Source organism: Aliihoeflea sp. 2WW (assembly GCF_000497755.1).
Taxonomy (GTDB): Bacteria; Pseudomonadota; Alphaproteobacteria; order Rhizobiales; family Rhizobiaceae; genus Aliihoeflea.
The window spans coordinates 1-94,603 of record NZ_AYOD01000013.1 but is presented as its reverse complement, the minus strand read 5'-3'; the positions used below and the strand labels follow the sequence as shown (position 1 = coordinate 94,603).

Below are 94,603 nucleotides of genomic sequence, written 5' to 3'. Positions count from 1 at the left end.
TCCCTCCCCCTTGTGGGGAGGGATAAAGGGTGGGGGTCCCCTTCGCAAAAACAGCACCCACCACCCACGCAAACCTCAGAACAGCCTGAACCGGCTCTCCGTCACCGGCTTTTCGCCTTCCTCGACGCCCGGATCGTCCGGGATCGGCATCCTGGTCGGTCGATCGGTCTCGTCCTCGATCATTTCGGCGTCGAGCGGAGCAGAAGCTGCGGGCTCGGCTGCGGTCGAGGCGAGCGCCGCGACGGGAGCCGGGGCCTTGGCGTCGTTTGCGGCGACCGGGCGGGCCGGTTCGGGTTTCGATGCCGGTTTTTCGGACGGCGTCGGTTCGATGACAGGGTCAGGCTCGACAGTGGCGACGGGTTCGGAAACGACCACCGGAGCCTCTGCCTTCGCCGGCTTCGTTTCGGGCTCGCTTGCCGGCTCGGGCGCGGTCTTCATCGGCTCTTCGACGATGATGTCCTCGACCGGCTCCGGCTCTGCGGCGACCACCGGCTTCGAAGGCCGGTGCTCTTCGTGCTCGATCGGAGCGGGCAGGGTCGGGGTGATCGCGAGTGCCTCGTCGCCGGCCTCGATGACCTGGCCGAGCCGCTCGACCGGGGCGCGCCATTCGAAGGCGTCGAGGCGGCCGGTGACCGGCGAGAGCGGTGCCCAGTGGTCCGAGACGTAGCCGTCGGCGATCCAGACCGGATCGCGCGGCGCGCGCACGGCCTTGCCGAGCCACTGGCGCACACGGCCCTGGTCGCCGGTCTCAGTCTCCTCGATGTCGGCCAGAAGCAGGTAGGCGCCTTCGCGTGGCTCCTGCCGGATTGCGGCTTCGGCCTGCGCGCGGGCAAGCTTGTAATCGCCGGCGGCGAGCGCGGCGCGGGCGACGGCGAGAGCGGATTCGGGATTGTTCTGTTTCAGCGTCTGCAGCTTCCTCGCCCGCGTCAGACGATCGAGCGTCGAATCGCCGAGACGCGCATTGACATAGGCGTCGGCGATCTCGGGATGCGCGTTGCGCTTCCAGCCGGCTTCGAGAATCTTCGCGCCCTTGCGCAGATCGTCGAGGCGGAACAGCGCCTTGGCCGCGACGATCGCGGCCGGAACGAGGTCTGGCGCGAGGCGGTGGGCTTCGAGTGCCGCGTTCTTCGCCTGCACCGGCTCGGCGTCGAGGAGTTCGGTGGCCTTGGCGGTCAAGAGGACGGCCTTGCGGCGTTCGGCCGTCTCGCGGTCAATCTGCTGGGTCGATTTCTGCGTGTCGACGAGACGCAGCGCGGCATCCCAGTCGCCAGCCTCGGACTTTTCCTCCAGCGCTGCGCCGGATGCCCAGGCAAGCTGCGGCGCGGTTTCGACCGCGCGCTCGGCATAGTGCCGCGCGGCCTGCCGGTCGCCCACGCGCTCGGCTTCGAGGTAGAGGCCGCGCAGGCCGAGAAGTTTCATCTCGGGCTTGTCGAGCATCGCCTCGAATTTCTGCCGCGCGCCCGGATGGTCGCCTTCGAGCAGGGAAGCCTGTGCGTCGAGAAGATGGACCAGCGGCTCGCGGTCGGAGGAGAGGAGCTTCAGCGCCTCCTTCTTCTTGCGCCGCGCGAGCGCCGGATCGCCGGCGCCGGCCGCGATCATGCCCATCGACAGCGCCTCGTAGCCGCGATCGCGGCGTCGGGTGCGGAAATGGCGCGAGATGGTGTGCGGGCTGGTGACGATCGACTTGACCAGCCACCAGAGGATCATCGCGGCGGCGACGACGGCGATGATCAGGATCGCGGCGACCAGCAGGCTCACCTGAATCTGGTAGCCGCCGAAGGTCAGCGTCAGGTCGCCCGGGCGGTCGGCAAGCCAGGCGAAGGCGAAGCCGAGGATGAAGACGGGAACGAGGAAGAACAGGATGCGGATCATGATGTTTCGTTCCCTCAGGCGCCCTGGAGCGCGGTGGTCAGAGCACGGTCGATCAAATGGTCGGCGGCATGGCGGGCGCGCACCTTGGCCATGAAGTCCGCACCGGCGGCCTGAACGTTCTCCGGCAGGCCGTCATATTCGGCGATGGCGCGCTCGTAGTCGTCGGCGCGCACCGACGCTTCGAGCCGCGCGACCTTGGCGCCGACATCCTCGCCCTCGGCCATGCCGACGGGGCGAACCTGGACGAGCGAGCGCGCGCTGGCGGAGAGGCGGTCCATGATGCCGGCATTCTCGTCGACGCCGCTGGAAGCTGCGACCATCGCCTGCGCGGCCTGTCCCACTTCTTCCGCGATCTGCGCCCGCGTCGCGACGCCGTCGGCGGCGAAGTCGCGCAATTCGCCGACCTCCGTCGCGTCGGCGTCGAGGCCGGCATAGGTTTCGAGTTCGGTCGCGAAGGGCTGGCCACGATCGATCGCGGATTTCAGCGCCGACGCCGCGATGACGCGCTCTGCGCCGCTATTTTCGAGTTCGCCAAGTCGCGCCTCGATGTCGTCGAGCCGTGCGGCATTGGCGCTCGATGCCTCGCCGGCGCTTGCAAGCTGCTGTTCGACCTCGGCGAGTGCGGCTTCGGCGTCGGGCGCATCACTGACGGCGGCGATCGCCTGCTCGAGCGCGGCAAGCCTGTCGTCGGTCGCCGAAGTGTCGCCGGATGCGGAGCGCAATTCCTCGATTTCGGAGCGCAGCGCCGCCACATCGTCGTTCGCGCCGGCACCGGCGATCTCGCCGCGCAACGTCTCGATCTCGGCCTGCAACGCTGCGACCTGCTCGTCATTGCCCTGTTGCGTATCGGGCCAGATGCCGGCCGCCTGCAGCCCGGCGCCGAGCGCGAGCACGATCAGGCCGCCGACGATGCCGCCCATCAGCGCGCTGCCGCCACGCCTGGAATCGGCCTGCGCCGTTGCGGGACGTGGGGAGGATGCCTGCGAGGTGGCGAAAGCCGAAGGCGTCGCTGGCTTGGCGTCGGGTTTGGGAGCGTCAGTCTTGGGAGCGGGCTTTGGCGTCTCGGCCGGTTTGGATGCTGATGCTTTGTCGGTCTTGGCAGCCTCCACCTTGGCGGTGGGTGCCTTGGCTTCCTTCACAGGCTCCGGCTTGGAGGCGACCATGGGCTCGGTTTTGGCCTCGACGGCAGCCGCCGCCGCCTTGTCCGCGCCGATCGCGGCGGGGTCGGTGATGTCGCTGATATTTTCCTCGGAGGTGCCGGGCTTGGCGGCCTTGTCGTCGAGACGCGTCACGTCCTTCGGGTCGATGTCGATGGTCGATCCGGCCTTCTTCGGCTCCGAATAGCGTGATTTCGGCGTCTTCGACATGCCACTCCCCTTCAATTATCCATATGCGGCCAGTTACCCGGATGCGGCCGCGCTTTGATCACGTTCCGCAAGCTTTGCCATCATGCCCGCTTCATCGGGCGTCGCGGCAAGTCCGATGCGCCGCCCTGCCAGACCTGCTGCCGCCTCGGCGGATATGCACACGAAGACCGTGGGTTGGAAGCTGGACGGCGCCTTGGCAGCGATCCTACCCAGAATTTCGCCCCCGCGCTGCGAATAGACCAATGCGGCCCAAAACGGTTCCGACCCCAGTTTGGTTCCGGTTTCGCCTGCGGCGAACTCGGTGGCGCGTGCGTCGTAGAGCTCGATTTCCGTCACCCGATGGCCCTGTGCTTCAAGGGCAAGCCTGAGTTCGGGACGGCGGACACGGCCAGTCAGGTGCAGAACATGCGACGCTGCGACAAGGCGGCCGGACAGCATCTGCGCCAGTGCCCTCGCATCGGGCGCGACCGACGCCACCTCGCGGCCTGCAGCCTCGGCGGTCTTCGCGCCGACGACATGGAGCGGCAGGTGGCGCAGCTTCTCCATCAGGGAAGCCGGCGCATGGCGAAACGCGTTGGCGCTCGTCGCGACGACCGCGTCGATGCGTTCGGGAAGCGCGATTGGCTCCAGCGCCACGATCTGCGTCAACGGCAGGACGACCGGCTCGTAGCCGCGCTCGATCAACCGCGCGGCGGTGGCGGAGGCGCCGGGCTCGGGCCGGGTCACCAGCACGCGCCGCGCCATCGTCAGCTCCAGCTTTCGAAGAAGGCCGGCCCCGCGCGGTCGCGGATGTCGGCACCGGCCTTTGCGCCGATCGAAGCGGCATCGCCGGCACGGCCTTCGGCCCGGATCTCGTGCACCTGCCTTCCGTCCGGCGACAGGATCATGCCGAAGAAGGACAGCGCGTCGCCGTCGATCTGCGCATGGCCGGCCAGCGGCGTGCGGCAGGAGCCGTCGAGCGTCGCCAGAAAGGCGCGCTCGCAGGTCAGCGCCTCGGTGGTCGCGCGATGCCCGATGGGCTCCAGCAGCTTGCCGATGCGCGCGTCACCGATGCGGCTTTCGATGCAGATCGCACCCTGGCCCGGCGCGGGAGGAAAGGTCTCGACCGGCAGGAGTTCGGTGATGACATGGGCGAGCCCGAGCCGCTTCAGGCCGGCATTGGCCAGAAGCGTCGCGTCGACCACGCCTTCGCCCAGCTTGCGCAGCCGCGTCTGCACGTTGCCGCGATAGAGAACGACGTCGATGTCGGGCCGCAGGCGCCGGATCAGCGCCTGCCGGCGCAGCGAGGAGGAGCCGATGACGGCGTTTTCGGGCAGGTCGAGGAGCTTCGGCGCCACGCGGCCGATATAGGCGTCGCGCACGTCCTCGCGTTCGAGGAAGCAGGAGAGTTCGAGCCCCTCCGGCAGCGCGGTCGGCATGTCCTTCGACGAATGGACGGCGATGTCGATCGCGCCCGACAATAGCGCTTCCTCGATCTCCTTGGTGAACAGCCCCTTGCCGCCGGCTTCGGACAGAGGACGGTCCTGGATGCGGTCGCCGGAAGTCGAGATGACGACGATCTCGAACGCCTCCTGCGGCAGGGCATGCGCGGCCATCAGGCGCGCGCGCGTCTCTTCCGCCTGCGCCAGCGCAAGGGCGCTGCCGCGCGTTCCGATCCTCAACAGGTCTGTTTGCATCAAGTGGCGTCCATGATAGGTCGCCCCTACCTAGCGACGATGGCCGGCAACGGCAACCGAACGACCCGTTCCGAAAAGGTGTAGCGACGAAATGCGCGTGCTTGGCATCGAGACGAGCTGCGACGAGACGGCGGCGGCGGTGGTCGAGCGCGCGCCGGACGGCACGCCGCGCATCCTGTCCAACATCGTCCTGAGCCAGATCGAGGACCACGCGGCATTCGGCGGCGTGGTGCCGGAGATCGCCGCCCGCGCCCATGTCGAGGCCGTCGACGGCGTCATCGAGGCGGCGCTGGCCGAGGCGGATGTTAAGCTTGCAGACCTCGACGCCATCGCCGTCACCGCCGGGCCGGGGTTGATCGGCGGGCTCATCGTCGGCTTGATGACGGCGAAGGCGCTGGCGGCCGCGTCCGGCGTGCCGCTCGTCGCGATCAACCATCTCGAAGGCCATGCACTGACGGCGCGGCTGGTCGAGAACGTCGCGTTCCCCTATTTGCTGCTGCTCGTCTCCGGCGGCCACACGCAGATCGTCGAGGTGCGCGGCGTCGGCGACTATCGCCGCCTCGGCTCGACCATCGACGATGCGCTCGGCGAGGCGTTCGACAAGACGGCGAAGCTTCTCGGCCTGCCCTATCCGGGCGGTCCCAGCGTCGAGGAATGGGCGGCGCGTGGCGATGCGAAGCGCTTTTCCTTCCCGCGTCCGCTGCGCGGCGAGGCGCGGCCGGATTTTTCGTTCTCGGGGCTTAAGACCGCCGTTCGGCAGGCGGCGAACTCCATCGCGCCGCTGTCCGACCAGGACGTCGCCGACATCTGCGCCTCGTTCCAGCGCGCCATCGTGGAGACGCTGCAGGAACGGCTCGGCAAGGCACTGTCTGCCTTTCCCGCGATCGAGGACCGCGTGCTGGTCGTCGCCGGCGGCGTCGCGGCCAACAGGGCGATCCGCGCCGCGCTCGAAGCCTCCTGCGCGGCCGCCGGCTTTCGGCTGATCGCACCGCCATTGGCACTTTGCACCGACAATGCGGCGATGATCGCCTGGGCGGGGCTGGAGCGGCTGGCCGCAAATATCGAAGGCGAGGATGCAATGGCGCTCAGCCCGCGCTCGCGCTGGCCGCTCGACGAGGGCGCCGCGCCGGTCATCGGTTCGGGCAAGAGGGGAGCCAAGGCATGAGCGCGACGATCGCGATCCTCGGCGGCGGGGCGTGGGGCACGGCACTGGCCGTCACGATGATCCGCGCCGGACACGAGACGCGGCTGTGGGCACGCGACGCGGAAACGGTTTCGGCCATCAACGCGCGCCGCGAGAACCCGCGCTACCTGCCGGGCGTCACGCTCGACGAGGGGCTGGTCGCCTCGACCGATCTCGGCGCGACGCTTCAAGGCGCCGACGCGATCCTGAGCGTCATTCCCACGCAGGCGACGCGCGCAGTGCTGGCGGACGCCGCTCCGCACATGTCGTCGGACGTGCCGCTCGTGTTGGCGGCCAAGGGCATCGAGCGAGCCACCGGTCGTCTCGTCTCCGAGGTCGCCGCCGAAATCCTGCCTGCTTCGCCAATCGGCGCTCTGTCCGGGCCGAGCTTCGCGACCGACGTCGTACGCGGCCTGCCGACGGCGGTGACCGTGGCGTGCGAAGACGGTGACCGCGCATTCGCGCTCGCCGAGCTTTTCTCGGCACCCGCCTTCCGCTGCTATTCGACTGATGACCTCGTCGGCGTCGAGATCGGCGGGGCGTTGAAGAATGTCCTCGCCATCGCCGCCGGAGCCGTGTCGGGCGCGGGGCTCGGTGCGAGCGCGCAGGCGGCCACCATCACGCGCGGCTTCGTCGAACTGCGCCGCATCGGCGCCGCCTTCGGCGCGCGGCCCGAAACGCTGATGGGCCTTTCCGGGCTCGGCGATCTGCTACTCACCTGCGGCTCGGCACAGTCGCGCAACTTCGCCTATGGCATGGCGCTCGGCGCGGGCAAATCGCGCGAAGGACTGGCGCTGGCCGAAGGCGCGGCGACCGCCGGAATCGCGCTCGAGATCGCCCGGAAGCGCGGAGTCGAATCGCCGATCATCGAGGCGACTGCCGAACTGATCGAGGGCCACATCACGATGCAAGATGCCGCGACGCGGCTTCTGGCGCGGCCGTTGAAGAGCGAGGCGGAGTAGGAAATCTCGTGGGGCACTGCGCCCCCTCCCCCGTGAACGGGGGAGGATCAAGGTCGCGGCCGTCCCCGACGGTGTTCCTCCCCTGCGAAGCGGGGGAGGGGGACCGCCGAAGGCGGTGGAGGGGGCGCGCAGCTTGTGAAAAAGATATCGACGCCAAGCCCTACCGCGCCATCGCGTGGTACTCATCGTTCGGGCGCATGTCGATCGCCGCCGCCACCCGGTTGGACATATTGTAGAACCCGACCGTCGAGGCGATGTCGAAGATGTCGCGATCCGAAAAGCCCGCATCGCGCAGGCCCTGCCGGTCGGCTTCCTCGATCTTGTCGGGACTTTCGGTCAGCTTGACCGCGAAATCGAGCATCGCCTTCTGCTTGGCCGACAGGTCTGCAGCGCGATAATTGGTCACCATCATTTCGCCGAGCTTGGGATCGCCCGACAATTGCCGCACCGCCGCGCCATGCGCGACGAGGCAGTAGTAGCAATGGTTCACCGACGAGACGGCGACGGCGATCATCTCGCGCTCGAGCTTCGACAGGCCGGATTCGCCCAGCATCAGATCGTTGTACATGTCGGTGAAGGCGCGCAGCTTCTTCTCGTCGAAGGCGTAGGCGCGCAGCACGTTGGGGACCAGTCCGAGCTTTTCTTCGCACTTTGCGAAATAGGCCTTCGTCCCGTCCGACAATTCGGGCTGTTCGATGTTCAGTGCCGTGACCCGCTCGCTCATGCCGTCATCTCCCTATCAAACTTGTCTGTAACTGACGCAGCGTCGCTCATTTTCGTGAAACCGGTGCCACTTTCTCGGCGGATGTTCTAGTCTCGAAAGAAAAATGCGATGAAATCGGGGAGATCGCCGTCCATGGCTGTGCGCAAGACCGCAACCGCATCGAAGGTCAAGACCGAGGCGGGCGCCGAAAAGCTCGCGGGCTTCTTCAAGGCGCGGGCGCCTGAGGAGGATCGCGAGGCCTATACGAGCGAGGCTTTCGCCACCGCCGGCGCGCTCGCCTATCGGGCGCTGAAGCACCACAAGCGCGGCGACAGCCTGATCGTGCTCGACAATGAGGGCGAGATCGAGCGGCAGGGCCGGGCCGTCACGGCCATCACCGTCATCAACGACAACATGCCCTTCCTGTTCGATTCGGTCCTCGCCGAAATCACCGAGCAGGCCGGCGAAGCTGCGCTCGTCCTTCATCCGGTCGTCCTCGTGCGGCATGAGAAGAAGGGCGTCGCCGAGCTTCTGGGCGAGGCCGGCAGCGCCAAGGGCGACGATGCGACCGACCGGGTCTCGATCATCCACGTCCACGTGCCGAAGCTGACGCAGGACGAGTGCGAGGCGCTGAAGCGTGGGCTCGAACATGTGCTGGCGCAGGTCAAGCTGGCAGTGACCAACTGGCGGCCGATGCTCGCCCGGCTCGACCAGGCGATCACCGAATACCGCTACCAGCCGGTGCCGATCGACAAGGCGCAGGTGGGCGAAGCCATCGCCTTCCTCGAATGGCTGCGCGACGACAATTTCACCTTCCTCGGCATGCGCGAACTGCGCTATTCGGGCGGCGAGGAGACCGGCACGCTGGAGCGTGCGCCCAAGGGCGGGCTCGGCATCCTCTCCGATCCGGAAGTGCGCGTCCTGCGGCGCGGCGGCGAGCCGGTGACGACCACGCCTGAAATCCGTGCCTTCCTCTACGGCCCCGAAGCGCTGCTGGTCACCAAGGCCAACGCCAAGTCGGTCGTCCACCGGCGCATCTATCTCGACTATATCGGCGTCAAGACCTTCGACCAGAAGGGCAAGCTTCTGGGCGAACTGCGCATCGTCGGCCTCTTCACCTCGACCGCCTACACGCGATCGGTGATGAAGATCCCCTACCTGCGGTCCAAGGCGACAGCCGTGATCGAGAAGTCGGGTTTCGATCCGTCCGACCATTCGGGCAAGGCGCTGATCAACGTGCTGGAATCCTATCCGCGCGACGAGCTGTTCCAGATTTCGGTGCCGATCCTGCGCAAGCACGCCGAGGCCATCCTGGCGCTGGGCGAGCGGCCGCGCGTGCGCGCGCTCTACCGCGTCGACCAGTTCGACCGCTTCGTCTCCGCCATCGTCTACGTGCCGCGCGACCGCTACGATTCCGACGTGCGCGAGCGGATCGGGCAGTATCTGGTCAAGGTCTTCGACGGCCGGCTGTCGGCCTATTATCCGGCCTTCCCGGAAGGCTCGCTCGCGCGCGTCCACTTCATCATCGGCCGCACCAGCGGCAAGACGCCGAAGGTCGATCCCGCCGAACTCGAAGCTGGAATGCGCGACATCGTGCGGACCTGGGACGACGCGCTGCGCGAGGAGGTGACCGAAAACCGCGCCGATCCGAAGCTCGCCGCGCTCGCCGCCGGCTTCGACCAGACCTATCGCAACAGCTTCTCCGCCGCGGTCGCGATGCGCGATGCGGCGGTCATTTCCGACATCGGCGACGACCGGCCGATCGCGATCGACTTCTACCGCGAGAAGCCGGAGACGGCGTCCCATGCCGGGCTGAAAATCTATCACCAGGGCGAACCGGTGGCGCTGTCGAAGCGCGTGCCGCTCCTGGAAAACATGGGCTTCCGGGTGATCTCGGAGCGCACGTTCGAGATCGCGCGGGCGGGTGCCAAGCCGGTCTTTTTGCACGACATGGAGCTCGAAAGCGCATCCGGCGCCGAGATCGATCTGGCCGATGGCGGCGCGCTTCTGGCCGACGTCTTCCTGTCGGTCTGGAATGGGCAGAGCGACAATGATTCCTATGCGGCGCTGGTCCAGACGGCGGGGCTGACGGCGCGTAACATCGGTCTCTTGCGCGCCTATGGCCGCTATCTCCAGCAGGCGGGGATTCCGCAGAACCAGGAGTTCGTCGCCTCGGTTTTGAACCGGTATCCTGCCATCGCGGGCCATCTGATCGGGCTTTTTTTGGCCCGTTTCGACCCGGAACGAGCTGAAAACAGCGAAGTTTCAGCTCAAAAGGCGGCTGAATCGATCGAAACGGCGTTGGAATCGGTGCCCCAGATCGATGATGACGCCGTGATTCGGCGCTATCTGAACCTCATCCAATCGACCTTGCGGACCAATTTCTACGGGCGCGACAGGGACGGCGTGTCGCTGGCCCTGAAGCTCGATTCGCGCGCCGTGCGCGGTCTGCCGGCACCGCGTCCGTGGCGGGAAATCTTCGTCTACGGGCCGGAGGTCGAGGGCGTGCATCTGCGCTTCGGCGCGGTGGCGCGCGGGGGCTTGCGCTGGTCGGACCGGGCGCAGGATTACCGCACCGAAGTGCTCGGCCTCGTCAAGGCGCAGCAGGTCAAGAACGCGGTGATCGTGCCGGTCGGCGCCAAGGGCGGGTTCTTTCCGAAGCAGTTGCCGGTGGGCGGTTCGCGCGGCGAAATCTTCGAGGCGGGCAAGAAGGCCTATATCAACTTCATCACTTCGCTGCTTTCGGTCACCGACAATATCGAGGGCGACCATGTGGTGCCGCCGGCTGATGTTGTGCGTCACGACAGGGACGATCCCTATTTCGTCGTCGCGGCGGACAAGGGCACGGCGACTTTTTCCGACACCGCGAACGCGATCAGCCAGGCGCATGGCTTCTGGCTCGACGACGCCTTCGCCTCGGGCGGATCGGCCGGCTACGACCACAAAAAGATGGGCATCACCGCGCGCGGCGCGTGGGAGGCGGTGAAGCGGCATTTCCGCGAGATGAACCGCGACATCCAGACCGAACCCTTCACCGTGACCGGCGTCGGCGACATGTCGGGCGACGTGTTCGGCAACGGGATGCTGCTGTCGAAGGCGACGCGGCTGATCGCGGCGTTCGACCATCGCGACATCTTCATCGATCCCGGCCCGGATATGGCGTCGTCCTTCGAGGAGCGGCAGCGGCTCTTCGACAAGGGCCAGTCGAGCTGGCAGGACTACGACCGCGAAAAGCTGTCGGAAGGCGGCATCATCGTTTCGCGCAGCCAGAAATCGATCGAACTTTCGAAGGCTGCGGCGGCCGCGATCGGCCTTTCGTCGACGACGGCGACGCCGGTCGAGATCATGCGCGCGATCCTGATGGCCAAGGTCGACCTTCTCTGGTTCGGCGGCATCGGGACCTATGTGCGGGCCGAGGCGGAGAGCAATGCCGATGTGGGCGACAAAGCCAACGACACGCTGCGGATCACCGCCCGCGAAGTCGGCGCCAAGGTAATCGGTGAAGGCGCCAATCTCGGCGTCACCCAGCGCGCGCGCATCGAATACGGGATGAATGGCGGACGCTGCAATTCGGACGCCATCGACAATTCGGCGGGCGTCAATTCCTCGGACGTCGAGGTCAACATCAAGATCGCGCTCGCCTCGGCGATGCGGGCGGGCGATCTGACCAGGCCCAACCGCGACAAGCTCCTGGCCGACATGACGGACGAGGTGGCGCATCTGGTGCTTGCCAACAATTACCGGCAATCGCTGGCGATTTCGCTGACCGCGCTGCGCGGGGCGGCCGATCTCGGCTATCAGGAACGTTTCATGGAGGCGCTGGAAGGGCGCGGGCTGCTCGACCGCGAAGTCGAGGTGCTGCCCTCCGCGGCCGCGATGGCGGATCGGGAGGCGCGCGGCGTGCCGCTGACGCGGGCCGAGATCGGCGTGCTGCTGGCCTATGCCAAGATCGTGCTCTTCGACGACATCGTGGCGAGCAAGGTGCCGGACGATCCGCATCTCGAAGCCGATCTTCTCGACTATTTTCCGCAGAAGATGGTCAGGAAGTTCGCCGGGCCGATCAAGTCGCACCGGCTGCGCCGCGAGATCATCGCGACGCAGCTCGCCAACGAGGCGATCAATCGCGGCGGGCCGTCCTTCGTCAGCCGGCTGCAGGATCTGACCGGCCGCTCGGCGGCGGAGGTGGTCGCGGCCTTTGCGGTCGTGCGCGACGGGTTCGACCTGCCGGAACTCTATCGCGAGATCGACGCGCTGGACGCGAAGATCGACGGGGCGACACAGCTCGAACTCTACCAGCAGGTCGGAAGGCTGGTGCATTCGGCGAGCGCGTGGTTCCTGAAGAACGACCTGACCTCCGATGCGATCGGCGCCGAGATCGAGGGGATGCAGGGCGCGCGCAAGGCGCTGGAGCCGAAGCTGGCGAAAATGCTGCCGCCGTTCACGCAGGAAAAGCAGGACGAGCGCATGGACGCTCTTCTCAAGGCCGGAGTGTCGCAGAAGCTTGCCGAGCGGATCGCGCAGCTTCACGTGACCGAACTCGTGCCCGACATCGCGCTGGTTGCCGAGACGGCGAAGGCGGAACTGGAAACGGCCGCGCGGGCCTTCTTTGCCGTCACCGATGCGTTCCGGATCGGACGCATCGCGGATGCCGCACGCTCGATCGCGCCGTCCGACTATTATGACGGGCTGGCGCTGGCGCGCGCGACCGACCAGATCAACGCGGCGCGACGCGGGATCGCGGCGGCAGCGCTGAGCGCGTTTCCGAAGGAAAAGGCCCCGGTGGAGGCCTGGATCGCGGCGGGCGGCATGCGGATTTCGCGCACGCGCGATCGGCTGCAAAGCCTGACGGAGGGCGGCGACATCACCGTTTCGCGGCTGACGGTCGCGGCCGGGCTGATGTCGGATTTGGCTGATGTGACGGTGACGGGCTAGGCGTCGGGAATTGTCAGGAGCGCCCCCTCCGTCCCTTCGGGCCACCTCCCCCGTAAACGGGGGAGGATCTAGGTCGAGACTGGCCGCAACGGTGGTTCCTCCCCCGTTTACGGGGGAGGTGGCCTTAAGGGACGGAGGGGGCGCAATCGTCAAGTATGATGGGGGGACGACGATATTGAGTTCTGACACGAGTGAACGCGCGCCGAAGCGGGCGATCTGGGGCTGGATGTTCTTCGACTGGGCGCAGCAGCCCTTTCACACGCTGATCATCACCTTCGTCTTCGCACCCTATTTCGCCGCCGCCGTTGCGCCGGATGCGGCGCGGGGGCAGGAGTTGTGGGGCTATGCGACGGGGATCGGCGGGCTCCTGATCGCCTTTTCTTCGCCCGTCCTCGGCGCGATCGCCGATGCAAGCGGGCCGCGCAAGCCGTGGATCGCGGTGTTTTCTGTCATCGGCATCGTCGGCTGCTGGATGCTGTGGTTCGCCGCGCCCGGCATGAGCGACCTGACGTGGATATTGATCATCATCGCGGTCGCGGTGTTCGGCATGGAATATGCCGCCGTCTTCAACAATGCGATGATGCCGACGCTGGTGCCGCGCTCCGAACTCGGGCGGCTTTCGGGCTCGGCCTGGGGCCTCGGCTATGTCGGCGGGCTGATCTCGCTGATCATGGTGCTGGGTTTCATGTCGGCTTCGCCGGAGACAGGGCGCACGCTGATCGGGCTGGAGCCGGTGCTCGGGCTCGACCCGGCGATGCGCGAGGGCGACCGGGCGGCGGGGCCTCTGACGGCGCTCTGGTATCTCGTCTTCATCATTCCGATGTTCCTCTTCACCGCCGACGTGACGCGCAAGCCCGCGATCAAGGGCGCGGTGCGCGACGGGCTCTCGAAGCTGAAGCAGACGCTGAAGCGCCTGCCGTCCGAGCGCAGCTACTTCTCCTTCCTGATCTCGTCGATGTTTTATCGCGATGGCCTCAACGCGCTTTACGCCTTCGGCGGCATCTATGCGGCCGGCGTGCTGGGTCTTTCGATCATCCAGATCGGCATTTTCGGCATCCTCTCCAACATCACCGGCGCGATCGGCGCCTATGTCGGCGGGCGGATGGACCAGCGCTTCGGGCCGAAGATCGTCGTGGCGTGGTCGGCAGTGATCCTCGCGCTTTGCTGCGCGCTCATCATCTCGACGACGCAGGGCCAAGTGCTGTTCACGACCGTGGCGGAGGGCAGCGGCCTGCCGGTGCTGGTGTTCTACTTCGCCGGCTGCCTGATCGGGGCGGCGGGCGGGTCGATCCAGGCTGCCTCGCGCACGCTTCTCGTCGATCAGGTCGACACCGACCGGGTGACGGAAGCCTTCGGGCTCTATGCGCTGTCGGGCAAGGCGACGAGCTTCATCGGGCCGCTGTCGATCGCGCTCGTGACCGGCTTGGCGGCGTCGCAGGCCTTCGGCCTTTCGCCGGTGGACGCGCAGCGGGTCGGCGTGACGCCGATCATCGCGCTCTTCATCATCGGGCTGGCGCTGTTGCCCTTCGTGAAAAGCCGGCACCGGGAGGTCGTCGCGTAAAGGGCTTGCCATCGTGGGGCATGGGTCCCACATTGGGAACGTGTTCAACGAACTGAAAGGAGGTGATCCGATGTCGAGTGTTATCGTTAGCCGTAGCGTGGCCCGAGCGGATTGCCCTTTCGGGAAGCAGCCTTCCTGACGGGGTTGATGCGCGGCCGGGCCTGACCCGGATGCCGCGCTGCGGATAAGAGACACGGAAGGGCCGGTCGCCGAGACCGGCCCTTTTTCGTAGGCTGCATGTCTACATGGTCAGGAAAAGCCGCTCGGTGTTGCTGATGATTTCCTGAAAGGCGGCATCGAGTTCGGGGCCGGTCGATGCTTCGAAATAGTGCTTGATGATGCCTGTATCGTCGCTTGCGCAGGCGTTCAGCACGGCTTTCGCGTCGCGGCGATCCTGCGCAGGGATCGAACGGTTGTCGAGGTCGAAGCCGATGGTGAAGATTTCGATGCCGTCGGCCTTCATCCGGTCGCACAGCGCCTCGGCCGTGCTGCGGGCCGCGCGGCCCTGCGCGTTGACCGGGCGCGAATCTCCTCCGGCGAAGACGGTGTTGAACTGGCCGTCCGTCATCAGGATCGCGATCTTGCCGACATCCTGCGGGTCGGCGTCTGCCGGGCCGGCACCGAGCCGCGCATTGCGGATCGTGTCGCGCCATTCCGGCGACAGCATGTATTGCGTCCACTGGATGCCGATCGAGCCGGCCGTATAGCCGACCGCGTTGAAGGCGTTGATGGAGCGCTTCAGCGCATCGGCGTCGGCGGTCAGGGGCACGATTGTTGCCTTGGGGCAGTCCTTGGTGTCGAGGCGGTCGTCGCGATTGATGCGGGCGTAGAACTTCCTGCTCGGGTCGCCGGGATATTCGCGCAGCGTCATCGGGCTGGCGTCGGAATAGTCGGGCGAGAGGTCGGGCAGCTTGCGCTCGGTTGCGCAATTGTCGGCGAAGCTGCCGGTGTTGTCCGAGACGTAGCGCGCGCTTGCGCCGACATAAGGCGGCAGGTCGCTCGCGCCCCTGCGTTCCTGGAAGACGACCGACGAGGATGCGAGCGTGCCGACATTCACCGCCTCCGCATAAGGCACGATCGATACGCGGACGCGCGGATTGCGCGGGTCCTGGCTGCCGAGCAGGGCGTTGACGGCATTGGTGGCGGCGCTCTTCAGATCCCTGATCTTCTGCCCCGCCATCGAGCCGGTGACGTCAAGCATCATCGCGACCTCGATCCTGCGGTCGGAATAGAGCGCGGCGGTGGTGGCGGCGACGTCGCGGGTCTTTTCCGCGCCGAAGAGCGGGAACGCGAGGTCGATATTGGCCTTGGCCGTCGCTTCGACGGTGCGGGCGACGCGGTCGACGGTCAGCGTATCGAGCGTGACAGCACCTTCGCGGGCAAAGGCGCCGCCGCCATTGGCGATGAGGAACGCCTCGACCGAGGCGCGGGCGTCGGCCTCGGCGATCACGCCGGTCGTCAGGTCGCGGGCGGTGGAGGCGACGGCGGCGTCGAGCGCGTTCTGCAGCGCCGACTTGGTGTTCATGAGCTGCGCCGTATTGACGCCGAAGCCGGCGCCGACCGCCAGCATGGACAGGGTCGCGCCCGTCAGGATCGCGAAGTTGCCGCGCCGGTCGGACATGAACCGCGTCAAGATGTTCGAAAACCGTGCCATCGATCTCTCCTCGTCGGCCGCCGCGGCCGGTTGCGGAAGGAGGTGCAGGATCGACGCCAGAAAACGGAATCTCGGCGGGTGGTGAGGCTAAGGCTCTGAAAGGATTATCGTTTACTGGAAGTTAGGGTTAGCATCCGGTTAATTTTCGCGTGGGGCTTTGGCGGGCGTCCCGGTCCGGCGTCGCCGCTGTCCCGTTTCGGGACGTCAGTCGCACCAGGAGGCGCGAGCCTTGCCGTCATAGGGGCGGACGAGGCCGACCTCGAGGAGGCGCTCGACGATCCCGTCGCCTTCCGGCGTCTCGATGTCGGCGACGACGCGGCCGAAGAACTTGTCGCCATCGACATTGCGGACGTGGAAGGCGCCGGAGGCGAGCAGGCCGGCGAGGGTGTCGCGTGCGTCGAGGGCAGCCAGCTTTTCCGCTTCGCAGCGTGAGCGCAGTTCAGGCGCGTCGATGCCGCGTAGGCGAACCGACACGCGCACCGTGTGGCCCGGCCAGACATGAACATCGGCTTCGACCGTATCGCCGTCGATGACGCGCACCAGGCTCGCACGGACGGGACCGGCGATTTCGGCGGCGTGGGCGGGGAGGGCAAAAAGCGCCAGAAGCAAAATAGGAATAAAAGCCATACGGCATTTATTCCTATTTGCATCGATCTGGCAAGAGGCTCAGGCGGAAAGGCTGAGCGGGGCGTCGGCAGCGCGGGGTGCGCGGCGCAGTTCGGTGGCCACAGGTTCGGATTTCTGCTCGTAGGTCCACACCTCGAACTTCAGCAATTGATGGGCGCCGAATGTGTGGACGATCGGCACGTCGGTGGCGTCGCGGCCGCGGGCGAGAACGACGCGGCCGGTGCGCGGCACGTTGTGGCGCGCGTCGAAGGTGTACCAGCCGCCTTCGAGATAGACCTCGAACCAGGCGGAGAAATCCATCGGGGCGGGATCGGCGGGCACGTTGATGTCCCCGAGATAGCCGGTTGCGTAGCGGGCCGGGATGTTCATCGCGCGGCAGAGGGTCACGGCGAGATGGGCGAAGTCGCGGCAGACGCCGACGCGCTCGTCGTAGGCCTGGCCAGCGGTGCGGCTGGCGCGGGCGTATCCGTAGCTGAACGAGATGCGGTTGTGGACGAAATCGCAGATCGCCTGCACGCGCTGCCAGCCCGGCTTGAAATTGCCGAACAACTGCCAGGCGATCGGCGTCATCAGGTCGGTCTCGCAATAGCGGCTGCCGAGAAGATAGATCAGCGCTTCGGCGGGCAGGTGGTCGACCGGGACTTCGCCGGCATCCTCGGCGATCACGTCAGCCTTGCCTGAATCCTCGACCACGGCATCGTAGCGCACGGTGAACTCGCCCTGGGGCGCGACGAGGCGGCGGCAGCGATTGCCGAACTGGTCGACATAGGTGCGCATCGGCACCATCGGATGCGAGGTGACGCCGCTTTGCCAGCGGATGTCGGCCCGGCGATCGGGGTGGAGGTCGAGCGAGAGGATCATCGGGGTCGGCTGCGCGCAGGAAATCCCGATTTCGTAACCCAGACGGATCAGCATGGCACAACCTTTCGTGGTAGATGTCGTGTGCCTAACGCCGGCTCGTGCCCGCCTGTTCCTTCCGCTATGCCGCAATTCGTTGGGCGGACGATAGATTAGAAATCGCTTGCGCGACCCTTCACTTCCCAGTCGCCGTAGCGAGCCGGATCGCGCCCGCCGCGGCCGCCTTTTTCGATCGGCAGATCGGCCTCGGCGGCGTCGTATTCGCGCCGGCGCGCTTCGGCCTCGACCAGCGCACGGCGGGCGGCTTCGGTGAGAATGCGGGGGGCGGGGGCGTCGGCGGGGTCGGACATGGGGTCTTCAAGGCTGCGATATTGAAACAAGGGCTTGATCTTCCCATCATATAGGCCGCATTCACGCGCTTTGCGACCGCCCGACGAACGAGGACAGGACACCGAGATGAACATCATGCGCACCGCCATGCTTCTGGCGTTCATGACCGCGCTCTTCATGGGCGTCGGCTACCTGATCGGCGGCTCGGGCGGCATGATGATCGCCTTCTTCGTCGCGGCTGCGATGAACCTGTTTTCCTACTGGAACTCCGACAAGATGGTGTTGCGCATGCACAATGCCGTCGAAGTCGACGAGCGTTCGGCGCCCGAATATTACGGCATGGTGCGCGATCTCGCGGCGCGGGCGCAGCTTCCGATGCCGAAGGTCTATCTGATCCGCGAGGACCAGCCGAACGCCTTCGCCACCGGCCGCAACCCGCAGAACGCAGCCGTTGCGGCGACGACGGGGCTGCTCGACCGGCTCTCCTATGACGAGGTGGCGGGCGTGATGGCGCACGAACTGGCGCATGTGCAGAACCGCGACACGCTGACCATGACCATCACCGCGACGATCGCCGGCGCGATCTCGATGCTGGCGAATTTCGCGTTCTTCTTTCGCGGCAACAATAACAATCCGCTCGGCTTCATCGGCGTGCTGGTGGCGATGATCGTCGCGCCGCTGGCGGCGATGATGGTGCAAATGGCGATCAGCCGGACCCGCGAATATGCCGCCGACCGGCGCGGCGCGGAGATCTGCGGCAGCCCGCAATCGCTCGCCTCGGCCTTGAACAAGATCGCGAGTTCCGCAGGCCGCCTGCGCAACGACAATGCCGAGCGCAACCCGGCGACGGCGCACATGTTCATCATCAATCCGCTGTCCGGCGAGAAGATGGACAATCTCTTTTCCACCCATCCCGACACGCAGAACCGCATCGCCGCGCTGATGAAGATGCAGGGCGAGTTCGCGCCGCAGGCTGCGGCGGCGACCTCAGCCAGCGGTCCGTGGGGCGGCAATTCGCCCTCCGGCCCGCGGGGTCCGTGGTCGTGAGCGCGGTGAAGGGCGCCCGCACGAAGCCGCAGCACACCGAAACCCATGACGACACGCCCGGCCTGACCGCCCGGCGTGTCGCCGCGCGCCTGCTTGGCGCCGTGATCGACACGAAGACACCGCTCGACGGACTGACGGACGGCGAACACGGCCATCCGCAATATCGCGCGCTCGATGCGCGCGACCGCGGGCTGGTGCGCGCGATCCTGACGACGGCGCTCAGGCACCGCATGGCGATCCAGGCGCTGATCGACGCCCGGCTCGACCGGAAGCTGCCGTCGAACGCGGCGGCGCTCAATCACATCCTCCATGTCGGCGCGGCGCAGTTGCTGTTCCTCGACGTTCCCGACAGCGCGGCCGTGGACCTCGCCGTCACCCACGCCAAGGGGGATCCGCGCACGCGGCGCTTCGCCAACCTCGTCAACGCCATCCTGCGCGAGATCGGGCGGCGCAAGGAGCGCGCGCTGCCGGCCGTTCTGGCGAAGACGGCGGAGGCGCCGGACTGGTTCGCCGAGCGGCTGGACGCCGCCTATGGCCCGGACCGGGCGCGGGCGATCCTCGATATGCACCGCCACGAGGCGGCGATCGACCTGACGGTGAAGTCGGACTCGGAAGGCTGGGCCGAGAAGCTGGGCGGCTTCGTGCTGCCGACGGGCTCGGTGCGGCTGACCTCGATCGAGGGACCGGTTTCGGAGCTTTCCGGATTTGCCGACGGCGAATGGTGGGTGCAGGACGCGGCCGCCGCGCTGCCGGCTCGGCTGATGGGCGACATTTCCGGCCTGCGCGTCGCCGATATCTGCGCTGCGCCGGGCGGCAAGACGGCGCAGCTTGCGCAGTCGGGGGCCAGGGTCGTCGCGGTCGAGAAGGTGCCGAACCGGGCGAAGCGGCTTGCCGGAAATCTGGAACGGCTGAAGCTCGACGCCGAGATCGTCGTCGCAGACCTCTTCGAGCATAAGCCGGACGCGCTTTACGACGCCGTGCTGCTCGACGCGCCGTGCTCCTCGACCGGGACGATCCGTCGGCATCCGGATGTGCTGTGGACGAAGACTCCGGAAGACATTGCGCGGCTCGCCGGGCTGCAGCGGCGGATGCTCGACCATGCGGCGACGCTGGTGAAACCGGGCGGAATGATCCTGTTCTGCAACTGCTCGCTCGACCCCGAAGAGGGCGAGGCGATGATCGCGACGGCGCTCCAGGAGAACGCAAAGCTGGAGCGGATGCCCTTCGCCGCCGGTGAGTTTCCGATCGTCGACGGGTTCCTCGATGTCGATGGCGCGGTGCGCACGACGCCGGCCGGGCTACCCGATCAGGACCCCAAGCGCGCGGGGCTCGACGGATTTTATGCCGTACGGTTACGGGTCAAGGGATGAAGCGTTCCAATTTGAAACGCATTTGACCTTCGCACAACCACTTGAATCAGCTATGATTCCTTGATTGCGAGCATCGCAAGTCGCCCGGCAACCTGTATTTCCGCCGGGACGCATGCTCGGGGCTGCATCGCGGAGCGGCGATGAGGAGGTCGGGGTCTTGGCAATGGCGTTGAACTACGATCCCCAATTGTGGGGTTTCGTGGCGAGCGAGGCATGGCGCCGCGCGCGTCGACGCCTGCGTTCGGGCCCGCTCTATCGCTGGCGCTTTTCGGGCCGCACGCCGCAGCGCATCCTGATCGCCCCGCCGGATTTGCGGCTCGCCGACGGCGCGCTGGCGCAGGAATTCTATCGCGGCCGCTTTCCGCTCGCAGGTGCCGTCGTTGCGACGGGCGGCACGTCGCCCTTTCGCGCCGAGCGCGCGCCGGCCGCGTGGCTTGAGGCGCTGCACGCGTTTCGCTGGCTGCGCCACATGCGCGCCGCGGAGACCAACCTTGCCGCCGGCAATGCGCGCGCGCTCGTTTCCGACTGGATCGCGATCCATGGACGCCGGATCAACGGTCCGGCCTGGGCGCCGGCAACGGTCGCCAAAAGGCTGATCGCCTGGCTGCAGCATTCCTCGATCGTGCTTGCCGGCGCCGACATCCAGTTCTACCGGGCGTTTCTGAAATCGCTCGCGGTGCAGATGCGCTATCTGCGCGCCGTGGCCGGCGAGATGCCCGATGGCGAGGAGCGGCTGCGCGCGCGGATCGCGATCGCGTTCGCGACGCTCTCGCTGCCCTCGTCGCCGGCGCGGCTTCATGCGGCCTCGAAGGCGCTGGCGCTGGAACTCGACCGGCAGATCCTGCCGGACGGCGTTCATATCTCGCGCAATCCCGGGGCCGTGCTGGAGCTTCTGGCGGACCTGCTGCCGTTGCGACAGACCTATTTCAACCAGGCCGAAGCTCCGCCGGATGCGCTGATCAACGCCATCGAGCGGATGCTGCCGGCACTGCGCTTCTTTCGCCATCAGGATGGTGTCCTGGCGCGGTTCAACGGCATGGGCGCGACGAGCCACGACCGCGTGGCGGCGATCCTCCACCATGACGACACCGGCGGCGCGCCGATCCTGCATGCCTCCCATGGCGGCTATGACCGGCTGGTGATGGGCGGCACGACGATCATCGCCGATACCGGCGCCCCGCCGCCGCCAGATGTCAGCCACGAGGCGCAGGCGGGATGCCTGTCCTTCGAGATGTCGTCGGGACGGCACCATTTCATCGTCAATTGCGGCGTCGACAGTTTCGGCGCCGAGGATTTCCGGCTGCTATCGCGCTCGACGGCGGCGCATTCGACCGCAACCGTCAACGAGACCTCCTCGGCGCGCTTCAACCTGCCGAACCGGCTGCGCGCCATGGTCGGCTCGCCGCTGATCGGCCCGATCCGCAAGGTGCGCGCGAAACGCTTCGACAGTCCCGGCATCCACGGCGTCTCGGCGAGCCATGATGGTTACGTCCAGCGCTTCGGTATCGTGCACGAGCGCGAGCTGATGCTGGCTGCAGGCGGCGACGTCTTCGAGGGTACGGACCGGTTCTTCACCGACCGCAACGGCGTCGCGCGGCCGGGACCGGGCATGACGGTTCAGATCCGGTTTCATCTCCATCCCGATATCGGCGTGTTCCGCAACGAGCGCGGGCAACTCGTCCTCAAAGGGAACGAGACGGATATCTGGACGGTGGATGTCGAGGGCGTCGCGCCGGTGGTCGAGGAATCGATGTTCTTCGCCTCGATCGGCGGGCCACGGCGCACGCGGCAGTTGGTGGTGGAGATCGATCCGTCGGTTCTGCCGGAGGTGGCGTGGCGGTTTACGCGGGTGGAGAAGAGCTGACGGGTCGCGCTCTGGCGCACCCCCCTCTGGCCTGCCGGCCATCTCCCCTCAAGGGGGGAGATCAGTCTCGTCATCGTTCCGCCCGGTCCTGCAATTGTTGAACGACGTTGGCGCGCGTGATCTCCCCCCTTGAGGGGAGATGGCCGGCAGGCCAGAGGGGGGGGTGACGGAGCGCAATCCTCTCCCACGTTCCGGTTGATTCACCGCCGATGTATGATAGGCGGGGCGCACCTCTCGCTTGCCCAAAGGACATCCCGCCATGGCCGTCGCGTCGAAGAACATTCCCGCACCCGACCGCGTGCGCGTTTCACGCGCGCTTCTTTCCGTTTCCGACAAGACCGGCCTCATCGACCTGACGCGTGAACTCGTCGCGCTCGGGGTCGAACTCGTCTCGACAGGCGGCACGGCGAAGGCGATCGCGGAGGCGGGGTTGAAGGTGAAGGATGTGTCCGACCTGACCGGTTTTCCCGAGATCATGGATGGGCGCGTGAAGACGCTGCATCCGTCGGTTCATGGCGGGCTGCTCGCCATTCGTGACGACGCCGAGCACAAGCAGGCTATGGAAACGCACGGGATCGGGCCGATCGACCTTGCGATCATCAATCTCTACCCCTTCGAGGAAGTGCGGCGCGCGGGCGGGGACTATGCGGCGACGGTGGAGAATATCGACATTGGCGGGCCGGCGATGGTGCGCGCCTCGGCCAAGAACCATGCCTATGTGGCGATCGTCACCGACCCCGCCGATTACGGCCGGCTGGTCGAGACGCTGAAGGAAAATGGCGGCGAGACGGGCTATCGCTTCCGGCAGGAACTCGCCGCCAAGGCCTATGCCCGCACGGCGTCCTATGACGCGGCGATTTCGGGCTGGTTCGCGGAGGCGCTGGAAATCGAGGCGCCGGCGTCGAGGGCGTTCGGCGGCAGGCTGGAGAGCGTGATGCGCTATGGCGAGAACCCGCACCAGAAGGCGGCGTTCTACGTCAATGGCGACGCGCGGCCGGGCGTCGCGACGGCGCGGCAGCTTCAGGGCAAGCAGCTTTCCTACAACAACATCAACGACACCGACGCGGCGTTCGAACTGGTCGGCGAGTTCGCGCCGGAAGCGGGCGCGGCGGTCGCGATCATCAAGCACGCCAATCCGTGCGGGGTCGGCACCGGCGGGACGCTGAAGGACGCGTATCAGAAGGCGGTCGAATGCGACCCGGTGTCGGCCTTTGGCGGGATCGTGGCGCTGAACGGGTTGCTCAATGCAGAGGCGGCGGAGGAGATCGTCAAGACGTTCACCGAAGTCATTATCGCGCCGGACGCTTCGCAAGAGGCCATCGCGCTGGTGGCGACGAAGAAGAATTTGCGCCTGCTGGTGACCGGCGGGCTGCCCGACCCGCGCGCGCCGGGCCTGGCGTTCAAGTCGGTTGCCGGCGGCATGCTGGTGCAAAGCCGAGACAACGGCGTCGTCGACGATCTCGACCTGAAGGTGGTGACGAAGCGCGCGCCGTCAGAGGCGGAGATGGCCGATCTGCGCTTCGCGTTCCGGGTCGCCAAGCATGTGAAGTCGAACGCGATCGTCTATGCGCGCGACGGCGCGACGGTCGGCATCGGCGCCGGGCAGATGAGCCGGGTGGATTCCTCGCGCATCGCCGTGCGCAAGGCATTGGATGCAGCCGAGGCTGCTGGCTGGGCCGAGCCGAAGACCAAGGGCTCGGTCGTCGCGTCGGACGCGTTCTTCCCGTTCGCCGACGGGCTGATCGCGGCGATCGAGGCGGGCGCGACGGCGGTGATCCAGCCGGGCGGCTCGATGCGCGACGACGAGGTGATCGCGGCGGCGGACGTGCACGGGATCGCGATGGTGTTCACCGGAATGCGTCACTTCCGCCATTAGGAGGCGGATGCCGGGCGCGCCCTATCGCGGGGCGCGCTTGGCGAGGATGCGCTGCAGGGTGCGGCGGTGCATGTTGAGGCGGCGGGCGGTTTCGGAGACGTTGCGGTCGCACATCTCGTAGACGCGCTGGATGTGCTCCCAGCGAACGCGGTCGGCCGACATCGGGTTCTCCGGCGGCGCGGCCTTTTCGCCCGTCTGGCGGGTCAGCGCGGCGTAGACGTCGTCGGCATCGGCGGGCTTGGAGAGGTAGTCGACCGCGCCGAGCTTCACCGCGTTGACGGCGGTGGCGATGTTGCCGTAGCCGGTGAGGATGATGGTGCGGCAATCGTCGCGCTTGTCGCGGATCGCGGACACGACGTCGAGCCCGTTTCCGTCGCCGAGCCGCATGTCGACCACCGCATAGGCGGGCGGCGCAGCGCGGACCTTGCCCACCGCTTCCTCGACGCTTTCGGCCGTGTCGACCGTGAAGCCGCGGCTTTCCATGGCACGCGCGAGGCGCGTCAGAAAGGGCTTGTCGTCGTCGACCAGAAGCAGGGTCGCGTCCGGCCCGAGGTCGGCATGGTCGATGGTTGCGTCTTCGTCGATCATTTTTCGAATGTCCCGTTTCCGCCTCTATTTAGGCAGAACCGCCGGATTTTCCAACGTTTCCGGCTCGTCAAAGGCCGATTTCGCCGCATTTGCGTCGAGAATCGCGCGCGGCCAGTTGACGCGGACGATCGCTCCCTGGCCGGGCGTCGCCGCATTGCCGAAACGCACCGTGCCCCCCGAACGTTCGAGCAGCGTCTTTGCGATGAAGAGGCCGAGGCCGAGTCCACCGCCAGCCGAAACGGCCGAGGAACGCTTGGTCATGTAGGGTTCGCCGATACGATCGAGGATCTCGGCGGGAAAGCCTTCGCCATCGTCGAGGATTTCGAGCGAGACCGTCTGCATGTCCCAGCTCCAGGTGATCGAAACGGTTTCGCGGGCGAAGTCGACGGCGTTTTCGACGAGATTGCCGAGGCCGTAGATGACGCCCGGATTGCGCCGGCCGATCGGCTCCGGACCCTTGCAGTCCTGCGGCTTGAGCTGGATCGCAATGCCGAAATCGCGGTGCGGCGCGATCACTTCCTCGATCAGCGAAGTGAAGGGCAGCCGCGCCATGTGTGCCTCGCCCTGCGAGGAGAGGCTGGTGAGCTGCTTCAGGATCGCGCGGCAGCGTTCGCTTTGGGAGCGCAGGAGCGTGACGTCCTCGCCATAGCGCGGATCGTTGCCGAGCGCGCGCTCCATTTCCTTGGCGACGAGCGCGATGGTGGCGAGCGGCGTGCCGAGTTCGTGCGCGGCGGCGGCGGCGAGCCCGTCGAGTGCGGAGAGGTGTTGCTCGCGCTGGAGGACGAGTTCGGTCGCGGCGAGTGCGGTGGCGAGGAGCCGTGCTTCCTCCGCGACGCGGAAGGCGTAGAAGGCGGTGAAGGCGAGGCAGGAGACGATCGCCATCCAGATGCCGGCCACATAGATGATCGGCATGGTCAGTTCGGTGCCAGGAAACCACGGCAGCGGATGGTGGAAGAAGGCAAGGCCGGTCGCCATGGCGATGACCAGCGCGCCCAGCATCGCCGTCCAGCGCAGCGGCAGGGAGGTCGCCGAGATGATGACCGGCGCGGTCATCAGGAGCGCGAAGGGATTGGTCAGCCCGCCGGTCATGTAGAGAAGACCGCCGAGCTGCAGCGCGTCGAAGGTGAGGATCGCGAGTGCGGCGAGCGGCGGCAGGCGGTGCGTCGCCGGATAGCGGAAGGCGAGCAGCAGGTTCAGCCACGCCGAGCAGCCGATCAGCGCGAAGCAGAGCGAGACCTGGACGGGGAATTGAAGCCAGAAGGCGACGACGAGAACCGCCGCGCTCTGGCCGACGACGGCGAGCCAGCGCAGCCGGATCAGCGTGTTGAGGCGGATGTGATGGAGGTGCCGGGGGTCCGGCGCGCGTAATTCTTCGACCATGAAGCCGTTATGCGGCGCGCGCGGGAAAACGCCAAGGGCGCACATGTCGCATGGCTACGTGCCGCGTGGCTTGGCGCGCGCCGTCGCCTGCGCCTCGAGCGGGTTTTCCGGCCAGACATGCTTCGGATAGCGCCCGCGCATGTCTGCGCGCACATCGGCCCACGAGCCGCGCCAGAAGCCGGGCAGGTCGCGCGTCGTCTGGATGGGGCGATGCGCGGGCGAGAGGAGTTCGAGCGTCATCGGCACCGTGCCGTTGGCGATCGACGGGTGGGCGTCGAGGCCGAAGAGTTCCTGTACGCGAATGGCGAGAACGGGCCAGTCGGCATCATAGCGGATCGGCAGGCGGCTGCCGGTGGGCGCATCATAGTGCGTCGGGGCGAGCGTTTCGAGCTTGCGGTGAAGCTCATAGGGAACGAGCGACATCAGGCCGTTGTGAAGGGCGGAGCCGGGAAGACGGGCGAGGTTTGCCTCGCCGGTGAGGAAGGGGAGAAGCCAGTCGTCGAGGCGGGCGAGAAGCGCCTCGTCGCCGACGTCCGGCCATGGATTGCCGAGGCCGCGATGGAGCCAGCCGAGACGGGCGCGCAGCGTTTCCGTCGACTTGTCCCAGGGCAGGATGGCGATGCCGTGCTGGCGGACGGCGTCGAGGATCGCACGGTCGGCATCCGGTCCCGTCGGCGCGGGCAATTGGCGCTCGGCGAGGATGATAGCGCCGAGGCGCTCGGTCTCGCGCACGCGCACCGAGCCCTTGGCAGGGTCAAACTGGGTTTCGCGCGTGGTCTCGATGCGGTTGGCGCAGAGGGCGCGGATGTCGTCTTCGGTGATGGTGACGGCGGAGGCGATGCGGGCGTTCTGTGCGCGGCCCTGAAGGTCTGCGACGACGAGGAACGGTGCGGCTGCGAGGGGATCGGAGGCGTCGATGGTGCCGCCGCGGCCGTTGGCGAGGACGAAATGGCCGTGTGCGCCGCGGGCCTTGGCGACGCGGTCGGGGTAGGCGAGGAGGAGGGTTGCGCCGGGGGAGGTGGACTGCTTTTCGTTTGGACCCCCACCCCGTACCCCTCCCCACAAGGGGGAGGGAGACGTGGGCGTTGGTGCCTTATCTTGTGACGTGGAGCCNCGCACGCGCACCGAGCCCTTGGCAGGGTCAAACTGGGTTTCGCGCGTGGTCTCGATGCGGTTGGCGCAGAGGGCGCGGATGTCGTCTTCGGTGATGGTGACGGCGGAGGCGATGCGGGCGTTCTGTGCGCGGCCCTGAAGGTCTGCGACGACGAGGAACGGTGCGGCTGCGAGGGGATCGGAGGCGTCGATGGTGCCGCCGCGGCCGTTGGCGAGGACGAAATGGCCGTGTGCGCCGCGGGCCTTGGCGACGCGGTCGGGGTAGGCGAGGAGGAGGGTTGCGCCGGGGGAGGTGGACTGCTTTTCGTTTGGACCCCCACCCCGTACCCCTCCCCACAGGGGGGAGGGAGACGTGGGCGTTGGTGCCTGATCCTGTGGCGTGGAGCCGGGGGTTGAGGTGTGGGGGATGGCGGAGGCGCTGGCGTCTCCCTCCCCCTTGTGGGGAGGGGTGCGGGGTGGGGGTCTCGACGAGGAACCCGCCAGCCGTTTCGCCAACTCTCGCGCCGCATCTGCGCGCTGGCCTTTTTCGCCGGCGAAGCGGCGCAGGCGGGTTTCGAGGTCGATGCCGGTGCCGCCGAGGCCGCGTTCGGTCAGGAGGACGGCGAGGCGCGCGGCGAGGCGGGGGTCTGCGGCTTCGGCGACCATGTGCGCGAGGCGGACGGGGAGCGCCAGCTTGCGCATGCGGTTGCCGGCGTCGGTCAGCCGGCCTTGGCGGTCGAGTGCGCCGAGGCTGACGAGGAGAGAGCGGGCTTCTGCGAGCGCAGCGGGGGGTGGCGGGTCGAGGAAGGCGAGGGTGGCGGGTTCGGTGACGCCGAAGGCGGCGGCGTCGAGGAGGAGGCCGGAGAGGTCGGCCTCGAGGATTTCGGGCGTCGAGAACGGGGCGAGCGATGCGGTCTGTTCGGCGCGCCAGAGACGGATCGCGATCCCCGGCTCTGTGCGGCCGGCGCGGCCCGCGCGCTGGTCGGCCGAGGCGCGCGAGGCGCGCACGGTCTCGAGCCGCGTCAGGCCGGTCGCGGGCTCGAATTTCGGCACGCGGGAGAGGCCGGAATCGATGACGATGCGCACGCCGTCGATGGTGATCGAGGTTTCGGCGATGGAGGTCGCGAGGACGATCTTGCGCCGGCCGGGCGAAGGTGGGCGGATTGCCTCGTCCTGCGCCTTGCCGACGAGGCCGCCATAAAGCGGGATGATGTCGCAATCGGCACCGACGCGGCCTTCCAGGCGTTCGGCGGTGCGCGCGATCTCGCGCTGGCCGGGCAGGAAGGCGAGGATGCTGCCGGTCTCATCGGCGAGCGCGCCGCGGATCGTATCGGCCATCGCGTCCTCGATCCGGACTGTCGAAGGCCGGTCGCGATGGCGGATTTCGACGGGAAAGCTGCGGCCCTCGCTGGTGATCACTTTCGCGTCGCCGAGAAGCGAGGCGACGCGCGCGCCATCGATGGTGGCGGACATGACGAGGAGCTTCAAATCCGGGCGCAGCGCGCCGGCGACGTCGAGCGCAAGGGCAAGGCCGAAATCGCCATCGAGCGAGCGCTCGTGGAACTCGTCGAAGAGGATGGCCGAGATGCCGGAAAGCTCGGGGTCGTCGAGGATCATGCGGGCAAGAATGCCCTCGGTGACGACGAGGATGCGCGTCTTCGGACCGGACTTCGAATCCATGCGCATGGCGTAGCCGACCGTGCCGCCAACCTCCTCGCCGATCAGGCTCGCCATCCGCCGCGCGGCGGCGCGGGCGGCGAGGCGGCGGGGTTCGAGGAGGAGGATGCGGCCGGTGCCGGCGAGGCCCGATTGCAGGAGGTGGAGCGGGACGAGCGTCGTCTTGCCGGCGCCGGGCGGGGCGACGAGAACGGCCTTGCCCGAGTTGGCCAGCGCGGCGGCGAGTTCGTCGAGCACGTCGCTGACGGGCAGGCGCGGCAGGCTCATGCGTCTTCGCCGATGGTGACGACCTGTCCGCCGGCCGCTTCTGCGTCGGCTTCGTCATGGGTGACGAGGATAACCGGCAGCATCGCCGCGCGGGCCTTGGCGAAGACGAGTTCGCGGATCTGGGCGCGCAGGCCGGCGTCGAGCTTGGAAAAGGGTTCGTCGAGAAGCATCATGCGCGGATGCGAAACGAGAGTGCGGGCGAGCGCGACGCGCGCCTTCTGCCCGCCCGACAAGGTGGCGGGGTCGCGCGCGCCGAAATCGGCGAGGTCGACATCGGCGAGGGCCATCTGGGCGTGTTCGAGACGCGCGGCGCGGCCCTTGATGTTTGCCGGCAAAGCGAAGGCGACATTGCCGGCGACCGACATGTGCGGGAACAGGAGCGGGTCCTGGAAGAGGAGACCGGCGTGCCGGTCTTCGGCGGGAAGGTTCGTGATCTCCGTCTCGTCCGAGAAGACGCGGCCGGATGCCGAAAACTCGGGCGCGAGGAAGCCGCCGATATAGGCGAGGAGGGTCGATTTGCCGGAGCCGGAGGGACCCATGACCGTCAACTTCTCGCCGGGCGCAACGCGCGCGGAAATCGCCAGCAGGAGACGCTGGCCGAGCGCGATCGTGATGGCGTCGAGCGTCAGCCCGTTCATGGATTATCTCATTGCATGGCGCGGCGGTTGCGAAATAGCAGGGCGGGCACGCCTATCGCAATGGCGAAGCCGATCGCCGGCAACAGCATCTGCAGGAAGGCGTAGATGCCGATCGTGCGCCGCGCACCGCCCGAGGCGAGCGCGACGGCTTCGGTGGTGATGGTGGGCAGGCGCCCGGCGCCGATCAGGAGCGTCGGCAGATATTGCCCGACCGAGACGGCGAAACCGACGGCGGCGGCGGTGAGGATCGGGCGCGCGAGCATCGGCAGGCGGATGGCGAAAAGCGTGCGCCAGCGGCGCTTGCCGAGCCCGGCGGCGATGGCCTCGTAGCGCCGGTCGAATGCGCGCCAGGGATCGGAGAGCGAGAGGAAGACATAGGGCAGCACGAAGATCAGATGCGCCAGGACGAGGCCGGGGAAACTGGCGACGAAACCGAGCGACAGAAACAGGAACTGCAGCCCGAAGAGAAAGGCGACCTGCGGCACGATCAGCGGCAGGTAGATGAAGGTGAGCGCCTTGCGCCCGCCCGTTCGGCCCGTGTCGCGCTCGCGCAGGAGGCAAAGGAGCGTCAGCGCGACGGCGACGAAGGTCGACAGGGCGGCGGCGGCAAGCGTGGTTCCAAGCGGCCTCGACACGCGCGGCAGCGTCTCAATCCAGGGCTTGAGCATGAAGGTCGAGGGCAGGGGCTGCGGAAACGGCCAGAGGCCCGCGAGGGACCAGAGCCCGAGCGCGACGAGGCCGGCGAGGACGATCGCGCCCGACGCCGTCATCAGCCCGAGCGCGCCGTGACGAAGGCCGGCATCGTGGCGCATCCGCGTGCCGCGAGCGACCAGCGCCTCGCGCAGACGGGCAAAGAGGCGCTCGGCCAGGACCCAGAGCGCCAGCGCCGCGGCGACGACGGCGAGTTGCAGCAGGGCGCCGGCGGAGGCGACGAAGCGCATCGACAGGTTCGGATCGTTCATCCAGCCGACCAGCCGCACGGCGAGCGTTGCCGGCGTGCTGGGACCGAGGATGATGGCGACGTCGACGACCGATGCCGCGAAGGCGATGACCGCGAAGACGGCAAGCCGGATCTGACGGTAGATCGCCGGCCAGGCGAGATAGAGGAAGCCGGCGATGCGGCCATAGCCGAGCGCAGCGGCGAGCGCGCGCGTTTCGGTGAGCCGCACCTGCGGCAAAGCGGCGAGGGTGACGAGGAGGAGAAACGGCACTTCCTTGACGACGAGGCCGGCGATCAGCGCCAGTCCGGCAGGATCGTTGAGGACGAGAAGGTCGGGCGGACGCGTCCAGCCGGTGAGGCCGGGCGAGACGAGGCGGGCGAGAAGTCCTGAGGGCGCGATCAGGAAGGCGAATCCGAAGGCGGCTGCGGCATGCGGAACCGACAGGAGCGGCGAGATCATCGACTGGACGCGCGCGAACGAGCGCGTTCCGGCCCAACCGGCGATGAAAAGCATGACGATGAGAAGCGACAGGCCGGCCGAGGCGAGGCCGGTGGTCAGGCTGAGCGCGGCGGAGCGGGCGATGCCGGGCATGGCGAGGAGCGCGGCGAAGGCATCCGTGCCGAAAGCCGTTCCGCCGAGCGCCGGCAGATAGCCGAAGGCCGGCAGGACGGTGCCGGTGAGACCTGCGAGAATCGGCCCGGCGAGGATTGCCAGCGTCAGCGGCGGACCGATCCGCGCAAGGCGCGCGAGACCGTCACGCCGCTTGATCAATTGGCGACGCCGTAGCGCCGGCGCCACTCATCCTCGAGCCGGTCCATCCAGCTTGGATGCGGCTCGTCGAGGGCGGGGCCGAGTTCGTCCGGCGCAAGTGTCGCGATGCCGAGGTCGAGCGCATCGAAGCGGGCGCGGTCCTCGGCATCGAGCTTGTCGAGCGCCAGCACGGTCGGGTCGCCCCACACGGAAGGGTCCTGCTTGCGCGTCTGCGCTTCCGGCGAAATCAGGAAATCGGCGGTGACGAGCGCAGCTTCCTTTGCCGACGAATTATAAGGGATCGACACGAAATGGGTGTTGGCGAGCGTGCCGCCGGGAAAGGTGAAGGAGCGGACGGTGTCGGGCAATTCGCCATTGGCAATTGCCGACGAGGCTTCGGCCGGGTTGAAGGCGAAGATGATGTCGACCTCGTTATCGGCGAGAAGCTGCTTCATGGCCGGATAGTTCTGCGGATAGGCGCGCCCCTGCCGCCACATCAGCGGGTGCAGTTCGTCGAGATACTCGAAAACCGGGGCGGTGACGTCATCGAAACTCGCTTCGTCGACCGGGTCGAGGAGCACGGACCGGTCCGCGACCTTTTCCGACAGGACCTGCTTGACGAAGGACGAGCCGATGAAGTCCGGCGGCTGCGGATAGGAGAAGCGGCCGGGATTCTCGCGCGCCCATTGAAGGAGCTCGTCCGCCGATTGCGGCAGGGTATCAGTGGGCGTGTTGGCCTCGTCGTGGAAGAAGACGAGCTTCGCCATGCCCCATGGGCTTTCCAGCCCTTCGACCGGAACGGTGAAATCGGTGCGGATCGTCGACTGGGTCTCGAAATCGACGAAACGCCAGTTGGGAAGCTCCTCCGCCCAGCCGGGCGCGAAAAGGAGCGATTGTTCTTTCATGGCGGCGAAATTCTCGCCGTTTATCCAGATCATATCGATCGTGCCACCTTGGTCGCGGCCCGCCGCCTTTTCGGCGACGACCGACGCGACCGCGTTGGCGGTGTCATCGAGCTTCACATGGACGAGGTCGATGCCGTAGCGCGTGTCGAGTTCGCCGGCGGCCCATTCGATATAGGCGTTGATGTTGGGCGAGCCGCCCCAGGCGTTGAAATAGACGCTCTGCCCGCGCGCCGCCGCGACGACAGCGTCCCAATCCTTGGGGTCCGGATCGGCGGACGCAGGCGTGGCGGCGATTGCCGCGGCGAGGCTCGCCGCTGCGAAAATCTTCTTGATCACCGGGCACTCCCATCATCGGCCAGGTTTCGATTGCGAGCGATTGAGCATGACGCCCCGGCGAGCGTCAACGCACGAAGCCGGCCGATTTTCTCACCTTGGCGTGAAACGCGCGATCAGTTGTCGGGCTGGTAGGCCCACCAGATCGACCAGATGACGGCGGCGAGCGAGGCGGCAAGGCCGAACCACTGAAAGAGGTTGAGCGTCCCGAGATAATCGAGAACGAAATGAACATAGGAAATGGTGCGAGCCCCCGCCAATGCACTTTGACTTGACTGTCAAATGAGCGCGGGGCGTAGCCTGAACCGGCCAAACCGACTATAAACAAAGACACGGGGGCGACCCGATTGGACCGCCCCTTGTCAGAATAGTTTCAAGCCGTCTCTATTCGGCGTCGTTCGCCGGCTCGGCATTGAGCTGGCCGTATTTCTCGTCGCCGAGCTTTTCGAGCAGTTCGAGCTGGGTTTCGAGGAAGTCGATGTGGCCTTCCTCGTCCGTGAGCAGTTCCTCGAACAGCTTCATGGTGACGTAGTCGCCCATCTCCTGGCAGATCTCGCGCGACTTCTTGTAGGAAGTGCGGGCGTCGTATTCGCCGGCGAGGTCGGCCTCGAGCACTTCCTTGACGTTCTGGCCGATGCGCAGGGCGCCGACCTTCTGCAGGTTCGGATGGCCCTCGAGGAAGATGATGCGCTCGATGATCCTGTCGGCGTGGTGCATTTCCTCGATGGATTCGGCACGCTCTTTCTTGGCGAGCTTGCCGTAGCCCCAGTCGTCGAGGAGGCGGTAGTGCAGCCAGTACTGGTTTACCGCGCCGAGTTCCAGAAAGAGGGCTTCGTTAAGCCGCTCGATGATCCTTGGTTCGCCCTTCATGGCTCATGCTCCCGAATTGATCGCGCAGACCGCGCACGCGGTCCAGATATGTAACGACCTCGTCGCCGCTGTCTACCGATCGGCGATGATATTCCTCGGTGACACGGATGATCGTCTCGACGACGTTGGGGAAGCAGCCGCAGCAGCGACCGCGCTGCTGGAGCGAATGATAGACCTTGGCAGGAACGATGAGCTGCCACGGATCGGCGTCCAGAAGCGAGACGATGGCCGCCTCGATCTCCTTGAGCGTGATGATGTTGCAGCTACAGACAAGCATTGCGAACACGACCCTGACCAGTGACCGGCTTGTCCGGACCGGGAGGTGCGCAAGCATCCGCGGCTGAAAGACGGGATGCCGGAACGCGCCACCCGGGTTCAAGGCCCGGACTTCGCCACGCGGCCGTAAACCAGCCGCTTCCCTTTACAAAAGCATTCACCCGCCGCTTGTCAATCCAAACCTGACTGAAAACATCAAGTTGGAATCGTTCTAAGGACGGTCGTCGGTCTCGTCGCGATACTGCTCATGCGTCCCGCGAACCTGCGCGTCGCGCTCGGACCGCGTCAGCCGACGCCGGGTCAGGAGCGCATAGGCGATGGCGGCGGCCAGGACGATGGGGGCGAGGACGGTGACGAAGGACCATTCGAAGGATTCAAACATGGTTCGGCTCCTTTTTCAAAAAGATCAACGTCCGGTCGCTTTGGCCGTTCCGCAAAAGAAAGGGCGGCGCAAAAGCGCCGCCCGTCAATTCGTCGTGTCCGACGGTCAGTCCTGTGCGCGTGCAAGGCGCAGGATGGTCGACGAACCGCCGTCACGGTCTTCCGTCACGGCATAGACGGCACCGTCAGGACCGACGCGCACGTCGCGGATGCGGGCATCGAGTGCGATGCGTTCTTCCGAAGCAACCATGTCGCCATCCATCCGAAGGACGATCAGCCCCTGGGAAACGAGCCCGCCGATCAGGAAGGCGCCCTCCCACTCTGGAAATTCCTCACCCTCGTAATAGTCCATGCCCGAGGGAGCGGGCGAGGGGTCCCAGTAATAGACGGGCTGTTCCATGCCATCCATCTGGGTGATGCCTTCACCGATTTCCTGACCGCCATAGGCGATGCCGTAGGTGATCGTGGGCCAGCCATAGTTGAGGCCGGCTTCGGGCCTGTTGAGCTCGTCACCACCGCGCGGGCCGTGCTCGACCGTCCAAAGCCGCCCTTCGCCGTCCAGCGTGGCCGACTGGATGTTGCGGTGCCCGTACGAAAAGATTTCGGGCTGCGCGCCGTCCTCGTCGATGAAGGGATTGCCCTCGAAGGGTTCACCTTCCAGCGTCACGCGGAACACTTTTCCAAGTCCGCTTTCCAGATCCTGCGCCTGGTCGCGGATCGGCTCGTCGGAACGCTCGCCTACGGCGATGAAGAGCGCGTTGTCGGCGTCGATTTCGAGGCGTGAGCCGAAATGCTTGTCGCCGTCATAGCTCGGCATCTGCTGGAAGATGACTTCGACATCCTCGAGCGCTCCGCCATTCTCTTCATCGGCGACGAGCGTGGCTGAGGCGACGGAGGTGCCGTTGCCGTCGTCGCGCGGCTCGGCGAAGGAGAAGAAGATGCGGTTGGATTCCTCGAAGTCGGGCGCCAGGATGACGTCGAGCAGGCCGCCCTGTCCGGCGGCCGCAACTTCGGGCACGCCTGAAATCTCGGGTCCGACCTCGCCTTCGGCCGTGATGATGTGCATCGCGCCGTCCTTGGCGGTGACGAGCATGCGTCCGTCCGGCAGGAATTCCATCGCCCAGAGATGCGGCAGGTCCTCGGCGACCGTCTGGACGTCGATCTGCGGCATTTCGGCAGGCTGGTCGGCGCGGGTCTGCTCGGGGAAGGCAGGCTCCTGATCCGGCGCGTTCGGGGCGGCGGTTTCGACCGGACCCGTTCCGGCAGCTTCGTCGCCCTCAGCCGGCGCGGCGCCCTCGACCTGTTCGGTGCCGGTGTCGCCATTGGCATCGTCCTGCGCAAAGGCGGGGCCGGCAATCAGGCCGACGGCCAGAACGGTCGAGGCGAGAAGGCGGGTTGTGATATCGGACATGGATGATGGCTCCCTTTTCATGTGGTCGAAAGCCGCGGTTCAAAACCGCAGCGTCGGGATGCCAACGACCTGTGGCCGTGTGCGTTGCATGCGCGAAATCACAGTTGATTTATCTGACGGACCGTCAGGTCCGGGGGCGGCGTGCCAGAAGCAGGACGAAGTAACTTCCGCCGATGATCGCCGCGATCGTGCCGGCCGGAAGCTGCGCCGGATAGAGCAGCGAGCGGCCGAGCCAGTCGGAAACGGTGAGCAGCGACATGCCGATGAGGGCGGCGGCGAAGAGCTGATCCGCCGCGCGACGGGCGCCGAGAAGCGAGGCCAGATGCGGCGAGATGAGGCCGACGAAGGCGATCGGCCCCATGACGGAGGTGACGGCGGCGGTGATCGTCGCGGAAAAGACCAGCATGCCGAGCCGGGCGAGTGGGACGGAAAGGCCGCGCGAACCGGCCAGCGTGTCACCGGCGATGACGAGCGTCAGCGGGCGGCGGGCGAGAAGGCCGATCGCGAGGAAGCCGGCTGCGCCAAGCACCAGAAACAGTGCTTCGTCGGCCTGGACGCGATAGGTCGAGCCCGACATCCAGCCGACGATCGCGAAGGCCTCCTCGCCGCCGCGCGCAAGCACGAACTGGACGATGGCGTCGAGAAGGGCGGCGAGCGAGATGCCGGCGAGCGCCATGATGCCGGGTGCGTAGTCGGTGCGCCTGCCGAAGAGGATGAGAAGGCCAAGCACCGCCGCGCTGCCGAGAACGGCGATGCCCGCGCTCGCATCGTGGATCGAGCCGCCGACGAGGATCGAGCTGGCGACGAGCGCGAGCGAGGCGCCGGACGTCATGCCCATGATGTCGGGGCTGGCGAGCGGGTTGCGAATGAGGCGCTGGAGGACGACGCCGGCGATGGCCATGGCGACGCCAGCGGCAGCGGCGGCGGCGATGCGCGGCCAGCGGAGCGCGAAGACGAGTTCGCTCGGCCACTCGACGCGCCAACCCTCGCCAGTCACGGCGACGGCGAAGGAACTTGCGACAAGTGCGGCGGCGAGGAGCGCGAGGAGACCGAGCGCGGGCATGGGCATGCGCTCGCGGCCCTTCGGCAGGAAGAAACGCAGATGGTCGCGCGCCTTCATCTGCCGCGCGGCGAGCCAGATCAGCGCCGGAGCGCCGACGAGGGCGGCGGTGGCGCCGCTCGGGATCATGTCGGCGGTGAAGTTGGAGCCGTAGAGCGCGATGGCGTCGGTGCCGACCATCAGTGCCGCGCCGAGCGCGATGCTGGAAAGAAGCCGGTCGAGCGTGGAGCGTGCGCTGGCCATTCGCGCGATGTTGGGGGCGATGAGCCCGATGAAGCCGATGACGCCGACGATGGCGACGACATTTGCCGTCAGCCAGAGCGCGACGAGGAGAGCCAGTCCGAGAACCTGCAGGATCGGCACGCCCCGTGCTGAAGCCCCTTGCTCGCCCAGACGCAGCAGCGTCAGCGGGCGGGAGAGGAGCAGCGCGAAGGGCAGCGCGATCAGGAGGCGCGGCCAGAGCCACGAGACGCCCTGCCAGTCGATCTGGGTGAGATCGCCCGCGCCCCAGACGAAGAGGTGGCGGACGTAGAACTCGTTCATGATGATGAGCGTGACGGCGACGGCCGAGAGCAGCAGGTTCAGCGCCATGCCGGCGAGCACGATCGGCAGCCCGCCGATGCCCTGCCGCCCGGCAATGGCGAGCACCAGCGCCATGGTGGCCGAGGCGCCGGCAAGCGCGAACCATTCGCCATAGGCGGCGGCAAGGCCGGGCACGAAGACGGTGGCGGCATAGAGCCCGACGCGGGCGCCGGCCGAGACGCCGAGCGTCATCGGCGAGGCGAGCCGGTTCTGCGTCGCCTCCTGCATGATCGCGCCGGAAAGCCCGAGCGCCGCGCCGGCCAGAAGTGCCATCGCAAGGCGCGGCAGGACGGAATGGTAGAAGCGAACTTCCTCGAAGAGATCGGGAGCGACACTGGTCGCGAGCGCCCATTTCTGCGCGAGCGGCAGCGGGCTCGAGACGCCGAGATGGATCAGCGTGGCGGCGACGAGCGCGATGAGGCAAAGGGCGATGCGGCTCGTCATGGATCGATGGTCAGCAGCGCTTCGGTGAAGGCCTCGGCGAGGTAGCCGATGGAAAAGGCGCCGCCGAAGGTCCAGCTCGGCCGGACGCCGGCAAAACGGTGCTCGCGCACGAAGGGCATCGCCTGCCAGAGCGGCGAGGGGAAGAGCTGGTCGGCCGCGCGGAAGGGCTCGATGTTCAAGATGATGCCCTCTTCGACCGGGCCGAGCTGCTCGACGCGCTTTTGCACGAAGCCCCATGTCGTCGCGGGCTGCGGGAAGGCGGGGTCGAGCCCGAGAGCGAGGAGCGCAGCTTCGGACGTCGAATTGCCTCCATGGACCCGCACGCGCGCCTGGTCCATCAGGCTGATCGCGGTGACCTTCGGCAGGTCGCCGCCGAAATGGCGCTCGACCTTGCCGCGCAGGGCGCCGAGATGCGCGTCCAGCCCGGCGAGGCGCTCGCGGGCGAGGTCCTCGCGGTCGAAGAGGCGGGCAAGTTCGAGATAGCTGGTGCGGGTCGCCTCGGCATTGTCGTGGTCGAGGCTGAAAAGCGTGAAATGGATCACCGGGGCGATGCGCTCCAAGACCGGGGCGAGTTCGGCCTGGTCGTCGGAGATCACGATGAGATCGGGCTTCAGTTCGGCGATACGCTCGACATTGGGCTCGTCGCGGCGACCGACATTCTCGACACCGGGCTCGAGCGCCGGCTGGACCACCCAGAGGCCGTAGCCGTCGGGGTCGGCGACGGCGAGGAGCGGGACGTCGAGCTCGACGAGCTGTTCGACGACGGCCCAGGAGAGCGCGATGACGCGCTGCGGGATTTCGGCGAAGGTCTGGGTGCCGCGGCTGTCGGTGATCGTGGTCTGGGCGAAGGTGGGCGTGGCCATGACGAGAAGAGCCACGAGGACGGCGCGGCGGGAAAAAGCGAGCATCTCAGGCCACGATCGCGATCGGATGGGCGTCGTCGGGATGCGGCAGGAGGCGGATGTCGATGCCGTAGAGTTCGCTGAGCAGCCCGCCCGACATGAGTTCGGCCGGCGGGCCGTCGAAGGCGATGCGGCCGTCCTTGAGCGCGATGACGCGGTCGGAAAAGCGCGCTGCGAGGTTGACGTCGTGGAGAACGACGACGACGCCCCGCCCGGCCGACCGGTTCAGTCCGCGCAGGAGCGACATGACGCCGTATTGGTGGACGAGGTCGAGCGCGGAGGTGGGCTCGTCGAGAAGCAGAAGCGGCGATTGCTGCGCGATCAGCATCGCGATCCACGCGCGCTGGCGCTCGCCGCCGGAAAGCTGGTCGACCATGCGCGAGGCGTAGGAGGTCAGGTCGGTTGCGGCCAGAGCGTCCTCGACGGCCTGGCGGTCTTCGTCCTTCCAGATGCCGAGCGCGCCCCGCCAGGCGTAGCGGCCGAGCCCGACGAGTTCGCGCACGTCGAGGCCGGGCACATCGGCAAGCTGCTGCGGCAGAAAGGCGAGGCGGCGGGCGAGGTCGCGCTGCGATATGCCGTGAAGATCGGCGCCGTCGAGGATCAGCCGGCCGGAGGTCGGCTTCTGCTGTCGCGCCATCAGGCTCATCAGCGTCGACTTGCCCGAGCCGTTATGGCCGATGATGGCGGTGAAGGCGCTGCCGGAGAGGGAAAGTTCGGGCACGGCGAGGACGGTGCGCGCGCCGTGGCGCATCTCGATGTCGGTGAGATCAAGCATGGGCGCTCCAATAGGCCTGCATCCGCTCCATGCGAAGCGCGCGGGGCTGTTTGGGACAGGATTGGCATAGCGCGCCGGGCTCGCACAGATAGTGGAGGCAGCACTGCTTGCGGTCGAGGACGGGATGGAGCGCGCCGCTCTCCAGCCGCACATCTGCAAGCGCGCTCATGCCCGAAAGGCCGGCGGCGTCGAGCCAGCGGTCGGCATGGGCGCAGACGTCGAGGTGGGGCTGATGCGCGTGGAGATGGACGAGCGTGCCGAGAATGCGGTCGGCCAGAAGCCGGTAGGCGATCTTCTCCTTGACCGGCGAAACGGCGCAGAGTTCGGCGTAGAGATGGTCGGCGATGGCGCGGATGCGGACCGCGGTCAGCTCGATCATCGCGGTAAGGTCGGTGCGCAGGCTTTCGCCCGCGGCCAAGCGAAAACCGTAGACCCCGCCATCGGCGACGCACTGGCCCATGCGGTCTATAGGCAGCGCGATGTTCTGTCCGTGCACGGCCATGATGCCGGCCATGGCGGGCTGCCAGACCAGCATCGACCAGCTTCGCACCGCATGGTAGGCGCGGCCGGCGGGCGCATAGGCCGAGGCGATCTCGTCGTGGAGGCGCGCGACGACATCGCCGTCATCCCCCGCACCGAGCCAGCCCGAAGGCGTTTCGGAGAACTCGGCGTCGATGCCCGGCATGGCCGTCCGGACCGCGTCGATGAACGCGGTCTCGGCTTCAGCCCTGTCGAGCGCGACGCCCATGCCCGCCCCTAGAACTTCGAGGTGAGCTTGAGGGCGACGGTGCGGCGCTCGCCGTAGAAGCAGTCGCCGCGCGCGAGGCAGGTGGTGACGTGCTTCTTGTCGAACAGGTTGCGCGCGTTGAGCGCAACGTCCCAAGTCTCGGCCTCGAAGCCGATCATGGCATCGGCCAGGACGTAGTCGGGCGTTTCGATCGTGTCGGCGCCGTCATAGCTGGTGCCGACATAGCGCACACCCGCGCCGGCCTTGAAGCCTTCCCACTCGCCGCCCGGGCGCCAGGTGCCCCAGGCGCTCGCCTGATGGGTCGGGACGCTGGCGAGGCGGAAGCCGGCCGAGGTTTGCGTGTCGAGATAGGAATAGCCGGCGAGAAGCTCGAACTCGGAATTGATCAGCGTCTGCGCCTCGAGCTCGAAACCCCTGATCGTCACGTCGCCGAGCTGCGCCTGGAAGCCCGGATTGGTGGGATCTCCGACGAGGCGGCCGTTCTCTTCGATATGGAAGACGGAAGCGGTGAAGATCGAAGGCGTGCCCACCGGCTGATACTTGATGCCGGCCTCGACCTGCTTGCCCCTGAGCGGGCGGAAGGGCGTGCCAGAGACGTCGGTTCCGGCGGTCGGCAGGAAGGATTCGGAATAGCTGACATAAGGCGAGATGCCGTTGTCGAAGGCATAGAGCAGGCCGACATCCTTCGAGAGGACATTGTCGGTGTCGCCGGCCCCGTCGCGCGCGATGTCGTAGCGCAGGCCGCCCGAGACGAACCAGTTGTCGAGGCGCACCTGATCGCTGACGTAAAAGCCGGTCTGGCGCGTGTTGGTGACGGTGCGGGGCGACAGGCCCGGAATGACGGGAATGTTGCCGTAGACGGGCTCGTAGAGATCGATCGGGGACGCGGCGCCGTAATAGCTTGCCGTACCGAGATTGACATATTGCTGGTCGACGCCGAAGGCGATCTTGTGCTCCAGCGCGCCGGTGTAGGTGTTGGCGTTGAAGCGCACGTCGCCGGTGAAGGCCTGCACGTCCGAATCCGCCACATAGACGACGCGGTTGATGGTGCGCCCGTCCGGATTGATGGTCGGCGGGAAGGCCGGATACATCGAGCGATAATCGGCATTGCTGTCCGAGTAGCGCGCACGCGCGCTCATCGACCAGACCTCGTTGAAGCGGTGGTCGAAGATCGCGGTCACGGCCGTCTGCTCGGTGTCGTAACGGTCGAAGCCGGGCTCGGACAGGAACACGCTGTCGTCGATCTGGCCGTTCGGCGCCGGGAAGATGGTGCCCTGCCACGGCAGGAACTGTGTCGAGGTTCCGGATTCGTTGCGCTGCGCGTTGAGGAGAACCGTCAGGCTGGTGTCGTCGCTGGGCGCCCAGGTGAAGGACGGCGCGAAGAGGTAGGAATTGTCGTCGACATAGTCGACCTGCGTGTCGCTATCGCGGAAGGCGCCGACGAAGCGGTAGAGGAACTCCCCGTTCGCATCGAGCGCGCCGGTCATGTCGACGCCGACCTGCTTGCGGTTGTGCGTGCCATATTCGACGAACGCCTCCCGGCTCGTCTCGGCCTCCGGCATCTTGCTGGTCAGGTTGACGATGCCGCCGATGGAGCTCTGGCCATAGAGCGTGGAGGCCGGACCCTTGACGATGTCGACGCGCTCCAGCGCGTAAGGGTGCGGGCGGACATTGTTGTAGAAGCCGAAGATTTCCTGCAGCCCGTCGCGATACTGGACCGGCGAGACGCCGCGGACATAGGACCAGTCGCCGCGCGTGTCGTAGCCGAAGGTCGCTCCGAAGACGCCGGGCGTGTACATCAGCGCATCCTGCACGGACTGCATGCCCTGGTCGGCAATGCGCTGTTCGGTGATGACGTTGACCGAGCGCGGCGTCTCGATGATCGGGGTGTCCGTTTTCGTCGCCGAGGACGATTCCTGCGCGATCGTGTCGCCCTTCGGGCCGCCGCTTTGCTGGGCATCGCCGCCTTCGACGACGAGCGTTTCGAGAACCGTCGTGTCCTGCGCCTGCGCGCTCGACCCCAATACCAATGCCGCACTCGCGGCCGCGATCAAACGCGCCTTCATCCCGTCCCCCGGAAAAATACACTCGAGCAAAAAATTCGCCGCGTGCCTTGCCGGGTGGCTGGGTAGGACGATCAATCACGTCCAGCTATAATTGTTGACCGTTGGTGTCAACTTTGAATGAGCAGGCTTGCGCAGTCATTCTGCATTCGTGTCCGCACGGTGACATGGGCCCTCAGAGATCGGCCCAGCCGGCGCGGACGTCGCCCACCGCGCGCATGGTCGCGCCGCCGGCGGCGATGTTGGCCAGAATGCCCTCGACCTTGGGCTGGATGAAGCCGTCGAGATCGTCCCAGTGAAGCGGGCGAGCCGGATCGGGCACGCCGCCCGCCGCCCGCCGCGCGGCTTCGTAGAGCGGTTTGGTCGCCTCGGACAGGATCGTGCCCGCGTCGTAGCTGTCGGCGACGAGCTTGGCGCGAAGCTCCACGGCCTGCACGCCGATCATCAGCGCCGCGGCGAGGTAATGCTCAAGCACGTCCATGGTCTCGCGGGCGAGGTTGGCCGAGTTCATCGCCTGGCTGTTGACGTTCTGGTTGAACTGCTCGGCATGGGTCGGGAAGCGGTCGACGATCGACTGGCCGTAAAAGCTCATCAGCGGCATCATCGAATTGCCGCCGATCTGCAGCGATTTCAGCCCGACATTGATGCCGGCCTCCATGTTGCCGACCAGCGAGGGGTTGAGGCCGTAGGAAAATTCCGGCGTCATCAGGAGTGCGATCTGCGCGTCGATATGCTTGGCGATGAGGCCGACATGGTAGCGCAGGCCGTCCATGGCGACGCCGGTATATTGGGCGAGGAAATTGCCGGTGTGGAAGATCTCGCCGGTGTCGGGGTCGATCAGCGGATTGTCGTTGGCGCAGTTCGCCTCGGTCTCGATCTGGCGCGCGGCGGTCGCGATGCCATCGACGACGGGGCCGAGATATTGCGGCAGGCAGCGCAGCGAATAGCGGTCCTGGATCAGCTTGCCCATGCGGTGGCTGCGCCCGCCCGCCGCTTCCGAGCGGATGACCTTCGAGCCGGCGACGAGACGGCCCATCTGCCGCGCCACCCAGACCTGGCCGGGATGCGGCTTCATCGCGTGGATGAACGGATCGAAGCTCTGGTCGGTCGACAGCATCGCCTGTGCGTAGAGCGCGTGGATGCCGAGCGCGAGCGAGGCGAGGTCGAGCGCGCGCGCCGTGGCGTTGGCGGCGACGCCGGTGCAGGCGCCGGTGCCGTTGTTGAGCGCCAGTCCCTCCTTCGGCTGGAGGGTGAGCGGCTCGAGGCCGATGCGGGAAAGCGCCGAATGCGCATCGAGCGTCTCGCCGCCGATGTCGACGAGAAAGGCGGGGTCGAGGCCGATCACCGCCCCGCCGATATAGGACAGCGGCACGAGATCGCCCGACGCGCCGATGGAGCCGCGCTGGTGGACATGCGGGTGCGCCCCGGCATTGAGGAAGGCGAGATAGCGCTCGATGATCTCGCGGCGCACGCCCGACGCGCCCTTTACGAAGGAATTGGCGCGCAGCAGCATCGCGGCGCGAACGTCCTCGGCAGGAAGGCGCGGGCCGGTCGTGCTCTTGTGCTGCCAGACGGCGATGCGCTGGACGTCGGCGAGAAGGTCCGGGCCGACATACTGGTCGGCCATGCCGCCGAAGAGCGTCGTCACGCCGTAGATCTGCTCGCCCCGCTCGACACCGCCGGCGATGACCTGACGCGATTTCTCGATGCGGGCGAGGGTCGCCGGATCGTCGGTCAGTGCGACCTTGGCGCCGAGCGCGACGGCGCGGATGTCCGTAAGGGTCAGGTCCTGTCCATTGATGATGATCGTCATTGCCGGCTCCTCCTGTTTGCAGCAGGATAGGACAGGCGAGAGCGCATTTCCTGTTTCGTTGCGGCGCATATGGCAAGACGCGGGTCAGGAAATTGCCAGATATTGATAATGTGAGCCTGAAAATGACCGAATTGTCCGCGTCCGACCGTCGGATACTGGCCGAGCTCCAGCGCGACGGCAGCCTCTCAAACGTCGCGCTGGCGGAAAAGGTCGGCATGTCGGCGAGCCCCTGCCTGCGGCGGGTGAAGCAGTTGGAGGCAGCGGGGCTGATCCGGCGCTACGTCGCGCTTCTCGACGAGCGCAAGCTTGGCGTCGGGCTGACGGCCTATGTCGAGGTGAAGGTGCCGCAGGTGGCAGGCGAAGCGATCGTCGAGCGCTTCAAGGCGGCGGTGGCGCGCGAGCCGGCGATCACCGGCTGCTTCGTCATCGCCGGGCAGTACGACTTTCTCCTGCGCGTCGTGGCACGCGATCTCGACGCCTATTCGCACCTGACGCAGACCGTGCTCCTGCGCCTGCCGGGCGTGCAGGACACGCGATCGAGCTTCGTCCTCGAAGCGGTCAAGGACACGACCGAGCTGCCGATCGGCGGGTTCGGCCGGCCCTGACCTCGCATCCGGTTGAGATTGGCGCCGCCCTGCGCTACCTCGGATCAAAGGGTTCGGAACATCCATGTCAGTGACGGAAAAGAAGAGCGGATCGCGCGGCGTCCAGTCGATCGACACGGGCGGGGTGATCCTTGATGCGCTCGCCAGTGCGCAAGGGCCGGTGAAGCTGCGCGATCTTGCCGAACGGACGGGAATGGCGGCCGCCCAGCTCCATCCCTATCTCGTCTCCTTCCGCAAGATGGGCATGGTCGAGCAGACGGAGGCGGGGCATTACCAGCTCGGCTCGTTCGCTCTGCATCTGGGGTTGACGCGGCTGCGCAACCAGAACGCCTATCGCGAAACGGTGCGCCGGGTCGCCGATCTCGCCGACCGTCTGCAACTGATGATCGCCATCACGGTCTGGGGCCTGCATGGGCCGACCATCGTCTACGTCCAGGAATCCTCGGCGCGCATCCACGCGAACGTTCAGGTCGGCAACATCTTCCTGATGACCGCGACGGCGACGGGCCGGGTGTTCGCCGCCTACCTGCCGCCGGCGGTGACACAGCCGATGATCCGCCTCGAACGCTCGGACCGTACGCTGCTCGAGCGTGGTCCGTTCGAATTCGACGAGGCGCAATACTGGGACGAGGTCGCTGCGGTCCGGGCGCGCGGCTTCGAGGTCACGCGCGATCTACCGATCCCGGGCGTCAGCGCGGTCGCGGCCCCCGTCTTCGACCATACCGGCCAGATGCAACTCGCCCTGACCGCGATCGGGCCGACCGCCATGATCGACCTCGCCGCCGATGGCCCGGCCGTGACGGGCCTCCTCGACTTCACCAGCCGCCTGTCGAGCGAACTGGGCTATCGCCTGGACGCCGGCTGATCGTCAGTCGTTGCCGCCGGCCAGGTGCCGCGCGGCGATGTAGCCGAAGGTGACGGCGGGCCCAAGCGTGATGCCGCCGCCCGGATAGTTGCCGCCCATGATGCTCGCCGCATCGTTGCCGACGGAATAGAGGCCCGGGATCGGGCGCCCGTCGCCATTCAGGACCTGCGCATTCTCGTTGCAGCGCAGCCCGGCGAAGGTGCCGAGATCGCCGATCACCAGCTTGACCGCGTAGAACGGCCCGTTTTCGATCGGAGCGACGCAGGGGTTGGGCTTGTGCTCGGGATCGCCGAGCGAGCGGTTGTAGGAAGTCGAGCCCTTTCCGAATTGCGGATCGTCGCCGCGCCTTGCATGATCGTTGAAGGTTTCGACCGTATGCCGCAGGCCTTGCGGATCGACGCCGATCCTGCTGGCCAGCTCCTCCAGAGTCTTGCCCTCGAACAGATAGCCCGACTTGACGTGCCTGCGGAACGGAACCGGGGCCGGCTTGACGTAGCCGAGCCCGTATTTGCGCAGGACCCGATGGTCGGCGATGAAGAAGGCGCAGGTTTCGGTCTCTTCCTCACGGCAGCGCGCGGCCATAGCCTGGCAGAAATCGTGGTAGGAATTCGCCTCGTTGACGAAGCGGCGTCCCGAGCGCGTCACGGCGATGACGCCGGGCTTGGAACGGTCGACGAAATGCGGGAACGTGCCGAGCGTGCCGTCGGCGCGGACGGGCCGCGAGATCGGAACCCAGGCGGCCGCATTGGGCAGATCGTCCGCGACCGTGGCGCCGACGGCTTCGCCGAGGCGCAACCCGTCGCCGGTGTTGCCGGGAGGGGCGGGCGAGGCGTGCTCGTAGCCGGACGGCGCGTGGGGGAACATCGCCTTGCGGCGCACCGGGTCCTGCGGAAAGCCGCCTGCGGCAAGGACGACGCCCTTGCGCGCGACGATCTCGACGGGTCCCTGCACCGTCTCGACGATCGCCCCGGTGATGCGGCCCGTTTCGTCCTTCTTCAGTTCGCGAACCGGCGCGCGCGTCCAGATCGGAACGTTGCGGTCGAAGCACGAACGGGCCAGCCGCGCGACCAGCGCATTGCCGTTCATCAGCCGCATCGGCCGGCCGTGAAAGGCCATGTCGCGCAGGAACTTCAGGAACAGCTTGCCGACATAGAAGGCCGAGACGGGCGAGCGGGTGACGTTGAAGAAATGCAGCAGTTCCTTGCCCGAACCGATCATCATGCCGAGAAAGGTGATCTCGGCGAGCGGCGGGCGCAGGCGCTTGATCTCGTGTCCGAGTTCGCGTCCGTCGAACGGGCGTGCGACGATCGACCGTCCGCCATCGACGCCGCCCGGCGCATCGGGGTGGTAGTCGGCGAAGGTCGGCCCGAGATCGAACTGCAGCGCGGTGTTCTGTTCGTAGAAGTCGACGGCCTTCGGTCCGGCGTCGAGAAACGCCTCGACGCGGCGTTCGTCATAATGCGCGCCGGTCTCGTGACGCATGTATTCGCGCGCCTGGTCGATGGAATCGGACACGCCTGCGCGCCTTGCGGGGGCGTTGCACGGTATCCACATCCAGCCACCCGAGCGCGCCGTGGTGCCGCCGAAGACCGGCTCCTTCTCGACGACGAGGACGTCGAGCCGGCGATGGGCGGCCGACACCGCCGTCGCAAGTCCGCCGGCGCCCGAGCCCACCACGAGCACGTCGCAGGAATGCTGTTTCATCTGCATGGTCTGTCAGTCCTTGTCGGTGCCGTTCAGGCGGCCAGATAGCCGCCATCGACCGGCAGGAGAGTGCCGGTGACGTAGGTGGAAAGATGCGAGGCGAGGAAGAGGACCGGGCCGACCAGTTCCTCCGGCTCGCCGACGCGGCCGAGTGGCGTGTGCGCCATGAAGCGGCCGATCGCCTCGGGCGTCTCGCGCGTGACCTTGGTCATCGGCGTCGCGATGACGCCGGGAGCGATCGCGTTGACGCGCACGCCCTGCGGGGCGAGGTCATGCGCGAGCGCGCGGGTGAACTGCAGCACGGCACCCTTGCTGGCAGCATAGGCGCCGAGGCCGGGTCCGGCCGCGACCGACATGATCGAGCCCAGATTGACGATCCGCCCCTGCGTCGCGCGCAATTGCGGCAGGAACGCACGCACCATGTTGCGGATGCCGTCGACATTGACCTTGAAGATCGCGTCCCAGTCATCGTCGAAGCCGGCATCGTCGATCGGCGTACGGCGGATGATGCCGGCATTGTTGACGAGGATCGCGGCCCGGCCGAGATGTGCCTCGATGTCGAGCGCGAAGCGCTTGACCTGGTCACGGTCGACGACGTCGATCTCGGCCGCGAAGGCGGTGCCGCCGGCCCCGTTGATGCTGGCCGCCGCTGCCTGCGCCGATGCGCTGTTGACGTCGCAGATCGCGACGCGGGCGCCGGCCTTGGCGAGACCTTGCGCAATCGCCAGCCCGTTTCCCTGCGCCGCGCCTGTGACGACGGCGACCTCTCCCTCGATGCCTCGCACGCTTCCTCCGAAATTCGTCAATTACAAATTCGTTTGACTATAGCGAATTTTTTGGTTGAGCCAAGCATGAGAATTTGCAAGATTGCGATCGGGCGCCGGGAGGAGGCTGGGTCGATCGTCGGCCCATTCCCGGCTTCGATGTCCGCGCTGGCGCGGTCCAAGGGAGGTCTTGATGAAACGTTGCATCGCCGCAGCCGCGCTGGCTGCATCCGTCGTGTTCTCCAGCCACGCGATGGCTGAGAGCTTCGATCTGCAAAGCGTATTCGGGCTGAACGTCCCGTCCATCGGGCCGAGCCCGGTCAACTGGGCCGAAAAGGTCCGCCTGATGACGGCCGGCGAGATCGACATCAAGGTCCACGGCGCCGGCGATTTCGTGCCGCCCTTCGAGGTGTTCGGCGCGGTGTCGAGCGGCGCCATTCCGATGGGCTTCGACTGGATCGGCTATTGGGCCGAGTCCATCCCGGTCGCCAATCTGGTCGGCTCGATGCCGTTCGGCCCGACGCCGGAAATCGCGCTCGGCTGGATGTTCGAGGGCGGCGGCGTGGAGATCATCCAGAAGGCCTATGACGCGCATGGCGTGAAGGTCATTCCGTGCCATCTCGTCGTGCCGGAAGCCGGCGGCTGGTTCTCCAAGGACATCAACACGGCCGAGGATCTGCGCGGGCTCAACATGCGCATCGCCGGCCTCGGCGGGCAGGCGCTCGCCAAGCTCGGCGCCAACACGCAGCTCGTGCCGGCCGGCGAGATCTACGTCTCGCTCGAGACCGGACGTATCGATGCGGCCGAATTCTCCGCACCGCAGCTCGACAAGGGCTTCGGCTTCCAGAACATCGTCAAGAGCTACTACTTCCCCGGCTGGCACCAGCCTTCGAGCTGGGACTCGATCATCATCAACATGGACGTCTGGAACGGCTTCACGCCGGAACAGCAGACGATCATGGTGGAGGCCTGCAAGGCGAACATCACCGAAAACATGGCCGACCAGCTCAACGCCCAGATCGAGGCGGTCGAGGAGATCGAGGCGGCTGGCGTCGAGATCAAGCGCTTCCCCGACGAGGTGCTGGCCGCGATGCGCGACGCCGCCAACGAGGTGATGCAGGAGGAAGCGGCGAAGGACCCGATCTTCAAGGAAGCCTACGAATCGCTGACCGCCTACATCGAACGCACCGCCCGCTGGGCCGAGCTTCAGGCGCTGCCGCGCTGATCATGCGCGCGGCCCGGCACGAAGCCGGGCCGCCGCTTGCAAACGCACGAAAAGCGCTCGATGGATGGGCCCGCCGGTTGGCGGCGATGCGAGGAGGGGACATGACCAGGCTGATCAACGCGCTCTTCGACGCGCTCGTCCTGCCGGGAAAGCTGGTGGGCTGGCTGGTTCTGCCGCTGATCGTCTCCGTGTGCCTGACCGTGCTTGCCGCCAGGATCGGCTGGAACGCGTTCTGGCAATGGGGCGAGGCGATCCCGGTCCTCGGGCGCGGCATCACGGTCAACACGCTGACCGACCTGCAATGGTACATCTTCGCCATTCTGTCAGTGTTCGGCGGCGTCTATGCCTTTCGCGACAACCAGCATGTGTGCGTCGACGTGTTCTCCGCCGGCCTGCCGAAGAAGGTGCAGCTCGGCCTGCGCCTGTTCGGCGACCTGGTGTTCCTCCTGCCCTTCTGCGCGATCATCTTCTGGTATGGCTGGAGCTTCGCGCTGACGTCGTTCAATTCGGGCGAGGGCTCCACCTATGGCGGGCTGATGGATCGATGGCTGATCAAGTCCATCATCCCGATCGGCTTCGCCCTTCTGGGCATCGCCGCCCTTGCGCGTGCGATCCAGACTTTGCGTGAAATCATTGCGGCCCCCGCGGCCGGCGAAACGGAAATCCGATGAGCGAATATCTCTGGCCGATGGCCATGCTGGCCGGGCTCGTGCTCGGTATCTTCTCGGGCTATCCGGTCGCCTTCGTCCTGTCGGGCATCGGCATCCTCTTCGCCGTTTTGGCCGGCGTGCCGATGTTGTTCCTGTCGACCGGCGTCTCGCGCATCTATTCGGGCATCCTGACGAACTGGCTCCTGATCGCGATCCCGCTCTTCGTCTTCATGGGGCTGATGCTGGAGCGCTCGGGCGTCGCCGAGCGGCTCTTGAAGTCGCTCGCCGCCCTGTTCGGGCGGTTGCCGGGCGGCTATGCCTTCGCCGTCGCCATCATCGGCGTGGTGATGGCCGCGTCGACCGGCATCATCGGCGCGTCGGTGGTGCTGATGGGCATGATGGCGCTGCCGGCGATGCAGCAGGCGCGCTACGATCCGAAGATCTCGACAGGCCTCATCGCCGCTTCCGGCACGCTCGGCATCCTCATCCCGCCCTCGATCATGCTGATCGTGCTCGGCGACCAGTTGCGCATTTCGGTCGGCGACCTGTTCATGGGCGCGATCGGGCCGGGGCTGATGCTCGCAGGGCTCTATTTCGTCTATCTGATCGCGATCGCCTTCTTCCAGCCGCACCGGATGCCGGCGGGCGAGCCCGAACGGGCGGCAAGCCGCGGCGCGGCCGCAATCCAGCTCGCACGCGACCTCCTGGCGCCCGTCCTGCTGATCGCCGCGGTGCTGGGCACCATCATCGCCGGCATCGCGACACCAACCGAAGCCGCCGCGATCGGCGCGGCCGGCGCGCTCCTGCTGGCGCTGATCTCGCGCCGGCTCGATTTCGCGACATTGCGAACCTCTTTGCGCGACACCACCAAGACCACCGCCATGATCATCTTCGTGATGATCGGCGCGACGATCTTTTCGGTCATCTTCCGTCGGCTCGGCGGCGACGAGATGGTGATCCACGCCTTCGACGCCCTCGGCACCGGGCCCTATTTCGTGCTGTTCGTCATCATGGCGCTGGTGTTCATCCTGGGCTTCTTCCTCGACTGGGTGGAGATCGCGCTCGTCGTGGTGCCGCTCGTCGCGCCGGTCGTGGCAAGCCTCGATTTCGGGATGCCGCAAAGCCAGGTGCTGGCATGGTTTGCCATCGCGCTTGCGGTCAACATGCAGACCTCGTTCCTGACGCCGCCCTTCGGCTACGCCCTGTTCTACCTGCGCGGCGTCGCGCCCGACGTCTCGATCGGCACCATCTATCGCGGCATCGTCCCGTTCGTGCTGCTGCAACTGACGGCGCTGCTGATGCTCATCATCTTCCCGCAGATCAGCCTGTGGCTGCCGGCCTATCTGGCAAAATAGAGGGTGGTGCGGATCGCGCTAATAGCGATCCGAGATCGCGACGCGCACTTCGATCATCGCCTGCCGCTTTTCCTCGCGGATGACTTTCAAGGCGCGCTGGAGCGCGGCGGGGAGGTCTGCGCCGTGGTCGACACGCTCGACATGGGCGCGGTTGGCGGCGGCGAGCATGGTGTAGTCGGGCGCGGGTTCGAGCGACGTCAGCGGCATCCGGTTGGCCTTGGCGGCCGCGCCCTGCGGATAGGCGTTGACGACCGAGCGGCGCACCGCGTTCCACATGCCGTTGTTCTTGACGATGGTCAAAAGCGGCAGGTCGAGCGCCTCGGCGATCTGGTGGCAGGCCGTGGGGTTGGCGAACATGTAGGAGCCGTCGCCGACGCAGGCGACGACGAGGCGGTCGCGGTCGGCGAGCTGCGCGCCGAGCGCGGCGGGAAGCGCCCAGCCGAGGCCGCCCGAATGCGGATTGCAGAAGACGCGGTTCGGGCCTTTGGCGTCGATGGCGCCGGGCACGATCCCGAGTTCGGAAAAGACGACGCCGTCGTCGCCGAGAATGTCGGAGACGCATTTCGACAGCCATTCGGCGCCCATCGGCGACGCCTTTCCGGCTTCGATGGCATCGGCCATGGCGCGGCGGCGGTCCGACGAGCGGGCCGCGATCGCGTCGCGGCGGGCGCCGATTTCGAGCTGTCGACTGGCGAGTGCCGCATGCAGCGCTTCGAGCCCGGCGGCGGGGTCGGATGTGATGGCAAGATCGGCCTGGTAGCCGCGGATCGGCATGCGCTCGAACTGCGGATCGGCGCCCATCTGGACGATCTTCACGCGCGTATCGGGACGGTGGACGGCCTCGATCCAGGGCACGCCGCTGTCGACGACGAGGACGAAATCGGCGCCTTCGAGCGCCGCCTTCGGGTCGTTGCCGAGGAACATCGGGTCGGCGCTCGCCATGACGTTGCGGATCGCGAAGGGTTCGCACACGCCGACCGCGAAATCGGCGGCGAGGCGGGCAAGGGCCGCACCGACGCGGCCTTCCGTGTCGCCGCGCTGGCACAGCACGACCGGGTGCTTCGCCGCCGCGAGCCAGTCGGCGGCTTGTGCGATCGCGTCCGGGTCGGGGAAGGCGCGGGTTGAGACGGCCTGCGCGGAGGTCGCACGGCCGACGGTTTCTGGAACGCGCTCGGTCAAAGGTTCGCGCGGCAGGCTGACATAGACCGGCCCGCAGGGTTCAGACCGCGCCAGCACGGCGGCGCGCTGGGCGAGGATTTCCCCCTGCTCGGGATAGCGCATCTCGTAGTGGAACTTGACGCTGTCGGCGACGAGCGAGGACTGGTCGTACATCTCCTGCCCGTACTGGATCGGCGTCATGCGCGCGCCCTTGCGGCCGCGCTCGGTGATCGGCGTGCGACCGGACAGGACCATGACGGGGATGTTGTCGCTCGCGGCGTTGATGACGCCCATGACCGAATTGGCGAGGCCGACATTGACATGGACCATCGTCGCCTGCATGCGGCCGGTGACGAGGTAATAACCGTGCGCCATGCCGACGCTCGCGGTCTCGTGCGGCACGGTGACGGGGACGGGAACGGACTGCGGATCGAGGGTCGCGAAAGCCTCGATGATCGGCGGAAAATCGGTGCCGGCATTGGCGAACAGATAGTCGATGCCGCTCGCCTTCAATCCGAGAAGAAGGCTTTCGGCCCCCGTTTGCGCTACAACGCCGCGTTCCTGACCGTCCATCGTCTCCACCCTTTCGTCGCTTCGCAAACTCGCAGGGGACGGAGCGGCAACGACGAAACGCACCGGTCCCGTCATTGCCGCAGCCTGTCTTGCCCCAAGGGTAAAAATGGCCTTGTCATCGGCACAAACGCAAGTGCATAATCGCACAAAATCTCTCTTTATGGGATTTTGTATCGTCTTGAGGTGGCGGTACGGAGGTAGAAACCGGAGGAAACCGATGAAATACGTTCTCGCCTCGGCCGTCATTGCGGCCGCTCTCGTCACCGGCGGTCAGGCCTCGGCGCAGGCCGTCGGCATCGCGACGTCGAACCCAGGCTCGATCTTCCACAATATCGGCACGGCCGTCGCCAATGCCGCCAACCAGGCCGGCATCAACGCGACGATCCAGCCGGCGACGAGCCCGAACCAGTACATTCCGTTCGTCGCTTCGGGCGGCATCGAATTCGGCGCCGCCAACCTTCAGGAAGTGAACTACGCGCTCGAGGGCAAGGAGTGGTTCACCGGTTCCGTCAATCCGGACCTGCGCATCGTCGGCCATGTCATGCCGCTGGTCGAGGCGATCTTCGTGCGCGCCGATAGCGACATTCGCTCGATCGAGGATCTGCGCGGCCAGCCGATGGTCGATGGCTACACGGCGCAGAACACCATCCTGCCGCAGCTCGACGCGATGTATGCGACGGCGGGCATGACGCGCGCCGACATGCAGCCGGTACAGGTGCCGAGCGTGGTCGGAGGCGCGGACGCCTTCATCGCCGGCGACGCGGTCGGCTTCATCTTCGCCCATGGCGCCGGCAAGGTGCGCGAGGCGGATGCGGCCGTCGGCGGTCTGCGCGCGCTGCCGATCGAGGAGACCGAGGAAAACCTCGCGACCATCCGCGAGCACTGGCCGGTCGGCTTCTTCGCCACGATGGAGCCGGGCCCGAACGCGCCGGGCGTCGAGGAGACCTCGACCTACTTCGCCTATCCGCAGGTGATCTTCACCCATGCCGGCGTCGACGAGGAAACGGTCTACCAGATGACCAAGGCGATCTACGACAGCAAGGAGGCGATGGCGCAAACCTTCCCGCCCTTCAACGCCTTCGATCCTGCCGACATGGCGAGCGACATCGGCGTGTCGGAGTTCCATCCCGGCGCGATCCGATTCTACAAGGAAGCCGGAATCTGGCAGGAATAGTCCCGACCGGCCGGGCGCCACGCGCGCCCGGCCCAGCCTGCCTCGGCGACGAGCGCCCGATCCACCGATTTGAGTGTGCGTGATGAATTCTGACATCGAGAACGGCTCGCGAGCCAGCCTGCCCGAATCCGTCTGGCGGCCCTTGTCGGGCTTGCTCGCCGTTGCGCTGACGGCGCTTGCCATCGCCTGGGCGCTGGCCCTGCCGCGCGCGATGGGGATCGCGTTCTATCCGCAGCAATTCATGTCGGCGATCCTAGCGCTCGCCCTGCCGATCGCCTTCCTGATGCTGCCGGCAAAGCGTGACAGCGAGCGCGTGGTCGTGCCCTGGTACGACTGCATCGCGGCCGTCCTCTCCTTTGCCGCGCTCGCCTATGTCACCTGGAACTATTCGGCGATCGTCAACCTGATCTTCGCCGGTCCGCCGCAGGCCTACATTCCCGGCATCATCATCATTCTGCTTCTGCTGGAGGCCGTGCGTCGCGCTGCCGGCTGGGCGCTGGTGATCATCATCGCCGTCTTCCTGTTCTACGGGCTCTTCGGCGATCTCTTCCCCGGCCGCCTTGCCGGCCGGCCGCAATCCTGGGAGCGGCTTGCCGGTTACATGGCGCTCGATTCGAACGGCATTCTCGGCCTGCCGCTGTCGATCGCGGCGACGGTCGTCGTCACCTTCATCCTGTTCGGCAATTTGCTCGCCGCCACTGGCGGCTCCAAATTCTTCACCGACGCCGCGCTTCTCGGCATGGGCCGCTTTCGCGGTGGCTCGATGAAAATCGCGGTCGTCGCCTCGGCGCTGTTCGGCTCGATCTCCGGTTCGGCGGTCGCCAATGTCGTCGCGACCGGCATCGTCACCATTCCCATGATCAAGCGCGACGGCTATCCGGCGCACAAGGCCGGCGCCATCGAAGCCGTCGCCTCGACCGGCGGGCAGATGATGCCGCCCGTCATGGGCGCGGCCGCCTTCCTGATGGCCGAATTCCTGCAGATGTCCTATGCCGAAGTGGTCATCGCGGCGATCGTGCCGTCGCTGCTCTACTATGCCGCGCTGTTTATCCAGGCCGATCTCGATGCCGCGAAGCTCGGCATCTCGCGCGTCGCCAAGTCCGACATCCCGGACCGCAAGATCGTGCGCGGCGGCTGGCACTTCATCCTCGGCTTCGCGGTTCTGATCTATGGCCTGTTCGCGCTCAACTGGCAGCCGGAGCGCGCGGCGCTCGTCTCCTGCCTCGTCGTCATCGCCACCTCGCTCGTCTTCGGCTACCAGTCGAAACGGCCGAGCCTGCGCGTCCTTTGGGAAACGATCCCGCTGACCGGCAAGAACGTCGTCGAGATCATCCTGATTTCGGCCGCCGCCGGCATCGTCATCGGCATCCTCAACGTCACCGGCCTGTCGTTCAACCTGACCTATGCGCTGGTCCAGCTCGGCGGCGGCAACAAGTTCGTGCTGCTTCTCCTGTCGGCGGTGATCTGCATCGTGCTCGGCATGGGCCTGCCGACGCTGGGCGTCTATGTGCTGCTCGCCGCGCTCGTTGCGCCGGCGCTGATCGAAGTCGGCATCAACCCGATTGCGGCGCATCTGTTCATCCTCTATCTCGGCATGATGTCGATGATCACGCCCCCGATCGCCATCGCCGCCTTCGCCGCCGCCGGTATCGCCCGCGCATCTGCGATGGCGACGGGCTTCGCGTCGATGAAGTTCGGCTGGGCGGCGTTCATCATCCCGTTCCTGTTCGTCTATTCGCCGACGCTGATCCTGGTCGGCGAACCGGTGGACATCGCGATCGCGGTCGTGACGGCGACGCTCGGCGTCTGGCTGATATCGGCGGCGCTGTCGGGCTTCTTCATGACCAAGCTCTCCGGCGCGATGCGGGCAGCCTTTGCCGTGTTCGGCCTCTTGGCGCTGATCCCTGCCGGCACGTTCCCCGGCGCCGAATACACCGATATCGTCGGTGTCATCGGCGGCGTGCTCGTCATGGTCGTCGACTGGCGCCGCGCTCGCGCGCTTACTCCACAGGCGGTGTCTTGACGAAAGCGGCAGGCAACAGTCTCGAAAAGGTTCTCGCCGTCCTCGAAGTCTTCAGCGAGGACCGTCTGGAATGGACGCCCGAGGAACTGATGGAGGAACTGGGCTACAGCCGGCCGACCCTCTATCGATATCTGAAGACGCTGAAGGAGGCGGGGCTTCTCACCTCCATGCCGAATACGGGCTTCACGCTCGGCCCGAAAGTGGTCGAGATGGACTATCTGATGCGCAAGTCCGACCGGCTGATCATCAACGGCTCGGCGCATCTCAGGAATCTCACATCGAAATACAGTTGCACGGCGCTTCTGGTGCGCTGGTACGGCAACCGGCTGCTCTGCGTCGATTCCGATACGTCGACCAGGAACCCGCTTTCCTCCTATCCGCGCGGGCGGCCGATGCCGCTCGGGCGCGGGGCGATCGCCCGCTCGATCATGGCCTTCCTGCCGCGCCGGCACCTCGTGCCGCTGGTCGAGCGCACCATGGACGATTTGCGCGCCGTCGGGCTCGGCAACAGCGTCGAGGACGTGATGGAGCAACTGAAGAAGGTGCGAAAGGCGGGCGTCAGCGTCGCCTATGGGGAGGTGACGCCGGGTGTCGTCGGCATCGCCGCGCCGGTGTTCGATGCCGGACGCAGTCCCGTCGCGAGCGTCTGCGTCACCATCGCCGGCAACCTCGTCGATGGCGCGGCCATCGAGCGCATCGCCGCCGACGTGAAGGCGACGGCGCGGATCGTGTCGGAGTCGCTGCTGCGAGGCCGGGCTGAAAGCGACGAGAACAAATCTCATTGAGTGAGATTATTTGTTGACTTGATGGGCGTCGCGAAGGCATCCTCCGGCTATTGCCGAGGGAGGTCCCATGAAGAAGATCGACATTTTCAACCACATCTGGCCGAAGCCGTTTTTCGATGCGCTGATCGCGCATATCGGCGAGATGACCGACATCACCATGCGCTCCGGCGCGGTGCCGATGATGACGGATCTCGACCGCCGCTTCGAGGTCATGGACAAATTCGGCGAGGACTATCAGCAGGTGCTCTCGCTCGCCTCGCCGCCGCTGGAAAAGCTGGCCGGGCCCGAAAAGGCGCTGGAACTGTCGAAGATCGGCTCGGATTCGATGGCCGAGCTCTGCCAAAAGTATCCCGAGCGCTTTCCGGCTTTCGTCGGCACCGCGCCGATGAACAATCCTGATGCGCTGGTCGAGGAATGCCGTCGCGCGGTCGAGGATCTGGGCGCCGCGGGCATGCAGATTTTCACCAACATCGCGGGCAACCCCGTCGACCTGCCGGAATACGAGCCGTTCTTCGAATATATGGCGAAGGCCGGCAAGCCGGTCTGGCTGCACCCGGCGCGCGGCGAGAATTTCGCCGACTACAAGAATGAGAGCCGGTCCGAATACGAGATTTGGTGGACGTTCGGCTGGCCCTACGAGACCTCGGCCGCGATGGCCCGCATGGTGTTCTCGCGCTTCTTCGACAAGTTCGAGGGGCTGAAGGTGCTGACCCACCATGCAGGCGGCATGATCCCGTTCTTCGAGGGCCGCGTCGGCCCCGGCTGGGACCAGATGGGCAAGCGCACGACGGATCGTGACCTGGCCGCCGTCCGCAAGGCTCTGAAGCGTCCGCATCTCGACTATTTCAAGGAGTTCTACGCCGACACCGCCTCGTTCGGGTCGTCGAAGGCGATCGAACACGCGATCGACTTCTTCGGCGAGGACCGCGTCATGTTCGCCTCGGATGCGCCCTTCGATCCCGAAGGCGGACCGATGTATATCCGCGAGACGATCCGCATCCTCGACCAACTCGACATCTCCGACGAATTGCGCGCCAAGCTCTATGAAGGCAATGCGCGCAAGTTCCTCGGGCTGGTCGCGGCATGACGACCGCGCTCAACTATATCGGCGGCGAATGGGTGAAAGGCGCTGGTGCACGTGACAGCCTGAACCCCGCCGATGGCAGCGTGCTTGGCTCTTACGAGCCGGGCACCAAGGCGCTCGCCGACCAGGCGGCGGCGCTTGCCCGCCACACCTTCGAGACGACCGGCTGGGCCTCGTCGCCGCGCTTGCGCGCGGCGGTGCTGTTCGAATTCGCCGATCGGCTGGAGGCGGCAAAGGACGAGATCGCGGATCTCGTCGTTGCCGAGAACGGCAAGCTGAGGCGCGAAGCGCTGGGCGAAACGATGGGTGCGATCTCGGAGATCCGCTACTATGCGGGCCTCGCGCGCACCGTCCTCGGCCGCACGCTCGAAACCATGCCCGGCAATTTCTCCATGATGAACCGCGAGGCGGCGGGCGTCGCCGCGATCATCGTGCCGTGGAACGCGCCGGTGACGCTGCTCGCCCGCTCGCTGGCACCGGCGCTCGCCGCCGGCTGCACGACCGTCATCAAGCCCGCACCGCAGACGCCGCTGATCCATGCACGGATCATGCGCTGCCTTGCCGACTGCCCGTCGCTGCCGAAGGGCGTCGTCAATTCGGTCAACGAGCAGGGTTCGGAAGTGGGCGAGGCGCTGGTCGCCTCGAACGACATCGACGTCATCTCCTTCACCGGATCGAGCGCCACCGGCAAGCGGATCATGGCGGGCGCGGCGCCGACGCTGAAGCGCCTGTCGCTCGAACTCGGCGGCAAGGCGCCGGCGACCGTGTTCGCCGATGCCGATCTCGACCAGGCGGTGCGCGAACTGACCGGCGGCTCGCTGGTGATGGCCGGGCAGATCTGCGTCGCGGCTGCCAGGTTCCTCGTCGAGAAATCGATCGAGAAGGACTTTACCAACCGGATCAAGGCGGCGTTTTCGGCCGTAAAGGTCGGCCCCGGCGCCGATGCGCAAAGCCAGATGGGCTCCCTGATCGACATGGGCAATCGCGACCGCGTCTCTCGGCTGATCGAACAGGCCGACGACGAGGGCGAGATGGTGCTGAAGGGCGGCGTGCCGAATGGGCCGCTGGCGCAGGGCGCGTTCCTGACCCCGACGCTCTTCAAGATCGACGATCTGGCCTCGCCGCTGGTGCAGGAAGAACTGTTCGGCCCGATCGTCTCGATCGAGACCTTCGAGACGGAAGCCGAGGCGGTGAAGAAGGCGAACGCGACCGAATACGGCCTGGCGGCGAGCGTCTTCACGCGTGACCTGAACCGGGCGATGCGCATGTCGCGCGCCGTTCGCGCCGGCACGGTCTGGCTGAACTGCCATGGACGGCTCTTCGCCGAAGGCGAGACGGGTGGCTATCGCCAGTCGGGCCTCGGCCGGCTCCACGGCGTCGAGGGACTGAACGACTTCCTCGAAACCAAGCATGTCTACCTGGAAGCCGGCGCGATCTGATCGCGCCGGACCCAACGCAATCAATGAACGGATGACGATGACGGGCGAAATGGAACGGCAGGCGGATGTGGTGATCTTCGGCGGCGGACCCGTCGGCACGGGGCTGGCGATCGAGCTTGGCCAGCGCGGCATCCGCACGCTCGTCGTCGAGCGCTACCCGACGCCGCAGCGGGTGCCCAAGGGCCAGAACCTGACCCAGCGCACGATGGAGCATTTCCATTTCTGGGGCGCGGAAAAGGAACTGCGCGCCGCCCGCACTGTGCCGAAGGAATACGGTATCGGCGGGTTGACGGCCTATGGCACGCTTCTGGGCGACTACCATTATGACTGGCTGCAGCGCGAACTCGTGCGGCCCTATTACTTCACCGACAATGAGCGGCTTCCCCAATACGCCACCGAGGACGTGCTGCGCGCGCGGGCAGCGGAAATCGACGCCATCGAGACGCTCTACGGCTATTCGGGCGAGGCGATCCAAGAAGATGCGGACGGCGTGACGGTGACCGCCATGCCGCGCGAGGGCGGCGAGGCGGTCAAGATCCGCGCGCGCTATCTGGTCGGTTGCGACGGCAGCAAGTCTGCCGTGCGCGACATGGCCGGCATCACGCAGACGCGCTCCGACCATGACAGGCTGATGGTGCTGCTCGTCTTCCGCTCGACGGGGCTGCACGAACTCCTGAAGCGCTTTCCGGGCAAATCGTTCTACAACGTCCTGCACCCGGACCTTAAAGGCTACTGGCAGTTCTTCGGCCGCGTCGATCTCGGCAACACATGGTTCTTCCACGCGCCGGTGCCGGCCGACACGACGAAGGACAATTTCGACTTCACCGCCTATCTGCACCGGGCGGTGGGGGCGGAGTTCGACGTCGAGTTCGAGCATATCGGCTTTTGGGATCTGCGCGTCGCGATCGCCGACAGCTATCGCAAAGGCAATGTGTTCATCGCCGGCGACGCCGCGCATAGCCACCCGCCCTATGGCGGCTACGGCATCAATACCGGCTTCGAGGATGCGCGAAACCTCGGCTGGAAGCTCGCCGCGACGTTGCAGGGCTGGGGCGGCGAGGGGCTGCTCGACACCTACGACGCCGAGCGCCGGCCGGTCTTCGCTTCGACGGCGAAGGATTTCATCGAAAAGGCGATCGAAAGCGACCGGGCATTCCTGGAAACGCACGACCCGGAAACGGACCGTGAGGCCTTCGAGCGCGAATGGACCGCGCGGGGGTCGGGCGCGCGCGACGAGGTCAACGCCTTCGAGCCGAACTATCGCGGCTCGCCGATCGTGGCGGGTGCGGGCGGCGCGACGAACGCCATCGGCGGCCACAGCTTCACGGCGCGGGCAGGGCACCATCTGGCGCCGCGGCGGCTTTCGACCGGCGAAAACGTCTATGAACGGCTGGGTACGGGCTTCACGCTTCTGGCGCTCGGCGGCAATGACGGCGTCGAGCGTTTCCGCATTGCGGCGGACGAGGCAGGCGTGCCGCTGACGATCGTGGAAGACGACGCAACCGGCGAGACGGCCGACTATGGCGCCCGCTTTGTGCTCGTGCGCCCCGACCAGTTCGTCGCCTTCGCCGGCGACGAACTCGATCCGGGTTTGGTTGGCCGCGCGACTGCACGCTGAAGAGCTTTTGCCCAGCCTCGACCGCTTATTTCGACGCGAGCCGTCAGGATCGGACGGCCGGCCGAAGCGTCACTGCCCGTTGGCGAGGGCGATGAACGCGTCGCGCAGTTCGCGCCGCAAAACCTTTCCGTACGCATTCTTCGGCAGGTCGGCGACGAAGAAGACGTGCCTTGGCTTCTTGAACGAAGCGAGGTTGGCCTTGCAGTGGTCCAGCACTGTCGCCTCGTCGAGCGCCGCATCCTCGGCGACGATGGCGACGGCGACGCTCTCGCCCCATTCGGCATCCGGCAGGCCGAAGACGATCACCTCGCGCACGCCGGGATGCCCCGCGATGACATCCTCGATCTCCTTGGGATAGATATTGGTGCCGCCCGAAATAATCGTGTCGTGGCGTCGGTCGAGGACGCGCAGGCGTCCTGCGGTGTCGAAGCGACCGATGTCGCCTGTGTGCAGCCAGCCGCCTTTCAGCGCTTTCGCCGTTGCCTCCGGATTGCGCCAGTATCCCTTCATGACGACATCGCCGCGTACGCAGATTTCGCCGTCTTCGCCGGGCGGTACATCCTGACCGTCCTCGCCCGCGAGGCGGACCTCGACGCCTGACCGCACGTAGCCCGCCGAGACCAGTGTCTCGTCGTCGGCGCCCAAATGGTCGGCGCCGGGCAGGTAGGAAATCGTCATCGGCGCCTCGCCCTGCCCGTAGAGCTGATGGAAGATCGGCCCGAACCGCGCGACGGCTTCGCGAATGTGCTCCAGATGGATCGACGCACCGCCATAGACGATGCCCCGCAGGCAGCCGATATCGGCGCGCGCCGCGGTTTCGAGGAACCGGACGATCATCGTCGGGGCGACGAAGGGGATGACGGAAACCGAAAGCCGCGCGACGGTGTCGAGCACCTCGTCCGGGCGAAAGCCGGTCCGGTCGTAGATGATGTTCTCGGCGCCTCGCGCGAGCGCGGGGATCATGTAGAGACCGCTGCCGTGCGAAAGGGGCGCGACATGCAGCACGCGGTCGGCCGCTTCGAAGGCGAAAACGTCTGCGAGGCAGTTCACCGTCGCGGCGATCAAGTTGCGATGGCTGAGCGTCGCGCCCTTCGGTTTACCGGTCGTGCCGGAGGTGTAGAAGATCCACGCCGGATCGTCCGGGTCGACATCGGCGCAGGCGACGCGCGCTTCGAGCGGCGTCGGAAAAGCGAAATCCTCGATCGCGACGATCTCGCAGGCAAGACCGGCGGGGAGCGCCGACTTCAGGTCCTCGACGTGCTCGGCATGGGTGAAGATGAGGCGCGGCGCGGCATCGCTGGCGATCCACGCCACTTCACGCGGGTGCAGCTTGGCATTGGTCGGTACCACCACCAGCCCTGCGCGCATTGGCGCCAGTAGCAGCGCCGGAAACTCGAACCCGTTGCGCAGGAAAAGCAGCACGCGGTCGCCGGGCACGCAGCCCTTCTGCGCGAACCAGTCGCCGAGCGCCGCGCAGATGCCGTCGAGTTGGCGATAGATCAGCGACCGCTCGCCCCAGCGGATCGCGGCCTCATCGCCGCGCCGGCGGATCGCGTCGGTGAGCATGGAATAGACGTTCATGTGAGCGGACCTGGTTGGTTTGCCTCGACCTTACGCTGGATCACGTTTGTGGGCGATGCGCGTGGCGCCGTCGACCCCCACTCCGCCTCGCTTCGCTCGGCACCTCTCCCCCGATCGACGGGGGAGAGGAAAGCGCGGCCGCAACGCCGATGGGGGTCGACCTGCGAAGAGCCCGTTTACTGATCCCTGGTCAGCACCCGGTTGCGCAGGATGCCGATGCCCTCGACCTCGAGTTCCACGACGTCGCCATGCTTCAGGAACTTCATGTGTTCGAGCCCGCAGCCATTGCCCACCGTACCCGATCCAAAGAACTCGCCGGGATGGATGGTCTCGGACTGCGAGATGTGCGCGAGGAGGTCCTCGAATTTCCAGTGCATCGTGCCGGTATTGCCACGGCCCCATTCCTCGCCGTTCACGCGGCAGACCATGGTGAGATTGTAGGGGTCCTTCATCTCGTCGGCGGTGACGAGGCAGGGCCCCATGGCGTTGCCAGTGTCGAAATCCTTGCCCTTGGCCGGGCCGAGCTGGCCGCCCATCTCCTGCGTCTGCGCGTCGCGCGCCGAAAAATCGTTGAAGATGGTGTAGCCGTAGATGTAGTCGCGCGCCTCGTCGCGGGCGATGTCGACGCCTTTCTTGCGGGCGTAGAAGCCGAATTCCAATTCGAAATCCATCAGCGTGGAATAGCGCGGCCACAGGACGTCCTGGTCGGTGCCGATGACGGAGAAGCGGTTCGCCTTGTAGTAGATCGGCTGCTCGTAGAACGTCTTCGGGACCGCGAAGACGCCCTTTTCCTCAAACTCCTTCATCGCCGCCTCCGGGTCCGGCGTGGCGTTGGCGCGGATACGGCGCACGGCGTTGAAGGACTGCTTCAGGTGGGTTTCGAAACAGAGGCAGTCCCGCATCTGGATCGGCACCGGGACGGGCGCGAGAAGGCGGATGCCGTCCTTCAGGAACGCGCCGTTCGCGCCCTTCTTCAGCGTCTCGTAGGCGCGGTCGAGCGCGGCGTCGCCGCCTTCGATCATCGCCTGCACGGAGGCGAAGGCGGCATGGTTTTCGCCGAATGCCTGTTCGTGGGCGTCGGCAAGGTCGACGATGCTGCGGTCGCCATCGACCAGTGCACCGGCGCGCTGCTGTCCATTCCGTTCATAGGTTACGAGCTTCATCGGTGTCCTCCCTTGAATCGATCCGCCCGGCTCCTCCGGCCGGTCATTCCTGTTTCGGCGTTGCCGGCACGCGGCCATAGAGCAGCGCGGCCTTCATCAGCGCGACCAGATGGGTCGCGGTCGCCATCTCGTCCTCCGGGTCGCAGCGCCCGCCGGAGAGCCGGCTGATGCGGCCGGTATCGGCCATCGTGTAGACCATCACGCCAAGCATCGCCTGATAGCCCCAGTTGATCTCCTCGACGGAGCGGTCGGGCAGCGCGGCCTGCAGGGCCTCCATAACCTTGTAGGCGATCGGGTCGAAGAACTCGGCGATGACCTTGCGGTTGTGCGACTTGGGGTCGGAGACCTCGCGCGCGAGAATGCGCGCATAGCTGGAATTCTTTTCCGTGCTGCGCATGTGCAGGTTCGGCACCAGCACCGCCTTGACGATCATCTCGACCTTGCGCTCGGCATCCGGCTCCATCTCGGCAAGCCGAAGACCGGCGATGCGCTGGTCGACGATCATCGGCGCGCGCATCTCGAAGATGGCGCGGTAAAGCCCTTCCTTGCTGCCGAAATGATAGTTGACGAGCGCCACCGGCACCTCCGCGCGCAGCGCGATCTGGCGCACCGTCGCACCGTCGAAGCCGTGGTCGGCAAACTCGGCCTCGGCCGCGGTCAGGATGCGCGAGCGCGTCAGCGCGGAATTGCGCTGCGTCGCCTCGACGACGACGACCTTCTCACCCTGCGCGATCTTTCTCGTTCTGCTCATTCCCGCCGCCATACCGCGTTTTCGAGGCCCTTGGATATCCGATTTGAACGACATATCAAAACTCTTGTCAACGTGTTCAAATATCGCTAGCGTTTCATCATCGGTCGTGGGGATTAGGAGTGAGGCCCCGTGCCGGCCAAGGGAGGAAAGTGCATGTATCGCAACGCTTTGAGGGGCGGCGTGGCCGCCCTTGCGCTCGGCTGCGCAATCGCGCCGGCGCTTTCGCAGGAAACGCTCAATCTAACCGTGGCGACGGGACATCCGGAGGTGTTCCTGTGGGTCAAGCACGTCAAGGAGACGTTCATTCCCACCGTCGATGCGGAACTTGCCAAGACCGGCGACGTCAAGATCAACTGGACCGAGGGCTATGGCGGCACCATCGTAAAGCTCGGCTCCGAGACGGAAGCCTTCCAGCAAGGCATCATCGACGTGGGCCAGATGAGCGGGGTCTTCAATCCGGCGACGATGGGCCTTCTCAACCTGACCTACGCGATGCCGTTCGGCCCGGCCGATGCGCGCGGGGTGACGGAAGCGGTCGAGAAGGCGCTGACGGAGACCGAAGGCGCGCTGGCTGCGCTCGAAGAGGCGACCGGCGTCGTCTATATCGGCGGCGGCATTGCCATCGATGACTACAACATCGCCTCGACCAAGGAACTGAAGACGATCGCCGACATGAACGGCGTCAAGCTCGGCGGCGCCGGGCCCAACCTGGCGTGGCTCGCCGGAACCGGTGCCGTCGGCGTTCAGGGCAGCTATGTGACGTTCTACAACGACATCAAGACCGGGGTTTACGACGGCAATATTGGCTGGATGACGGCCAATGTCCCGGCGAAGCTCTACGAGGTCGCCCCGAACTGGAACCAGACCCAGTTCGGCGCGATGTATATCGGCGGCCTCGGCGTCTCGCAGATGCAGTGGGAAACCTTCTCCGACGAGACCAGGGCGGCCTTCCGCGCAGGCGCCGCCGCCTACACCAAGGCCTATTTCGACGAGCAGGAAGCGCGCTACGAGGCCGCGAAGAAGACGCTGACCGACAGTGGCGGCAAGATCGTCGAATTCGATCCGGCCGAGCGCTCCGCGTGGATCGAGGCGCTGCCGAATCCGACGGCAGCCTGGGCCGATGCCGCAGAGGCACGCGGAGAACCCGGCCGCGCCGTGCTTGGAGCCTATCGCGACAATCTGAAGGCGACCGGCTTCACCTTCGAGCGCGACTACCTGGCGGAGTGATCCTCCCCCGGCTTTGTCCGGACCGCCGAAGGGCCTTCGCCGCCATGGGGCGCGGCGAAGGCCCGGCACCATCATCAATGCCTGACCCGGAGCGTTCCGCCATGGCCGACGAAGCCGCAATCCCGCGCGAGGACGCGCCGCCGCCGACAGTGCCGAGCGGTCCATTCGCGCGCATCATCGGCGCGATGAATGCGGTCGGCACGCTCTGGATCATCGGGCTGATGCTCCTCATCAATGCGGACATTTTCGGTCGCAGCTTCCTCAACCGCCCGATCGCAGGCGTGCCGGAACTCGTCGCCTTCTCGATCGTCGGCATCGTCTTCCTGCAGCTTGCGCACACGCTGCGTTCCGGCTCGATGACACGCTCGGACGTGCTGCTCAACGTGCTCGAGCGCCGCGCGCCCCGGCTTCGCTCGGCGCTTCTGGCGATCTTCCATCTCGTCGGCGGGTTGCTGCTCCTCATGATCGCCTGGAAATTCTGGCCGAGCGTCGTCGCCGCCTTCCAGCATCCCGAACGCAACTTCATGGGCAATCCGGGCTTCTTCACCGTGCCCCAATGGCCGCTCTTCATCCTCGTCTTCCTCGGCATCGTCGCCACGGCCGTCCAGTTCCTGCTCATCGCCTGGAGCGATGTCCGCTCGGCAAGGGGTATCGCGCGATGAGCGGCATCGAGATCGCACTCCTGTCCATCGCAATCATGCTGGTGCTCATCTATTCGGGCGTCCATGTCGCGATCGCGCTGATCCTCCTGTCCTTTGGCGGCGTCTGGCTGATCCGCGGCAATTTCGAGATCGCGTCGAACATGCTGGTCCTGGCCTTCAAGGATTCGATCAGCGACTACATCTTCGGCGTCGTTCCGCTTTTCGTCCTGATGGGCCTGCTCGTCGCCGTCGCCGGCATCGGGCGCGACACGTTCGAGGTCGCCGCGCAGGTCTTCCGCAAGGTGCTGGGCGGGCTCGGCATCGCAACGGTCGCGGCCAACGCCGTGTTCGCGGCGATCACCGGCATCTCCATCGCCTCGGCGGCGGTCTTCACCAAGGTCGCCGTGCCGGAGATGATGCGCCACGGCTATACGCCGCGCTTTTCTGTCGGCGTCGTCGCGGGATCGTCCGTGCTCGGCATGCTCCTGCCGCCGAGCCTGCTCTTCATCCTCTACGGGGTCCTCACCGAGCAGTCGGTCGGGTCGCTCTTCATCGCCGGTATCATTCCCGGCATTCTCCTCTCGCTCGTCTACTGCGCCGGCATCTTCGCCATGGGCCGCTGGTGGCCGTCCTTCATCGGTGGCGGCAAGCCGGTCGAGAGCGAGCCGGTGCGCGAGATGGGCGTCGGCGAGATGCTGAACAAGATCGCGCCGATCGTCATCCTGGTCGCGCTCGTGCTGGGCGGCATTTATGGCGGCTTCTTCACGCCGACGGAGGCGGGCGCAGCCGGTGCGCTCGGTGCGCTCCTCATCTCGCTCGCCAAGCGGCGGCTTTCCTGGGCGAGCTTCTGGCAGGTGCTCGTTCAGACCGGGCACACGACCTCGTCGATCTGTTTCCTGATCATTGGCGCCAGTCTTTATTCACGCATGCTGGCCATGTCGGGGATGCCCGGCTGGCTCGGCTCGTGGGTGGTCGATTCCGGCATGGGCGTCACCGGCATCGTCATCGCGCTGATGCTGGTCGTCATCCTGCTCGGCACCATCCTCGATTCCGCTTCGATCATGCTCCTGACGCTGCCGATCGCCATCCCGATCCTCATCGGACTTCAGGTCGATTTGATCTGGCTCGGCGTCCTGATGGTCATCGCGGTCGAGATCGGGCTGTTGACCCCGCCCTTCGGCATCGCAGTCTTCGTGGTCAAGGCGACGCTGGGGCCGGACAGCAAGGTCACACTCAACGACATCTTCGCCGGCTCGGCGCCCTTCGCGGTCATGATGCTGCTGGTGCTCGTTCTGGTCTTCCTCTTCCCGTGGCTCGCCACGGCTCTCGTCTGACAGCAAAGGAGTGGCTGCGATGGCCAAATGGCAATTCACCAAAGGCATGCACGACCTCGGCAATGGCTGCTACGCCTATCTCCAGCCGGACGGAAGCTGGGGCTGGTCGAATGCCGGTCTGGTCGTCGACGGCGACGCGACGCTGATGGTCGACACGCTGTTTGACCTGAACCTGACCGCCGAAATGCTCGCCGTCTACCGCGCGTCGATCCCGGCTGCAAAGGAGATCGGTATCCTCGTCAATACCCATGCCGACGGTGACCATACGTTCGGCAACCAACTCGTCGAGGGCGCGCGCATCATCGGCACGCAGGGAACGGTCGACGACTTCGCGCGCTTCGACCCGGCCGTGGTGCAGAAGATCGTCACCAATGCCGAACAGTTCGGCAGCGCCGGGGTCTTCATGCGCGAGTGCTTCCGTCCGTTCGACTTCGCCGGCATCGAACTCACCCCGCCGACCGAGACCTTTTCGGGCACGATGGACATCATGGTCGGATCGAAGAAGGTGCAACTGATCGAGGTCGGGCCGGCGCATTCGCTCGGCGACGCGCTCATCTACGTGCCCGACGACAAGGTTGTTTACACCGGCGACATCCTCTTCACCGGCGGCACGCCGATCGCCTGGTACGGGCCGGTCCAGCGCTGGATCGACGTTTGCGACATGGTGATGGGGATGGATGTCGAAACCGTCGTCGCCGGGCACGGACCGATCTCGACCAAGGACGACGTGCGCGAGATGCGCGATTATCTCCAATATGTTTCCGACAGAGCGCGGCCGCTTTGGGAAGACGGGCTCGATTATCTCGCCGCAGCCTACAAGATCGACCTCGGACCCTACCGCGACCGCAACGACGCCGAGCGTGTCGTCGTCACGCTCCAGACGCTGTTCGATGATTTCGGCAGCGAGCCTGAACGGCCGGTGCGCGCCCCGATCCCGTACTTCGCCGAGATGAAGAGCTTTCGCCACCATCTTGGCCGCGGGCCTGCACACGAGGCCTATTGCAAGGCATGCGGGCTGAAGCACGACGCCTACTGAACCTCGCAGGAGTTCTCAGTCGCCCATTGGATCGTCAGTATGTCGCCCGTCCCCCGGACAGATCGAACACGGCGCCTGTGCTGAACGCGCAGGCGCTTGAGCTCAGCCACATGACCTGATCGGCCACTTCCTGCGGCGTTCCGGTCCTGCGCATAGGGCTCTTGGCGATCATGGTCGCGACGTGTTCCGGGCTCATCTGGTCGAGAAGCGCCGTCTGCACCGCGGCGGGCGCAAGTGCATTGACCAGCACGCCGGTGCCGGCGAGTTCCTTGCCAAGCGATTTCGTGAGGGCGATCACGCCGGCTTTGGACGCACTGTAGGCGGCCGCGTTGGGCGTGCCTTCCTTGCCGGCCAGCGACGCGATGTTGACGATCCGCCCCCAGCCATTCGCCTTCAGAAAGGGCACGAGACTGCGGCAGACATGGAAGGTCCCGGTCAGGTTGATATCTATGATGCGCTGCCATTCGGCGGGGTCATAGTCCTCGACCGATCCGGTCGACCCGGCGATGCCCGCATTGTTGACGAGGACGTCGACCTTGCCATGCCGGCCGATCGTTTTCATCGTTGCGTCGGCCACGGAGGACTGATCCGCAATATCGACTTGAACATGGCTGTCATCGGATGCTGCGGCCAGATCCCATGACACCACGGTCGCGCCGGCACGCTCGAACGAACTCGCGATTGCCGCACCAATCCCGTTCAGCCCACCGGTAACGACGGCCACGCGGCCGGAGAAATCGTAGCTTACGTCCCGATCAGTCATATACCCTATCCCGTATTTGACCACATTGTGGTCAATGTCGCCATTTTGTGATCTGCTCACACCAAGGTCGCCAGCGACGCGGAAATTGCGGCCACCGTTTCCTTCACGCGCGCAATACAGTTCGCCGCTCGCTCCTCATCGAACCGATAGATCGGGATCGACAGGCTGACGCCGCCGACAGGGCTTCCGTTGCGATCAACGATCGCGCCACCGAAGCACCGAATGTCGGGCTCGTTCTCTTCGTTGTCGTAGGAGTAGCCATTGGCCCGCGTCTTGCGGATTTCGCTCAGGAGCGCTTCGGGGTCTGTCAGCGTGTTGCGCGTTCGCGGCTGCATGTTGAGATTGGCGATGATCTCGCGGCATTGAAGTTCTGGTAGTGCCGCGAGATAAGCCTTGCCGACCGAGGTCGAGTAGAGCTCGACGCGTGTGCCGATGCGCGACGTCATACGCACCGTTCGTGGGCTTTCAAGCTTGTCGATATAGACCATTCCAGTTCCGCTCGGCACGGCCAGATGAACCGTTTCGCCGGTGGCGTTGCGCAGCGCTTCGATGTGGTCCCGGGCGGCAGAGCGCAGGTCGGAGGTCTCCCAGCTTTTCGATGCGAGAGCGATCAGGCGGTGGCCGAGCTGGTACGTCCGGGAATCCTGCTTCTCCGTGACGAGGCCTTCCGAAATCAATGCCGAGACGATGCGATAGACCGTTCCGCGGGGATAGGGCAGGGCTTTCGTCAGCTTGGCGATATCGAGATCGCCTGGTGCATCGGCGATGGCCTGCAGCACGATCATGAACTTGGAGAACGACGCCGTTCCCTGAACTGCGCGGCCAGCCTCGGGGGCCGGTTTTCCTGTCGAGTCAGCCAATCAACGAACTCCTCTCACTCAACTCTTGACACGTCATATCGTGCTTGTCGATAATGTGGGCACATTGTCCACAATATGGACGATCAGGTCAACCACCCGATGACAATCTGCGGGTGACCTATCGGGAGGAGAGCCGATGGCAGCCGACAGTGCCAGCGCGCAGGTCGCGGACAAATGGACGCCTTATCGCAAGGCGCAGCCAGCGGAATCTCCGCCGGAACTGGTCATTCCGGATGCCGTTCCGAAGGATGAGCGCGTCTGGGTGCCGGTCGAGGAAAATGTCTGGTTCCGGCCGCTGTTGATGTGCGCATCGCGCGGCTACTGGATGAACCTTCTGAAGGTTCGCAAATCTGGCGTTCTGTCACGGCACCGCCATCCCTTGCCGGTGCATGGCTACGTCATCAAGGGGCAATGGCGATACCTCGAGCACGACTGGGTGGCGACCGAGGGCGGCTATGTCTACGAGGCGCCCGGCGAAACCCATACGCTGGTCGTCGACGAGCATGTCGAGGAAATGATCACGATGTTCCAGGTGAACGGCGCGATGATCTATGTCGACCCGGACGGCAACACGACCGGCTTCGACGACGTCTTCACCCGCATCGACAAATGCCGCGCGCACTACGCGAAGAACGGCCTTGGGGCCGAGTTCATCGACCAGTTCATACGTTGATTGGAGGCGGCCGGCGCGGGAGGAGATGCGCGAGGCCGCCGGCCATGTTCGAGCTTTCTGGGAGGAAACATGAGCTTGTTCGGCACAATGCCGCGATCTGGCACTGACAAGCGGACGCATGATGACGGTCGCTGACGAAACCGCCCCTTTTTCGCCGGTTCCCTACCAGCGCACATGGCAGGCGTTCAAGTTCGTCGCGCCGCTCATTTTTCTGGTCGTTGTGTGGCAGGTGGTCGTCACGGTGTTCAGCGTCAATCCGCGCATTTTCCCCGATGTGCCGACCGTTGCACGCGCGGGCTGGGGCACGATCGTGGACGGCTCGCTGTTCGCCCATGTCGGCGCATCGCTCTGGCGGGTGACGGTCGGGACGGTCCTCGCGATCCTGACGGCTGTGCCGCTCGGCATCGCGATGGGCGTCAGCAAGCCCGTATCGGATTTCCTGACGCCTCTGTTCCGCTTCTTTTCGGTCCTTGCCGGCATCGCCTGGATTCCCATCGCGACGCTCTGGTTCGGCTACGGCTTCGGCGCGATAACCTTCGTGATCTTCAATGCCGTCTTCTTCGTCGTCGCCTACAACACGCTGCTCGGCGTATCGACGATCCCGATGCCGCTGCGCCACGCCGCGGCGTCTCTCGGCACAAGCCGCTGGCAGATGCTGAAGGAAGTGCTGTTGCCGGGCGCGCTGCCCAATATCGTGATCGGTATCCGCACGGGGATCGGCTTCGCGTGGCGCGGCCTCATCGCCGCGGAGATGATCGCGACCAATGTCGGCCTTGGCTACATGCTGTTTTTGGCCCGCGACTTCTACCGCACCGAAATCATCGTCTTCGCGATGATCGTCATCGGTCTCATCTGGCTTCTTCTCGACCGGCTTCTGCTCGCGCCTCTGGAACGCGCGACCATCGAACGCTGGGGATTGGTGCAGCGGACATGACCGCGATCTACACGATATGGGGCTATTACGCCCGCTGGACCGCGCGCTGGCCGGCAATGGCCGCCTTCGTGCCATTCGTTCCGCTGATCGCGGCGTGGGGCTTCATCGCCTGGCTCGAAATCTTCCCGCCCGTGTTTCTGCCGGGGCCGGTGGAGGTGGTCGAGCGTGCGTGGACCTTGCTCTACAAGGGCATCCTGACCGACTATCTCGCCGACAGCCTGTCGCGACTTGCCGTCGGTGCGGCCGTGGGCATGTGTATCGCGATACCGCTCGGCGTTCTGATCGGGCTGAGCCGCAGGGCGCACGATTTCGCGTGGCCGATCCTGCTCTTCTTTCAGGCCATCGGCGACATCGCATGGCTGCCGATCCTCCTGGTCTGGTTCGGTTTCGGCCTGACGACCATGACGTTCGTCATCGTCTACACCGTGCTGTTCCCGGTCGTTCTCAACACCGTTCTGGGCATTCGTTCGGTCAAGCCGGAACTGCGTCGCGCAGCGCAAAGCCTCGGCGCCTCGAAGCCTCGCATCTTGCTCGAGGTGACGCTTCCCGGCGCACTGCCGAACATCATCACCGGTCTGCGCAACGGTCTTGGCTATGGCTGGCGCGCGCTGATCGCGGCCGAGATCATCGTCGGCACGAGCGGCATCGGCTTCCTCATGTTCGATGCCCGTCGCGCCGGCTCGGTCGAGGAGATCGTGGTCGGGATGATCGTGCTCGGCATCCTTTGGTACATCGTCGATAGCTGGTTCCTCGCGCCGATCGAGCGCGCGACGGGACAGCGTTGGGGGCTCGTGACGTCATGAAAAGCCTTGCTCTGGAAAACCTTTCCAAGACCTATTTCGACCCGTATCGCGGCACCCAGCACACGGCCATCAAGGACGTGTCGCTGAAGGTCGACGAAGGGGATTTCGTCGCGGTGGTCGGTCCGTCGGGGTGCGGAAAATCGACCATCCTCAACATGATCGCCGGCTTCGTGCCCACCTCCGGTGGTCGCATCATGGTTGGCGGCCGCGAGGTGAGGGGGCCGGGTCCGGATCGAGGCGTTGTGTTCCAGTCCTTTGCCCTTTTCCCGTGGAAGACCGTCGCGGAGAACGTGACGTTCGGACCTAAGATGCGAGGGGCGAGCAAGGAAGAGCGGGCAAAAATCGCGGAGGAGTATCTGGCGCTGGCCGGGCTTTCCCATGCCGCCGACCGCTACCCGAACGAACTGTCCGGCGGCATGCAGCAGCGCGTCGGCGTCGTGCGGGCACTGGCGAACAATCCAGACGTGCTGTTGATGGACGAGCCGTTCGCAAGCGTCGACGCCCAGACACGGATGACCCTCCAGGAAGAGCTGACCAAGATCTGGGAAGAGCGGCGCCCGACGGTCATCTTCATCACCCATGACGTCTCGGAAGCGGTGTTCCTGGCCAACAAGGTCGTGGTTCTGTCCAAGGGGCACGTCCTCGAGGAAGTGGACATCCCGCTGAAAAGGCCGCGGGTCTGGGATGACCTTGTCGAAGACGAAGCGTTCAAGACGCTGTCGAACCACGTTCTGCAACTGGTGCGGCGCGCATGAGCATGTGGCGCGACGCATTGGGCTCGACACGTGGCAAGGTCGTGATGGGCGTCGTCGCGGCCATCGTCGCCTGGCAGGTGTGGCTGTCGGTGGCGGCTGCGGGAAAGCTGGCCGACGGCATTCCGCAGGAAGGGCGACGTGTCGACGTTCTCGTCACGCTGCCCTTTGCGCCGGAACGGTTCCACATTCAGAAATTTCAAAGTCTGGGCCGGGTATCCGGCGCCAGCGGAAATTCCGTGCAGGTGCGCGGAGTCAACCGGGCGGACTTGAGGAAGCTCGCGAGGCCCTTTTGGGTCGAGCGGGTGGAGCCGCTCACATGAGGAGGAGAAACTGATGATAAGGCGACTGGCATTAGCCGTCGGCCTGGCGCTTGCCTTGCCTTTGGCGGCAAACGCCCAGGACGACGACCTCGTTGAACTCAGCGCCGGCATGGTGTCCGGCATCGATCAGCTCGGACTTGCGATTGCGCTCGAGCAAGGCTTCTTCGAAAAGCATGGCCTCGACGTAAACATCGCCAACCCATACGCGACCGGCGTCGACGCGCTCAATGCGCTGCAGGCGGGCGAGGTGGACCTCGTACAGGTAGGCGTGCCGATGATCGGAGCCGTGATCCGGGGAATGGATCTCGTCGCGCTGGGCAATTACAGCGGCAATGCCGCGCAGCTCGGCTCCGACACGACGATGGCGCTTGTGGCGCGCGAAGGGTCCGAAATTTCGGGCGACGACCTGTCGACGTTGAAGGGCAAGCGGATCGCGGCATCCTTCGGCACGATCAACCACCTCTACATCCTGGCGCTCATCGAGGCGGCGGGCCTGACGGTCGACGACGTCGAACTCGTCAATACGCCGCCGCCGGACATGACCGTCGCCCTTCTGGCCGGCGGCATCGACGCCTTCGTCGGCTGGGACCCCTGGCCGATCGTCGCGCAGAAGGACGTGCCCGGCGCCTATCAGGTGATCCGGGGCGGCAACCACATCTCCTATGTTGGCTTCAATGTCGGCATGCGCGACTGGATCGCGGAGAATGGCGAAACGATCGAGAAATTCCTCGCCGCCGTCTCCGAAGCCGACCAGTGGATGCGGGCCAATCCGGCAGATGCGGCGCAGGTTGCGACACGCTGGATTCCAGGTCTTGACCCGGCGGTCGCCGAAGAGGCGATGGAATACAATGTGCAGCAGGCGGACCGGCGTTTGTCGGCAAACAACTATGCTGCCTTGCACGCGGCGGTCGAGCGTTTGAACCGGCTGGGCTTCATCGAGGAGACTTTCGACGTCAACGAGCACATCGACGCGACGCACATCGTCAAGGTGATGGCCGAGCAGCCCGAATTGTTCTCTGACCTTCCGGAAATCCCCGAGGATGCCCGGATCGGCGAAGGCTATGCCTTTCAGCCGTGACCGGTAAACCCGTCCCGCCGTCTTCGGGCGGCGGGACACCGCCCACCCCACGCTTGGCGAATCAGGAAGAGACGGAAAATGGATCTCGGCATCAAGGGCAGGACCGCAATCGTTTGCGGCGGATCGAAGGGACTGGGCCGAGGCTCGGCGGAAAAGCTCGCGGAAGCCGGCGTTGCGATCGTGCTGAACGCTCGCTCGCAAGGGCCGCTGGAGGAAGCCGCCGGGCAGATATCCGGGCGATACGGCGTATCGGTCGTCCCTGTCGCGGCGGACGTCACCACGCCGGAAGGACGCGCCAAGCTTCTTGAGGCGGCACCCGACCCGGACATTCTCGTCAACAATGCCGGCGGCCCACCCCCCGGCGTCTGGAGCGAGTGGGGCGAGAAGGAATGGCAGGACGCGATCCGCGCCAACATGCTGACGCCGATCCATCTCATCACCGCGGTGCTTCCCGGAATGATCGAGCGAAAGTGGGGGCGGATCGTCAACATCACCTCCGGCTCGGTCAAGGCGCCCATTGCAGCGCTCGGCCTGTCGGGCGCTGCGCGCAGCGGTCTGACGGGCTTCGTTGCCGGCACGTCGCGGCAGGTCGCCCGCCACGGCGTCACCATCAACAATCTGCTGCCCGGACAACATGAGACCGCACGTATCGAATCCCTCATGAACTCAACGGCTAAGACCAAGGGGATATCGGTCGATGAGGCGCGACAGGAGGCGTATGCGGCCAACCCGGCCGGGCGCTTCGGGACCATCGAGGAATTCGGCGCAACCTGCGCGTTCCTGTGCAGCGCCCATGCGGGCTACATCGTCGGCCAGAACATCCTACTGGATGGCGGCGCCATCAACGCGACGTTCTGAAGGTGATCTCCAGCGTGAAAGACAGGCCCGCGATGCATGACGCCGAACCCTTGAACGCCGATTGGGCACGGCCGTTCTTCACCGGCAAGACAGTGCTCGTGACCGGCGGAACCTCCGGGATCGGCGCCGCGATCGCTGCCGGTTTCGCCCAAGCGGGCGCGTTTGTGACCGCGACCGGCGCCACGGAGAGCGAAGTCGAAAGCGCCCGGAATGCCCATGTGGGATCTGGCATCGCCTTCGCCCCGCTCGACGTGCGCGACCGCACCGCTGTCGAGCGTCTCGTCTCCCGCTTCGATGCGCTCGATGTCGCTGTCAATTGCGCAGGCGTCATCCGGCGCGGCGATGAACTCGACCCCGATGTCTTTGCTTCGGTCGTGGATATCAACCTGACAGGCTCGATGCGCGTCTGCGCAGCCGCACGGCCTCTTTTGGCAAGGTCGGGCTGTGGCGCGATCATCAATCTCGCCTCGATGCTGTCCTTTCAAGGAGGAGGCCTCGTGCCCGGCTATTCGGCAAGCAAGGGAGGCATCGCGCAGATGACGAAGTCGCTCGCCATTGCCTACGCCGCGGACGGCATTCGCGTGAACGCGGTCGCACCCGGATGGATCGCGACGGCCCTGACGAAAAACCTGCGCGACGACCCTGCACGCAGCGATGCGATCATCGGGCGCACGGCGATGAAGCGCTGGGGAGAGCCAGGCGACGTCGTCGGCGGCGCACTGTTTCTGGCATCGCCCGCCGCGTCGTTCGTCACAGGCGTGATCCTGCCGATCGATGGCGGCTACCTCGTCACCTGACATTTTCTGACCTTTGGACACCGCGAATACCATGAACATCATCACCTATCTGACGACGATCCATTTTGGCGCAGGCGCGCTCGCTTCCCTTCCAGACGCCATGCGCGACGTGAACATGGCCAGGCCCCTCATCGTCAGCGACAGAGGCATCGCGGCGTCGGGATTGATCGACAAGTTGACGGCACTTCTGCCGGCAGACCCGGCGCTGTTTCTCGACGTGCCGACCAACCCCACCGAAAGCGCGGTCAAGGAAGCGCTCCAGCTCTATCGCGAAGCCGAGTGCGACGGCGTCATCGCGTTTGGCGGCGGCTCGCCCATCGATCTGGCCAAGGGCGTGGCGCTGCTGGCGACCCATGACGGCGAACTCGAGCATTACGCCGCGATTCTGGGTGGCATCCCTCGTATCACCCCTGCCGTCGCGCCGCTGATCGCCATCCCCACCACGGCGGGAACCGGCTCCGAAGTGGGCCGGGCGGCGCTCATCACGCTGGAGGACGAGCGCAAGCTCGGCTTCATCAGCCCGCATCTCATTCCCAAGCGGGCGATCTGCGACCCGGAACTGACGCTTGGGCTGCCTCCGAGCCTGACCGCGGCAACGGGACTGGACGCGCTGTCGCACTGCATCGAGACCTATCTGTCGCCACGCTTCAACCCGCCCGCCGAGGCGATCGCGATCGATGGCTTCGCGCGGCTTTGGAACGCGCTTCCCACGGCGTTCGCCGATGGCGCCAATCTCGAAGCTCGCACGGAGGTCATGATGGGCGCGCTTCAGGGTGGGCTGACCTTCCAGAAGGGCCTCGGTGCGGTCCACGCCCTCAGCCACGCGCTTGGTGGCCTCAAGGCGCTCAAGCTTCATCACGGCACGCTCAACGCGATCCTCATGCCGCCGGTCCTGCGCTGGAATGCCGAGGAGGCAGCCGGCAAGATCGCCCGGCTTGAAGCTGCCATCGGGCTTCCCGCCGCCACGCCTTTGGCAGACGCGCTCGACGCACTCAACGCGAGGCTCGGCACGCCGCGGACATTGTCCGAACTCGGCGTCACGCGCGAGGTGTTCGACTGGACATGCGAGCGCGCTCTAGCCGACCACAGCCACCAGACGAACCCGCGCGCTCTTTCCGGTGCGGATTATGCAGCCATCCTCGAAAGCGTGATGTGACCCCACGGGAGGTGTCACCCGCTTGCGATCTCAACCTTCAAAGGCTCGATCATGACTTACGGATTTCATCACGTTCACATCAAGACGCATGACCCGAAGGGCGTGGCGGACTGGTTCGGCACGGCGTTCGGCTTCGAGATCGTGATCGATGCCGAAAGGGCGAGCGGAGACCGGATCAACCGCTGCGCGCTCGGCGCCAATCAGCCGCCATTCATCGTCATTACCAGCCCGGTCCCGGGTCAGGACCTCCCAGAGGGTCGCACGCATCAATCGCTGGGTCTGGAACATTTCGCAATGACGACGGAGGACGTCCCAGCGGCTGCCGATCGGCTTGTCGAACTAGGGGCGGTCCTCGTCGACGGCCCCACCACCGCACCGGACGGCACCGTCATGGCATTCCTGACCGTCCCCGGTGACGTCCGTATCGAACTGGTGCATTTCCCGACCGGAGTTTGAGTCGAAAATCCCTGCTGCGTCCGGCGTCACCCTGCGCAGCGGGACGCCGAGAAACGGCCTCCGGCGCCAAGCGTCTGAGCGGATTCGCTAAGATACAGAGAGAATTTCGATCTCGTGCGGTCCCAGACGTGCGACATCGCCAACGCTCTTGCCGAGCAGCGCCACGGCGACGGGTGATCCGTCCGATATCGTTCCCTGCGACGGGTTCGCCTCGTCCTCACCCACGATACGGAATGTCTGAACCCTTCCATCGTCACGTTCGAACGTCACTGTATGGCCGAATGCGATGACGTCGTTCGAAGAGGGTTTCGGACGCATCACCGCCGTTCGTAGGCGCTCGGCGTAGTAGCGCACGTCGCGAAATGGCACCGCCGACTGCCGGCGCCTTTCGTTGACATCTTCAAGCGAGGACGCAGCATCGAGGTCCTTTCGCGCTCGCTCCAATTCGGTTTCAAGGATCTTGAAACCAGCCTCGGTGACGAAATTGGGCCGATCCGATATCGGGCGTGCGGGCAGGACGGTCTCGGATGCTGCCTCTGCGCTTTCTTCTTTGACGAACGCGACGCTCATCGGGTCACACCTCCTGCGGATACCTTACCTATTTGGTTGGACCGCGATTGCCATTCAAGGCGCATGCGCCGCGCAGATCAGATTCCTCCTGCGCACGCGGAACGCGGCTCCGTTCAGGATGTGGCTCCTAGTCTGTCCGATGGGCTTCCACGGCTGGGAGCGCTATGCGCGCATCGCGCGCGGCTTGAGATCTCGGCCAGCGCGCAGGGCTATGTCTCGGCGGTGGTGCAGCTCGGCGCGACGCCGATGCGGGGTCTATGTCCGCCACACTCGCGGCGGAATTGATCGACCGAAAACAGAATGCGAATTGATTATGGCGGAGAGAGAGGGATTCGAACCCTCGAGACGGTTTCCCGCCTACACACTTTCCAGGCGTGCGCCTTCGACCACTCGGCCACCTCTCCGGCGTGTCGCGGCGAGCATCTCGCGCGGCACGGCGCTGATCTAGTCGATTGCAGCGGGCTTGTGAAGTCCTTCGCGCCGGGAAAGAGGATGGAACGGACATTTCGTCGGCACAGTGCGCCGGTGACGGGAATTGTGGCCTGTCGCATTGCGTCGGACGACGGCTTGGCCTAGCTGCAGATGAGGGTCGCTTCGCCGGCCACGTCATGCATGATAAGGGTGGCGCATGGGTTTCCTGCTTCGTCTCGTCTCTTCGTTCTTTCTGGCGCTCGGCGTCATCGTCGCCGTCATCGACGCCGCCCGCTCGATCGCGGCGACGGCGCCGCTTGCGACGCCGCTCGTCGATGCGGCGCGGTCCGCGGGGATCGACCTGGAGGCATTGTTGGCGGGCATCGCGCCGGCAGGAGCGTTTGCCGACGCCTGGACGTCGATCACAGTCGCGATACTGTCGGGCCCCGCCATCTTGGTTTTCGCCGGCCTCGCCCTCATATTCTACGCCTTGGGCTATCGGCGCCGTCGCGATCCGCGCGGTGCCCTGCACGCATGAGCGGAAGACCGCTCGAAGGAGTGAAACGATGTTCTTTCTGGGCGACGTCCTCAACAAGAAGCTGAAACTGCCGAGCCCGTCCGAGGCGCTGCCCGGCCGCGCGAACGCGATTCCGACCGCGGCCAGCCATTATGTGTCCGGCATCGCGCAGAAGTCCGAGGCGCCGGACGGATTCGAGACGGTCTATTTCGGCATGGGCTGCTTCTGGGGCGCCGAGCGTCTGTTCTGGCAGACGCCGGGCGTCTGGCTGACGGCGGTCGGCTATGCCGGCGGCATCACGCCCAACCCCACCTACCAGGAAACCTGCACCGGGCTGACCGGGCATGCCGAGGTCGTCAAGGTGATCTACGATCCGAAGCAGGTATCGCTCGGCGAGCTGCTGCGCATCTTCTGGGAAAGCCACGACCCGACGCAGGGCATGCGTCAGGGCAACGATGTCGGCACCACCTACCGTTCGACGATCTACACCACGACCGATGCCCAGTTGCAGGCGGCCGAGGCTTCGAAGGCGGAATACGAGCGTGCCCTCAAGGCGAAGGGGCTCGGCCGCGTGACGACGGAGATCATGGCGGCGCCGGTCTTCTATTATGCCGAGGAAGACCACCAGCAATATCTGGCCAAGAACCCCTATGGCTATTGCGGGCTGAAGGGGACCGGCGTGGCCTGCCAGGTTCCGGCAGGCGCGGCCGCCGCGGCAGGTTGAGCCGGACGGCCCCGCTTTTCGCCTCAGGGCAACGGAAGCATTCATCCTGTTATCCAAAAGGTCAAAAATTCCGCGTGAATTTTGTCCGCCTGCATGCAAGAGTGATGCCCGAGCGGGGGATACCCCGCCGATCCGGCGTGCGGGGTCACCCGTCGCGCCGGCACCAGGCAAAAACAACCGACAGGGTGTGGATCACGATGAAGCGTATGGTTCTTGGCCTTCTGGCCGCAACAGCATTGACCGTTCCGGCCTTTGCCCAGGACGAAATCAGCCCCGGCCTTCTTTTCGATCTCGGCGGCAAGTTCGACAAGTCCTTCAATGAAGCCTCGTTCGGCGGTGCCGAGCAGTTCAAGGAAGAGACCGGAACCGAATATGTCGAGTTCGAGATCTCGAACGAGGCCCAGCGCGAGCAGGCGCTGCGCCGCTTCGCCGAGGACGGCCGCAACCCGATCGTGATGGCCGGCTTCAACTGGGCCGCCGCGCTCGAAGTGGTCGCCGAGGAATATCCCGAGACCGACTTCGCCATCATCGACATGGTCGTCGACAAGCCGAACGTCCGCTCGATCGTCTTCAAGGAGCAGGAAGGCTCCTACCTCGTCGGCATCCTCGCCGGCATGGCGTCCGAATCCGGCACGGTCGGCTTCGTCGGCGGCATGCAGGTTCCGCTGATCGGCAAGTTCGAATGCGGCTATGTCGGCGGCGTCAAGGCGGCCAATCCGGACGCCAACGTCATCCGCAACTACACCGGCGACACCCCGGCCGCCTGGAACGATCCGACCCGTGGCGGCGAGATCACCCGCAACCAGGTCGACCAGGGTGCGGACGTCGTCTACCACGCGGCCGGCGGCACGGGCGTTGGCGTTCTGCAGGCTGCGGCGGATGCCGACATTCTCGGCATCGGCGTCGATTCCAACCAGAACGGCATGCATCCCGGCTCGGTCCTGACCTCGATGATCAAGCGCGTCGACGTCGCCGTCTACAACGCCTTCATGGACGCCAAGAACGGTTCGTTCGACTACGGCATCCAGAATCTCGGCCTCGCCGAGGATGGCGTCGGCTACGCCGTCGACGAGAACAACGAGGAACTGATTACGGACGAGATGGAAGCGGCGGTCGAAAAGGCCAAGGCAGACATCATTTCCGGCGCGGTCGAAGTCCACGACTTCATGACCGACAACGCCTGCCCCTACTGATCGGGCGCGGCTGATCGTTGAAGACCGCCGGGCGCATCGCCCGGCGGTTTTCGTTTGCGGGGGTGTCAGGTTGGCCCATGCGAATAGCCCCCTTGGAAAGCGACAAGCGCTGTTTGCCCCGATAGGAAAGCCGCGAAACCACCCGCCGGAGCCCGGTCCTTGCAAAGCCTTCCCGACAGACCCCTGCGCATTGCTGCCATCGTCCTGCTCCTGGCGACGGGTGTCTTCACCGGCGCTCAGCTTGCCAAGACCGCGCCGCTGATCGGCTGGTATGTCGAGACGATCGGCATGACGCTCGTCGAGGCCGGCTGGGTGACGGCGCTGATCGGCATCTTCGTCGCGCTCGCGGCACTGCCGGCCGGCTTCGCCATCGCCCGCATGGGGCCGCAGCGCGCCTTCGTCGTCGCCTCCGCGATCATCGTTCCGGGCGGATTGATCCTCGCGGCGACCACGTCGCCGGGCCTGATCTTCGCCGCGCGCATGATCGAGGGGCTCGGCTATGTCGTTCTGTGCGTCGGCCTGCCCTCGCTCCTGACGGCGATTTCGCCGCCGACCTGGCGCGGCCCTGTACTGGCGATCTGGAGCGGCTTCGTGCCGCTCGGTTATGCCTCGTCCGACGTGCTGGCGGGCCTGATCGCTCCGGCCTTCGGCGCGCAAACCTATCTGCTTGTCGTCATCCTGCTCTTCGCCGCGCTGGCGCTCGCCTCGAACGTCGTCCTGCGCTGGCTGACGGGCGTGCCGGCGGATGCCGCGCCTGCGCCTGCGGGCGCGTCGGGCGTCTTCAGCGTCAGCATCGTGCTCGTCGCGCTCGCCTTCGGCGCCTTCGTGCTTCAGTCGGTGGCGCTCTTCACCTTCATGCCGACCTTCGCATCGGTTCCCGGCGCGCTTCTTTTCGCGCCGGCGCTGGTGGCTCTCTCAACGCCCATCGGCAATGCGCTCGCCAGCGTCCTCGTCGCCGGGCGCACGGCACGCTTCATGATGGTTCTGGGGATTGCCGCCTTCATCGTGACCGCCGCCGCCGCCTACTTCGCCTTCGTGTCGGGAGGCGCGTTCGCGGCAAGCTGGGGGGCGGTGACGATGGCGGTGGCGAGCGGCGTCGTCGCCTCGGTGCTATTCGCGGCGATCCCGTTTCTGGTCGCGCGGCCGCAGGCGGTTCCCGCCGCCATCGGCCTCGTCAGCCAGGCGGGCGGACTTGCGACGCTGGCAAGCCCGCCGCTTGCCGCCTTCATCATCGAGCGCGCCGGTTGGACGGGTTATGGCTGGTTTCTGGTGTTCGCTGGCCTTGCCGGCGCGGCGATCCTGCTGCCGCTCATCGCGGCGGGGAAACGGCGAGCCCCTTGACCAGGATCGGCCCGAGCGGCCGGCCGGCCGAGGATCGCGGCGCATCCTCGAGCGTGATCTCGTAGAGCTGGTCGGGCCGCGGCGCGGGCAGGTCGGGGCCGGACAGCACCGCCTCGCGCGACGACGCCATCGTCCCGAGCGAGACCGGCCCGACATCGGCGTCGAACAAGGTCCACACTTCCAGCACCTTGCCGGCGGGCACTTCGAAATCCGTCAGCGGCAGGATGCGGACGCGGTCGTCGGCATAGGCTTCCACCAGCGCGCCGGGCACGTCCTGCTCGTTGAGGAGCACGACGACGACTTCGGGGTCCCGGGCCGTGACCGAGGCCTGGCCGATTACATAACCAAGCGCGCAAGCGGCGAGCATGGTCGCGGCAAGCGCGGTGCCACGCGCGCCGCGGAAGAAACCGGACATCGGGCGCTTGAGGCCGAGCGCGCCGTGGCGGTCGGGCGGCGTCAGCGGGACGCCTGCAGCCGCCATGTCGGACCGGACGAGTTCGAGGCGGGTCTGCTGCGTGACACCGGCGACTTCGGCCGCGATGCGCGACCACAACCCTTCGGCGACGGGCTCCTGCGCCTGCCCGTCGAGCGCTTCGAGGCGCGAGGCGAAGGACCAGACGGCATCGCGGAACTCGGCGTCGATCGTCAGGTCGCGCTCGGCGCGCGCGCGCTCGGTCTCGTCCATCAGGCCGAGCACATAGTCGCCGGCGCGCATGTTTCGCTCCTCGCGGCTCATGAAAGGCACTCCTTGAGCGAAGCGACGCCGCGCCTGATCCACGCTTTGACGGTGCCGACCGGCGCGCCGAGATGGGCCGCGATCTCGCCATGCGAGAAGCCGACCACATAGGCCATGACGATGGATCGCCGGCGCTCGGGCTCGAGTTGCGCAAGGCAGCGCTTGAGGTCTTCGGCCTCCGACAGGTCGGCATAGGCGGTATCCGCCTCCGCCGCGCGGTCGCCAAGCGTGGCGAGCTGGTCGGCGTCGTGGAAGTCGAGCCGGCCGCCGTCGCGAATGATGTTGAGCGCCCGGTGGCGTACGATGGTCGTCATCCAGGCGCGCGCAGCGCCGCGTTCATGGTCGAAGAGCGCGGCCTTGCGCCAGATGGTAACGAAGGCCTCCTGCACGACTTCCTCGGCAAGTTCGCGACGACGCACGATGCGCTTGGCGATGGCGATCAGGCGGCCGGCTTCGAGATCGAAGATGGCGGCCAGCGCCGATCGATCCCCACCCGCAACCCGGCGCATCAACGTGTCGCAATCTTCCATACGTGCATCCAATGCGAGAGCTCCCCGAGTCGCCTTTTCGCGCACTTTACACGCCGGGACGTGCGTTCCGATGCGGATGCGAGAAAAAAATTCGAGGCGCTGCATCCAGAGCGCCCGCCGGCGGGTAAGGACCTCGGAGGACCTGTGCGTCCCGGTGCGTATCGCCGGTGTGTCGCGCGCCTCTCCGAGAAACGTTTTTTGGAACGCCAACAGGAGAACCGTCAATGTCCATTCATCTCACCCGCATCGCCCTTGCCGCCAGCGTCGCCACCTTCGGCCTCGCATCCGCCGCGATTGCCGCGCCTGCCGTCGGTCTCGTCGGCGACAAGACGCTCGTCTGGTTCGACACCGATGCGCCCGAAGTGTCGAACACGGTCGAGGTCGAGGGCGTCGACAGCCTCATCGGCATCGATGTGCGGCCGGCCGACAACATGCTCTACGGCGTCGCCGGCGACGGCACGATCGTCACCATCGACCTCGAAACCGGTGCCGCGACAGCCGGCGAAACCCTGTCCGAAATGCTGCCTGACGGCATCGCCGGCATGGTCGACTTCAACCCGGTCGCCGACCGCATCCGCGTGATGGGCACCGACGGCACCAATCTGCGCGTCCACCCGGACACCGGTGAGACGACCGTCGACGGTTCGCTCAACTTCGAGGCCGGCGACGAGAACGCCGACGCGACGCCGAACGTCGTCGCCACCGCCTACACCAACTCGGTCGGCACGCCCGAGGCGACCGCGATGTACGACATCGACGCAGGTCTTGGCGCCCTACTGCGCCAGACGGCACCGAATGACGGCACGCTGGCGACCCTCGGCGCGCTCGGCATCGAGGGCGCGGAAACCTTCGCGCTCGACATCCAGGCGACCGCCGAAGGCGAGAACACCGCCTGGCTCGTCGCCGGCAACGGCCTCTACACGGTCGACCTTGAAACCGGCGCGACCGAGATGGTTGCCGAGATCACCGGCGCCGAAGGCGACATCCGCGACATCGCGATCCTGCCCGCGATGTAATCGTCGGAAGCGATGGGATCATTCTGTTCGGCGGACCGAGCAGAAGAGAAAGGCCGGGTTCGCCCGGCCTTTTTCGTCTAAAAGTGCCGCCCCCTCCACGGCCTGCGGGGCAGCTGGCCCGAAGGGACGGAGGGGGCGCTCCGCTAATAGTGCGGCGGCTTGGTGATCGGCACGTCCGGCGCCGACTGCTCCTCGAGCGCCAGGAACCGGTGCGTCAACGCGTCGAGCTTCTTCTGCATCCGTTCGATCACCTGCCACTGGCGCGCGACCTCCGCCGACAAATCCTCGATCGTCCGCTCCTGTTCGGCGGCGAGCGTTTCGAGCTGGACGATGCGGTCTTGGCTCATGATGCGATGCTTTCGAGAAGGGTGCGCAAGGCCGGATCGAGCGGTGCAGGGCGGCGCGTTCCCGCATCGACATAGACATGGACGAAGAAGCCTTCCGCCGCGGCCTCGTCCTCATCGTTGCGGAACAGCCCGATCTCGTAGCGCACCGAGGAATTGCCGAGCTTGGCGACGCGGATGCCGGCATGGATCGTGTCCGGAAAGGCCATTTCGGCGAAGTACCGACAGCCCGTCTCGACCACGAGGCCGATCTGCGAGCCCCTGTATATGTCGAGCACGCCGTTCTCGATCAGCCACCCGTTCACGGCCGTGTCGAAGAGGGAGTAGTGCACCACATTGTTCATGTGGCCATAGGCGTCATTGTCCATCCAGCGCGTGGTGATGGTGCGGAAGGTGCGATAGTCGGCGCGGGTGGAGCGGGTCAAAGGAAGGCACCCCCCTCTGTCCTGCCGGACATCTCCCCCTCAAGGGGGGAGATCAATCGCTTTGGCCGCTCCGCCTCTCCGGCAGCCCAACGAACTGGGTGGAGTGGCTGTGACAGGGTGATCTCCCCCTTTGAGGGGGAGATGTCCGGCAGGACAGAGGGGGGTGAGCGACGTCCAAACATAGAACTCACCACGCCGCCCGATAGATCGCCAGAGCATCAGTTTCCGACACCGGGCGCGGATTGTTGACCAAGAGGCGCTGCTGCTTCATCGCATCCGACGCCATCTTTGCCAGTGCGTCCTCGCCGATCCCCACATCGCGCAAGCGCGTCTGCAGCCCGACGCGCTTCGACAGCGCCGCCAGTTCCTCGATGAAGGCCGCGCAGCGTCCTTGAATGCCTTCTTCACGGTCGAGCGCAGGAAAGCAGTCGCCCGCGATCTCGGCATAAAGATGCGCCGCATCCGGCGCATTGAAGTGCAGGACATGCGGCAGCACGAGCGCGTTCGACAGGCCGTGCGGAATGTGGAACGTACCGCCGATCGGATAGGCGAGCGCGTGGACGGCAGCGACGGGCGAATTGGCGAAGGCCTGGCCGGCGAGCATCGAGCCGAGCAGCATCGCGCCGCGCGCGTCGCGGTCCTGCCCGTTGGCGATCACCTTTTCGATATTGGCGCCGAGGAGGCGCAGGGCCTCGCGCGCAAGCATCTTCGACAGCGGATTGTTGTTGGCGCTCTTCGAGGCATAGGCCTCGATCGCATGGACCATGGCGTCGATGCCGGTCGCAGCCGTGATCGCCGGCGGCAGGCCGAGCGTCAGGTCCGCATCGAGGATCGCGACGTCGGGCAGGATGATCGCGCTGGAAACGCCGCGCTTTTCCTCTTCGCCGACCGTGATAATGGAGACCGGCGTCACCTCCGATCCCGTCCCCGCAGTTGTCGGGATCAGAACGAGCGGCAGGCGCGGCCCCTTGGCCTGCGCGACGCCCCAGGCCTCATTGAGGTCTTCGCCTGAGCCGATCAGCAGTGCGGCGAGCTTGGCGACGTCGAGCGACGAGCCGCCGCCGAAGCCGACCACCCCGCTCGCGCCGCGTCCGGCCTCGACGGCCTTCATCAAGGTCGCGCGCGACGGATCGGCCTCGACCTCGCCGAAGATGGTGACCTCCACGCCGGTGGCCTTCAGCGACGCGATAGCAGCGTCAGCGAGACCGATCTTGAGGAGACCGGGATCGGTGACGAACAGCACGCGGCCGCCGAGCCGCTTGCCGGCGATCTCGCCGAGCCGCGCGGCGCTGCCGGGCTCGAAGACGATCGATGCAGTGGTGTTGAAGGTGAAGGGGGAGAGGGATGTTGCTGTCATGGGCGCGAAAGTGCCAAGCGGTCCGGCGCTTGTCGAGTGACAAAGCGTCAACTGCCCGCATTTGCAGGCCGGATGCGCTCATGCTAATTCCGAAGTTTGACCAAGGCGTCCAGACGGAAATCCTGCATGTCCGAAGCTGCGATCGAACTTGTCGGCATCAACAAGAGCTTCGGCCCGGTTCATGCCAACAAGGATATCGACCTCAACATCAAGGCCGGCACCATTCACGGTATCGTCGGCGAGAACGGAGCCGGGAAATCGACGCTGATGTCGATCCTCTACGGCTTCTATCAGGCCGATTCCGGCGAAATCCGAGTTGGCGGCAAGCCGGTGGCGATCACTAGCTCCAACCACGCGATCGCGCTTGGCATCGGCATGGTGCACCAGCATTTCATGCTGGTTCAGAATTTTACCGTGCTGGAAAACATCATCCTCGGCGCCGAAGGCGAGGCGCTGCTCAACTCGTCCATCTCCAAGGCCCGCTCGGAACTGAAGCGGCTGGAGAAGGAATACGGCCTCGACGTCGATCCCGATGCGATCATCGAGGACCTGCCCGTCGGCCTGCAGCAGCGTGTCGAAATCCTGAAGGCGCTCTACCGCGGCGCCGATATTCTGATCCTCGACGAGCCGACCGGCGTTTTGACGCCGGCGGAGGCAGACCACCTTTTCCGCATCCTCGCCCAGCTCCGCGCCGAGGGTAAGACAGTGGTGCTGATCACGCACAAGCTGCGTGAGATCAAGGCGATCACCGACAATGTCTCGGTCATGCGCCAGGGCCAGATCGTCGCGACGCGCAAGACCGCCGAGACGACGGTTGAGGAACTGGCCGAGCTGATGGTCGGCCGCCGCGTGCTCCTGCGCGTCGAAAAGGGCGATGCGCGGCCGAGCGACGTGAAGCTCTCGGTGCGCAATCTCACGGTCGTGGACTCGCGCGGCGTCAAAGTCGTCGATGACGTCTCCTTCGACGTGCGCGGCGGCGAAATTGTCGGCATCGCGGGCGTTGCCGGCAATGGCCAGTCGCAGCTTCTGGAGACGATTTCCGGCATCCGCCCGGCCGTCTCCGGCACCGTCATGCTCGACGGCAAGCCCATCGACGTCACCGGCGCGGCCGATCCGGGCGAATTGCGCGACCGCGGCCTCGCCCATGTGCCGGAGGACCGGCACTATGTCGGCCTCGTCCTGCCGTTCGAGGAATATGAAAACTCGATCCTCGGCTATCACGACCGGCCCGAATATCTGAACGGCCCGTTCCTCAACATCGAGGCGATCCGCGCCGATGCGAAGAAAAAGATCGGGCAATACGACATCCGTCCCGGCAACGAGCGGTTGAAGACGGCGAATTTCTCCGGCGGCAACCAGCAGAAGATCGTGCTCGCGCGCGAGATGGAAAAGGACCCCGGCGTCCTCATCATCGGCCAGCCGACGCGCGGCGTCGACGTCGGCGCGATCGAATTCATCCACAGGCGCCTGATCGACATGCGCGACCAGGGCAGGGCGGTCCTGCTCGTCTCGGTCGAACTCGACGAAATCCGCTCGCTCTCCGACCGCATACTGGTGATGTTCGACGGCCGCGTGGTCGGCGAGCGCTCCGGCGAAGCGACCGAAGGCGAACTCGGCCTCCTGATGGCCGGCATCGACGGCAAGGAGGCCGCCGAATGATTGCGCCTGGCCGTTCGGTTAGACTGTTCTTGGTGGACGGCGTTCCCAATGGCGTGATGACGGCTGAGGTCGTTAATTGGACGGGCCATTTGCTCCTTGCCCCCCGATCACGCCTTGCCGAAGTGATGCAGCGCGCCGAGGCACAAAAGACAGGAGTCTATCTGCTCTTTGGCGACATTGTGCAGATTGGAGATCCACGACCGGTCTATGTTGGCGAAAGCGACAACGTGGGTCGGCGAATTCTTCAGCATTCCAAGAATGAAGATCGAGAATTTGAAAAATTCTGCATTATCACAAGCAAGGATCTGAACCTCACAAAGGCACATGCGCGCTTCTTGGAAAATCGTTTGTCAAATCTCGCGCGGAATTCGGGTCGGGCTTACGTTCAAAACGTAATTGACCCAGCAGTAGGTATACTTTCTGAGTCTGATGTCGCCGATATGGAGTACTTCGTCGAGCAGATTCGATTAGTATTGCCAGTTTTAGGATTTGACATTCTTCGTGATAAGTTTGTCCCGCCAAGCATCAGCAGTAAAGAGGTTGTGCGAGAGAACGAGACAAAAACTGAAATAGTGCCGCTTGTGCTGAGGCCAAGTCGAAAGGGTTTACATGCGACAGCCGTCGAGCGCGACGGTGAAATAATCGTCCGGAAGGGATCGCTTGCCGAGTTGAGCCCTGAGTTTGCCATGAATCAATACGCGTCGCTTCGTGAGCGGTTGAGACATGAAAGAAAGCTCGTTCCCAATAGTGACAATACGTTTCTCGTTTTTGAGGAAGACGTTTTGTTCGCCAGTCCGAGTGCTGCTGCTGCTGTCATCTATGGTCGAAATGCCAATGGGCGCACAAGCTGGATGGTGGCAGAAATGAATCGAACGCTGAAATCCCATCAAGAAGATCGACAGGCCGCCGAATGAGCGTACCTTATGCGAAGTTGCCCGCCTGGGCCGATTACGGGCTGATCCCGCTGATCAATGTCGTCGTGGCCTTCGCGGTGGCCGGGCTCGTGGTGCTTCTGGTCGGCGAAAGCCCGGTCGAGGCCTTTACCTACCTGATCGAGGGTGCGTTCGGGCGCGGGCAGAACATTGCCTACACGCTCTATTATGCGACCAGCTTCATCTTCACCGGCCTCGCCGTCGCGGTCGCCTTCCATGGCGGCCTGTTCAACATCGGTGGCGAGGGGCAGGCCTATGTCGGCGGGCTGGGCGTCGCGCTCGTCTGCCTGTCGCTCGACGGCATCCTGCCCTGGTGGATCAACTTCCCGCTGGCGATCCTCGGCGCGGCGCTGATGGGTGCGCTCTGGGCGTTCATCCCCGCCTATCTTCAGGCCAAGCGCGGCTCGCACATCGTCATCACGACGATCATGTTCAACTTCATCGCCGCCAGCCTGATGGTCTATCTCCTGACGACCGTCCTGAAACCGGCCGGCTCGATGTCGCCGCAGACCCGCACCTTCCTCGATGGCGGGCAACTGCCGAAGCTGAACTTCGTCTTCGACTGGTTCGGCGCCTCGGTGCGGTCCTCGCCGCTCAACATCTCCTTCCTTTTGGCGTTGCTCGCCGCTTTCCTCGTCTGGCTCCTAATCTGGCGCACGAAGCTCGGCTACGAGATCCGCACGCAAGGCTTTAGCCCGAAGGCGGCGCGTTATGCGGGCATCGGCGAGACGCGGATCGTGCTCGTCACCATGCTGATTTCCGGCGCGCTGGCCGGCATGATGGCGCTGAACCCCGTGATGGGCGACGCCAACCGGCTGCAACTCGATTTCGTCACCGGCGCCGGCTTCGTCGGCATCGCAGTGGCGCTGATGGGCCGCTCGCATCCGGCCGGTATCATCCCGGCGGCGATCCTCTTCGGCGTGCTCTATCAGGGCGGCGCGGAAATCGCCTTCATGATGCCCTCGATCAGCCGCGACATGATCATCATCATCCAGGGCCTGGTGATCCTCTTCGCCGGCGCGCTGGAGCATATGTTCCGGCCATCCCTGCAGGCGCTGTTCGCCTCGATCTCGCCGCGCTCCGGCGCGGGCGAAGCCGCCGGCCAGAAGGGAGCCTGAGATGGATCAAGCCTTCGTCGTCCTGATCCAGATTCTGGACTCTACCATCCGCCTGTCGATTCCGCTGATGTTCGCCTGCCTCGCCGGTCTTTATTCCGAGCGCGCCGGCGTGTTCGACATCGGCCTTGAGGGCAAGATGCTGGCCGCCGCCTTCGCCGGTGCAGCGGCAGCCGCCGTCTATGGCTCGGCGTGGATCGGCCTTTGCTTCGCCGTCATGGTCTCGGTCGCGCTGGCGCTCGTCCACGGCTTCGCCTCGATCACCAATCGCGGCAATCAGATCGTCTCGGGCGTCGCCATCAACTTCATCGCCGCGGGCACCACCGTCATTCTCGGCCAGGCCTGGTTCGCGCAAGGCGGGCGCACGCCGTCGCTCTCCGCCGAAACGCGCTTCACCGGCGTCCACCTGCCCTTCGCGCAGGAGCTGCGCGAAGTCCCGGTCGTCGGCTACATTTACTACGAGCTGATCTCCGGCCATTCGATGCTCGTCTATCTCGCCTTCGCGACCGTCGCCTTCACCTGGTGGGTCCTGTTCCGCACGCGCTTCGGCCTGCGCCTGCGCGCAGTCGGCGAAAACCCGGCCGCCGTGGACACCGCCGGCATCTCGGTAACGTGGCTGCGCTATCGCGCGGTCATCTGCACCGGCATCCTGTGCGGCTTTGCCGGTGCCTATCTTTCGATGGGCCTTGGCGCGGGGTTCGTGAAGGACATGACGGCCGGCCGTGGATACATCGCGCTCGCCGCGCTCATCTTCGCCAAATGGAAGCCGGTGCCGGCCATGTTCGCCTGCCTTCTCTTCGGCTTCCTCGACGCCGTCTCGATCCGCCTTCAGGGCTCGCCCCTGCCGATCATCGGGCCGGTGCCGACGCAGTTCATGCAGGCGCTGCCCTACGTGCTCACCGTCATCCTCCTCGCCGGCTTCATCGGCAAGGCCATCCCACCACGCGCCGGCGGCGTGCCATATGTGAAGGAGCGGTGATGTCGAAGGACCTCTTCGCCGCCGCCCGCGCGGCGATGGCGCATGCCTATGCGCCCTATTCGAAATTCCCGGTCGGCGCGGCGCTTTTGACGACCGATGGCCGCGTCTTCACCGGCGCGAACATCGAGGTCGCGTCCTATCCGGAAGGCTGGTGCGCCGAGACGACCGCCCTCGGCCATTATGTCATGGCCGGCGGCGGCAAGCTGGCCGAGATCGCCGTGGTCGCCGAGAAGATGGATCGCATCACGCCCTGCGGCGGCTGCCGCCAGCGGCTCGCCGAGTTCGCCGATCCGCAGACCAAGCTGCATTTGTGCGACCAGAACGGCATCGTCGAGACGGTCACCATGGCCGAAATCCTGCCCTTCGGCTTTCGCGGAGACACGCTGAAATGACAGAAGCCGCTGCCCGCCTGAAAGAACGCCTCGCCGGCCGCGCGCCGCAGATCGCGCTCGTGCTCGGCTCCGGCCTCGGCGGCCTCGTCGACGAGGTCGAGAATGCCGTGCGCATCCCTTATGGCGAATTACCGGGCTTTCCGCAGAGCGGCGTCACCGGCCATGCCGGCCAGATCGTCGCCGGCGACCTTTCCGGCCGTCCGGTGCTGATGCTCGCCGGCCGCGCGCACTATTACGAGCACGGCGACGCCGCCGCCATGCGCCCCGTTCTCGAAACGCTGGCCGCCATCGGCATCGACAAGTTGCTCCTGACCAATGCGGCAGGCTCGCTGCGCCCTGAAATGGCGCCCGGCTCGGTGATGATGATCACCGACCACATCAATTTCTCCGGCACCAACCCGCTCTTCGGCGAACGGACCGACCGCCGCTTCGTCGGCATGACCGAAGCATACGATCCGGGCCTGCGCGCGGCGATCGAGCGCGCGGCGAAGACGACAGGCACCGAACTCCACAAGGGCGTCTACATGTGGTTCTCCGGCCCGTCCTTCGAGACACCGGCCGAAATCCGCATGGCGCGCGTCTTCGGCGCGGACGCGGTCGGCATGTCGACCGTGCCGGAAGTCATTCTTGCGCGGTTCCTGGGCCTGCGTGTGGCGGCCTGCTCGGTGGTGACGAACCTCGCTGCCGGCATGACGGGCGGGGAATTGTCGCATCAGGAAACGAAAGACATGGCGCCCTTGGGCGGCAAGCGTCTGGCGGCGATCTTCAAGGCGATGTTTGCGGATGAGGTGTTGGATGACTGAGATGGCGGTGCGAGACACCCCCCTCTGTCCTGCCGGACATCTCCCCCTCAAGGGGGGAGATCAAGCACGTCGCCCTAGCGCCTGCGCCCAAAAGTTCAGCGCATCGATGACGAGACTGATCTCCCCCCTTGAGGGGGAGATGCCCGGCAGGGCAGAGGGGGGTGACATGGCGGTCACCTTGCCGAACTAACCATGCTCCCCCAGGAAATCATCCGCAAGAAGCGCGACGGCATCGCGCTCTCCGCGGCCGAAATCTCCGCCTTCGTCGACGGTCTCTCGAAAAACACCTTTACCGAAGGCCAGGTCGCCGCCTTCGCGATGGCGACCTATCTCAACGGCATGAGCCGCGACGAGGCCGTTTCGCTGACGCTCGCCATGCGCGATTCCGGCCATGTGCTCGACTGGTCGGACCTGCCCGGCCCGGTCACCGACAAGCATTCGACCGGCGGCGTCGGCGACAATGTCTCGCTGATGCTCGCACCCATCGTCGCGGCCTGCGGCGCCTATGTCCCGATGATTTCCGGACGCGGGCTCGGCCACACCGGCGGCACGCTCGACAAGATGGATGCGATCCCCGGCTACCGTTCGCAGCCCGATGAGGCGCTGTTTCGCCGAACCGTCAAGGCGGCCGGCTGCGCGATCATCGGCCAGACAGCGGACCTCGCGCCCGCCGACAAGCGCTTCTATGCGATCCGCGACATCACCGCGACGGTCGAATCCGTCCCGCTCATCACCGCGTCGATCCTGTCGAAGAAGCTTGCGGCCGGACTGAAATCGCTGGTGCTCGACGTCAAATGCGGCAACGGCGCCTTCATGGCCTCGCTGGACAGGGCGTCGGAACTCGCGACCAGCCTCGTCGAGGTGGCGAACGGCGCCGGCCTGCCGACCACGGCGCTCATCACCGACATGAATGCCCCGCTGGCCTCTGCCGCCGGCAATGCGGTGGAGGTGCGCAACGCCGTCGAATTCCTCACCGGCGCTCACCGCGACCGGCGTCTTGAGGATGTCACGCTGGCGCTTGCAGCGGAAATGTTGATGTCGTCCGGCATCGCATCGACACCGCAGGAAGCGACGGCGCGGGCGCAGGACGCGCTGGCATCGGGTGCGGCGGCGGAACGTTTTGGCCGGATGGTGGCGGAGCTCGGCGGGCCGGCCGATTTCGTCGAGAAGATGGACGGCTATTTGCCGAAAGCTGCCGTCGAACGCCCGGTGCTGGCCGGGGAGGCGGGCTTTGTCGCGGACATCGCCACGCGCGATATCGGACTTGCCGTCGTGGAACTGGGCGGCGGGCGCCGACGCGCGGAAGACAAGGTCGACCCGACCGTCGGCATTACGCGGATCGTCATGCCGGGCGAGCGAGTGGAAAAGGGCGCGATGCTCGGTCTCGTCCACGCCCGCAGCGAATTCGAGGCGGAACAGGCGGCGGAGATCCTGCGCCGGTCGATCCGGATATCGGCTGAACGCTCCACCATGCGGGATACGGTCCTGCAACGGGTCGCGACGAGACCCTGATATAGTCCCGTCAGCGCGAGGCTACCCCCACCCTTTATCCCTCCCCACAAGGGGGAGGGAG

Annotated in this window: 85 protein-coding genes and 1 tRNA gene; 45 read left to right on the top strand and 41 right to left on the bottom strand. The window is 66.0% G+C overall.

Going from position 1 to position 94,603, the window contains the following annotated elements; translation table 11 throughout:
• Positions 1-75: 75 nt before the first annotated feature.
• The 4 genes from ALII_RS0108400 to hemC are packed head-to-tail and all read right to left on the bottom strand — an operon-like array spanning position 76 to position 4,915.
• On the bottom strand, positions 76-1,872 hold the full coding sequence (locus ALII_RS0108400; protein WP_024586875.1) for a heme biosynthesis protein HemY: 1,797 nt from the start codon (positions 1,870-1,872) through the stop codon (positions 76-78).
• 14 nt (positions 1,873-1,886) lie between these two features.
• A complete protein-coding gene (locus tag ALII_RS0108395) occupies positions 1,887-3,239 on the bottom strand; it encodes a hypothetical protein (RefSeq protein WP_024586874.1) in 1,353 nt (450 codons plus the stop codon).
• 33 nt (positions 3,240-3,272) lie between these two features.
• Positions 3,273-3,983 carry a uroporphyrinogen-III synthase gene (locus ALII_RS0108390; protein ID WP_024586873.1) on the bottom strand — a complete coding sequence of 237 codons (711 nt, stop codon included), beginning with the start codon at positions 3,981-3,983 and terminating at the stop codon, positions 3,273-3,275.
• A gap of 2 nt (positions 3,984-3,985) precedes the next feature.
• On the bottom strand, positions 3,986-4,915 hold the full coding sequence (gene hemC, locus ALII_RS0108385) for a hydroxymethylbilane synthase (RefSeq protein WP_024586872.1): 930 nt from the start codon (positions 4,913-4,915) through the stop codon (positions 3,986-3,988).
• Between the two features lie 91 nt (positions 4,916-5,006).
• Here hemC and tsaD point away from each other — a divergent pair, with 91 nt between their 5' ends.
• Both tsaD and ALII_RS0108375 read left to right on the top strand, forming a co-directional pair.
• Entirely contained in the window at positions 5,007-6,080 is a 1,074-nt protein-coding gene (gene tsaD, locus ALII_RS0108380) for a tRNA (adenosine(37)-N6)-threonylcarbamoyltransferase complex transferase subunit TsaD (RefSeq protein WP_024586871.1), read from the top strand.
• On the top strand, positions 6,077-7,060 hold the full coding sequence (locus tag ALII_RS0108375) for an NAD(P)H-dependent glycerol-3-phosphate dehydrogenase (RefSeq protein WP_024586870.1): 984 nt from the start codon (positions 6,077-6,079) through the stop codon (positions 7,058-7,060). Before tsaD ends, ALII_RS0108375 begins: the two co-directional genes overlap by 4 nt.
• Positions 7,061-7,220: 160 nt before the next feature.
• On the opposite strand, the gene ALII_RS0108370 is transcribed toward ALII_RS0108375, so the two are convergent.
• The gene (locus ALII_RS0108370) at positions 7,221-7,784 is read right to left on the bottom strand and encodes a peroxidase-related enzyme (RefSeq protein WP_024586869.1); all 564 of its coding nucleotides are present in this window, start codon (positions 7,782-7,784) and stop codon (positions 7,221-7,223) included.
• A 132-nt stretch (positions 7,785-7,916) separates the two neighbouring features.
• Here ALII_RS0108370 and ALII_RS0108365 point away from each other — a divergent pair, with 132 nt between their 5' ends.
• Both ALII_RS0108365 and ALII_RS0108360 read left to right on the top strand, forming a co-directional pair.
• Positions 7,917-12,695 (top strand): NAD-glutamate dehydrogenase, encoded by a 4,779-nt coding sequence (locus ALII_RS0108365; RefSeq protein WP_024586868.1) that lies wholly within the window; start codon positions 7,917-7,919, stop codon positions 12,693-12,695.
• 226 nt (positions 12,696-12,921) lie between these two features.
• Complete coding sequence (locus ALII_RS0108360) at positions 12,922-14,256, top strand: MFS transporter (RefSeq protein ID WP_081718934.1); 1,335 nt, start codon at positions 12,922-12,924, stop codon at positions 14,254-14,256.
• A 241-nt stretch (positions 14,257-14,497) separates the two neighbouring features.
• Here ALII_RS0108360 and ALII_RS0108355 read toward each other — a convergent pair whose 3' ends face one another.
• From ALII_RS0108355 to ALII_RS0108340, 4 genes are all read right to left on the bottom strand, one after another.
• On the bottom strand, positions 14,498-15,910 hold the full coding sequence (locus ALII_RS0108355) for a TadE/TadG family type IV pilus assembly protein (protein ID WP_024586866.1): 1,413 nt from the start codon (positions 15,908-15,910) through the stop codon (positions 14,498-14,500).
• 204 nt (positions 15,911-16,114) lie between these two features.
• Positions 16,115-16,537 (bottom strand): thermonuclease family protein, encoded by a 423-nt coding sequence (locus ALII_RS0108350; protein ID WP_029660336.1) that lies wholly within the window; start codon positions 16,535-16,537, stop codon positions 16,115-16,117.
• A 39-nt stretch (positions 16,538-16,576) separates the two neighbouring features.
• Entirely contained in the window at positions 16,577-17,452 is an 876-nt protein-coding gene (locus ALII_RS0108345) for a transglutaminase family protein (protein ID WP_024586864.1), read from the bottom strand.
• Positions 17,453-17,547: 95 nt separating this feature from the next.
• Positions 17,548-17,745 (bottom strand): DUF1674 domain-containing protein, encoded by a 198-nt coding sequence (locus tag ALII_RS0108340; protein ID WP_024586863.1) that lies wholly within the window; start codon positions 17,743-17,745, stop codon positions 17,548-17,550.
• Between the two features lie 106 nt (positions 17,746-17,851).
• Between ALII_RS0108340 and htpX the strand changes: the two genes are divergently transcribed.
• The 4 genes from htpX to purH all read left to right on the top strand — a co-directional run bounded on the left by htpX (position 17,852) and on the right by purH (position 23,882).
• A complete protein-coding gene (htpX, locus tag ALII_RS0108335; RefSeq protein WP_024586862.1) occupies positions 17,852-18,772 on the top strand; it encodes a zinc metalloprotease HtpX in 921 nt (306 codons plus the stop codon).
• Between the two features lie 5 nt (positions 18,773-18,777).
• Positions 18,778-20,142, top strand: coding sequence for an RsmB/NOP family class I SAM-dependent RNA methyltransferase (locus ALII_RS0108330; protein ID WP_244437381.1), 1,365 nt, complete (start codon positions 18,778-18,780; stop codon positions 20,140-20,142).
• A 163-nt stretch (positions 20,143-20,305) separates the two neighbouring features.
• Positions 20,306-22,006, top strand: a complete 1,701-nt coding sequence (locus tag ALII_RS0108325) for a heparinase II/III family protein (RefSeq protein WP_152529566.1) — start codon at positions 20,306-20,308, stop codon at positions 22,004-22,006.
• 259 nt (positions 22,007-22,265) lie between these two features.
• Positions 22,266-23,882 carry a bifunctional phosphoribosylaminoimidazolecarboxamide formyltransferase/IMP cyclohydrolase gene (purH, locus tag ALII_RS0108320; protein ID WP_024586859.1) on the top strand — a complete coding sequence of 539 codons (1,617 nt, stop codon included), beginning with the start codon at positions 22,266-22,268 and terminating at the stop codon, positions 23,880-23,882.
• A gap of 21 nt (positions 23,883-23,903) precedes the next feature.
• Here the strand turns inward: purH and ALII_RS0108315 are convergent, their stop codons facing one another.
• From ALII_RS0108315 to ALII_RS0108230, 17 genes are all read right to left on the bottom strand, one after another.
• Positions 23,904-24,470 carry an ActR/PrrA/RegA family redox response regulator transcription factor gene (locus ALII_RS0108315; protein WP_051375806.1) on the bottom strand — a complete coding sequence of 189 codons (567 nt, stop codon included), beginning with the start codon at positions 24,468-24,470 and terminating at the stop codon, positions 23,904-23,906.
• 24 nt (positions 24,471-24,494) lie between these two features.
• Positions 24,495-25,850 carry an ActS/PrrB/RegB family redox-sensitive histidine kinase gene (locus ALII_RS0108310; RefSeq protein ID WP_024586857.1) on the bottom strand — a complete coding sequence of 452 codons (1,356 nt, stop codon included), beginning with the start codon at positions 25,848-25,850 and terminating at the stop codon, positions 24,495-24,497.
• A 54-nt stretch (positions 25,851-25,904) separates the two neighbouring features.
• On the bottom strand, positions 25,905-28,886 hold the full coding sequence (gene hrpB / locus ALII_RS23090; protein ID WP_024586856.1) for an ATP-dependent helicase HrpB: 2,982 nt from the start codon (positions 28,884-28,886) through the stop codon (positions 25,905-25,907).
• Positions 28,883-29,524, bottom strand: coding sequence for an ATP-binding cassette domain-containing protein (locus ALII_RS0108295; protein ID WP_024586855.1), 642 nt, complete (start codon positions 29,522-29,524; stop codon positions 28,883-28,885). The genes hrpB and ALII_RS0108295 overlap by 4 nt, the downstream gene beginning before the upstream one ends.
• Before the next feature lie 8 nt (positions 29,525-29,532).
• Positions 29,533-31,233, bottom strand: a complete 1,701-nt coding sequence (locus tag ALII_RS0108290; RefSeq protein WP_051375812.1) for an ABC transporter permease subunit — start codon at positions 31,231-31,233, stop codon at positions 29,533-29,535.
• On the bottom strand, positions 31,233-32,456 hold the full coding sequence (locus ALII_RS0108285) for an ABC transporter substrate-binding protein (RefSeq protein ID WP_024586853.1): 1,224 nt from the start codon (positions 32,454-32,456) through the stop codon (positions 31,233-31,235). The genes ALII_RS0108290 and ALII_RS0108285 overlap by 1 nt, the downstream gene beginning before the upstream one ends.
• Positions 32,457-32,569: 113 nt before the next feature.
• The gene (locus ALII_RS22675; RefSeq protein ID WP_161632251.1) at positions 32,570-32,713 is read right to left on the bottom strand and encodes a hypothetical protein; all 144 of its coding nucleotides are present in this window, start codon (positions 32,711-32,713) and stop codon (positions 32,570-32,572) included.
• 124 nt (positions 32,714-32,837) lie between these two features.
• Positions 32,838-33,323: a bacterioferritin gene (gene bfr / locus ALII_RS0108275; protein WP_024586852.1), complete on the bottom strand. Its 486-nt coding sequence runs from the start codon at positions 33,321-33,323 to the stop codon at positions 32,838-32,840.
• The gene (locus ALII_RS0108270) at positions 33,289-33,600 is read right to left on the bottom strand and encodes a (2Fe-2S)-binding protein (protein WP_024586851.1); all 312 of its coding nucleotides are present in this window, start codon (positions 33,598-33,600) and stop codon (positions 33,289-33,291) included. Before ALII_RS0108270 ends, bfr begins: the two co-directional genes overlap by 35 nt.
• 210 nt (positions 33,601-33,810) lie before the next feature.
• Entirely contained in the window at positions 33,811-33,981 is a 171-nt protein-coding gene (locus ALII_RS22870; RefSeq protein WP_173401403.1) for a hypothetical protein, read from the bottom strand.
• 105 nt (positions 33,982-34,086) lie between these two features.
• Positions 34,087-35,391, bottom strand: a complete 1,305-nt coding sequence (locus ALII_RS0108260) for a PQQ-dependent sugar dehydrogenase (RefSeq protein WP_024586850.1) — start codon at positions 35,389-35,391, stop codon at positions 34,087-34,089.
• 124 nt (positions 35,392-35,515) lie between these two features.
• On the bottom strand, positions 35,516-37,477 hold the full coding sequence (fhuB, locus tag ALII_RS0108255) for a Fe(3+)-hydroxamate ABC transporter permease FhuB (protein ID WP_024586849.1): 1,962 nt from the start codon (positions 37,475-37,477) through the stop codon (positions 35,516-35,518).
• Positions 37,474-38,385 carry an iron-siderophore ABC transporter substrate-binding protein gene (locus tag ALII_RS0108250; protein WP_024586848.1) on the bottom strand — a complete coding sequence of 304 codons (912 nt, stop codon included), beginning with the start codon at positions 38,383-38,385 and terminating at the stop codon, positions 37,474-37,476. The genes fhuB and ALII_RS0108250 overlap by 4 nt, the downstream gene beginning before the upstream one ends.
• Before the next feature lies 1 nt (position 38,386).
• A complete protein-coding gene (locus ALII_RS0108245) occupies positions 38,387-39,154 on the bottom strand; it encodes an ABC transporter ATP-binding protein (RefSeq protein ID WP_024586847.1) in 768 nt (255 codons plus the stop codon).
• Positions 39,147-39,902, bottom strand: a complete 756-nt coding sequence (locus tag ALII_RS0108240) for a siderophore ferric iron reductase (protein WP_024586846.1) — start codon at positions 39,900-39,902, stop codon at positions 39,147-39,149. The genes ALII_RS0108245 and ALII_RS0108240 overlap by 8 nt, the downstream gene beginning before the upstream one ends.
• A gap of 8 nt (positions 39,903-39,910) precedes the next feature.
• Positions 39,911-41,968 (bottom strand): TonB-dependent siderophore receptor, encoded by a 2,058-nt coding sequence (locus ALII_RS0108235; RefSeq protein ID WP_024586845.1) that lies wholly within the window; start codon positions 41,966-41,968, stop codon positions 39,911-39,913.
• Positions 41,969-42,140: 172 nt separating this feature from the next.
• Positions 42,141-43,778, bottom strand: a complete 1,638-nt coding sequence (locus tag ALII_RS0108230) for an aromatic amino acid ammonia-lyase (RefSeq protein ID WP_051375809.1) — start codon at positions 43,776-43,778, stop codon at positions 42,141-42,143.
• Between the two features lie 122 nt (positions 43,779-43,900).
• Here ALII_RS0108230 and ALII_RS0108225 point away from each other — a divergent pair, with 122 nt between their 5' ends.
• Together ALII_RS0108225 and ALII_RS0108220 are read left to right on the top strand one after the other, a co-directional pair.
• On the top strand, positions 43,901-44,383 hold the full coding sequence (locus ALII_RS0108225) for an Lrp/AsnC family transcriptional regulator (RefSeq protein WP_024586843.1): 483 nt from the start codon (positions 43,901-43,903) through the stop codon (positions 44,381-44,383).
• A gap of 64 nt (positions 44,384-44,447) precedes the next feature.
• The gene (locus ALII_RS0108220; protein ID WP_024586842.1) at positions 44,448-45,248 is read left to right on the top strand and encodes an IclR family transcriptional regulator; all 801 of its coding nucleotides are present in this window, start codon (positions 44,448-44,450) and stop codon (positions 45,246-45,248) included.
• A gap of 3 nt (positions 45,249-45,251) precedes the next feature.
• Here ALII_RS0108220 and ALII_RS0108215 read toward each other — a convergent pair whose 3' ends face one another.
• Positions 45,252-46,952 carry an FAD-dependent oxidoreductase gene (locus ALII_RS0108215; protein WP_024586841.1) on the bottom strand — a complete coding sequence of 567 codons (1,701 nt, stop codon included), beginning with the start codon at positions 46,950-46,952 and terminating at the stop codon, positions 45,252-45,254.
• A 32-nt stretch (positions 46,953-46,984) separates the two neighbouring features.
• Positions 46,985-47,737, bottom strand: coding sequence for a glucose 1-dehydrogenase (locus ALII_RS0108210; RefSeq protein WP_024586840.1), 753 nt, complete (start codon positions 47,735-47,737; stop codon positions 46,985-46,987).
• 172 nt (positions 47,738-47,909) lie between these two features.
• On the opposite strand from ALII_RS0108210, the gene ALII_RS0108205 reads away from it, so the two are divergent.
• From ALII_RS0108205 to ALII_RS0108195, 3 genes are all read left to right on the top strand, one after another.
• Positions 47,910-48,941 (top strand): TRAP transporter substrate-binding protein, encoded by a 1,032-nt coding sequence (locus tag ALII_RS0108205; RefSeq protein WP_024586839.1) that lies wholly within the window; start codon positions 47,910-47,912, stop codon positions 48,939-48,941.
• 101 nt (positions 48,942-49,042) lie between these two features.
• Positions 49,043-49,612: a TRAP transporter small permease subunit gene (locus tag ALII_RS0108200; protein ID WP_024586838.1), complete on the top strand. Its 570-nt coding sequence runs from the start codon at positions 49,043-49,045 to the stop codon at positions 49,610-49,612.
• Positions 49,609-50,946 carry a TRAP transporter large permease subunit gene (locus ALII_RS0108195; protein WP_024586837.1) on the top strand — a complete coding sequence of 446 codons (1,338 nt, stop codon included), beginning with the start codon at positions 49,609-49,611 and terminating at the stop codon, positions 50,944-50,946. Before ALII_RS0108200 ends, ALII_RS0108195 begins: the two co-directional genes overlap by 4 nt.
• Positions 50,947-50,964: 18 nt before the next feature.
• Here ALII_RS0108195 and ALII_RS0108190 read toward each other — a convergent pair whose 3' ends face one another.
• The gene (locus tag ALII_RS0108190; protein WP_024586836.1) at positions 50,965-52,677 is read right to left on the bottom strand and encodes a thiamine pyrophosphate-requiring protein; all 1,713 of its coding nucleotides are present in this window, start codon (positions 52,675-52,677) and stop codon (positions 50,965-50,967) included.
• A gap of 217 nt (positions 52,678-52,894) precedes the next feature.
• Here ALII_RS0108190 and ALII_RS0108185 point away from each other — a divergent pair, with 217 nt between their 5' ends.
• From ALII_RS0108185 to ALII_RS0108160, 6 genes are all read left to right on the top strand, one after another.
• On the top strand, positions 52,895-53,851 hold the full coding sequence (locus tag ALII_RS0108185) for a TAXI family TRAP transporter solute-binding subunit (RefSeq protein WP_024586835.1): 957 nt from the start codon (positions 52,895-52,897) through the stop codon (positions 53,849-53,851).
• An 82-nt stretch (positions 53,852-53,933) separates the two neighbouring features.
• Positions 53,934-55,874 (top strand): TRAP transporter fused permease subunit, encoded by a 1,941-nt coding sequence (locus tag ALII_RS0108180; protein WP_024586834.1) that lies wholly within the window; start codon positions 53,934-53,936, stop codon positions 55,872-55,874.
• Positions 55,871-56,659 carry an IclR family transcriptional regulator gene (locus ALII_RS0108175; RefSeq protein WP_024586833.1) on the top strand — a complete coding sequence of 263 codons (789 nt, stop codon included), beginning with the start codon at positions 55,871-55,873 and terminating at the stop codon, positions 56,657-56,659. The genes ALII_RS0108180 and ALII_RS0108175 overlap by 4 nt, the downstream gene beginning before the upstream one ends.
• A gap of 67 nt (positions 56,660-56,726) precedes the next feature.
• Complete coding sequence (locus ALII_RS0108170) at positions 56,727-57,746, top strand: amidohydrolase family protein (protein ID WP_024586832.1); 1,020 nt, start codon at positions 56,727-56,729, stop codon at positions 57,744-57,746.
• On the top strand, positions 57,743-59,182 hold the full coding sequence (locus ALII_RS0108165; protein ID WP_024586831.1) for an aldehyde dehydrogenase family protein: 1,440 nt from the start codon (positions 57,743-57,745) through the stop codon (positions 59,180-59,182). The genes ALII_RS0108170 and ALII_RS0108165 overlap by 4 nt, the downstream gene beginning before the upstream one ends.
• Before the next feature lie 31 nt (positions 59,183-59,213).
• Entirely contained in the window at positions 59,214-60,800 is a 1,587-nt protein-coding gene (locus ALII_RS0108160) for an FAD-dependent monooxygenase (RefSeq protein ID WP_244437378.1), read from the top strand.
• Between the two features lie 69 nt (positions 60,801-60,869).
• Here the strand turns inward: ALII_RS0108160 and ALII_RS0108155 are convergent, their stop codons facing one another.
• The 3 genes from ALII_RS0108155 to ALII_RS21130 form a co-directional block, all read right to left on the bottom strand.
• A complete protein-coding gene (locus tag ALII_RS0108155; RefSeq protein ID WP_024586829.1) occupies positions 60,870-62,381 on the bottom strand; it encodes an AMP-binding protein in 1,512 nt (503 codons plus the stop codon).
• Positions 62,382-62,557: 176 nt separating this feature from the next.
• Positions 62,558-63,544 (bottom strand): fumarylacetoacetate hydrolase family protein, encoded by a 987-nt coding sequence (locus tag ALII_RS0108150; RefSeq protein WP_024586828.1) that lies wholly within the window; start codon positions 63,542-63,544, stop codon positions 62,558-62,560.
• 43 nt (positions 63,545-63,587) lie between these two features.
• A complete protein-coding gene (locus ALII_RS21130) occupies positions 63,588-64,295 on the bottom strand; it encodes a TetR/AcrR family transcriptional regulator (protein ID WP_051375807.1) in 708 nt (235 codons plus the stop codon).
• 153 nt (positions 64,296-64,448) lie between these two features.
• On the opposite strand from ALII_RS21130, the gene ALII_RS0108140 reads away from it, so the two are divergent.
• The 4 genes from ALII_RS0108140 (at position 64,449) to ALII_RS0108125 (ending at position 68,533) form a co-directional block, all read left to right on the top strand.
• Positions 64,449-65,522 carry a hypothetical protein gene (locus tag ALII_RS0108140; protein ID WP_029660324.1) on the top strand — a complete coding sequence of 358 codons (1,074 nt, stop codon included), beginning with the start codon at positions 64,449-64,451 and terminating at the stop codon, positions 65,520-65,522.
• 101 nt (positions 65,523-65,623) lie between these two features.
• Positions 65,624-66,184, top strand: a complete 561-nt coding sequence (locus ALII_RS0108135) for a TRAP transporter small permease (RefSeq protein WP_024586825.1) — start codon at positions 65,624-65,626, stop codon at positions 66,182-66,184.
• A complete protein-coding gene (locus tag ALII_RS0108130) occupies positions 66,181-67,497 on the top strand; it encodes a TRAP transporter large permease (protein WP_024586824.1) in 1,317 nt (438 codons plus the stop codon). Before ALII_RS0108135 ends, ALII_RS0108130 begins: the two co-directional genes overlap by 4 nt.
• 19 nt (positions 67,498-67,516) lie before the next feature.
• Positions 67,517-68,533 (top strand): MBL fold metallo-hydrolase, encoded by a 1,017-nt coding sequence (locus tag ALII_RS0108125; protein ID WP_024586823.1) that lies wholly within the window; start codon positions 67,517-67,519, stop codon positions 68,531-68,533.
• A gap of 34 nt (positions 68,534-68,567) precedes the next feature.
• Here ALII_RS0108125 and ALII_RS0108120 read toward each other — a convergent pair whose 3' ends face one another.
• Together ALII_RS0108120 and ALII_RS0108115 are read right to left on the bottom strand one after the other, a co-directional pair.
• Positions 68,568-69,296, bottom strand: a complete 729-nt coding sequence (locus tag ALII_RS0108120; RefSeq protein ID WP_024586822.1) for an SDR family NAD(P)-dependent oxidoreductase — start codon at positions 69,294-69,296, stop codon at positions 68,568-68,570.
• Positions 69,297-69,352: 56 nt separating this feature from the next.
• On the bottom strand, positions 69,353-70,156 hold the full coding sequence (locus ALII_RS0108115; protein ID WP_051375804.1) for an IclR family transcriptional regulator: 804 nt from the start codon (positions 70,154-70,156) through the stop codon (positions 69,353-69,355).
• 136 nt (positions 70,157-70,292) lie between these two features.
• Here ALII_RS0108115 and ALII_RS0108110 point away from each other — a divergent pair, with 136 nt between their 5' ends.
• The 10 genes from ALII_RS0108110 (at position 70,293) to ALII_RS0108065 (ending at position 77,986) form a co-directional block, all read left to right on the top strand.
• A complete protein-coding gene (locus ALII_RS0108110; RefSeq protein WP_024586821.1) occupies positions 70,293-70,829 on the top strand; it encodes a 2,4'-dihydroxyacetophenone dioxygenase family protein in 537 nt (178 codons plus the stop codon).
• Between the two features lie 121 nt (positions 70,830-70,950).
• Positions 70,951-71,763 carry an ABC transporter permease gene (locus tag ALII_RS0108105; protein WP_173401402.1) on the top strand — a complete coding sequence of 271 codons (813 nt, stop codon included), beginning with the start codon at positions 70,951-70,953 and terminating at the stop codon, positions 71,761-71,763.
• Entirely contained in the window at positions 71,760-72,566 is an 807-nt protein-coding gene (locus tag ALII_RS0108100; RefSeq protein WP_024586819.1) for an ABC transporter permease, read from the top strand. Before ALII_RS0108105 ends, ALII_RS0108100 begins: the two co-directional genes overlap by 4 nt.
• Positions 72,563-73,321, top strand: a complete 759-nt coding sequence (locus tag ALII_RS0108095; RefSeq protein ID WP_024586818.1) for an ABC transporter ATP-binding protein — start codon at positions 72,563-72,565, stop codon at positions 73,319-73,321. Before ALII_RS0108100 ends, ALII_RS0108095 begins: the two co-directional genes overlap by 4 nt.
• Complete coding sequence (locus ALII_RS0108090) at positions 73,318-73,641, top strand: hypothetical protein (protein ID WP_029660320.1); 324 nt, start codon at positions 73,318-73,320, stop codon at positions 73,639-73,641. The genes ALII_RS0108095 and ALII_RS0108090 overlap by 4 nt, the downstream gene beginning before the upstream one ends.
• 13 nt (positions 73,642-73,654) lie before the next feature.
• Positions 73,655-74,719, top strand: coding sequence for an ABC transporter substrate-binding protein (locus tag ALII_RS0108085; RefSeq protein ID WP_029660319.1), 1,065 nt, complete (start codon positions 73,655-73,657; stop codon positions 74,717-74,719).
• A gap of 78 nt (positions 74,720-74,797) precedes the next feature.
• Positions 74,798-75,577: an SDR family oxidoreductase gene (locus tag ALII_RS0108080; RefSeq protein ID WP_024586816.1), complete on the top strand. Its 780-nt coding sequence runs from the start codon at positions 74,798-74,800 to the stop codon at positions 75,575-75,577.
• 32 nt (positions 75,578-75,609) lie between these two features.
• Positions 75,610-76,374, top strand: coding sequence for an SDR family oxidoreductase (locus ALII_RS0108075; RefSeq protein ID WP_024586815.1), 765 nt, complete (start codon positions 75,610-75,612; stop codon positions 76,372-76,374).
• A 31-nt stretch (positions 76,375-76,405) separates the two neighbouring features.
• A complete protein-coding gene (locus tag ALII_RS0108070; RefSeq protein ID WP_024586814.1) occupies positions 76,406-77,530 on the top strand; it encodes an iron-containing alcohol dehydrogenase in 1,125 nt (374 codons plus the stop codon).
• Positions 77,531-77,581: 51 nt separating this feature from the next.
• On the top strand, positions 77,582-77,986 hold the full coding sequence (locus ALII_RS0108065; RefSeq protein WP_024586813.1) for a VOC family protein: 405 nt from the start codon (positions 77,582-77,584) through the stop codon (positions 77,984-77,986).
• 87 nt (positions 77,987-78,073) lie between these two features.
• On the opposite strand, the gene greA is transcribed toward ALII_RS0108065, so the two are convergent.
• Complete coding sequence (greA, locus tag ALII_RS0108060) at positions 78,074-78,556, bottom strand: transcription elongation factor GreA (protein ID WP_024586812.1); 483 nt, start codon at positions 78,554-78,556, stop codon at positions 78,074-78,076.
• 314 nt (positions 78,557-78,870) lie between these two features.
• Positions 78,871-78,960, bottom strand: a tRNA-Ser gene (locus tag ALII_RS0108055).
• A 224-nt stretch (positions 78,961-79,184) separates the two neighbouring features.
• Between ALII_RS0108055 and ALII_RS0108050 the strand changes: the two genes are divergently transcribed.
• From ALII_RS0108050 to ALII_RS0108035, 4 genes are all read left to right on the top strand, one after another.
• Positions 79,185-79,505: a hypothetical protein gene (locus tag ALII_RS0108050; protein ID WP_024586811.1), complete on the top strand. Its 321-nt coding sequence runs from the start codon at positions 79,185-79,187 to the stop codon at positions 79,503-79,505.
• A 28-nt stretch (positions 79,506-79,533) separates the two neighbouring features.
• Positions 79,534-80,208 (top strand): peptide-methionine (S)-S-oxide reductase MsrA, encoded by a 675-nt coding sequence (msrA, locus tag ALII_RS0108045; protein WP_024586810.1) that lies wholly within the window; start codon positions 79,534-79,536, stop codon positions 80,206-80,208.
• Between the two features lie 197 nt (positions 80,209-80,405).
• Positions 80,406-81,401, top strand: a complete 996-nt coding sequence (locus ALII_RS0108040) for a BMP family ABC transporter substrate-binding protein (protein WP_024586809.1) — start codon at positions 80,406-80,408, stop codon at positions 81,399-81,401.
• A gap of 159 nt (positions 81,402-81,560) precedes the next feature.
• Positions 81,561-82,742 carry an MFS transporter gene (locus ALII_RS0108035; protein ID WP_024586808.1) on the top strand — a complete coding sequence of 394 codons (1,182 nt, stop codon included), beginning with the start codon at positions 81,561-81,563 and terminating at the stop codon, positions 82,740-82,742.
• Here the strand turns inward: ALII_RS0108035 and ALII_RS21605 are convergent.
• Both ALII_RS21605 and ALII_RS0108025 read right to left on the bottom strand, forming a co-directional pair.
• The gene (locus ALII_RS21605) at positions 82,711-83,478 is read right to left on the bottom strand and encodes an anti-sigma factor (RefSeq protein WP_024586807.1); all 768 of its coding nucleotides are present in this window, start codon (positions 83,476-83,478) and stop codon (positions 82,711-82,713) included. The genes ALII_RS0108035 and ALII_RS21605 overlap by 32 nt on opposite strands.
• Positions 83,475-84,020, bottom strand: a complete 546-nt coding sequence (locus ALII_RS0108025; RefSeq protein ID WP_024586806.1) for a sigma-70 family RNA polymerase sigma factor — start codon at positions 84,018-84,020, stop codon at positions 83,475-83,477. The genes ALII_RS21605 and ALII_RS0108025 overlap by 4 nt, the downstream gene beginning before the upstream one ends.
• 212 nt (positions 84,021-84,232) lie before the next feature.
• Here ALII_RS0108025 and ALII_RS0108020 point away from each other — a divergent pair, with 212 nt between their 5' ends.
• Positions 84,233-85,024, top strand: coding sequence for a DUF4394 domain-containing protein (locus ALII_RS0108020; protein ID WP_029660316.1), 792 nt, complete (start codon positions 84,233-84,235; stop codon positions 85,022-85,024).
• A gap of 143 nt (positions 85,025-85,167) precedes the next feature.
• Here ALII_RS0108020 and ALII_RS0108015 read toward each other — a convergent pair whose 3' ends face one another.
• The 3 genes from ALII_RS0108015 to ALII_RS0108005 form a co-directional block, all read right to left on the bottom strand.
• The gene (locus ALII_RS0108015) at positions 85,168-85,371 is read right to left on the bottom strand and encodes a SlyX family protein (RefSeq protein ID WP_024586804.1); all 204 of its coding nucleotides are present in this window, start codon (positions 85,369-85,371) and stop codon (positions 85,168-85,170) included.
• Complete coding sequence (locus tag ALII_RS0108010; protein WP_081718935.1) at positions 85,368-85,736, bottom strand: thioesterase family protein; 369 nt, start codon at positions 85,734-85,736, stop codon at positions 85,368-85,370. Before ALII_RS0108010 ends, ALII_RS0108015 begins: the two co-directional genes overlap by 4 nt.
• 244 nt (positions 85,737-85,980) lie before the next feature.
• On the bottom strand, positions 85,981-87,150 hold the full coding sequence (locus tag ALII_RS0108005; protein ID WP_024586802.1) for an iron-containing alcohol dehydrogenase: 1,170 nt from the start codon (positions 87,148-87,150) through the stop codon (positions 85,981-85,983).
• A gap of 126 nt (positions 87,151-87,276) precedes the next feature.
• On the opposite strand from ALII_RS0108005, the gene ALII_RS0108000 reads away from it, so the two are divergent.
• The 7 genes from ALII_RS0108000 to deoA all read left to right on the top strand — a co-directional run bounded on the left by ALII_RS0108000 (position 87,277) and on the right by deoA (position 94,542).
• The gene (locus ALII_RS0108000; RefSeq protein WP_024586801.1) at positions 87,277-88,809 is read left to right on the top strand and encodes an ABC transporter ATP-binding protein; all 1,533 of its coding nucleotides are present in this window, start codon (positions 87,277-87,279) and stop codon (positions 88,807-88,809) included.
• Positions 88,806-89,723 carry a GIY-YIG nuclease family protein gene (locus ALII_RS0107995; RefSeq protein WP_029660315.1) on the top strand — a complete coding sequence of 306 codons (918 nt, stop codon included), beginning with the start codon at positions 88,806-88,808 and terminating at the stop codon, positions 89,721-89,723. The genes ALII_RS0108000 and ALII_RS0107995 overlap by 4 nt, the downstream gene beginning before the upstream one ends.
• A complete protein-coding gene (locus ALII_RS0107990; RefSeq protein ID WP_024586799.1) occupies positions 89,720-90,859 on the top strand; it encodes an ABC transporter permease in 1,140 nt (379 codons plus the stop codon). Before ALII_RS0107995 ends, ALII_RS0107990 begins: the two co-directional genes overlap by 4 nt.
• Position 90,860: 1 nt before the next feature.
• Entirely contained in the window at positions 90,861-91,835 is a 975-nt protein-coding gene (locus ALII_RS23085; protein WP_024586798.1) for an ABC transporter permease, read from the top strand.
• The gene (gene cdd, locus ALII_RS21885) at positions 91,835-92,227 is read left to right on the top strand and encodes a cytidine deaminase (protein WP_024586797.1); all 393 of its coding nucleotides are present in this window, start codon (positions 91,835-91,837) and stop codon (positions 92,225-92,227) included. Before ALII_RS23085 ends, cdd begins: the two co-directional genes overlap by 1 nt.
• Entirely contained in the window at positions 92,224-93,030 is an 807-nt protein-coding gene (locus ALII_RS0107975) for a purine-nucleoside phosphorylase (protein WP_024586796.1), read from the top strand. Before cdd ends, ALII_RS0107975 begins: the two co-directional genes overlap by 4 nt.
• Before the next feature lie 192 nt (positions 93,031-93,222).
• Positions 93,223-94,542: a thymidine phosphorylase gene (gene deoA / locus ALII_RS0107965; RefSeq protein ID WP_024586794.1), complete on the top strand. Its 1,320-nt coding sequence runs from the start codon at positions 93,223-93,225 to the stop codon at positions 94,540-94,542.
• The last annotated feature ends 61 nt before the right edge of the window (positions 94,543-94,603 follow it).

Coding starts and splice junctions, on each gene's coding strand:
- ALII_RS0108235 (WP_024586845.1), bottom strand. CDS start 41,968: ATGAAGGCGCGTTTGATCGCGGCCGCGAGTGCGGCATTGGTATTGGGG.
- ALII_RS0108125 (WP_024586823.1), top strand. CDS start 67,517: ATGGCCAAATGGCAATTCACCAAAGGCATGCACGACCTCGGCAATGGC.
- ALII_RS0108230 (WP_051375809.1), bottom strand. CDS start 43,778: ATGACGATCATCATCAATGGACAGGACCTGACCCTTACGGACATCCGC.
- ALII_RS0108370 (WP_024586869.1), bottom strand. CDS start 7,784: ATGAGCGAGCGGGTCACGGCACTGAACATCGAACAGCCCGAATTGTCG.
- greA (WP_024586812.1), bottom strand. CDS start 78,556: ATGAGCGTCGCGTTCGTCAAAGAAGAAAGCGCAGAGGCAGCATCCGAG.
- ALII_RS0108075 (WP_024586815.1), top strand. CDS start 75,610: ATGCATGACGCCGAACCCTTGAACGCCGATTGGGCACGGCCGTTCTTC.
- ALII_RS0108375 (WP_024586870.1), top strand. CDS start 6,077: ATGAGCGCGACGATCGCGATCCTCGGCGGCGGGGCGTGGGGCACGGCA.
- ALII_RS0108185 (WP_024586835.1), top strand. CDS start 52,895: ATGAAATACGTTCTCGCCTCGGCCGTCATTGCGGCCGCTCTCGTCACC.
- ALII_RS0108095 (WP_024586818.1), top strand. CDS start 72,563: ATGAAAAGCCTTGCTCTGGAAAACCTTTCCAAGACCTATTTCGACCCG.
- ALII_RS0108250 (WP_024586848.1), bottom strand. CDS start 38,385: ATGCTCGCTTTTTCCCGCCGCGCCGTCCTCGTGGCTCTTCTCGTCATG.
- ALII_RS0108080 (WP_024586816.1), top strand. CDS start 74,798: ATGGATCTCGGCATCAAGGGCAGGACCGCAATCGTTTGCGGCGGATCG.
- ALII_RS0108400 (WP_024586875.1), bottom strand. CDS start 1,872: ATGATCCGCATCCTGTTCTTCCTCGTTCCCGTCTTCATCCTCGGCTTC.
- ALII_RS0108165 (WP_024586831.1), top strand. CDS start 57,743: ATGACGACCGCGCTCAACTATATCGGCGGCGAATGGGTGAAAGGCGCT.
- ALII_RS0108015 (WP_024586804.1), bottom strand. CDS start 85,371: ATGAGCCAAGACCGCATCGTCCAGCTCGAAACGCTCGCCGCCGAACAG.
- ALII_RS0108365 (WP_024586868.1), top strand. CDS start 7,917: ATGGCTGTGCGCAAGACCGCAACCGCATCGAAGGTCAAGACCGAGGCG.
- ALII_RS0108010 (WP_081718935.1), bottom strand. CDS start 85,736: ATGGACAATGACGCCTATGGCCACATGAACAATGTGGTGCACTACTCC.
- cdd (WP_024586797.1), top strand. CDS start 91,835: ATGTCGAAGGACCTCTTCGCCGCCGCCCGCGCGGCGATGGCGCATGCC.
- msrA (WP_024586810.1), top strand. CDS start 79,534: ATGTTCTTTCTGGGCGACGTCCTCAACAAGAAGCTGAAACTGCCGAGC.
- ALII_RS0108090 (WP_029660320.1), top strand. CDS start 73,318: ATGAGCATGTGGCGCGACGCATTGGGCTCGACACGTGGCAAGGTCGTG.
- ALII_RS21605 (WP_024586807.1), bottom strand. CDS start 83,478: ATGAGCCGCGAGGAGCGAAACATGCGCGCCGGCGACTATGTGCTCGGC.
- ALII_RS0108295 (WP_024586855.1), bottom strand. CDS start 29,524: ATGAACGGGCTGACGCTCGACGCCATCACGATCGCGCTCGGCCAGCGT.
- ALII_RS0108065 (WP_024586813.1), top strand. CDS start 77,582: ATGACTTACGGATTTCATCACGTTCACATCAAGACGCATGACCCGAAG.
- ALII_RS0108220 (WP_024586842.1), top strand. CDS start 44,448: ATGTCAGTGACGGAAAAGAAGAGCGGATCGCGCGGCGTCCAGTCGATC.
- ALII_RS0108395 (WP_024586874.1), bottom strand. CDS start 3,239: ATGTCGAAGACGCCGAAATCACGCTATTCGGAGCCGAAGAAGGCCGGA.
- ALII_RS0108200 (WP_024586838.1), top strand. CDS start 49,043: ATGACCAGGCTGATCAACGCGCTCTTCGACGCGCTCGTCCTGCCGGGA.
- ALII_RS0108135 (WP_024586825.1), top strand. CDS start 65,624: ATGGCCGACGAAGCCGCAATCCCGCGCGAGGACGCGCCGCCGCCGACA.
- ALII_RS0108245 (WP_024586847.1), bottom strand. CDS start 39,154: ATGCTTGATCTCACCGACATCGAGATGCGCCACGGCGCGCGCACCGTC.
- ALII_RS0108345 (WP_024586864.1), bottom strand. CDS start 17,452: ATGCTGATCCGTCTGGGTTACGAAATCGGGATTTCCTGCGCGCAGCCG.
- ALII_RS0108160 (WP_244437378.1), top strand. CDS start 59,214: ATGACGATGACGGGCGAAATGGAACGGCAGGCGGATGTGGTGATCTTC.
- ALII_RS0108000 (WP_024586801.1), top strand. CDS start 87,277: ATGTCCGAAGCTGCGATCGAACTTGTCGGCATCAACAAGAGCTTCGGC.
- ALII_RS0108005 (WP_024586802.1), bottom strand. CDS start 87,150: ATGACAGCAACATCCCTCTCCCCCTTCACCTTCAACACCACTGCATCG.
- ALII_RS0108150 (WP_024586828.1), bottom strand. CDS start 63,544: ATGAAGCTCGTAACCTATGAACGGAATGGACAGCAGCGCGCCGGTGCA.
- ALII_RS0108325 (WP_152529566.1), top strand. CDS start 20,306: ATGGCGTTGAACTACGATCCCCAATTGTGGGGTTTCGTGGCGAGCGAG.
- ALII_RS0108085 (WP_029660319.1), top strand. CDS start 73,655: ATGATAAGGCGACTGGCATTAGCCGTCGGCCTGGCGCTTGCCTTGCCT.
- ALII_RS0107995 (WP_029660315.1), top strand. CDS start 88,806: ATGATTGCGCCTGGCCGTTCGGTTAGACTGTTCTTGGTGGACGGCGTT.
- ALII_RS0108205 (WP_024586839.1), top strand. CDS start 47,910: ATGAAACGTTGCATCGCCGCAGCCGCGCTGGCTGCATCCGTCGTGTTC.
- ALII_RS0108020 (WP_029660316.1), top strand. CDS start 84,233: ATGTCCATTCATCTCACCCGCATCGCCCTTGCCGCCAGCGTCGCCACC.
- ALII_RS0108050 (WP_024586811.1), top strand. CDS start 79,185: ATGGGTTTCCTGCTTCGTCTCGTCTCTTCGTTCTTTCTGGCGCTCGGC.
- ALII_RS0108070 (WP_024586814.1), top strand. CDS start 76,406: ATGAACATCATCACCTATCTGACGACGATCCATTTTGGCGCAGGCGCG.
- ALII_RS0108360 (WP_081718934.1), top strand. CDS start 12,922: ATGTTCTTCGACTGGGCGCAGCAGCCCTTTCACACGCTGATCATCACC.
- ALII_RS0108350 (WP_029660336.1), bottom strand. CDS start 16,537: ATGGCTTTTATTCCTATTTTGCTTCTGGCGCTTTTTGCCCTCCCCGCC.
- ALII_RS0108310 (WP_024586857.1), bottom strand. CDS start 25,850: ATGGTCGAAGAATTACGCGCGCCGGACCCCCGGCACCTCCATCACATC.
- ALII_RS21130 (WP_051375807.1), bottom strand. CDS start 64,295: ATGAGCAGAACGAGAAAGATCGCGCAGGGTGAGAAGGTCGTCGTCGTC.
- ALII_RS0108270 (WP_024586851.1), bottom strand. CDS start 33,600: ATGCTTGTCTGTAGCTGCAACATCATCACGCTCAAGGAGATCGAGGCG.
- ALII_RS0108240 (WP_024586846.1), bottom strand. CDS start 39,902: ATGGGCGTCGCGCTCGACAGGGCTGAAGCCGAGACCGCGTTCATCGAC.
- ALII_RS0108180 (WP_024586834.1), top strand. CDS start 53,934: ATGAATTCTGACATCGAGAACGGCTCGCGAGCCAGCCTGCCCGAATCC.
- ALII_RS0108315 (WP_051375806.1), bottom strand. CDS start 24,470: ATGATCGACGAAGACGCAACCATCGACCATGCCGACCTCGGGCCGGAC.
- ALII_RS0108155 (WP_024586829.1), bottom strand. CDS start 62,381: ATGAACGTCTATTCCATGCTCACCGACGCGATCCGCCGGCGCGGCGAT.
- purH (WP_024586859.1), top strand. CDS start 22,266: ATGGCCGTCGCGTCGAAGAACATTCCCGCACCCGACCGCGTGCGCGTT.
- htpX (WP_024586862.1), top strand. CDS start 17,852: ATGAACATCATGCGCACCGCCATGCTTCTGGCGTTCATGACCGCGCTC.
- ALII_RS0108130 (WP_024586824.1), top strand. CDS start 66,181: ATGAGCGGCATCGAGATCGCACTCCTGTCCATCGCAATCATGCTGGTG.
- ALII_RS0108260 (WP_024586850.1), bottom strand. CDS start 35,391: ATGTCCGATATCACAACCCGCCTTCTCGCCTCGACCGTTCTGGCCGTC.
- ALII_RS0108040 (WP_024586809.1), top strand. CDS start 80,406: ATGAAGCGTATGGTTCTTGGCCTTCTGGCCGCAACAGCATTGACCGTT.
- tsaD (WP_024586871.1), top strand. CDS start 5,007: ATGCGCGTGCTTGGCATCGAGACGAGCTGCGACGAGACGGCGGCGGCG.
- ALII_RS0108140 (WP_029660324.1), top strand. CDS start 64,449: ATGTATCGCAACGCTTTGAGGGGCGGCGTGGCCGCCCTTGCGCTCGGC.
- ALII_RS0108225 (WP_024586843.1), top strand. CDS start 43,901: ATGACCGAATTGTCCGCGTCCGACCGTCGGATACTGGCCGAGCTCCAG.
- hemC (WP_024586872.1), bottom strand. CDS start 4,915: ATGCAAACAGACCTGTTGAGGATCGGAACGCGCGGCAGCGCCCTTGCG.
- ALII_RS0107990 (WP_024586799.1), top strand. CDS start 89,720: ATGAGCGTACCTTATGCGAAGTTGCCCGCCTGGGCCGATTACGGGCTG.
- ALII_RS0108190 (WP_024586836.1), bottom strand. CDS start 52,677: ATGGACGGTCAGGAACGCGGCGTTGTAGCGCAAACGGGGGCCGAAAGC.
- ALII_RS0108100 (WP_024586819.1), top strand. CDS start 71,760: ATGACCGCGATCTACACGATATGGGGCTATTACGCCCGCTGGACCGCG.
- ALII_RS0108355 (WP_024586866.1), bottom strand. CDS start 15,910: ATGGCACGGTTTTCGAACATCTTGACGCGGTTCATGTCCGACCGGCGC.
- bfr (WP_024586852.1), bottom strand. CDS start 33,323: ATGAAGGGCGAACCAAGGATCATCGAGCGGCTTAACGAAGCCCTCTTT.
- ALII_RS0108215 (WP_024586841.1), bottom strand. CDS start 46,952: ATGAAACAGCATTCCTGCGACGTGCTCGTGGTGGGCTCGGGCGCCGGC.
- ALII_RS0108110 (WP_024586821.1), top strand. CDS start 70,293: ATGGCAGCCGACAGTGCCAGCGCGCAGGTCGCGGACAAATGGACGCCT.
- ALII_RS0108390 (WP_024586873.1), bottom strand. CDS start 3,983: ATGGCGCGGCGCGTGCTGGTGACCCGGCCCGAGCCCGGCGCCTCCGCC.
- deoA (WP_024586794.1), top strand. CDS start 93,223: ATGCTCCCCCAGGAAATCATCCGCAAGAAGCGCGACGGCATCGCGCTC.
- ALII_RS0108340 (WP_024586863.1), bottom strand. CDS start 17,745: ATGTCCGACCCCGCCGACGCCCCCGCCCCCCGCATTCTCACCGAAGCC.
- ALII_RS22870 (WP_173401403.1), bottom strand. CDS start 33,981: ATGTTTGAATCCTTCGAATGGTCCTTCGTCACCGTCCTCGCCCCCATC.
- ALII_RS0108120 (WP_024586822.1), bottom strand. CDS start 69,296: ATGACTGATCGGGACGTAAGCTACGATTTCTCCGGCCGCGTGGCCGTC.
- ALII_RS0108195 (WP_024586837.1), top strand. CDS start 49,609: ATGAGCGAATATCTCTGGCCGATGGCCATGCTGGCCGGGCTCGTGCTC.
- ALII_RS0108170 (WP_024586832.1), top strand. CDS start 56,727: ATGAAGAAGATCGACATTTTCAACCACATCTGGCCGAAGCCGTTTTTC.
- ALII_RS0107975 (WP_024586796.1), top strand. CDS start 92,224: ATGACAGAAGCCGCTGCCCGCCTGAAAGAACGCCTCGCCGGCCGCGCG.
- ALII_RS0108105 (WP_173401402.1), top strand. CDS start 70,951: ATGACGGTCGCTGACGAAACCGCCCCTTTTTCGCCGGTTCCCTACCAG.
- fhuB (WP_024586849.1), bottom strand. CDS start 37,477: ATGACGAGCCGCATCGCCCTTTGCCTCATCGCGCTCGTCGCCGCCACG.
- ALII_RS23085 (WP_024586798.1), top strand. CDS start 90,861: ATGGATCAAGCCTTCGTCGTCCTGATCCAGATTCTGGACTCTACCATC.